The sequence below is a fragment of the Lactococcus fujiensis JCM 16395 genome (assembly GCF_002441655.1).
Taxonomy (GTDB): Bacteria; Bacillota; Bacilli; order Lactobacillales; family Streptococcaceae; genus Lactococcus; species Lactococcus fujiensis.
The window spans coordinates 173,015-288,357 of record NZ_JXJU01000001.1 but is presented as its reverse complement, the minus strand read 5'-3'; the positions used below and the strand labels follow the sequence as shown (position 1 = coordinate 288,357).

Sequence of the window (115,343 nt, the reverse complement as noted above, 5' to 3'; positions counted from 1 at the left end):
ACAATATCTCAAACGTGAAGCACGTCCGCTACAAAAGTAATTTTTATAGTTTTCATGATTGTCGTAATGATGTTTGTGTCCGCAATCCGCGCAGAAAGTCATCCCTGAAAACAGTCCGATGCGCTTATTGTGCGTTTGTCTGGTTCGGCGCGAATTTCGCATTTTCTGAACCAAATCGAACGTTTCTTTATCAATAATCGCTTCATGATGTCCCGGAAAAATTTTCCACTTTTCGCGAGGATTCGGTAGACATTTTTTCGACTTATAGGATTTTTTATAAGTCTTAAAATTGACCACGTATCCAAGATAGGCCTGATTTTTAAGAATAGAGCCTATCACATCAAAACTCCAACGGTACGGTAGTTTTCCTACTTTTGCACTATGTTCGCCAATCGCTTCCTTGTGGCGCGCTGGAATCAAAATTTTATCTCGTTCCAGCCCGCCCGCAATCATTGAGAGACTTTTGCCTTCAATACATTCATGAAAGATTCTTTGGACGATTTTCGCTGCTTCCTCGTCCACCAGCCAGATTTTCGTTTGTCTGTAATTCTCACCTTTCAGATAACCATAAGGTAAAGTACCACTAATCGGCTCCCCAGCATTTCCTTTCGCATGTTTCACCGCTTTGATTTTCTTGCTCGTGTCTCTGGCATACCATTCGTTAAACAAGTTGCGAAAAGGTGCCAAGCTATTATCCTCTTCTTGCAAAGAATCGACATTATCGTTAATCGCGACGAACCGTACATTCTTCTCTGGAAAAACCACCTCGGTAAAAGCACCCACTTTCAAGTAATCGCGTCCAAAACGGCTCAAATCTTTCACAATAAAATGTTTGACTCGGCCCGCTTCTACTAATTGGATCGCCGCTTGAAAAGCTGGTCGATTAAAGGTCGTCCCACTTATTCCGTCATCCGAAAAAAACACGCAATTTCTGAGACCTTCACTTTTCGCGAAATTTTCAAGCAACAACCTTTGGTTCAAGATTGAATCCGAATCACCCGTTTTCCTGCCGTCATCTTTCGAAAGACGCGCATAAAGTACGGTAATATCACGCATTCCTTCATTCATTTCGGTGTATTCAATTGTCAATGATCTAGTCATATCTGTCTCCTTCGGTAAAAAGAGGTGTATTACTACACCCCCATTTTACCTCTGTTTCGCGAAAAAGTGTAGTCATAAAAGACTATAAATCAGGCTTTCGTGCGTTTTTCATTAAATGTCGAATCACTTTGAGTAGCGCGGCTTTGTTTTCCTTGGTTGGCGTGAAATTCGAGCTGATAATGTATGTCGTATCACCAATCTTGATTTTTCGCGAATTATCCTTTTTAACGACTTTTTCATCGTTTTTTTGAAGGTTATTTTTCTCTGTCATTATCTTCGACTCCTTTTATTTCAAACTTTTCATCGCTCGGCACCGGATAGCCGAATTTCGCGAAACTGATATCTGAATCTATTTCGTTGCCCCAAACATCCCAACCGGGCGTTGGTCGGCGTGCAAATAGCTCCAATTTCTTGTTTTTCACACCTGACTCAATCTGTTCTTCATTTAAGTTCAACTTCCCCGAAACCCGCTCTATAATCGCATAGAGTTCCTCTGGCTTGTGCGAATGATCTTGAACTGGCCAAAATTGCCAAGTCGGCTGCGATTTGAAACCGACCGGCGCTTTGCCCTTCGTCGCAAAAATCACTTGTTCGGTCGCATTTCTCAGATAGACGCCTAGCTGAATGCGAGGTTTGCACCATGTCAAAATTGAGCGATAGGTAAATCCCCAATCTTCCAAAATCTCCTTCACATAAGGAATTGTTGCATTGGTAACCCAGAGCCAGAGGTGAGCGTTATCCTCAGTAATAGCTTGTATCGCTTCGCCCATTTTCCTAATCTCGTCCAGATTCATCAGGTCATAATGTTTTGCGGCGCCATGTGCGCCTTTTTGTTGGATGTCCCATGGTGGGTCTGCCAAAACAACCGAGTATTTTTTCTTAGTTTTATTGTTTTCTTGTTTCATAGTTTCCTCCATTTTTTCAGTTAAATTCGCGAAGAATCTCCTCTATTCCCAGTCATGATAAAGTTCCAATAAGCCTGTTTATCTTCCTCTATAAAATCCACTAATTCGTGAAAATTCTGCTCAAACGCCAGCCGCTGGACACTGTTCACGTCCAGCATGTTAATTTCGCCGCTTTCGCGAATTGCCATGATTTGCTCAAAAATTGTGTCTGTCATAAATCTCCTTTTACTTTAATTTTTTCGCGATTTCACGAACCACATTGACCGTCACACCATTTCCCGCCTGTTTGTAGAGCTGTTGATCCGAACAAACTTTTTGCGCCCGATCAAACGCCCATTCAGGCATACTTTGGAGTCGCCAACATTCGCGAGGGGTCAGTTTTCGGATTCGCCAATCATCCAGCACCGCATCCGGCGAAGTTGTAATTGTACCGCTATACCCCTTTCTAACGGAACCGCGCGCGTTGGATTGTAAACTAATATTGTCGCCGTTTTGTGCCGTCAGAAAGGGCTTGTTTCGGCTGTTATTTCGGATGGCGATCATCTGTGGCTCATGGGCAAAACTCGCGAGCAGGGTCGGCGATAGGCCGTTTTCGCGAACTATTTTACGCCGCTGCGGCAGCTTGCCTGTCTTGTGAGGTAAAATCGCGATTCGGTTATTTTTCCAAACCAGTTTTTCGCAACGTTTTTCCGAGAGGAAATATTTTTCTTCTGCTTTCTCCTCTAAGATGTCCAACAAGATAGACTCGTTCTCGGTTTTGCGGCACGCCGAAATCTTTGCTGTTAAGTACTTGCCATTCGACATCATACCCCAGTCCATCAAGGGTGGAGAGGATAACTCTAAAAGTCTGCCCCCCCCTGAGATAAAAGCCCTTTGACGTTTTCAAGCAACAAAAGCCGTGGTTGGATTTGTTTAATCGCGCGGGCAATTTCGAAGAATAGCGTGCTGCGAGTTTTATCCAAAAAGCCTCGTCTTTTGCCTGCAATACTGAAACTTTGACAGGGGAAGCAGGCGCAGATGAGGTCGCATTTCCCGCGAAACTCACGCCATTCTTCATCGCTAACATTTCTGATGTCATGGTATTCTTTTTCTCCTTCCGTGTTAGAAATCGCTTTGTAGCTGGCTCTCGCGAATTTGTCGTTGTCGCAAAAGCCGATCATTCGTGTCCTTCAGATTCAAGTGCTAGGCGAAATCCACCAACGCCTGAAAACAAATCTAAAAATATCATCTAATTCCTTTCGTTTTAACTGACTCGTTAAAGATTTTCATTATTCCTTAAATGCTAACTACCAAACCAAATCTTTCCAGTTTCAAGCTGTTCTCCTTGATGAGCATTTTCAATTAAATGAGTGATTGCCCAATAATCATCCAAGCCTTCGTATGAGACACCTTCCCCAAAAATCTGTCTATTTTTAGGTGGCTCAACACTTTCAATCAAAGCCTCCCCACCCAATTCCCGCCACCAATCTGGGCGACAGACTTCTCGGTCTTCAACAGGGCCAATAGACCCCAAACGACTTTCCCCATAGCCATTTTCGGCATAAAGTGTCTTATAGTGTTTTGCCTCATCATTAAAAGCTGCCACTAGTCGCTCCCACAAAATATCCGCGATTTCTTGATGTTGACTTTTATCCATTGCTTTCCTCTCCACTTTCTGTGCCGATAATTAGTGGCACTAAATCATTTTCAATCACTACCTGAAACAAGATACTCGCCTCAGGCATCTTCTCCCGCAACAGATTCAGGATTTGCGCACAACGTTTCTCATCTGGTACCAACCACACAATATAAGGTGTTATCCCACTCCGCTTTTCTTCAATGCCGGTATTAAAATAACTGACATAGATTTGACACTTCGCGAGAATCCGCCTCGGGCTCTCAGTTCCTCGGTCTATTTCCAAAAAATAACTTTCCTCAAAACCGCCATTCATTAGCCAAGCGTAAAGGTCAGGTTTCAAAATGGAGAATTCTCCAGCATTTCTGAAATCTCGCCAACACTTTGGTTCAAAATCAATGGTTAGTTGAGAAATTTTGCCTCCGATTACTAACTCACGTAATTTTGTGGCAATTTCTGAAATGCCTAATTGGTGTTCCAGAAACAATGGTTTGCCTTCTGTTCTATGTTTACGACTTGGCGGCAACCCTGTGTGTTTTAATCTTAAAATTTTGTAGCCAGCTTCTGTCAAGCGCCAGACACTTGGGGCGCTGCCACCATACGTTTCTTTGACATAACCGCCAATCCTACGTGGCAATTTGCCAATCATACCTGCTAATTCTAGTTTTTTGGTCATTCTATTTGTGGCACGTTTGGCTGCTAATTCTGTTTGATAGCCGTTGAAAAATTGTCGTCTGATCATGTCCGTTGTTAGAAATTTTGCTTCGTTCAGTAGTTTCAACATCTTTAATTCACGTTCTGTTAATCCCTGAAAAATATCATGGGCTTGTTTTTTCGAAATGTATTTTGACATACGATTCCTTTCTTGATTATAATTTTTTAAGGCGCGCTCTCTTATTGTTTTCAGATTGAAAACAATAGAGTCTTGTCCGAATTATCATTATTTTTCGCGCTATTTCGCAAAATATTGCTATTCCTTCCTCAGCACGAAACGACGTGCGACAGGACAGGCTTTTCAGATAGAAAAGTTATGATTTTGGTCAAACTGTTTAGCCAGCTCACCCTGGTTTCTCTCTTTCATAGTTAGGTTTTCTAGTCAGTTTGGAACTTGAAAACTCTTCTATTTCTTGGTTGAGGTCATTCATCCGAGTTTCAATCTCATTTCGATCGCCACCATAATGCTTAGCTGATTGGGCAAATATTTCCAAAGGATCTCTCAGACTTTTCCCTGGTGGAAATGCTTGTCCTGAAATAAAATCGGTGCTGCCTTGGTCGGCCTCTAATTTGGTGTAGATTTGATACTGTGGTAGTTTCATGAAGTCTGTCTCGCTCAAACTGTCCGATAGCATAGCGAACTCTCGCGCATCATATTTCGTCAGATTGAAAACAATTTTTGAGCGAGCATTTATCATAATCGTCTCTTTCAAATCTCTCGGCAACTGACCGAGATTTTGATGTGCGAAACAAAACCCTAGACCAAGACTTCTTGACATCGCAAGCATTTCCGAAACATCTGCCGCAGATTTTTTGAGGTAATTCTGGAACTCATCAATATATAGCACCACTGGATTTCGAGCATTTTCAGGCAGACTCGCCCTTTTCAACGTAAAATCCCAGAGGAGACCAATCACCAAACTTGCCACGAATTCGCTGATATCTTTGCCCACTAAACCTGAATTGAGCGGAACAAGTAGAATTTTATTTTTAGTGAAAACCTCACGTAAATCAAATTTCGGTCTGACTTGACCAAGAATCCCTATCAAGCTCTGCCTGACTTGGATTGGCTCCAAACGATTTAGAAGTGGCGCGACTTGCATACGTTTTTCACTTTCAGACAGTTTGTCAAAATCTTGCCAAAAACGTTTAAGGTAAGGATCTTTTAAAGCCGATGTCACTTTCTTTCTGAACTGCGCATTTGAAAACAACAGGGGTAATTCAAGCAGGGTTGCTTGTCCATGGATGGCTAAGGTCAAAATGCCACCTGTTAACATTTTTTCGCCATAGATGCCCATATCCGGAATCAAAGATTTGAGACTGGTCATCACCGTTTCCGCGAGGAGCTCAGGTCTTGTCTCATCAGCGTAGGCAAATGGATTTAAACCGACTGGATTCGGACAGGTTGGATCAAGCACCACCACATCATTTATCCGATTTGCAGGTATTTTTTCGCACAAACTTTGTACCAGCGAATACTTTGGATCAATCACAATCGCACCTCTGCCTTCGCGAATATCAGACAGGATCAGATTCTCAAGCACCACAGATTTTCCTGAACCCGTCGGACCAATCACGTGCAAATGTTTCAAGGCTTGTTGGCTTGGCAGATTGAGCAATTTCTTGTCTTCTGGATTTTGATTGAGGCTTTCGCCAAAAGTTCGCGAATTTTTTGAAACATAATCTTTACTTGGCAATAACAGTTTCGGATGAATATCACGTACACCTCTGAAATTAGCCTCGCCTGTTGGTAAAAGAAAGAGATTACTTAGCTCAGAGATTGATAGACGATTTGTAAATCGCAGAGGAATTTTAGCGCTGTTCAAGAGGTCACTTCGACAGTCTCGCTGTTTTAAATGCACGCCTGCCGTCTCAGTCAACCTCAAACTAGCATACAAACTTCTGAGCATATTTTGAGCATGGCTTTTATTTTGACTTGAGGCACCAAGGCGAAGCAAAACATTCATCGACGCAGTGCTTACTTTTTCAGACATGGCTGAAGTTTCAGATTTACTGGCTTCAGGGATGCCTGAAAGAACCTGCCAAAAACTAGGATTAGGTTTTTGAAAATGAGCTGGCGCTAGACTGCCCGTGAAAGCACGACCGATCATGAGCTGAAAGACAAGCGACTCATCTTTACCAGCACCCGCAAGCGCAGCTAGTGTTGAACGCGTTAGCAGTTCGCTTTCATCAATTTTGAAAGACATTGTAGACTGGGAGAAAGCTAACTCTCTCGCGAAGTCAACTGCTGGTCTCTTATCATCTTCTGCTTTCAGGGGCTTGCCTAATTCGACAGCGCCTTGAATGTTTAAAAGAGATTTCAAGCGTACCAGTTCATCACGTTCGCCGCCAAGATAAAAATGAATTTTATTTTCCTGACCCCTGATCTCCCAAATCAAAGGGTTTCGATGTGGAAAGGTTGCGAGGCTTTTCGCGAAATTTTCAACAGAATTATATTCAATCGGCCGCGGCCAATAGACTTCTCTGAAAATCAGGTCTTGATATTTTCGACTCATGTTCTCACCACCAATCCTTCTTGGATTTGCGATAAGCACGCACTAACAAGATGGCGCTTATAATACCGCCGATGACGATGAGCTCTGGCAAGAGACAATTGAACATAGCCAATGCGACACGCAGTAGCGCCAACGTAAAGACGAGTTGGATGGCACTCGTAAGATATTTTTTCATTGCGCAACCCACTTTCCATTTCACAATATTTGTTGCGATTCCTATGCTCTATACCTAGCACTTGACTCCTTTCGTTTGGCTAATCATGCTTGCAGTTAAACACGATCATTTGACGGTTTCAAGAGCGTTAACAGATATAAGGCTTTACGATGAGACAATAAAGCTATCAGTTGTCAAGATAAGAGAGATTGATTTTTTGTACTGACTTTGGGGGTGTTGTAAATTTTATTGGCATAAGTGTAATGCCCGTAGCCAACTCTCTTAAAGTCAGCTATTACTCTATTAATTTCTTCATTTTTAGCAATTTCCAACATCTGATATTTTGTCTCGTAATACTTACGATCTATCTCAGCTTGTGCATGTAATTCACAAATCATTTGTTTTTCCTTGATATTCTTGGGTTTGTTTTTAGGGACAATTTCCAAGTCAAAACATACATAAATCGCAATTTCAATGCTAAGTACAACAAATAATACTTCCATTATTGAACTCCTTTTGTGCGTTTGCAGTATTCTTGCCAAATAGCTTCTACCATCATTTTGTGATGTGCTTCTGCAGCATTTTGTTCGATTTCAAATTTGGTTAACATTTCGCGGGCAAGTTGTTCTTGAGCTTCAATTACCAAATTATCGTCCACGTTTACCTGAATATTAACGTCACAACTCGAGGATAGGCTTACTAAATAAATGGCGATGCCTACCAAAATGATAAAGAAAAGAAATCCCAGCATTTTTTGCACCTCCCTAAAAATTGTATATATCGTTTGCTGCACCGCTAACAAATGCCTGAAGTAAATGCTGAACATATGGCGAAGCATCGGGATAGATCTGTGAAATCGTGAGTGCAGTATTAGCTAGATTTGATGTTTCCATCATGGCAGTTTGCGTAAGACGAGCTTTGCCCTGAACTTTCATTTGGCCGACAAAAGTTTTTGCTATGGCGAGTTGCGCGTCACGATTTGCTTGACGTCTTATACCATAACTAAGGTTTTTGTTGCTGAAGTTAGCAGGTGTAATGATTTCACCATTAATAGATTTTAAATCGTTCATTTTATTCTCCTTAAATTGTTGATTGTCTTTTTGATCCCATTTACTCTTGAAATTTGGCGAGGAAAAGAAAATCTCTCGCTCTTGTTGTTGTTTCGACCAGTCTTTTGCATTTTGATGCACCTCTGCTGGTGTAAATGGAAAGGCTGATTTACGCCAATGAAATGTTTTTTTCTCATACAGTTTCTCCTTATAGTTTGTTAAAAAATACCAACAAATTTTCTTTACACCTTCATTTTGATGTTTCTCATTTGAGAAATACACTCTAAATTTGAGAATTTTTTGAGAAAAATAAAAACGTCATTACTTACCGTAATGACGCGATTTTCCTACACCATTCAAAAATAAACTTTACCTTCATCCCTTAATTTAATCCATTCGGATAAAAATTCGTGGTCTTCGACAAGGATTTTATTAAAATTCTCAATAGCAAATTCCTGGAGAACTAATGGATGTTCAAAGTCAAGCATCTCTTTGTAAAACCAATCAATAAGAGCACCTATCATAACATCATCCATTGCATACTCTATGGCGGTTGCGATGACTTTTTTATCCATGCCATACATAAACCACAATCTCAGTACAATTTGAATCACATCGAGGTTAAGCTCAGTTTCAGCATTTACGATTTCGAGGAGGTTATGAATTGAAATATACAAAGCATTCTCCAAAATTTTCGTAGGTGTAATTTCTTTTGACTGTTTCATAATACAGCCTTTCTTGCGCCATAGATTTTGCTTGCGTTTCCACAAGCAAGCGGCTTGTGGAAGTATGTCGCATATTAGCAAGATCTACCGCCATTATATAATCACATATCACTAAAAAAGTCAATAGCAATTCTCTCTTACGTTTGATACAATTAAAGTAATAACAGAGGTGCTAAAGATGAATAATGATTGGAATTTTAAGAGTTTTGTCGACATTTTAATAGCGTCAAGAAAAACTATTCGAGACAATGTGTCACGTTCTCGCCCTAAGATCGCGGAAAGACTATTTTATTTGATTCTACCTAGCTCAGTTTGTGGAAACGATGAAAAAGCAGCTCAAAAATATGTGGCAGCAGGAGAAAAACCTCCACTTGAAATTACCGATGACCATTCCGCAGAGGCTAGAAGTATTTACGGTCTATCAGATGATGAGATAACTGAGCAATATATTACATCTAATGAATTTGATGAAATTTTCGATTTTTTCATTCCAGAAATATATGCCTACCTCATACATAAATGTATTACAGTTCTTGAAGATTACAACCCCGAAGATTTAAACTCTAATTTAACCAAACTTGTAAGAGAATCCGAAACAAATCCCAACAATAAGCTTTTCCTATTTCATTGTCTAATAGATGTTCTAGCTTTTAGAATTAACAAAGGTTCCCGAGGAATAAGTGACGATTTCTTGCGAGAAAACAGGATAATCGAAGAAAGAAAAGCATTGGGAATTCCCGAAAAAATTAACGGGCAGCGGTCAACATCAGATGAACTCCTGAAAAGCAAAAATACAAACATTGAATTTCTTACAAAAAATCCTCGCCTCATTGTTGAGCAATATAAACAAAGAAGCCTAGACGAATGGGATACATTGCAACAAGAATTAGCAGATGGTAATGGTAAGGTGTTTATACAAGGTCTATCTGGTATTGGCAAGAGCGAGTTTGCGAAAGAGTTTTGGAATAAGGCAAAAGAAAGTGGAGAGTTTAAGTATTTTGCTTGGATTGATTTTGAAAATGACTTAGAATCTTCTTTATTTCGTCAATTCTATCCTGCTATGAATGAAGATGGGACGCCTAAAATCACCCAGAGCATTCTATTAAAAAGGGTTCAGGATATGGGAACTCAATTACTACTTATAATCGATAATTTCAGCTCTAAAGAAGGGTTTGAAAAAGATAGCTTATTATCTGATTTACTTGCATTCAACTGCACTGTATTGATTACTACTACCGAGTTCTTGGATTATACTGGATTAAAGAGACACAAACTCGAATCATTGTCTTTAGATAATTGTATTTCTCTATTTAAAGATTATTACTCCGCAGAATATGATGACGAAAAAATATCTACAATCATTCAATTATTGGGGTTTCATACTATATCCATTGAGCTTGTTTCTAAAAGCTGTAACGAGGAAAGGGTCTTACTAAATAATATCATAAGCTTCCTTTCGGAAAATAATCTCGCATATAGCGATGTCGAAATTTCAACAAACCACCCGAGATTAACTACAAATGAAACTGTCAAAGATCAATTAGTTAAATTGTTTTCAATTATGCAAAAATATCTTCACAAAGAGGAGATTTCTATATTAATAGGTTTTTCAATTTTTAAAAAGGCTAGTTTCACGCGAGAGCAGGCAATGGACTGGTTTGATTTAAAATCAATGAAATACTTAGAAAAAATGGTTAAGCTAGGGTGGTTAAAATCTGAAAAATTCCCAGAACGTGATCAAAATATTTATTCAATACATGACGCTTGCGCTCTTTTAGTCCTAAATCAGTTTGATATCACAGTCTATTACCAACACTTCTCACATATTGTAGAAAGCGACATATACTGGAAAGAAATACGAAGTACGAGTGTTATCAATGAGGATTTCGTATTAAGAATAACTTCGTTTATCGAAAGTTTCTTATATATTGAAAAGTCTTTTAACTTTATTTTCTTGATAAATGATTATGCTTACAAGCTATATTATATGACCTCAAAGCATTACAATTTCTACAAGGAAAGATGCAAAGTCTACATTCAGCAAGCAAAAAGTATCCTAAAACAAATGAATGCAGGTGATTTTGAAAAATGCAAGGATTCATCATATCTAATAAATGACGAGCCAGACACATTTGATAGCTTAAACTACCAGATCGAGATAAGTTTAGATATTATAATGATATTTTTGTTATCTACAGAAAAATCGAAAAACTCATTCATGAAACAAGAATCATTGTATCAAGAGCTTCTTACCAAGCATCCTCTGATAAATAAAGAAAAACTAGTATATCAATTTGATTATATTAATATCAGTCAAGAGCTTCTGTGGCTTTATTGTGATTATGAACAGAAAGAAAAAATCTTACCCTGTATCCAGAAATTAACGGAACTACAAGAAAATTTTTCTTATTCTCACATTCAAAACGATATTGTTTATAAAAATTATGCGGAACTAGACCTTTTATGTTTTACAAACATCGCTCGAGGATATATTATTATTAAAAATTATACTTCTGCTGAAGAATATCTTGAAAAATCAAGAAAAATGCTCAATTTCCTTAAAAAACTTAAGACTGATGATACACGTTATGTTTCGATAGAAAACTACAAATATTTAAAACATATGTTATTGGTTTGCAAAAACAGAGGGGTTGATGCATACAAACAATCCCTTTGTGATAAATACCACTTCATAAAGAAATCAACTATGGATGAATTCGCAAAAAAACGAATATTGGAAGGAATTTTATTTGCATATAATCCTTTTTATTTGGATAAGGAACAAGACAAAAAAGTTCCATAATTTGTTTTTAGTGCATTGTTTATAAGAAACTCCACAAGCCTTCACTACTATCTTACGGTTTTTCTTATAAGTTAATTGTATGAGTTCGAATTATTTTGCATCACATCGCGAAGAACTTTTTGAACATATCAAAGATATTCAAAAACCGAGTCATGTTTTCAATGTGTTAGAATTTATGTTGATTGAATTAGGACTTCATGAAGAGGTTGCGATTTATTCAAAGTATTTGGATATAAAATATACACGCGATTATCAAAAAGAATTGGAAAAACTTCTAAAAAATTGATCTAAAAATAAGACATCCGGAATATCAAATTCTTGATGTCTTTTTACATATTTTGTGCAGCCAAACTAACTTATTGCTTAACTTTTCCAACACAAAACCGTTCACTTTGACCAAAATTTTCCTTCAAAAATTTGGTGGTATGAAAATAAACTTGATGCTACTTTACAGATTGTACCTGATATAAAAAATCTACTTTACGTTTCCTCAGACGGATTTGTGAGTCATAAATTCACAAATTTGTTCGGTGGGTTGGACGCTGGAATCGCGTGGGTCTGGTAAACTTTCCTTTCTCTAATTATTTTTATTTTTTCCACTAAAGATATGCCTATAAATTTGAGAGAACAACCAGCCTATAAATACTCCTACAAGGCCGATAACCGTAGTTTCTGTCTTAGGGTGATCCCTCCAAAAATCTTTCCATGAATTAGTAATATTATTTTCTTTTACTATTACTTCAAAAGTTATATAGCCATCGAACTTAGAACTACCATCAGAGCCCCGTCCACTTTTGAGTTCCCCATTCATATAATCTGTTCCGATAAGAGCGCCACTTTTAGAAAATATTTCATTATCTATTTTGGAAAAAGTATTATTACTGAGACCACGCCTGCTGTTATAGTATTTCGCAGAGTTTGGGACGAACTCAACGCGATAGCTTGTATTGCCAAAAATATATGCTTCAGACCAGAATTTTCCAATACTTCCATCATTAGGTGATGCGGTTATATCTCCTATATTGCTTGCACTCAGAGTTCCAACAATAGAAATATTGTTAGTATTATTATTCTCAATTTTCGCGAAAGCTCTAACATTTTTAGCTACAAGATCTAAATCCGATACAGAAGTATTGAAATGACAAGTTATATTAAATGTGTAGTCATATACTAAAGATAAGTCCATCAACATTAAAAAATTATAAGTTCAAAAAGCAGAGATTAGCGAATAATTTATCCGGTCCACTATTCAATCATTTTGCAATTAATATTCTATATTCTGATCTTTGTGATTATTTTCTTCACATCTTCCAAATAGTCATCCGTCACCTCTGGTATCAGTTGACTCCCCTCAATCGCATTCATCATCACAGCCTCTTTCTCTTTCAACCGATTATAAACTAGTCGATCGATAAAGCCGTTGTGCGCCTTGTTTCCCTCTGTCATCAAATAATAATAGCGTGTGTATTGATCATCAGCTAGTCCTAAACGATGGATACGATCACGCGATTGCAGCATAAAAGTCAAATTAAAGTTGTATTCAAAGTAGACCGCATCATGAACTGTTTGGTGCAATGAGATGGATTCTCCTAAGGTTGCCGGATTTGAAATCAGCACTTGAACGGGACCACTACGAAATTGATTGATCAACTCAACACGGTCCTCTTTAAGGGTTTGGCCGTAAATCAAATGCGATAATATTCCTTTTTCTTTTAACGCATTGTCGATTTTGTGCATGGTGCCAACAAACATCCCCCAGACAATAACCTTCTTGCCTTCAGCAACAAGTTGCTCAATGAGCTGCATTCCAGCAAGAAACTTGGGTGTCACCATCGAGTCTACTCCTGCATCAAGATACATACGTTGTTTTGCTTTGCTTTGTTCGGCCGAATCCAGCGCAGAACCCAACGTATAATCCATCTCATCAAATAAGAAACCTAAATCTTGTAAATTGATTTTTTCAGTTAAAAGAGCGGGATTGGTTGAAGCTTGTAGCAATCGAATATATCGCCCTAAAACATTGGTCTCAACTTCGTGAATCGTTTTGGACAAATCTGCTTGTCTGCTACTTGGTTGGACAATGACTAGCTGGTCTGGTTCTGCTTCAGGAACGTTTAAATCTTTTTTTGTCGTGCGCCAGAAAAAAGGTTGCATCTTCTCATTAATCTCATTCGCATTTGACACCTCCAACTCATGAATATTCCAACCAAAGAATGACTCGTATTCATTGTCATAGAGCAAGTGTAGAAAATTATAAATATCCTTATAAGAATTCGGGATAGGTGTTCCCGTAAGTACGTAATGATAACGGGCTTGCTTACCTAGCTCTAAAGCGTTTCGCGCACGTTTTCCTACCGGATTTTTAATGCGATGCACCTCATCGAACACTATCATTGCCTTTTCATCAATTAAGGCATTCAAAACCGACAGTTTCCATCCAAAGAGCGATTCATAATTAATTACAATCACATTGGCTATTCCCCAATTCGTTCGGATGTCAGCTGGATTATCAAAGTCTTTCAAGTTCATGAAGGAAAGTTGGCGCTTATCACCAAATACTTCGATGAATTCTGTGCGCCAAGCTTCAAAGGCATTCAGTGGTGCAATGACTAATAGTTTATTCACTTCATCCAGTGCTGAAGAAGAAAGGTAAGCAAATGCGCCATAGGTCATGGCTGTTTTTCCTGCACCAGGCACACTAAAATTCGTAGCCCGTCTCATAGTTGCCAGATAAAAACTTGCTTGGACTTGTTGGGATTTTAATGGGCGACTGATTTCTTGATCAATGACTTCTTTAAACTTCTGTAATTCATCGTCCCATCGGCCATCGTACTCTTTAATGGTCATCCCAGCAACTCGCTGTTCGTTAATGGCATAGTGATTTTGTTCAATGAAAGCACGTATTTCTTGATCTACCTCAAGACTGCCGTTGAGTCTGTCGTTAAGCTTTTCAATCAAGTCAGTGAGCTGAACATAATTCAACTCACTGGAAAGTACTAATTGGTCAATATCTTGAAAGAACGATTGGTAACGTTCTAGCAATCGGTTAATTTTACGTGTTTTTAGAATCCCCTCATCATTATCGACGAACTTAAATAATCCATCTAAACTTACCAACCGAACGTTAGAACTCATCTTCGTATACCTCTATTAGGTCACCACTTAAAAGATTGATTTTAACTAGCATCTCCCGAATTTCGGCCACTTGATCTTTAGAAAAATTTGAGAACTGTAGATTACCCGTTAGACCATCTCCGCGTTTCATATCATTTAAGGTATTCAGTGTCTCCCTTACATCCGCGATAAAACTATCGACATTCTTGCCACGATTTTGACGATTAACGGTCTTATTATACACTTCACTGATTTGGCGTAATTCTGGCGTGGCTTCTTCCAATCGTTTGCGGTAATCTGCAGCCGATTGGATAGGTTGACTTTCTAGCTTGTCCCGAAAATCTTCAACAAAGTCTTCGATAGCATCATTGTAATCATCGTTATCAACAGAACTGACAATGTTCTTTAAATAATCACGAACTTCCCTAACGGTATCGCCACCAGTGTGGACCATTTTCCCTAATAATGCAAAAGCCGTTTCTTTTGTTTGTTCGTATTTTGGTCCCTGATTGGGAAAAGTTTTTGCAAATTTCTTTGCAAGCTCAAATAATGGATTATAAAGTTTAGCATCTTTGATAATATAATAAGCCTCGGTCGAAGCATTAATAAACTCAAGAAAATCATGGGTTAACTCAATGGTTGCTATTCGATTTTCTATTTCTTTGAGAGTCATATTAGCTTCATTCGCATAATCTTTTTTCGTCATTAAGCTATCGCTGATGATTGTTTGATAAATATCTACCGCTAAATCCACAGGGTCATATTGAAGTTTCTCTTCGGTTCCCATCTGTATGGCTAATTCAAGTCGCTTAATCTGAGCGCGGTCTGCTTTGGCATCATAAGTAAACGGCAAAATAACTGCTTCAAAGTATTGACTCGTCCCAGCTTCAGTTTGCAACTGTCTTAAGGCCGTAAAACGGCGGTTCCCGTCAATAATACGACCATCTTGCAACACATACCCATAGACTTGTTGACCTTTTTCTTTGATTGATTTTTTAGTTTTCTTTAAGGCAGAGGCGTTATCTTCCTCAATAAAGGCTGCGATTTTATCGTTATAGTCCGAATCTAATTCATCCGCATGAGGAGATAGCGTTCCAAATTCTCTACGAATCTGCGTAGCAATTCGACCGTTCTCATCATTATAGTATAAGTATTTCAACGGGATACGATACACATCAAGCATCGTATCTGTTAATTTGGGGATGGTCGTCGGTAATTTAGGTTTGGCACCCGTTTTTGCAATATCACCAGATTCTACTAAATTCATCAAATTAGTTATCATGTAATTTCGCCACCTTTCTTAGTTTCGCATAGACCTCTTCAGCCGTTGTTGCTTCTTGATACTCAATCCCATGTTCTTTTAATGTGCCAAAGAATTGCTCCTGAATCGCCACAATTTGTTCATCGCTGAGTCGTTTTCCGGAACCTTCCGCTTTCGTCTCCACTAATAAGTAGACATGAGATTGATCTTCACGTTCTACCACATAAACAAAGTCGGGTGTCGTGGTTCCGCCCATATATTTGGGAACTTGAATGGCTTTCTTGGGCAATTTACCAAAAGAAAGAATCGTGGAGTCATAACCCCGTTTTAAAAGTTCTCGTTCAGGATTCACTGAATCATAACGAAGCGGTGGGATTTCATAGAGTTGTCGACCATCATCTCGTACATCATTGTCTTCATTAACACCAATAACCGTCGCCAGAATATCCTCTTTAAAGTCATTCGTTGCCACATCAAACACAGAGGTACTAGCTTGGAAATCTAAAGCCTGATAGCGAAAACTCTGGGCATAACGCTTTTCGAAACGCTCTTTGAAGTCACGCACTAGATTAGCCAAAGTGAGTTCATTTAAATAGTTTGTATTTCCATGATAGGTTTCTTTTAAGGCACTCAGTAAACTCTTATGCAATTGCGCTGGTTTCAATTTGGTGCGTTGTGTCAGTTTAAGCAAGAATTCACCATATTTCATACCAGTCATTGGTTTACGGCTGTCATAATTGGCTGTTTGTTCACGTATCCGCATTTCACCATTTTCATCATGATAATACAGTTCGTTGCGCGTGAATTCTGGATACTGGAGTGTAAAGTTATCCTTATTGTGTATCATTTCATCGATGAGCAGTTGTAAGGCCTCATCATTCACGCGGTCAAATTCTAACATATAGCGATTAGAAAATTGCTCCCACAAATGGCGCATTTTTTGCCAATTCTCTTTATTCAGTTTAATCCGCTGTTTATCCTTGAGGCCGCCAGTGGTAATTTTGCCTTTTTTCACTTGTGTCGTTTCCGTTAGAATCGGATACAAGTCCATCAATTTTTCAAAACCATTCTCTTTAAAGTCATTATTACGTTTAATAATACCTTCAGTATCGAGTTGTTCTAATAGAGTTTCTTCATCTAAGTTGTCTGTCTTTTCAATAATTAATTGAATCATCTCTGACGTCAATTTTGTCTCATCTAATTTAACGATCGCATCGGCATTAACTTCCGCCACTAATTTATTGGCAAACTCTTTTTCATCATAACCAATCAAGAATCGTAATTTACTTGAGAGTTCATCCTGCAAAAGTCGGTGCCCATTCTCATCCACAGGTAAGCGCAGGCCACGGCCAACTTCTTGAATTTTGGAATTTTCACTCCCTGATGTTCGTAATTTAGCGATAACGAAAACATTGGGGTTATCCCAGCCTTCGCGGAGCGTCCACTTAGAGAATAAGAAACGGCGCGTCTGCCAGTTTCCTTTCTCGTCCTTGAATGACAATAGCTTTTCTTTGTTCTTCAAAATATCATCCACTTCAGCTTGAATCGCTTCATCTCCGGAACCACGGTCTTCGCCAAAGTAGCCCGCATGGACATTTTTCGTTAAATCAGCTAGAGTCGCTTGTAGAAACGATAAATATTCTTGCTCCCGAGGCAATTTCTTCAAGCGAAACTCACGTATCAGCGCTTCTACTTTGCGACGCAGGTGTTTCTCGAATAATTCTTTCAGCCAACCTTTTTCATCTCGATACGATTTAATAGAATCGATAAAAAAGAGGGACAAGGTTTTGACTTTCGGTTGATAGTCGTTTTCCCGCATGAAATTTGGTATTTCTGCCTCAAAGTGCTTTTCAATGGCATCCCGAATAATGAGTTCTTGGTAGGAGCTTGTCATAGTAGCAGGCAAAAAGGCCATACCTTTTTCCAGTTCTAAGCCATTTGAGAGCATCTTAGCTCCTTCATAATAAATATCCCCATCAAACCCAATGTCCTCACCGACACTGTAAGTATAGGTGGTTGATCCATTTTTTAAAACCAATTGCTTGCTGGTTACCGAGTCCACCACATACCTGTCCTTAGCGTCCGTCTCAGTCACATTGGGATAATAAACATCAATGCCTTTAACTAAACCGTTGTTGAAAGAAGAGACCGCATTGAGGTTAAATTGAGGTTGTTTGCGGTAATAGTCTTTCACGAGAGTTGCTTGACGACCTCTGCCAACCTTAACATCAGGAAAGGTTGCGCCAAAGCGAATAATCATTTGCGGTTCGACTGCCGTAATTGATTTATAGTTTGCTTTATCTCTTGGAAAGCGGTGGGGCTCATCAATCATCACAATGGGACGAGTGGCTTTCAGTCCTTCTAAGGGGGATGTCCAACCAGACAAAAGCGTTTGAGCGTAATCTTTTTTCATAGAAGATGAATTAAGCATTCCCGCATTAATCAATAAGACATGAATGGTCGATGAATTCAAGCGGTCACCTTCAATAAACTCTACCAAGTGAGCGGGCAGTAAGCCTTTTTTACTATTAAAATCGCCGGCATTGATGACATTAAGGTTGACTTGAGTATTTTCATAGTACTGAGAGAAATGTTGTTTGGCATAATCCGCCGTGATAAAGTTTTTCCAGCCTTCTTTAATGGCTGGGCTTGGTACCACCACGATAAACTTAAATAAGCCATATTTTTGATGCAAGTCATACATGGCGCGCACACCAACATAGGTTTTACCTGTTCCTGTCTCCATCTTGATATCAATGTTTGTATTCTCATTGCCTCGCCCGTTAATAATCGGGTTGGCGTAGACATAGTCTTTATCTGGATCAGTCGTGCGTTCATCTAATCCATAAAAAGCTTCATCCAATGCTTGAAGGGCTTCAAGCTGATGGGGTAATTCTTCTAATAGAATCTTCATGCTTTTAGCCTCCTAATATCTCACTTGTAGATTGACTTTATTTTCAAGTTGATTCAATGCAATCTCTAATTCTCGTAAGCTTTCCATTTCCAGGGTATAGCCATAGACAACAATGGTTTGAACCACTAATTCATTTTTACCTATCGCATTGACCAAAGCTCTCGTATTCTCTGCTCGCCAATTGTTCGCAATTAAGTAAATACGTTGATTGTTCACATAAGGTAACTGAATTCCAGCAAAGTCTTTCATCTGTAATGGTACATCAAACTTGTAGTTATCTTTCGCAAGGTAAGTGTGTAAAATGGTATCAAACCCATCTGCATTCCCTGCGACACCTAATTTTTCACTTGAGAATGCGTCAATCATATCATCAAATAAGTCGAGTTGTAATTGGTCATCATAATCAATTTTCTCAAGGGTTTCTTGGGTAGGAGCCACCACACGGTAATGTTTAAAGCCAAAATCAAAATTCTTACTTAAGTTCTTAAATTTATTATTAATAATAATACTCGCGTTAAAAATTCTTTGTTTTGTTAACTCATCAATAAAATGAGGTCTCTTATGTGAATCAAGAAAGTTAATCTGAGCTTTTATATCTTTTTTACTACTTGAATTTGCCGCATTTAGTCGCTCATCTAAGTTCTCCGGCAACTGTACTAAGATAAATTGATTATTTGAACTATTTTCTGCATTATCGTTCAATACCGCGGAGGCGGTTGTTCCTGAGCCGGCAAAAAAGTCCATGACAATTCCATTTTTCACACCAGACCACTTGATCAATTGTTTTATCAATCTAATGGGCTTTTTACCATTTTTAAATTCAACTCCATCCTCTTTTGATACGTTACCCATATCTCGCCAAAATTCTTTCCAATAATCTCCACGTATAACCGACCTGCCATAAACTGTATTAAAACTGTCTGTTTTATTATAATTTTCCGACAAAGCAGCATATTGTACAACTATCCCATTTTTAATTCCTAGATTATAGGGTGCTTGGCGTTTAACCGACTTATAAACCTTCCATTCGCCTTGAACTAGGTCTCTAATAATCGCATCAGGAATATTGGGTATTTCAGTGCGCTCCCTAGTAATCTTTTCCAAGTTATCTAGAACAAACTTTTTTGCTGCGTCAGATTTATCAAATATATCCGCAAAAGATTTTAAAGAAATTTTTTTTGAAGTCCCCCCAGTTATTGTAGAATAATCTAAAAGAATTGAATCATTCTGATTAATAATTTCAATGAGCGGTTTCACCTTAGAGTCATCATCTAGGAAAAGAGAGTAATGCGTATCAAAGCCTTCAACAAAATCATAAAGAGGCTGTCTTTTCACAGAATCAAAATTATAATTTCGTTTAGTATATATTAGTACAAACTCTCCATTTTTAGCTATTGCGCCATCTTTTGCTGCGTTCAACTTCATACCACCAGTGTTTGACATTTCCACCATTAACTGATCGATAAAGCTTGCTTCCCCAAACACCTCATCCATCAACAACTTCAAATTTGCCTGTTCATTGTCATCAATGGACACAAAGATTACACCGGTGTCTTTCAGCACTTTTTTAGCCAAATATAGTCTAGGATACATAAAGGTTAGCCAAGCACTGTGCGTGGCTTTACCTTGAATCGATTTCAAGCGTTTCAATTCATCGTCATTTATAGCAAACATGTCTTTAAGTTGATCATCGGAATACTCAAAGTTATCTGGGTAGACAAAACCATCTGAACCGGTATTGTAGGGCGGATCAATATAGATAAAATCCACACTGTTGGCATAGTTTTGTTGCAGGTGGCGTAAGACCTCTAAATTGTCCCCGGTAAAGAATAAATTTTTGCTATTTTTGTTTTCTTCTTTTTGGTTATGGTCGTTATCTGGCACGATAACGGTGGTTGGTCGTTCACCCGCTTGCTTCTTGGCATAATTCTTACCAATGAAATCTAAGCGGTAGCCACTAGATAGCTCATCAATGTTATGTTCTTTTAAGGCTTGTTGAAATTTTTCATTGTCAAAGGTTGATGATTCAGCCAAATTGCCTTGTTCATCATATTTGGTAGCGGTAAAAAATTCTGGCATTTTTTGACGTAGTTCGTCTAAAAAAGCAGAATTTGGTTTGATTGATTCATTGAATTGTTGATTATCTCGTAACATCTTGACACTTCCTCTTGATAAATTATTTTGTCTTTTACTTTAAATTACAGAATGCTATTAAATAGTAAAATGACTATTGGTGCCATTATACCATAAAACCGCCACTATCAAAGGTTTTACAGATAGATCATACTCAGGTATTCTTGACGTTAAGTCAATTTATTAGAGTCAAAAACTTATAATTTTAATGTATTTATTTTAAGCGATTTCTTTTTCAAATTGATTAGGCGTAAGATACCCTAAACTTTGATGGATTACTATACAGACTACCAATTCTGGTAATTTCACTATCTGCTAAAACTTTATTTTTTAGCTTGTTATAATGTTTAACTGCAGTTTTTTGTTCCTCTTCCGTCTTTCCCTTTGTTGCTATGGAAACATCAGACTTTACGTTATTTCTTACAGTATGTTCGCGAACTACAATACTCTTATTTCCAAATTCTAACATTTGTCGTATCTCTTCAGGGCTAGCATTTGGATTTAATTTCCCTTGAAGTTCTTCTTTTTCTTCCTCTGTCCCGTGCTCCATCACGCACTCTTGTAAATGTCCTTCTCTTTTATGTGGCGTAAAAAATTTCCTTTTCGCATTTTCATCCCCATATTTTGTCAAAGTAAGTTGTATTCCACAATGATCTGTATCCAAACACATAAACATGCTGGCTCCTGTAAAATCATCCGTTTTACAAAACCGCTCCCAAGCGACTTTAGCATTTAGGATTCCTCCCGTATCAGCACTTCTGGCAAGTTATGTCATACCTACTATCTCACTAATATTTAATATAATTTCACACTGAAAATTCAAGCTAATTACCCAATTCTGGACTGGCTTTTTACTTTATTATTACGAATCCTAGCCTGATTTATAAAATAAGTATCTCCCATATTTTTTAATATTACTACATCCCTTTTACAACATCAATTGGAACATCTATCCTCCCTCTTGCCACGACCACATCATCAACAACAGCATAACACTCAACATAATGATTTCCATTAAAAGAAGTCGGCTCTTCATGCGTTTTGTCTCCCCGCTTAATTTGACCCCGCTCACAATTTCGCCTTTTTGCCTCCGCACCAACGTTTCGGACTTTCCAGTAATATTCCACATTCAATCCTAAATCATAGAATTGTCGAGCATTAGCTACGTAGAAACGAAGTCTTCTTCCACCAAGGATTTTCCAATGAGATGATAAAAAATCGGATAATTTTCGTGTAAGCATACCTGGTTGAGAAACGTCACAATCCAGTTTTAAGTTATAACGAATATCGACCTTATATCCTAAATCTTCAATAAATTGCTCACTCGCAGCTTTCGTTTCTTTTTTCTTATACCCGAATAATTCATGAAGAACTTTTTCCTCATCTTCATCATCGAATTTTTTCAGAGCCTTTTTAGCTTTAGTTATAAATTTTCCGCCATCATCGTTTGTGATTTTCTGGTTGCTTCCGAGCGCTAACCAGCACACTCTTTCTTTATCTTGTTTTGTTAAAAACTCAAATAAATCTTTCAATAAATCAAATTCACTTTTATCGCGAAAATCATCGTTTTCATCAAGATAATCACAAACCATCGTATCAATCAAAAGTCCTTTAAAAGAAAAACCTATATGATTTTTCCATTGTCTCATCAGATAACAGAGATAATTAAAAATCCCATTGGTCTGATTTTTCATCTCGCGCGATTTCTCAATCTCGGGAATTGGTTTTGTGGTTTTCCAACTTCCATCACCATGGCTATCTGGAAACTTAAAGCTTCCATCCGTCTGCTCAAATCCTGGGACAAGCTCAATCCGACCATCAGTAAAAGAGATGACAACAACTTGACCATCCCCCTTAATATTGGTGCTTGAATAAAGCTTTCGGATTTCTTCTTTTACCTCTTGAAGCAGTTTCGATTGTCCATTGTTTTCGTGACTATCAAAGCGACTATAAACTTCTCTTGGCAACTTAAAAATCACATCGTAATCACTCGTTTTTGTGATAGCCGTTCCGCGACCGATTGAACCGACTTGAAGCATCTGATTATCTCGCAAATCATAATACTTATCACAAAGCTTATTGTTTATTTTGTCGATTCTATCTTGCCATTTTTCTACCTCGTCCTCATCACGAACCAAAGTTTTTGCGAAATCAATTATCATTACTTACCTCATCATCTTCCAATAAATTTTTAGGGATAAAAAATTTGTAGTCCTCGCTATAATCATTATCGCGATTTTCCTTGATTCTTTTTTCCGCTATTTTACGAGCTCTGTTTGACGGATTAAGAAGCTCCGAGCTATATTCCAATCGTAGTTCTTTCATTTTCATAAATTCTTCCGAAAGATTACCCAATTCTTCATTGTATTTTGCCTGATATAACAACTCAGTTGCTTTTTCGCGAAGTTCGAGAAATTTGTTCGCTGAAATTCGAAAAAAATCCGACAATTTTTCAAAATCTTCTTCCTTACTTAACAAACTGATAAAAGTCGTGGCGAGCGACAAAACAAACGTGATAATCAGCGCAATCTCATGAAAACCTGATGAGAGTTTTAAGAGAAAACTTCCAAGTCCAGCGGAAGTGAGCGCGGCGAAAGTTATTTTCGCATATTTCGCAATCTTGGAATCCCGCGTATAAAAATACGATTGTGTAATTTGGATTTTGTGTGTCCAGCCGACATTTACGATGAAATTTTTCAGTTCTTCTTGTAAGCGAACTCTTTCTTTAATTTCTATCATTATTCAAATTCCACCGTTTCTTCCGCCGTTTGATAAACATCAATCCGTTGCTCAACATTGAGTCGATTTACAAGCCATCCGCGCAAGCTGCACTGCTGAATAAAGTCTTCAATACGATTAACACCATTCATTTCGCGAAGTGTAACCACTACGCCGAAACGAATCCCTTCACCGTCACGAGGCTGCAAACGTTCTTTCGTTTTGATGCTCATTCCCCAAAGTTTATTCTCATACACTTTTTTTGCTCGAGCTTTCGGTCTAATAACTTCCCCTATATGCTTGACATTGTCCCATTTTCTAAAAAGTTTACGAGCTTCTTCTTCGTTCATCGGATGATCTTCGCTTTCCATGCTCTGCTGGTTATCATTGATAGTGATAATATCTCCCTTATCATTTTTCACGCGTCCAAAATATAGATCCAACTCTGTATTTGTATAGTCTACACCCTGATTTCGCGAAGTTTTTGGAAAATAACACATGGTTGCCTTTGCGATATAGGGATATTTATCATCAGAAATTGGCACTGGAAAATTGTAGTTATATGAATTGTATTGCTCAGAAACTCCCGAAATGACAAACTTAATTTCATCATTTTTAGACTTAAGAATATCATCTATTTTTTGTGGAACAACTCCGTAGCCTTTCAGCTTAATCGATTCCCAGTCTGTTTTATTTTCCCAACCAACCGCAGAGTCAATCAACATCGCTTTTGCGACTTCGCGTGGTAGATCCATCACATCAATTAGATACGACAATTTTCGCGAAATCCAAGGTGCTGCGTAGGACGTTCCCGAAACATTCGCTTCACCAAGCGGTTCGCAAACTTTCATCCATTTCTCCGGGGTCCCGCCATAATAACTCACATCAGGTTTCGCGAAAAATTCAAGCACAATTCCCTCACGGGTATAAAGCGCCGGTTGATTATCAATCCCCACAGAGTTGACGACAACTGAATTTAGCGAATCTGCTGGTGCTCCAATTTTTTTCGCAGGTTCAGTGCTTGCTTTATTTGTTCCAGCTATAACAAAAATCACGTCATTCTCAAATTGAATTTGATCAAGTATAGCTCCCTCTGCAGATATGAAATTTTGATTCACTTCATCATTTGACCCCAACGACAAATTCCAAACATGAATATCACGATTTTGCGAAATAATTTCACGAATCATTTTAATAATTGAAAATGAGCTAAACGCTTTTGCAGTTGCGACTCCAAAATGTCGCACCTTGAAATTTCCGCATCCGTCATCCAAGTCAGGATTTAACCGTGGTCCATCAACGATAATGGATGAAACCGCCGTTCCGTGAAACATATCATCTGGTGTTTTCTCGATATTTTCATCAAGCATATCGTGATACTCTACCCAATTATCAAAATAAACACGCTCATCAAACAATGTATCTATTACACCGATTGTCGGTTCATTGGTTGGATCTGAAATGCCAAATGAACTTTCTCGAAATTTTTCGTGAAAATCGGTTGGAGAGAATTGTGCAAAATCTTCCACTGCCATCGCAACCAAATATGGTGCTTCTCGAAGCAAGATTTTCAAATAATCTTCATCTAACAAAACAGTATGCTCATCTAAAATACGGTCCGCAGAAACACGTATTCCAAGCTTTCTAAGAAGTTCTTTAACATCAGTATTTGTATCATATAATGTCACAATCGCTTCTTTTTCAGTGTTAAATTTTCCTTCGCCTAAATCAAATTTTTCCACATAAGAAGCATCAACAATGATTTGCTGAAACAACGTTTTATTAATGCCATAAAAATCAAAATCAATTTTCGCGATATTTTCCTTATTATTAAAGGTTTCAGTATCCACTTGTCCGTCAAATTCATCATTGAGAATCTGAATTGTTCTAGTGATGGACTGAATTGAATGCTCAACAGATTGTAGAGTTACAAAATGAGTGATGACATGCTTATGTTTTTCGCTGTTTTCGCGAAATTTCGCACCAACAATTGTATCATTGGCTTTCTTTACCTTTGATAAGAATCCACTAATTCTATTGCTTTTTGCTGCAACTTTATTATAATACACGCTGATTAATGCCCCACTTAACAACACTTGATTTTCCCAAAAGCGTTCCATTTCTAATAAATCCTTTTTGAGACTTTCAAGGTGTAAAACGCCTACTCTTTGATTGGCAGCAAGAGTTGGAGCGCCTGGCCGATTAGCGTTAGCCTTTTGCTCAAATCTTCCTTTCAACTGTAAAACATCATTCATTTATTTACTCTCCTTTGAGTTCTCGCGCAACTTGACTTTTGGAAATTCCTGTTAATATTTCAATTTCGCGAAGTGTGAAACCCTCTTTTTGTAATTCTTTCAGGTCAGTTGGATTTTTCAATACATTTCTAAGTAGACGTTTCATGTAATCAAACTTATTATTCGGATTACTGAACGCAAGCGATGTTCGTATTAAATTATTCAATTCCCCTGGATATGGAATCGGGTCTAATTTAGCGATAATTTTCTTAAACAGTTTCATATCTCGTCCAGTATTTTGGAATTTTTTCATCATTGATTCCAACATGATTCCTGCGATTTCTATCAAATCATCATCTGTATACCGATCAAAATTAATGATGGCATCAAACCTTCGATTCAGTGCCTTGTCAAACTTCTCGAACAAATTCGTTGTCGCAATAAACACCACTTCTGGACTTAATTTATCCAATTCTTTCAGAATCGTAGATGTCACACGTCCCATTTCACGAAGATCATTCGAGTTTATACGATCGAGCGCAATTGCATCAATTTCGTCAAACAAAATCATTGTTCGCGAAGGGTAAGCCATCGTATTAATTTCGCGAAAAATTTCCACGATATTTTTCGCAGTCTGGCCCATTTTACTATCGATCAATTCACTAAACTCAACAATATACAGTTGGCGATTCAGTAAGCGTGCGATTTGCTTGGCAGTTTCTGTTTTCCCTGTTCCTGGCGCACCTTCAAACAAGAATTTATTAATCCCAAGCCCGTGATTGATTGCGTTGATTACTCCTTTGACATCTTCACTGATTGCTGTCGGTAAAGGCAAAGGATCATTGTCAAGTTCTACACGCTTAAAAAATTCACTCTCTAATATATTTCCTTGTGGAACAAATGTGCTTGCACTTGAAAGCAAGCTCATCACATATTCCGCCAATTGATGATCTCCGGACTGATCGAAGGCACGAGCGATATCAACAGCCTCATTTCTAAACTGAAAATCATCACTCTCTACGTGATATTTTATCAGGTTGATAATATTTTTTTTCTTAATCATTTTCAATACCTTCCTTCTATAATTCATTATACAACTCTTTGGGACAAAAATCAACACATTGGTACGCACATATATCAAATAACGTTTTTGAAACGAAAATAGAACTATCGTGTCTGAAAGTTCTACTTCGTGGCTATACACCTCTAAAACCTTTGTTTATGTTATTTTAGCCACTTTCAATAAAATCGATACCAAAAAACTAATCCGGAATCATCTTGATTATCCAAATTAGTTTTACGGAAACATCCTTCATTCTTTATTAAATTTATTATTGTTTCTTTAGTGATTTTATAACGGTGGTAGAACTGCATTTCCCCTTGTTATTTTGCAGGGGGTATTTTTTATATCAAAAATAAGTATTCTTTACACAAAAATTAAATAACTAATTATATATCTAGTGTTTGATTATTTAAAAAGGACTCTACTTTAAAGAAGAGCCTTTTATTCTAGCAATACACCCCTGTTAATTTATTGATTTATTCGTTATTTCAGTAGTTGAGTTATCGGGGCTGGTATTTATATCAAAAAAGCGAACTTTCGTCCGTTTTTTCTCAACATTTGCTTACTTATTCGTTAAATCCAAATTAAATTTTTTTTCTACAAAATGACCTGCAAGAATAATTGAAAAGAGAATTCCTAACATTCCCAGTAACATACTGGCTACATCGGCCATCAGTAACTTGGAATTAATAATTTGTGCCAGCGAGTAATCGAGACGGACGAACCATAAGACAAGCCCCACCGATGAACCCAACACACCAAAGAATAGCGTATTAATTGCTGTTCCTAAAATTTGCTGCGTTATCATTGTCCGCTGTGCTTGAAACTGATTCAAAGTCATGGCTTCATCCTGTTCAATCACTTCAAATAAATTGGCAACGATGGCCATCGCAGCTTCAGCAACAGCACCTAGCATCGAAATCGCCATCATCGAAATCGCGACATTCGAAAAATTGAGCCCCACCGCAAGCGAAAGATTTTCTAGTTCATCCGCATTTTCAGCAGAAAATCCTTGAAATTGTCCAATATACTGAACAAAAATAGTAAAAATTCCCAAAACAAAGACAACAATGAGGCTTGTTTTAAAAGCAATATTCGTTGTGTCACCATCATCCGATGACATGTAAATAGACAAAGCAAGGATAATAAAAGTAAAAATGGGCAGCAAAATAAGTAACGGAATTCCCCAAGCCATCATTGTAATGAGCATAAAAATGGCAATAAAATTAAAGCCAAGACCTAAGAGGTTCCGGATGCCATCTTTTTTAGCAACGAGCAACATGAGAACAATCAAAATAAGAAGTAAAATTAATAATGCGTTCATAAATGCTCCTTTCTTGTCTCACTTATCAAACCATAACTCGCGACAAAAGAAGTGATTGGTACAGCAAGAACAATCCCGATCGCTGAGATAATCGTTTGAAGAAGCCCCAAATTCAGGCCCACAGTTGCAATATAAGACCACGTGTTGCCATTTCGCAAAAGTAAGAGGGTCATCGGAAAAGCTTCTGCCATAAATATCATAAACAAAACATTTGTCAAAGTTCCAATTATTTCTTGACCGATAGAAATTCCAGATTTAACATAATTTGAAAAGCCAAAATTGATCTGATTTATTTTATTTTGCCTGGCCAGGCCAAAAAGTCCCGCAACAATATCACCAGTCCCATCCATTATTGCCCCTAGGACTGAAATCATCGTTCCTACAAAGAAAAACTGTGATGGATTTTGGGTTACATACTCTAAATATTCAAAGTGAACCCCAGAATTTTCTGTCGCTCGAAGGACAAGGAGTGTTAAAAGAAATGTAATGGCCGTCGTCAGAATAGTCGTGATAAAAGTGTAAAACATTTGTCGATTCCAACCAATCACAAAAGTCAATGATGAAAAAGCGAATAAAATAGCCAAAGCTCCGAACAGGATAAGTACAGGCGGACTGAATTGAACATTAAATAAGATCGCAATGACAAAATAAATAAGGTTCAAAAGCAGTGAAGCCAACAGGAAAAGGGAAGATTTTAAACGCGTCAAAAAAATTAAAGCTCCAACAAAGAGGGTTAATAATCCGGCGATAAGTGCATCACGTTTTAAAGACAAAATTTGCCACTGCTGATTGACTTTTTGTAAAATTACTTTTTGACCTCTGCGGTAAATTTGACCTGTCGCTTGTGATTGATTTACAATATTGTTTACTGTGAGTTCATTTTTACCTTGATTAAGGAGTTTCAAATTAATTTTCTGAGTTACTTCTTCATCTGTATTTTTATAGGTATCTTCAACTGATTCCCGTTGGAGTGTTTTAATGGACACGATTTTAGCAACTGGTTCTCGATAGATGAATGCATCATTATCAACTACAAAATAAACTAAAAATGCCGATAAAATCAAAAGAAAAGTTTTGATAATAATTATTTTATTTTTCATATTCTAATGTCATTGTAACTTTAAAATAAAGATTTTTCAACTCAAAAAAACATAAAAGGCGACCAATTGTCGCCTTTATTCTATGAATGAAGAGCATTCTTTTGATCCTGTTTCATAATAGATTCAAAAGCTATTTTTGATTTTCCTAATGTTAAAAAGTAATATCTTTTTCCAGCATAACTGAATGAACAGCCCACGCGATTAGAGCGAACGGCGTCAATATGACGGAGATCAAATTCATTCATTCTTAATTTAGGAAAAGATGGGAAATATAGTTTTCCTTCACTAATCATGAATCGATGTGGCCAAACGAGAACTAAAAATGCAGCAACCGATGCCCACATAATGAGGGTAAGGTACCAATAATTTGGTTTATTAAGTTCATAGTAAATTACTTTCTCTATAGATAGAATTATGATTCCCCAAAGCCAAGCCAATCGATAGTTGCTTGATAGCGGAAGAAAAAATCCTGTTTTCATTTTTCATCACCTCAATTTGTTTCATTTCAAAATTATTTCTTTACAGTTGGGTAATCGCTAATGCTTGAATTACCTTTATTCTGAGAGAGCAAAGATGTAGAACGTGCAGCCAGTTCTTCATTTTCTTTAGCCAAACGTTTCTTCGTTGATTTTACTGAATAATCATATTCTTTTGCATTGACTGGCGTGAATCCTTCTGGTGTGTAGAATCGAAGTAAATTTTGATTATTAAGTTTATCGGACATAGAGAATAAGGTCGAAACTTTTGCTTTTATTTCTTTGACATACGTTTCTTGAGCGGCTGATAATTTCTCAATTTCAAGACCAGTCTGAGTGTCATAATAACTGTGACTATTTAAACTTGGAAGTGTTATTGTGGGAGTAACAAAGCCACCATTTCTAAGTGCCACAAAATCTTGACGTCCAGTCGCAAACATATCTTGTCCAAATTGAACATAAGGTTTCGTATTGATTCCAAGGAGATGTTCTAGAGTTGGCATGACGTCAATTTCACCAGTATAGGTTGAAATTATCCGTCCGTCGGTACGGCCTGGAATATGAACCATGAACGGTGTTCTTTGTAACATCGTATTGTCAAAGGCATTAAATGACTCCGCATCACGTCCTATGTATTGAGCAAATGCTTTATTAGAAGAACCTGAGATACCGTAGTGATCCCCATACAAGACGATAATTGATTTGTCATAAAGCCCTGATTTCTTTAGATATGTAAAGAATTCTTCAATCGACTGATCTAAATAGTGAGCCGTTTCAAAATAACCATTTACGGTTTTGTCACCTGAATCAACTGTTGCAAAATTGGGGTCCTTATCAGAAGCAGCCAGTTCATATGTTAAATGGTTCGTAACCGTTAAATATTTAACATAGAAAGGTTGTTGCATTTGTTCAAGCAATGGAATCGAGTCTTTAAAGAGGACTTTATCTTTAATTCCCCATGGACTCATATTCTCGGAAGAATTATCAAAGAAACTTTGATCAAAGAAATTGTCGAATCCCATCTGCTTATATGTGTTTATTCGATTGTAAAAAGCACCTGCATTACCATGAAAAACGGCTGAACTATAACCTTCCGTTTGATTCAAAATTGCTGGCATTGCTTGAAAAGTTTGTGTTGACCCATATTTGGCGAATAAGGAACCCGCGGGTAAACCAAAGGTTGAAGTTTCCAACATGGTTTCAGCATCAGAAGTTTTCCCTTGACCTACTTGGTTAAAGAAATTACTAAATGAGTAGGTTGCGTTGGAGTGGTAGATGGAATTTAAGAAAGGCGTCACAACGTGTTCTTTTCCATCTGTTCCTTTAATTTTCAGGTCAATCAAGTCTTGTTGAAAAGATTCCAAATGAATTTCGATTACATTACGGTTCTTTGCAATACCATACATTTTCATATTAGGCGCAAGATACCGATCTGAAGCAATATATTTTTGAATCTCTTCTAATGTTCCTTTGCTAGCATCTTTCCTTTGAGTGTTTGCTAAATGAGTGTAATAGCCGTCCGTTAACATCCAAGGGCCTAAGCCTAAGTAACGTACAACATAAGTTTTGTCTGATTGAGCACGGCGTAAAATTAATTGAGGCTTCAAAAGATCTCCCGCCCAAAAATTGACACTAAAGATTGCAAGTCCAAAGGAAAAGGCAGTAAATGCACGTTTTACCCCCAAAGGTCGTGGGTCCAATTTTATTTTTTTGGCAATCATTAAAACGATAATGATAACCAGATCAATCCAATATATCCAGTCCATGATGTGAACAGGTACCGAACCAAAGTCAAACCCATGTTGGAACATCCCTGCCCCACCAGTCATTGTGTCAATCGTAATAAAATCAGTAAATTCACGATAATACAATACATTGAGGTAAAGTAAAACATTTGCAATCACTGTCAGGACAGACGTTGCAATATAAAACAATGGTGTTCTTCTTATAAATAATAATAATGCAAAACAAGTAAATGTAAATCCAATTGGATTTACAATCATCATTGCATATTCCGCGATTCCAACGGCGCGTAGATTAAAGACACCAAAATATGCGATCATCGATTTAGCCCAGACGAAAAAGACGATAAAGCTGATCAATCCCAGTCTTGTGTTAAATGCTGAAAGTAATTTTTTCAATTGTAAAACCTCTAAACTATTTGTTCAATTTACTCAACAATAAATGAATTTTAAACTATTCAATTAATTAATTATGATTTAATCACTATTAATATATAATTTAATACTTCGATTTAATATTTATGATAAAATGTAATATTTTAACTTAATTTTACCATAAATACATTAAATCTGTCTTAAAAACAAAAGACACGCTATAAGAGTGTCTTTTTCAGAAGAATGATTAACAGTAAATCTAACAAAGCAAAGACCATAATAAGACCAAAGGGGTACTTATTTTGTAAATCGTTTTGAGAAAACTGGAACCCTAAAGATAATTTCTGATCCCCTTGACTAATTTTATTCGGATAGTCGAGGACTTCTGTGTCTGTCATTGCTGATATCGTAATTTTATCAGCCGTAGGATTTTTGATTAGAATCCGATAATTCCCTTTCATGAAGTGATGCTTGATTTGAGTTTCCATCTGTAAGGCAGGAACGTTTTGAGAATAAACCTTTTTCCAAGTTTCCTTTTCTTGCCTTTCGATAATCAATTGGAAAGGATCTGAAGATTGAGATTGCAAGACAAACTCATCTGCATTATTAGCTAAATGAACTTTTTGAATTAACTGTTCATGGGCTGCCAAGTTAAATTTCGCACTCCCGGGTGTGTAATTATCGAGCGGTTGAAATTGTGAATTTACAACAATCATTTGCTCAGTTTGCAATCTCATCACTGTCGACATTAACCCAATGGACAAAAGAGACAAAGCAATTAAACCATACCAAATATTTTTCTTATTTTTGAATTTCTGCTTCACAAGATGTGGTGTTTGCTCAAAGAAGTTTTTGAATGATAAAGAACCTGCAACCATGATTAAGCCAATGGTCATGTATTGATATCGAGGCTTAACCTCCCATAAGAAAGTATGAAAAAGTGAAACACCTATAATAATCAAAATTGAAAAGCCAAAGAGGGATGCTGAAATCTCTCTTCTTTTCTTGATCTCTAAAACAATAGCTAGAAGGAACAGGCCCATTAAAGCTTTAGCATAAGTCTCAAAGAAAATATTAATGGCGCCAATATTTTCGACTAGAAAACTAGGTGCATGTGACCAATGATACATTTGTGAGAAGAGTTGGTAATCTGTTCCCGTTGCAAAGGTTCCACATGACCATAAACTAGCAAATTTAACTGTATAAAGGACGGGGATTTTCCATGGCGCTTTCACCAAATCAGTGAGCCGGCTCTTTATTCCTGAAAGATCTGCTTCTTTTGCTGTCGCATATCCGGGGTGTAGCAAGGTATAATTTCGATCAGTTGCCGTCCACTCCCCCATGCTCTCAAAATTGAGTGACTCGTAGAACCAATTCACCGTTGGGAAAACTTTGGGATCATTCAAATCATAGTTCATGGCTGATGCTAAACCACGAGAAACTCCCATCGCCAATACAATTCCAATTAAACATGCCAAAAACATTTTCAAGAAGGATTTCCAAATTTCATCATACTTTTCTTGATTAAAATAAGCGACTAAACTAAAAATCAGCAAGGCAACGACAACAACAATCACATTTGGTCTAGCCAAGTAAGCAAGTAAGAATATTATAGTTAAACCGATAAACCGCTTCATCGGAAAACGTTTATCCTTGAGGGTAAGATTTAATACGATCGCAAAAAGCGAAAGCATTAAAATGGCAATTCCATCTGTATAACCAATCCGCAGAATGAAATCATAATTCATTGGGATGAGTAGCATGACAATAGACAAGAATGCCCCTAAATAGGCCTTCTTATGCCAAATAAGTCCAACCAACACGGCCCATATGCTTGTATTAATCAAGATTGTAAACGCATAGAAAACGACATAATAGGAGACATTCAAGAAGGATGATAATTTGATAAATAAAAATTGAAGCCCCATGAAAGGCAAAAGGTTAGGATAATATTGCACCCACGGATCCCATACGTCAATCCCTTTCGAGAGTCGCAATGCTTGATTTAAGGTATGCCACGGATCGCCAAAAATTTGAATTTGCGCTTGACTAACCGATATCACTTGAAATCCAACAAAAACTATAAATGCAGAGGCAATAATAATTTTTAATGTCTTTTCCGATAATTTTTTTAGTTTATTGAACAATTTACGCAGTAAAACAAATAGTAATATAGCTAAAAGGACTACAGACAAAGGCTCAACAAATCCGACGTCTGTGTAAGGCTCAAAAATCATCATTAAGAAAGCAAAGGAAAAAAGTACTAATAAGACACGATACAATGTTTTATTCAGAAATCGCATTTTCTTCTCCTTCTACGAGGGACTGTCCTTTACGTTTTTTTCGCTGATTAAAATCAAGTAAGCCTTGTAATGCAAGCGTGATAATAACTGGCGCAAAATTATAAAGGTAGCGAGAATTTGCCTCCCAGATGAGTAAGAAGCCTGTTAAACCAACAATTGAAAGGGCAAGAATGAACCAAAACGTTTTCCATTTTTTAAATATTGAAAGATAAATTTCGTACCAGAGGAAGAAAACAATGAAAATCCAGTACATCAATTGAGCAGCAGTCAAAAGAATATATCCTGTCGGATTACCCGGATGTTGAGGGCCAACCCAATCAAAATAGTGGTCTAAAATGGGATTTGAATGTCTAAATGTATAGAAGAAATCACGTAAATCACCATTGAACCAAGTATATGAGATTTTTCTACCCAATTGTAATAAAATGCCTGGAATGCCTTGCTTCTTCACGTTTTCCTCAAAGAGTTTAATATCTGCTTCTTGTTTAGCTGCTTTGGAAGTAAATTGTTCAGAATAGTCAAGAACATTGGGGTCGAATCCACCTGAGTAATTATCTGGTGCAAAGGACATCGTGATCCAGTGGACTAAAGGCAAATTGTAGCGGTCGTTCATTTTTTGTGAAAAAGTTGGGTCAGAAGAAACAATTTTATCAACTGTAATGTGTGCCGTCATGAATGATAAGGCTGCAATTGGAATAACAAGCAACACCGTTTTCCATTTTCGATTGAGCAGCATAAAACACAATGCAGCAATCAGAGGAAAAGTTACGGTTGGCTTGATGTAATAACCAGCAAAAATAATAAGGCAAGCAATTATCCAATAGATTACTTGCTGCTTTATTTTATCAGCTTTCATTGCATAAATGATAAAGAGAAGCCCCAACATAACAAATGGAATTGATGCTGTATCTGTATAAAATTGTGCCCCATAGACATAAAATGGCAAGAAACCTGCCGCCGCTAAATTATAGAATATAGCCATTCTTTCTGAGACTAATTTCCGAACTGACATAGATCCAGCAACAAGGGCTATACTCGTTAGGGTAGATGAAAGTCCCGTCATCCAAATAATTTTAGATAAATTAGATGTTGTCCCTTCAAAAAGCGTATTCTCAATAATACCAAAAAGCTGATTATTTGGATAACGGAGGAAATAAAGGAGCTGATTTTCAGTCATTGGCAAATGGTCGAAGGTTCGACCATGCAGAAAACTCGTATTTCGGAAAATAACAAAGAAATCCCAATCATGCGCCGAAAATGGCACTCGAACAATGAAGAAAAAAGGTACAATCAACATGGCAAGGCCAAGTAAAATTGTTGTTTTGCGGAAAGTTGAATGGATTTTTGCTTCATCCCAACCACTAATCCTTTGGCTAGTCCGATAGAGAAAGGCCAAATAAATAAAGGCCGTTAGCATACATAGATTCCCTAAAACGAGGGCAATAAAATTATCAATCCCCCATTCTCTGGTTTGCCAGATTGCTAGACCATTCCCAATTAACAATGCTCCCCCGGCCAAATAAAGCCACTTTTTAGCTATGTGTAACCCCACTAAGAAGGATTTTATTTTCCTCAAAATGATACCTCTTCCAAAATAATTTCTTAATATTCCTAATTTATTATCTAATAAGAACGAAAGCTAGTAAAATCAAACTGACTTGCTAGCTTTTTTCTTTCTTATTATTTTTTATTTTCCAAAAGTAATCTAATCAACTCATTCGAACGTCCAAACATGAAAAAGCGATATTCTTTACCAACATACACAAATGAAACAGTAAAGGGCGTCACCTTAATCGAATTGATATACTCAATATTGATTATCGTTGTGGTCAGACGAAAATCCTGTGTAAAATGAATTTCATTCCCTACAATGAAAAAGCGACGCTGACGAACCAAAAAGTAAAAACAAACAATGATTACTACAATCAGAGATGTCGTTAACCAGTTCAGTGTTAAATTATTCTCTAAAAACAGCACCTGTTGGAAAGAGACTAAAATGACCCACCACATCCAAGCGATGCGATATGGTGCTGTTATAGGTTGAAAATATCCAGCTTTCATTTTACTTCTCCTTTATTTTTGTCGATTCCTTTGTTGTCTGGTCACTGCCAAATGTCGTTGCTTTATTAAGCATGGCCTGAATCTCAGTTTCCAAATTCTTATCATTAGTTTTAAAGAGTCCTAAAGTAGTCTGGCCACCATGTTGCGACAACAGGGAAGTTGAACGAGCATTCAAACTATCCTGTTCATCTGCCAACCGTTTTTTAGTTTCACTAACCGTGTATGAATATTTGTTAGATTGGACAGGCGTGAAGCCCGCTGGTGTGTAAAAACGAAGTAAGTCCTCTGTGTTTAACGTATCTGACATATCCAACATGGTATCAACTTTTTCTTGAATACTATTAACTTGCAATTGCTGCTGAGCATTCAATACAATTGGATTCCCAGTGTTCGTATCATAGTATACTTTTGACGTTCCACTTGGCTTAATAATTGTCGGCGTAACAAAGCCACGGTTTCGCAAGGCAACAAAGTTTTGCCGATTTTTACTAAACAGATCCTGACCGAATTGAATATAATTACTCGTCGAGACACCAAGTAAATGCTCGAGCGTTGGCATGACATCAATTTCACCAGCATATTCATTAATTATGCGTCCGTCCGTGCGACCTGGGATGTCAATCATAAATGGAACACGTTGCATCATTGTATTTTGATAGTCAGTCCAATTTTGTGCATCATATCCCAATGCGGTTGCAAATGCTTGAGTATCACTTCCAGAAATTCCATAATGGTCGCCATAAAGTACAATGACTGATTTTTGATAAAGTCCCGATGCTTTCAAATAATTGAAAAATTCTTCTACCGATTGATCAAGATAATGTGCGGTCACAAAATATTGATCGACTACTGCATCGCCCGTATCTGTCGTTTTAAAATTAGGATCTTCCTCTTCTTTAGTCAAGCCCGTATAAGGAATATGGTTCGTAACGGTCAAATATTTTGTGTAGAACGGTTCCTGTAGTTGCTCTAAATATGGAATTGAATCGGCAAAAAGGTACTTATCTTTGATTCCCCAAGCGGTGGCGTTCTGGCTGTTTTCAGACCAGAAAGATTGCGAGAAGAAATTTTGATAACCCATGTTTCGATATACGTTGGTTCGATTGTAAAATGATCCAACATTTCCATGAAATACGGCTGAAGAATAACCTTTTTCTTCATTCAAAATAGCAGGCATTGCTTGGAAAGTTTGTGTTGAACCAAGCTGAGTAAAGAGGGAACCCGTTGGCAAACCAAATGTTGATGTTTCCAGCATCGTTTCAGCATCAGAAGTTTTTCCCTGCCCTACCTGGTTAAAGAAATTACTAAATGAATATACAGATTTACTATTATAAAGCGAATTCAAAAACGGCGTCACTTCTTGCCCATTAATTTTTAGATTAATTAAATCTTGTTGGAATGATTCGAGGTGAATCTCAATCACATTGCGGTTTTGTGCTATGCCAAACATCTTGACATCTGGGGCGAGGTAACGATCCTGTTTAATGTAATTTTGAACTTTGGTAAAATCTGATTTTGATGCTAAAGCTCGCGTTTGATTAGCGACGTGGGTATACCAACCATTCGTAGCCAACCAAGGTCCAAGTCCTAAATAACGAACGACATATGTGTCATCATATTGTGCCTGACGAGAAACCAAACGATGTTCTGTCGCATCAGCAGCCCAAAAATTCAAGCCAAAAATCATTACTGCTAATGAAAAATATTTAAAGGCAACTGGTCGGCCAAGATAACGGTCGTCCAATTTGATTTTTTTGAACGCGAAGAGAAGGCAAATTACAATAATATCTATCCAATAAATCAAATCCATTGGATGGACAGGGATTGAGGCATAGTCAAAACCATGTCCCATCATACCAGCTCCACCTGAAATGGTATTGATTGATAAAAAGTCTTGAAATTCTCGGAAATAAAGGACATTCCCATAAACTAAGAGCGAACCAATTAAATCAAGAATGAGAATTGTCAGGTAGAACAATTGCTTTCTTTTTATAAAGAGTGTTAAACTCAAAAATATTGCGGTAAATCCAATGGGATTGATAATCATCAAAATATAATCCGCAACATTGGCTGAATGGAGTTGTTGAAACTCAGTAAAATAGGCTAATATGGTTTTTGCCCAGATGAAAATGATAGACAATAGAATTATTCCGAGTCTCGTATTTATGGACTGAACTAATTTTTTCAATTCAATAGCCTTTCTAATTTTTTATACGACAATGATCTTCCTACAATGAGAATAAATCACTTTCTTAGTATATTAAATATTCTTAATTTAATCTTAATTTTCAAGACGAACTGAAATCATTTTAGAGACACCCGCATCAGCCATCGTAACACCATACATGGCACCTGCTGCAGCCATTGTGCCACGACGGTGTGTCACGACGATAAACTGGTTGCTCTTATCAAAATGATTCATATAATCACCAAATCTTTTAACATTCGTTTCATCCAGTGCTGCTTCGACTTCGTCTAAAACAACAAATGGGACGGTACGAACGCGCAAAATTGCGAAAATTAAGGCCAGTGCTGTTAATGCTTTCTCACCACCACTCATTAAATTGAGTGAAGAAAGTTTTTTACCCGGTGGCTGAACATTAATCTCAACTCCTGCTTCAAGCAAATTATCAGAAGTTAATTCGAGATCTGCATGACCACCAACAAACATTTGTGAAAAAGTCGTTTTAAATGATTCACGGATTGCATCAAATGTCGATTTAAAGCGCACTTTAACTTCATCATTCATGTCATCAATCGTAGATAATAAAAGTGTCTTAGCCTCTTGCAAATCGTTCTTTTGGTCGTTAAGGAAAGTAAAACGTTCATTGACTTCTTCAAATTGGGCGATGGCATCCAAATTAACTGGCCCGAGTGCTCTAATTTGGCGTTCTAATTGTTTGAGAGCCAATTCAGAGCTGACTAAATCTTCAAGAGGACTGGCTTTTAGGCTAGCTTCGTCATAAGACATTTCATAATCTGAGACCAGTTGATTCTGCTTTTCATAAAGCAATTGTTCACTTTGTTCCAATTGTAATTCGGAACGAGTCTTTTGCATGTTAAGTTGATGGATTTGCTCAATAAAATCATGATTATGCTGTTCCAACTCTTCCATTTGTGCAATCAAATCATCTCGTTCAAATTTCAAGCTGACCATTTTTATATTTAAGGCCTGCAACTTTTGAGTTACTTCTGCCAACTGTGTTGCATATTGATCACGTTTGACATCATCAAAATCAACTGCTGGGGCTAATAATTGAACCAAGCGCTCCTTTTCATTCAGCAAATTTTCAAGCTCTGCCGTCAAGCGTTTTTCTTCCGTCTGTCCGAAACGTATTTCACTTGATATTTCAGAGAATTTTACCTGTAACTCATTCAATTGATTCTGTAATTCTGCTTTGTGCTCATTTTGAGCCTTCGAACTCGATTTGACCACGTCCAATTGGCTTTCAATCTCAGTCTTACGTGTGTTTAAGGTTGCTAATTTTTCACTTAAGGATACATTTGAGCTCTGCAAATGATTCAATTGGTCTTGTGTCTTGGACGATTCTGTCAGTGCTGACAAAGCTGATAAGTCTGATTTACTTTCTTTAAGCTGTTCAATTTTCAAAATCAATGACTTCTCGTCAAATCGTTTGTCCTCACCTTGCTCGCGTAGTTCAGCAATTTGGCGAGTTAATTCAGCCTTTTCGGTCTGAATTTTTTGAACCTCTTTTTCTGAAATTTTTAGTTCAGATTCAGCTTTTTTAATCACCTGTTGCAAATTTTCGATTTCGGCTTGCGTAAACGTTGTAGAATTTCGTTTTCCAGCTCCTCCCGAATAAGATCCGCCAGGATTAATCTGTGTCCCATCAAGTGTAACAATTCGGACAGAATAATTCAAATTTCTTGCAATTTGTGTTGCATTTTCAGCATTGTCTACAATGACGGTTGAGCCTAAAAGGCTTGACATGGCCTTTTGCAATCGTTGGTCATAAGATACTAAATTGATGGCTGTGTCAATAAAACCTGTCATTGACGAAATACGATGATATGCTGCAAAATCACGTCCTTTTATCGTTGTCAGTGGAAGAAAAGTAGCACGTCCTAAACGACGTTCACGCAAGAAAGCAATTGCACGTTTTGCTGCATTTTCATCTTCGGTTACGATATTTTGACTACCACCACCTAAAGCAATATCAATTGCCGTCGTGTATTTTGTGTCAAAGGTCAATAAATCCGCAACAACACCAATAATTCCCCCCAATTGATTCTGGTTTTGCATGACTCCACGAACACCTTGAAATAGATTTGAATGGCTTTCTCGAATGTTTTCTAAACTTGCCAATCGTGCTTTTTCTTTATTCAAGAGGTCCATTTGGTCATACATCCTATTTTGAGCCAAACGTTCTTGCTCAGCAAACTCCTTCTCTTTCAACGCCTGTTGGTTAAATGAGGACACGAGTTGTTCTAATTCAGACTTGATTTTTTCGTAGTCATTCTTCACCTGATTCAATTCCGCGGAGATTCGGCTTAATTTTTGAGCATTTTCTTTGGTGGATTCATCTCGCTCAGCCATTTTTTCAAGCAAATTATCAATTTCGGCTTGATTTTTGGTACGATCATTTGAGTAGCGAGCCTCTTGACTAACCAATTGAACAAATTCTTCACGCAAGCGCTCCATGACGACCTCAGGTGATTCTGAAAGTGCAGAGAATTCTGTCTTAAGTTTTGTCAACGCCGTTTCAATTTGCTCTTTATTTGTATTAAGCAACTCATTTTTTTCTTGAGCATCAATTTGTTGTTGCGTCAGTGCTGACAATTTTTCATTGAGTTCAAACAATCGATCTTCGCGTTCTTTTGCTGACTGTTCAGATGAATTTTTCTGTATGTCATACAGCTCAATTTTGCGTGTCAAATCTGATTTTAGTTCTGTCAATGTCAGAGACTCTGAACGGCTATTTTCTAGCGCCTCTTCCGTTTCTTGCTTTCGATGACGGAGATTAGCCAATTCAGCATCATATGCTTTCTGTTGACTAGATAATTCCTCAAGCGCTTCAACACTTGTCATCAATGATGCTTTTGTCGATTCAAATTTTTCTTTTTCAGCATTTAACTGAGCCACTAGGACAGCAAGTGCCAGATCATAACGTTCACCATCAAGCGCTTTAAAGCGCAAGGCAACATCTTTTTGAGCTTGCAAGGGAATTAATTGTCCATTAAGCTCGTAAATTATATCTTCCAACCGATCCATGTTATCTTGTGTAGATTTCAGTTTTGATTCCGTTTCATTTCGACGGCTTTTGTACTTCAAAACTCCTGCAGCCTCTTCAAAAATGGCACGGCGTTCTTCTGGTTTTGAATTAAAGACGGACTCAATACGCCCTTGTGAAATAATAGAAAGCGAATCACGACCTAAACCTGTATCCAAGAATAATTCATGGAGATCTCGCAAGCGACATTTTTTGCCATTTAGCATAAATTCAGAATCACCGTTACGATATAATCGTCGACTAATGATCACTTCATCTTCGTCATCGTGACCAGCTAAATAATGGTCTGAGTTGTCAAAATATGCTGTCACTTCCGCAAAGTTCATCGCACGCCGTTTTTCGGTACCAGAAAAAATAACATCTGGCATTTTCCCGCCACGTAAGGCCTTGGCAGATTGTTCACCAAGAACCCAGCGAAGCGATTCAACAATATTTGATTTACCAGAGCCATTTGGACCGACTACAGCTGTCACACCTTGGTCAAATTCAATTTTTGTGCGGTCAGCAAATGATTTGAAACCGACAATTTCCATTTTCTTAAGATACATGAATCTGACCTTTAATCGCGTTTTCTGCTGCTTTTTGTTCAGCAAATTTCTTCGATTTTCCTTCTCCTGTACCTAATTGGACCCCATTATTGAGTACTGCAGCGACAAATTTACGTGCATGAGCTGGCCCTGATTCTTCCAGAATTTTATAGGTAATAGTCGTTTCGCCACCTACTTGTAAAATTTCTTGCAACTCTGTTTTGTAATCAATGACCTTAACATAATCGTCTGCTTTAACGTGCGGAATAACCACGCGATAAATAAATTTACGGACTTCCTCCATCCCTTGATCGAGGAATAAAGCGCCCAGAAATGCTTCAAATAAATTCTCTAAAGTCGTTTCACGATTTCGCCCACCAGTTTTCTCTTCACCGTGACCTAATTTCAAAAAGGCACCAAAACCACAGCGACGCGAAAAATTTGCTAAAGATTCCGTTCGAACAATGCTCGAACGCATTTTTGAAAGCTCACCTTCAAGAGCATCAGGATAGGTGCGGTATAAATAATCAGAAACAACGAGCGATAAAGCCACGTCTCCCAAAAATTCCAAACGTTCATTGTTTGCAACCTTTGGGAGCCGTTCTTCATTTGTGTAAGAAGAATGTGTAAATGCGACTTCAAGTACTTTGTCATCATTAAACGTGATTCCAAACTCTGATTTTAACTTTTCTTGAAGTTTATTCATAGTTTACCTCCAAATAATAAAATTCCCTTTTATTATATCAAAATTTGCCTTAAAAATCTGTAAACGGTTTGTAAATCTAAGTCCTTCATATCCCTTGAAGGAAAAAGGGACGAATAAAAAAAACAGCATTCGCTGTTTATTTTGTTAAATCAATTCTTTTTCCTAGTTGATCAATAAGTAAAGCTCCAACAATTAAGACGACAAATTCCCCCGCTGCTACTGTGCCCCACATCATCAAAAATGGAGACTTATAAACAAGCATTAATTCGGCAGCGATTGCAGCCATTCCTACAATAGAGTCAAATAAAGCGAAATAGACAAATGCTTTATTAAACGGACCAAAATAAGTTTTTTTGAAACGGTCAAATAACCAAACCCCAATAAGTAAACAAATTAAGGTTTGTGCAGTACCAACGATCATGTCCACAATGGCGACATTTGAGCTAAACAAATTTGAAATAAAACAGCCTAGTGTAACTCCCCAAATATACCTTTTATGATAAAAAGGTAAGAAATTCAAGATTTCGGAAAGTCGAAATTGAATGGGTCCATAGGATAAATTATTTAATGGAGGTAGTACTGTCAAAACGACATAAATAGCGGCTACAAGGCCAATTTTTGCAAGATCAGTTACAGAAAAATGTCCTGCTGAACGAGTTGAATTCATCAATGCTCCTTTATCGCCTGTCAGCGACTGTAGTATGCTCAGGCAAAGGTAAAAAGTCCTGAGGGTCATCAAGTTCAATTTTCTTAACGACGAAATCTATTTTACCAAAAAAAAGAAAAAAGAAAAAGCCTGAACGCATTTCAAACTCTTTCCTATAATTATCTAAACATTAGCCAATGATTGAACCATTCGGTACTGACGAATCGACGGTGAGTACTGTTAATTTTCCATCAAATTCTGCTGACAAAATCATTCCTTCTGAAACATATTTTTTCATCATTTTGCGTGGTTTTAAATTGGCAACAATTTGCAACTTTTTGCCTACTAATTCTTGCTCGTTGGGGTAGAATTTCGCAATTCCTGAAAGAATCGTTCGCGTCCCCTTATCACCAGCCTCTAGTTCAAATTTTAAAAGTTTATCAGATCCTTCAACTCGTTCAACTGCGACAACTTCAGCCACACGAATTTCAATTTTGTCAAAATCATCAAATTCGATTTGTTTTTTGTTCAGAACGAGTTCTTTTTCTTCTTTTTCTGCTCCTTTTTCCGAACCGCCGAGCATTTCATCATTTATGACAGCAATTTCAAATTCTCGATCCAGACGAGGGAAAATAGGGTCACCTTTTGCCACTACATTATTTTTGAACTCATAACCAGAAGTCAAAGTTTCAAGATCAAATTTGGTTTCGGTCAAACCGAGTTGAGCAAAGATTTTTTCAGAGGTCGCGTGCATATAAGGTTGTAACAGGCTTGATACAATACGGAGATTTTCAGCCAAATGATATAAAACATTGTTCAGTTTAGCTTGATCAGCATCAGATTTAGCTAAAATCCAAGGCGCAGTTTCATCAATATATTTATTCGTCCTAGAAATAATTGTCCAAACTTCAGACAGGGCTACTGAAAATTCGAACTTATCCATCGCCCTGTGGTAATTGCTTATCGATTCAACAAGCACATCCGAAAGTTCAGCATCAAATTCCGTCGGCACACCTGTATTCTCAATTTTTCCATTATTATATTTGTTAATCATTGCAACCGTACGGTTCAAAAGATTACCAAGGTCGTTAGCCAAGTCAAAATTTATACGGTCTATATAACTTTCCGCAGTGAAATTTCCATCATTTCCAAAAGGCATCGCGCGTAAAATGTAATAGCGATAAGGATCTAGACCATAACGTTCCACCAAAGGCTCAGCATAAATAACATTATGGAACGATTTAGACATCTTACGTCCATTGACTTGATACCAGCCATGTCCAAAGACTTGTTTTGGAGGTTCCATGCCAAGTGCATGAAGGAAAATTGGCCAGTAAATCGTATGGAATCGCAAAATATCTTTCCCAACCATATTTACACCAGGCCAGAATTTCTTATACATTGAGTCATCATCTGAACCATAACCAAGTGCTGTCACATAGTTGAACAGTGCATCGAGCCAAACATAAATCACATGTTTTGGATTTGATGGAATTGGGATTCCCCAAGTAAATGTTGTCCGTGAAACGGCCAAATCTTCCAGACCCGGCTTAATGAAAGTATTAATCATCTCATTTTTACGAATTTCAGGTTGAATAAAGTCGGGGTGTTCCTCGTAATAATTCAACAGCCAATCGGCGTATTTGCCCATGCGGAAAAAGTATGATTCTTCTTCAACCTTTTCAACTTCGTGTCCAGAAGGCGCCATCCCCCCAATTACATTTCCGTCACTATCACGATAAACTTCAGCAAGTTGACTTTCCGTAAAGAATTCCTCATCAGAAACCGAATACCAGCCCGAATATTTCCCTAAATAAATATCATCCTGAGCCAAAAGTTTTTCAAATATTTTCTGAACAGCTTCTTCATGATAAGAATCTGTGGTTCTGATAAATTTATCATAAGAAATATCTAATGTTTTCCAGAGTTTTTTTACATCTTCCGCCATTGGATCAAGATAAGCCTTAGGTTCCATACCAGCTGCTTCTGCACGTTGTTGAATCTTTTGACCATGTTCATCAAGTCCTGTCAAATAATAGGTATCAAAGCCCATCAATCGCTTGTAACGAGCTAAGACGTCACAGGCAATCGTTGTGTATGTGGAACCTAGATGTAATTTTCCTGAGGGATAATAGATGGGTGTCGTGATATAAAATGTTTTGTTTTCAGCCAATTTCTAACCTCCTTGGTCGAGCAAATGAAACTCGCCAGAATATTCTATTTTAATTATAGCAGAAATGAGCTGTAAACGTGGTTCTCAATTCATATTATTTTTTCACAAAACTTCTTTCACGCTGACATTGCCGCATCCCGATTCGCCTCGGAGAATCGCTTGATTGCTCGCATTTCCGCGACGACTACCAGTCTTGCGTTTTTCTTTTTTGACTTCATAGGAAACCCCGTCCAAAGCAATTTCTGAGCTACCAGAACCTGATTTCAAATCAAAATCAAATACCATATCACGAGGGACACTGATTCTCACGTTTCCTGAATCAGATTTCGCTTTCAATGCTTTAAATCCAACGACTTCAGCGACAACATTTCCGCTATTGGTGGTTAAATTTGCCTCAATCGAAAAACTGTTCAGCAACTTGATATTACCACTATTCAATTTCAAATCAAGCCCAATGAAATGCACATTTTCAAAAACGCAATTGCCACTGTCAGCAATAATTTGAACGTTTTCGGCAATCATTTTATCACCTTTCAAATTGCCACTTTTGGCGTTAATATAAAGCTTTTCAGTTGTTAAATTTTCAAATTTGCCGTTACCACTTGACAAATCAAGAGAAAAGTCCTGAACTTCAACATCTGCCAGTTTGAAATTACCAGAACGAACGTTCATCATGAGCGAACTTAGCGAAATTTCCTGAACATTCATATTTCCAGAGCGATTGTCAACATCTAGGTCGCCGGTAAAATTCACTGGAAGCGCCAAAATAATCTTCGTACGAAAAGGAACAAAAACCCCGAACAAACGTGGGCGCACGCCTGCTTGAATGCTCAAATGCCCGCCTGTTTTTTGAATCTGCGCAAAGAAATCAGGATTTTCCGAATTCATGTATTCATACAAATGGATTTTTCCGTCAGACGATGCGAGAATTTCGACGTTGTCGGAGCTATAGCTTAGCTTGATTGACTCGATTTCTGTGGGATTAAAAGTCTGATCATTGGCGAGTTTCAGCTGGTTTTCGTTGTAGATTGAAATGTTATTTTTGCTGTAAACAAGCGTCTTGTTCGTGATTTCGTTGAGCACCTCGGTCAAGTCGCCAATTTCTGAAAATGCTTGAATAGCGGCATCGACGTCTGATTTCCCATCGGCTTTCAAATCTTTCGCAGCGGCTCTAAGATTTGAGAGCACTTCGTCGTACAAATCCTTTGTTTCCGTAGTTAGTTGATAGTCGCTGAAAACGGAATTCAGTTTATTTTTCAGTAAATCTTCCATGAATCGTCTCCTTTATTTTCGATGGTGCCCATGATTAATTTCGTGATGATTTTCTGAGCGAATTGCCAGGAATCACGTGCGTTTGCTAGTTTCTCCAAACCAGTAGCAGTGATTTTGTAATATTTTCTGCGCCCACCTTGACTTTCGTCGCCCCAGTAAGACTCAATATGCCCAGATTTTTCCAACCGACGAAAAACGGTGTAAAGCGTTGCTTCATTGATTTCGTATTGATTTTCACTGAGCTTTTTGACGGTTTTGGACACCTCATAGCCGTAGCTGTCGGCTTGTGACAAGATGTTGAGAATAACCGCATCCATGTGTCCACGAATCATATCTTTTGATATTTCCTCTGCCAATTTTGACCTTCTTTCTATTTGAGTATATTATAATCTAAATTACTATGCTTGTCAAGGTAATGTGTTAAATATATTTGTTTTTGAAATTTGACGAACTCAAGCTTAATTTTCTTGTGTTATAATGTAATTATCACGGAAATAAAGCAAAGGAAATTTTAATGAAATACAAATTTATCTCATGGAATATTGATTCACTCAATGCGGCACTGACTGGGACGAGTGAACGTGCGACGTTATCGATGGCTGTATTCGACAAAATTGCTTCTGAAGCCCCTGATGTATTGGCAATTCAAGAAACAAAATTATCTGAAGATGCAAAAAAAATTGCCAAATTATTTGATATTATTGCAACAAAATTCCCCGAATATGCCATTATTCATCGCAATAGTGTTGCTCCTGCTCGTAAAGGTTACGCTGGTACCATGGTTATTTACAAACGGAGTCTTGGTGATCCCATCGTGACCTTCCCCGAAATTAACGCACCAGAACCGATGGATTCTGAAGGACGAATGATTACGCTAGAATTTCCCAACTTTTTCGTAACGACTGTTTATACACCAAATGCTCAAGAAGGGTTGACACGACTTGATTTACGTGGAAATTGGGATGATCAATATCGAACCTATTTACGAAGCCTCGACGCTCAAAAACCTGTTTTTGCCTGTGGTGACTTCAATGCTGCCTACACCGAGATTGATTTGGCAAATCCAAAAGGAAATCGCCAATCTGCAGGATTTACCGACCAAGAACGTGCTAAATTCGGTGAATTACTGGCTGCTGGATTTACTGATAGTTTCCGCAAATTACATGGAAACATCGAAAAAGTCTTTCCATCAGGTCAATCAATATACACCTGGTTCGCTCAACGGGCTAAGACATCGAAGATAAATAATTCGGGCTGGAGAATTGATTATTGGCTCGTTTCAAATCGCGTCGCTGATCAAGTATTAATATCAGAGCCAATGGATTCTGGTGAACGTTTGGACCATGTCCCCATTTTATTAGAATTTGAATTATAAAAAAATGAGCAAAGGCTCATTTTTTATTTTTTCGCTAACTCATTCCGATAAAACTCTTCATCGAAACCAACTGCCACAATTTGATTATCTTTAATAATCAGTGGCCTTTTAATCAACATTCCATCTGATGACAATAATGCGGCACGTTCCGAACTAGACAAATTATCAAATTTGTCTTTCAAATTCAATGCGCGATAAACGAGACCACTTGTATTAAAAAACTTCTTCTCAGGGAAAGTCCCCTGCTTAAACCACTGCTCGAATTGTTTTGCTTGAGGCGGTTCAGTTTTAATGTCGATAGCCTCATAAGCAATTTTTCTCTGGTCTAAAATTGCTTTTGCTTTTTTACAAGTTGAACATTTAGGATACCAATAAAACGTATACATGTTTGCTCCTCATCATTTAGTTATATATCTATTAAGGATTTCTTATATTATAACATATGAGAACAAATATCCGACTTCATCACTGACAATTTTTATTGGATTCCCGACACCAAAGTCCAATTAATTTGTGCAGTATAAGTCCCTGGAGAGACTCTTGAACTGTTGCTTTGAATCAATAAGCCTGAATTATTAGCAAAAGTTAAAGCGAAATTTCCTGCACCATCAGAACTGACACCACTTGAGTTTGAGTTGAAAATGGTTGATGCGCTCGTTCCCAAAGTTAAATTTGTTGTTGGTGTGCTGACACTCCCCCAAACAAAACTCATCGTGCTTGGTAAAGTCGAATTAGTGACTGTTGCTTGGACACTAAAACTTGGACTCCCATATGTATCTGTGATTCCGAATGACATATTTGAGGCCGTTCCCGCAACCCGTGGAATAATACCATTGGCTAGCGAGCCTTGGATAACTGAATTAAAAATCATAGAACTATCAGTCGGAATTTGATTAAATGCCAATTCAGCATTCATTTTCACAAATTCTAACTGTGCTGCGGATTGGTAAGTTGTTATTTCCGTACTTGTAGGTACCTTATTTCCTGTTAATTTAGACAAATCAGATAAACTTGAATGGAAAGTTCCTAATACATTATAAGCCCCTGTGGTTGTGGTAGCACTTAAAACTGACGTACCTGATGAATTATATCCATTGATACTAAACCCCGTACCAAAAACATCACTCGGATCTAACTGCAAGTTAATTGGCATAATCGTTGAATCTGTTCCAAAGATTGAGGTAGAAGTTGAGAGCGTAGTATTAAAACGAACATTATTTGCCGAATTGATTGTGAATTTATCAGATGAACCAAGCGTACCTGTAAATATTGTACTGGCACCTGCATTGTAGGTAAAGTTTGCATCCGATCCGACGGACGTTGTAAAAGAACCCGAAGTGGCGCTCATGTTGAATAAGCCTGATGCTGTAATCATCGTGTTTGAATTTGGACCAAAGGCATATGTGATGGGTCCTGAAATGGTGTTCGCTCCAAATATGGACGTCGTATTACTCGTTGCACCAGAAAGTGTCATGTTAAGCGTGCCATTGTTGCGGATATGAAAGTCCGTCACAGCTGTCGTGCCAGGCTTTCCATTTGAGATATAAAAGTAGCCCTTCTGATTCGTGGACGACCAGTTAATATCTAGCTCGGCGCCGACCGCAACGTCAATTCCGCCGGTAGCATTGGTGGAGCCACTTTGAGTCGCATTGACCAGACTGGAGTTAAAGCTCTTGTCACCACCTAAAATCTGCGTTTTGCCATCTAAGACAATAAAACCATTGCCTTGCATAAAGTCAAGGTAATAGGCCGAATCATAGTTGTAATAGAGAAGATTTTGCCCAGAAAATTGAACCTGCATACCCATTGTCGAAAATGCCATTCCTGCATTTGCCCAACTCGTAATCGTTCTTAAATCCTGCACCACATTTTTATAGGTCAAGCTAGCACCAGTCGGAGTACTTCCGGATGTTCCAAAAATCCCAGCACTCGCGTAGTAAATTGTACTTTGTGCTGTCCCTGCTGCATTTGTTCCCGTAAAGCTATTCGTCGTCCCCGTGGCGACTTGATTTTCATTTTGAAGGGTAACATGATCTCCGTTGCTCAATGTATAGTAGGTCTTCAAGCCATTGTCAAAGTAAAGGGCATTACCTCCCAAATCAAACGTCAGGGTCAAATTGGTAGGAAGCGAGCATCCGTTAGTGGCGGTAATGTTATTCGCAGCGAGGATATTTAACGTCGAGCCTGATGTGGCACTGCTGATAACACTATTAAGATCATTCCCATTTTGCACCACTTGCCAGGACACGCCGTTAATGACCTGTGTCGTCACCGCTGCATAAACATTCTGATGTATAAATATTAGAAAACCAAATAGTATGGCGAAAATAGAGAAGAATTTTTTCATTTTTTCTTCCTCCTTGGATGGCTCTCGTGATCTGCCCGCACGGTACCATCTTCATCTTCATCTTCATCTTCATCTTCTTTTTTACGTCTTTTCCAGAGTAAGAACCAGAGCAAAAAGAGGATAATGAGGAGAAATAAAAGGATTAAGCTGATGATTAACCAGAGCATCGAATTAATCATCGAAACACCAGCCACCGCTGCATCCGTCGCATTGACCATAAACGGCTGCTTACTCTCTGTCGTTGTGCCATGTGCAACAACTTTCATCACATAGTAATACTTGCCTGGAGCCAGCAAATGGTCTAGTGTCAAACTGGTATCAGTCTCACTCTTTGGTGCAAAAGCGCGCAGTGTCTCGGTCATAGATTTGATGACCTTACCTTCGCTGTCCAAGATCCGATGTGTCACTTTAGCCTCATTGGCATAGGCCTGAATCTCATTTTTCACATGCCCTATCACGTAGGGAAGAGTGTCTTTCACAGCATAACTAGCCGATGAAAGTTTAGGGGCAGCCACCAGTTTTTGATTACCCTGACGGAGAATGACTGAATTCACATAACTAAAAGTGTTTTTAATACCCGAACTATTTTGTTGAGCAGTAGTCTCATGCTTTTTCAGATAAATTCCTCCAACAATCTGGCCGTCAAATTTGACAGGAGGCATTGTGACCACCACTTGCACTGTCGTTTGTGAATGTGCTGCAAGCGTAATTGTAGGATGAACGACTTTTGCCAGATCAGCAAAGTGAATACCGGTCAGTTTTTGCTCTGCCACCAGAGTACCTGAGTAATCAATAATCAAATTACTATTTGTCGCAGCATTATTGGCTGAAACGTCAAATGTGATGCTGTCAGAGCCAAGATTTCCGACGATCAGCTCTAATGTTGTTGACTGGCCTGGTGCAAGGCCTGATAAGTCAAAATAGCCGAGTTTGCCTATCTGATGTGGATTTTTGACAATACTTACAGAAAAATTAGGCTGATTGTCTGATGCCGTGTCTGCCATGACCGAAGCCACAGGAATCAGCGATGTCAAAATGAGCATCATTATTAAGAAGGTTTTATATAATTTTTTGAACATCGTTTTTTTCCTTTCATATGTCACATTTGATAAATTCGTTCATTGTTTGATAAAAAACCAGCTAGTGGCAAAGCTGTCGAACTAGCTGGAATGGATTAGATTCCTACGCCAAGCGTATAATCAATCGTTGCCGAATAGTTGCCTTGTGTGTACATCGTACCCGAGGCATTTGTAATAGTAAGTTGAGCATCCCCTCCGATTGTTGCTTCTTGCCCAGCAGATGTATTTGCAGCTCCTGAGGCGATTTTAGTTGAAGTCGTTGCGATGTTTCCCGAAATGCCTGTCAATGCTCCGTCTTCACTATTCCCTAAGGAAACTGTAAAGTTTGGCGTAACTAATGTTGAAGTGCCATTAGTAAATCCCTGTGTCATTTGAGCGGTCACGTTATAACCTGTTATACCACCACTGTAATCTCCGACCGTGAGTGCACCTGTTGCAAGAGCTGTCGATGTGACACTTGTGACACCGACAGCCTGGCTTCCGAAAGTGAAGTCAGGAACTGAAATAAATTGCAAAGTTCCTGGCGTCAATGTGATTGTTGCTGTTCCTGATCCTGTTGTTCCCGATACCGTATCTGCGTTCGCGACGATGGGGATAAGCCCAAATAATAAAGCTAATGAAGTGATTAGTAGAGATGTTTTTTTCATGTTGTATTCCTTTTTTCTAATGTGATTAAAGTTTTTGACGTCAACTTTTAAATTGTTCTGACCAATTATTCGACCAGATGATACTGTGTTACTTATACATTTTACCGCCTCCTTTCCTTATACTTAGCCCATCACGGGGATAAATTTTGAGACCATCTCGGCAGACTTTGCTATGCAATTATTTTTCGGAATCTTTCGTGATAAGCGTATAGTACTGAAAAAGCATATTTCTTAAACAAGTACTTTCTAAATCAGTCAAAATTCTTATGATCCTTTTCATGATTTGAATCCCTTTTAATTGATCTTCGAAAGCGTATATCCAATATCCTTCAGCAAATTTGAAGAAAAGTTGATTGGCAATATCAAGTTCTGACGATAAGCGATCTGAAATATCTTTCGCTTTTTCATAAAAAGCATAAGCGACATCTTTTTTCCCCAGTTTACAAAATCGGAATATTGACATCACAACAATGCGCATGAATAAGATTCTAAAATCAGGGATTATCCGCAGGTAATCATAGGCTTTTTCATCGCTTAGAAACCAGAAGACTGTTTTTGTAACTTGAAAGATATTGATTTGATCAAGGGTGTTTAAAAGTAAATATAGCTCATAGCGTCCCCATATTTCTATGGAACCGAACAGGCGTTCGAGATAATGTTTTTCTTTGGCTGATAAGACCGCATACCTTGCTTTTGCTGCCAGTGCAATTCCGTACATACTGCTATCTTCAGAATCAATTAGTTCATTATGAATTTCATGCAATTCTTCTATATTGTTACTGTAATACGATAAATCAATTTTTCGAAATTTGACTAGAAAGTAGTCGGATTCTTTGTTATTCAAAAGCAGATTATAGAATTGTAAAGAAACATGCATCTCTTGTAAGGCGAAGTTCAACTTATCAAAGGCGAGCATTGTTTTCCCTGTTTCAAACATTGAAAGGGCTGATTTCGAAATCCCTACTTTTTCGAAATATATAAGTGATAAACCTCTTTGTTTCCTTAAAGCCCTAAAAACTTGTCCGTATTTGCTATAAACCATATCTACTCCCTCCAATTCTTAGCTATTTTGAGTCAACCTATTTCGTATATAATTTTAACATGGTTTCTATAAATTACAGCCCATTTGTTTGTCAATATATTACAAGCAATTATTGATATTTCAGCGATAATAATCCCCTAAAAAGCTGAACTTATCACATCTATTTGCTGAATTAGGACAAGTTTATACGAATTTTTTTAGTCAATTTGTTTAAAATATTGAATCGTATTCTTTTTACTACTCTCTCTTATTTTTATTATAATCTAAAATATCAAGAAATCAAAATGAAACAAATATCCCTAATGATTGTCTGATAATTGTATGATTTTTGAAAATTCAAGACTATTTGCTATTATATATTTAAATCCTATGTTAAAATTATATTAGAATAGTAAGAAACTATTTCATAAAATTCACATAAAGGAGGAATTTATTATGATTTGGTCACTAATCGTCGGTGCTATTATTGGTGCTATTGCAGGTGCAATTATGGGGCGTGGAGCTGCAATGGGCTGGATTGCTAACATAGTTGCCGGTCTTGTTGGCGCATGGGTTGGTCAAGCCCTCTTTGGTCATTGGGGTCCTTCGCTCGCAGGAATGGCCTTGATTCCATCCATTATTGGCGCTGTCATTGTCGTATTTGTTGTCTCACTTGTCTTAGGAAAGACGAACAAATAACTTATTAATATATAAAAAAATGAGCAAATGCTCATTTTTTTTCATTTATCTTTTAAGTCATGGAGGAAGAGTCCAGAGAGTAATTTTGGTTCGAACCAAGTTGATTTTGGTGGCATAATTTTCCCTGCATCAGCAACTGCTAATAATTCTGTTATGCTTGGGGGGAAGAGTGCAAATGCAATGGATGCGCCCTCTTCTACACCTTTTTCAAGTTCTTCTAGTCCCCTAATTCCTCCAACAAATTTGATGTGGGGGCTAGTTTTTGGATTATCAATCCCCAACAAGGGGGCCAAAATTTCATTTTGTAAAATCGAAACATCTAACGCTTGAACGAGATCGGTAGGAATAATATTGGCTTTAGGAATAAGCCTTACCCAGCCTGATTTAGTAAAGGCATGAATGTGATGAACTTGTGTTGGTTTATTTAGTTCAATTTTTTGAATATCAAATTTTTGTGCAACATTTTTCCAGAATTCTGAACCTAATGGACGATAAACGAGACGATTATAATCTAAAATTTGTAGTTCAGTATCTGGGAAAATAACAGACAAAAAATATTTCGATTCATTTGTTTGCAATATCTGACCAACATTTGCCGCCGATGCCGATCGGTGATGACCATCAGCAATATATAAACTTGGAACCGTCTGGAATAAAAATTGCAATTCATTTATCGTTTGCTTATCATTTATGGCAAAAACTCGATGACGAACATAGTAAAAGCTGACGAAATCATAAATCGGGGCATGGTCATTTTTCCAGCTCCCCATTATATTTTGAATGTCATCTTTTGCTCGGTAGGTCAAGAAAATAGGGCTTGTATTGGCCATGGTCGTTTTAAAATGATTTATCCGATCCTGTTCTTTTTCTGGCAATGTAAACTCATGTTTCTTGATGTCACCGTTGTTATATTCAGCAACGGCTGTTGTTGCTACAAGACCTGTTTGAGTGCGACCATCCATTGTTAATTCATAGAGATAAAGCTCATTCTTATCCTCTTTTTTCAACCAACCTTTATTGATAAAGTCCGCCAAATTTGTCGCTGCTTGATCATAGACGATTTGTGAATGACTATCGGTGTTTGCTGGCAAATCAATCTCACTTTTGTCAATATGCAAGAATGAAAAAGCATTTCCTTGAGCCAAATCGCGTGCCTCATCAGAGTCTAGTACGTCATAGGGAAGCGTCGCCACTTGTGATACCTTTTTCTCGTCAGGGCGGATTGCCTTAAATGCTCTAACAGTTACCATTTATATCTCCTTTTTGATGAGTCTAACCCGAATGATATTATCTGAAGCCTTGAAATTCGACATTAACTCTTGAATTTTCGTCTCATTCGTTTCATCAAGATCGAGCAAAGTATAGGCATAGTCTCCTTGACCTCGATTGACAATATTGGCAATATTAATTCCTTCTTCAGATACCCGTGAGGCAATGTGAGCAACTACATTCGGCACATTTTTATTGATTAAGGTAATCCTGTAAGGAGAATTCAATTCTTGAACCACACGTGGAAAATTCACTGAATTAATAATTTCACCCGTTGTTAAATAGCGTTGAATCGAATTGGCTGCCATCTTTGTACAGTTCAAACTTGCTTCCGCCGTTGAACCACCCAAATGTGGACTAACAAAAATGGCATCATTATGATAAAAAAGTTCTGAACCAAAGTCAGTCGCAAAATATTTTATGGTCCCATTTTCAATATATTCTAGCAAATCGGCTTTATTCGTTATTTCATCACGCGCAAAATTTAGCAAAACGGTACCTTTTTTCATTTTCTCAAAGTTTTCTGCAGAATAAATATGGTGAGTTTCATCGGTCAAAGGGGTATGTATAGTGATATAGTCTGATTGTTCAAAGATTTCACTCAAATGAGTTACCCGATGAACATGGGAAGATATTTCCCACGCCCGTTCGACTGCAATATATGGGTCATAACCGATGACTTTCATTCCTAATTTTTCAGCATCATTAGCCACTCGTGAACCGATATTTCCAAGCCCAATAATACCGACTGTTTTTCCTGAAATTTCTTTCCCAGAGAATGCTTTTTTGCCTTTTTCAACGGCTAAATCAATTGACTGATCTGTCCCAACTTGATCTGAGAGCCATTTATTTGCTGGTTTCAAATTACGAGAACCAAATATCATCATAGCCAAAACAAGTTCTTTAACCGCATTGGCATTGCCTCCGGGCGCATTAAAAACGACAATCCCTTGCTCTGAGCATTGCTTAACAGGGATATTATTAAAGCCTGCACCAGCGCGACCAATGGTTAATAAATGGTCACTAAACTTGTAATCATGAAAATTTTGAGCACGACAAATAAAGGCTTGGGCCTCATTTTCAGGGACCCGGTCTACGACAAAATTCTTGCCTAATTCTTCCAAACCTTCTTCATCAATGTTATTTCCGATTGTTTTAATATTATAAATCATTTTCTTCCTCAAATTTCTTCATAAAATCTACCAATGCCTCAACACCTTCAAAAGGAAAGGCATTATAAAGACTTGCTCTCATCCCTCCCACTGAACGATGACCTTTAATATTTTTGAACCCTGCTCGATCAGCTTGTTCGATAAATTTATCATCTTTGACTTTATCGCCACATGAAAATGGAATATTGCAGAGTGAACGCTCATTTTTATTTATCACAGGACTCTTATAAAACTCAGTAGAATCAATATATTCATATAGTAAAGCTGATTTTTTAAGATTTTTTTCTGCCATTGCTTTAACTCCACCTTGTGCTTTTACCCACTCGAAAACGAGGTCAGACATATAAATTCCAAAGGTTGGGGGCGTGTTATAAAGCGAATGATTTTTTGCTAAAATCCGATAATCCATCATTGATGACAAAATCTCTTTGTCAGTCAATAAATCGTTTCGAACAATGACAACGGTCATTCCAGCAGGGCCGATATTTTTTTGAGCCCCTGCATAAATCAAGGCAAATTTTTCGACTTCATAATCAAATGCTAGAATATCTGAGCTCATGTCACCAACAAGTGGCACACCATTCGTATCGGGCAATTCATAAATCGTTGTTCCTTCAATTGTATTGTTTAATGTAACATGAACATAAGCCGCGTCGCTGTCAATTTCAGATGCATCAAATTGGACCAAATGATTATAGTTTTGACTTTCAGTTGAACCTAGACTAATCGGTTCAAAAGGAATAAAATGAGATAGCTTGACTGCTTCTGTGAACGCTTTTTTTCCAAAACTTCCAGACTCAACATAGTATGCTTTTTTACCCACAGCCAAATTAAGAGGGACCATTGTGAACTGTGTCGATGCTCCACCTTGCAAAAATAAAACCTGATAATTGTCAGGGATGTGCATGAGCTCACGTAAAGTTTCTTCTGCGTGTTCGATAATTGCTGTGAATTCTTTCCCTCGGTGTGTCAATTCCATTACTGACATTCCGCTCCCTGCATAATCCAATAGCTCCGCTTGTGCCTTTAACAAGGCCTCCTGTGGCAATACCGATGGACCTGCTGCAAAATTATAAACCATTTCAATGCTCCTATCTCATGGTAGTATTTTTTGTATTATATCACAATTTTCTGACATTAGCGACTATATTAAAAACAATGTGAATTGACAAAAACTCAAAATAAAAAAGCACTATCTCCTAGTACTTTCTAAATCTTTGATAACGTTGCTCAACAAGTTCATCTACTGTCATTTCTGATAATTCTGTTAATGCTTGCTCGAGACTAGCCGACAGATTTTCAAAAAGAGTCTCTTCTTTAATGACAGCATCGACAACTTCCATCTCCAACAAATGATCGGCGGTGATTTTCATCAATTCTGCTGCTTCATCACGCCGTTTTCCATCTTTCCAAAGAATGGTTGCAAAACCTTCCGGTGACAAAACAGAGTAAACGGCATTTTCAAGCATGATGACCTTATTGGCTACCGCTAGTGCTAATGCTCCTCCAGAACCGCCTTCTCCAGTAATGACCGCTATAATCGGAACTTTTAAATCTGACATTTCAAATAAATTACGGGCAATTGCTTCCCCTTGTCCACGTTCCTCAGCTTCAATGCCAGGATAAGCACCGGCAGTATTGATAAATGTAATAAGTGGACGACCAAATTTTTCTGCTTGTTTCATAAGGCGTAAAGCTTTGCGATAGCCATTTGGACTCGGTTGACCAAAATTAGTAGCTAAATTTTCTGCTAAATTATGCCCTTTTTGAATTCCAATGACCGAGACAGCCTGCCCTTTAAAGCGAGCAATACCTCCTACAATAGCTTCATCGTCAGTAAATTGACGGTCGCCATGCAACTCGAAAAAGTCACTGAAACAATGGTCAATGATATCACGAACTGAAACACGGTCAGCCGCACGCGCTTTATTTATAATTTCAGCAATTTCTGTCATTATCTTCCCCTCAATATTTATTAAAGTGAGCTGGATATTCGCCATCAAATGAAGCACTGTAATCATGGTTCATTTGATCCGACTAGCTCATCATCAAGATAAGTTTCTACGTCGAAACAACGAATAGCATAGCTTTTTTGGACACTTTTATAAATTAAATTTATCCTTAACGAAAGAGGACAACTTCATCTATAAAATCAATTACAAATCCGTAATCTTTTTCAAAGAAGTTCCCATCAATCGTTCGGTCCACGTACAGAAAATGTTACTTTTCATTGGATTGTGCCAATTTCTGTATGTTTTTTTTAAGATTTAGTGTCGTGCAAATCAAGCAAGAGCGCCAGTTTTTCTTTTAGGTCACCTCGTTTGACAATGGCATCAATAAACCCATGTTCTAAAAGAAATTCAGCTTTTTGAAAGCCTTCAGGTAAGGTTTGGCGAACCGTTTGCTCAATCACACGCCGACCTGCAAAACCGATCAGTGCTTGTGGCTCAGCCAAGATGATATCGCCTAACATCGCAAAAGAAGCCGTAACGCCTCCAGTAGTTGGATCGGTCAATACTGTGATATAAAGTAAGCCGGCATTTGAATGGCGCTTAACAGCAGCTGAAGTTTTCGCCATTTGCATCAAGGACATAATCCCCTCTTGCATTCTGGCACCACCTGATGCCGTAAAAATGATTACAGGGAGTTTTTCATCTAAGGCCCGCTCAAACAGTCTGGTTAACTTTTCACCTACAACTGTTCCCATTGAAGCCATAATGAAATGAGAGTCCATGATTCCTAATGCAACTTCTTTCCCATTTATTCGGGCTTTACCTGTTAAAACAGCCTCGTCAAGTCCAGTATGAGCCTTTACTTTTTCCAATTTTTCTAAATAACCAGGAAAATCAAGCGGATTCTTGGTTTTAATTCCTGTGAACCATTCTTCAAATGTTGATGGATCAGTAATTAAAGCCAAACGTTCATTTGCGGAAATTCGGAAATTGTAATCACAATGGGGACAAATTTTCGCTTCACCCAAGTCTTCTACATAAATACTGTGTTTACATTTAGGGCATTTCGCGAATAATTGATCTGGAACTTCAGGCTCAACTTGTTTCTCTGAAATTAAAGAGCGGTTGGGTGTTATTTTAATATACTTTTTTTTCTGAAATAAAGGCATTCTATCCTCGATTTTCTTTATTAATATTATTCATCATTATTTTTGAGATATTCTGGTAAAAAGACATTTCCCAAAAAGCCTGTGTCGTAATCTCCTGCGATAACATAAGGGTCAGAGATTAAATCCAATTGGAAGTCAATATTTGTAGTTACTCCTTCAATATCAAATTCCATTAAAGCGCGTTGCATCTTCATCAAAGCGTCAAAACGTGTTTCTCCATAGACAATAACTTTTGCAATCATTGAATCATAATATGGTGGAATTGTGTAACCAGCATACATGGCAGAATCAACACGTAATCCCACACCTCCAGAAGGTAAAAAGAGATTCGTGATTTTTCCTGGGCTTGGTGCAAAATTGAATTTAGGATTTTCAGCGTTAATTCGACATTCTATGGCGTGCCCTTTAAAATGAATATCTTCCTGTTTGAACGATAATGCTTCGCCAGAGGCAATACGAATTTGTTCCTTAACAATATCGACACCTGATACGAATTCAGTCACTGGATGTTCAACCTGAACACGAGTATTCATTTCCATAAAGTAGAAATTGCCCGCTTGTTCGTCGAGCAAGAATTCAATTGTCCCTGCATTTTCATATTTTACAGCTTCTGCCGCTTTAACAGCAGCTTGTGTAATTTTATCTCGCAAAGTTTGGCCAATACCAACAGAAGGGCTTTCTTCAAGTACTTTCTGATTGTTACGTTGCAAAGAACAATCCCGTTCCCCTAAATGAATCACGTGTCCATATTGGTCACCCAAAATTTGTACTTCGATGTGTCGCGCTGGATAAATCATGCGTTCAATAAACATAGCTCCGTTACCAAAAGCGGCTTTGGCCTCGGCGGTTGCTGCATTAAAGGCAGGAACTAATTCTTCACTTGATGAAACCTTGCGAATACCTTTTCCTCCACCGCCTGCTGACGCTTTTAACATGACAGGATAACCAATTCGGTCCGCAATTTCTAAAGCTTCTTCAGCAGTGAAAACTTCTCCATCGGAACCTGGAGTGACAGGCACTTTCGCTGTTCTCATTCGATTTCTGGCATTAATCTTATCACCCATTGCATCCATGACTTCAGCCGAAGGACCTATGAATTTAATTTTCATTTCTTCACATAGCCGTGCAAATTTTGAGTTTTCACTCAAAAAACCAAATCCTGGATGGATCGCTTGTGCATGCGTTGCTACGGCAGCTTCTAAGATATTATTCATGTTCAAGTAAGAGTCTGCAGCTTTACTTGGACCAATACAAATTGCTTCGTCAGCCAATGCAACGTGCAGAGCGTCTCTATCAGCTTCTGAATAAACAGCAACTGTCGCAATTCCTAATTCTCTTGCCGCACGAATAATACGGACAGCAATTTCGCCACGGTTTGCAATTAATATTTTATTAAACATGTTTAACTCCTTATTTGGAGAATGAAAGTTCATCTCCTCCTTGTTATTTCCAATCTTTTATTATTCAAAATATTTTATAATTCAAATCAAAATAAGTCCAAAAGGGAGCCACGGCAAAGCCATGGCAAGAATATTTCAAAGTAAGATATTGGATTTAACCTATTAATGAATGTATTTGTCTACGATTTAAGCTTGCAAGGCGAACGTCAATGTTCCTTTTGCTGCTACTTTACCATCGACAGTAGCTTCAGCTTCGACAACAGCAATATTTCCACGCCGTTTGATAAATTTAGCATGAAGCACAAGTTGATCCCCCGGAACGACTTGTTTCTTGTATTTTACATTATCCATGCCAGCGTAGAAAACTAATTTCCCTTTGTTTTCAGGTTTTGATAATTCAAGAACACCTGCGGCTTGGGCCAAGGCCTCCATGATTAACACGCCTGGCATTACAGGGTATTGTGGAAAATGACCTTGGAAAAACTCCTCGTTGATGGTCACATTTTTGATGGCGGTGATTTCGTCTTCATTCATTTCTAGTACGCGATCAACCAAAAGCATCGGGTAACGATGAGGCAAGGCCTCCATAATTTTCGTAACATCAATATTTACTTGGCTCATTTAATCCGTACCAATCCTTGTCCATATTCGACAACCTCTTCAGGAGAAACCATGATGTCAGTAATGACACCATCTTTAGGTGCTGGAATTTCATTCATCACTTTCATGGCTTCAATGATCAAAAGGGTTTGACCTTTTTTAACCGTATCTCCAACTTGAACGAATTCAGGTTTATCAGGGCCTGCCTTTAGATAGACAACTCCGACCAAAGGACTTTCAACCGCATCGCCTTCAACTGCTGTTTGAGGAGCAGACTCTGCTCCTTTTGTTGTTTCAGTAGATGTTTGGGTTGTTGCTGCTACTGCCGGCGCTGTTTGAACAGTCTGAACAAATGCTGGTTCTGGTGCAAGACCAGTGTGACCATCATTTTTTGACAAAGCCAATTCTCCCTCGGCATTTTTCCATGAAAACTCACGCATTGTTGAGCCATCAAATTTATCCATTAATTCTTTTACTTCTGAAATATTCATTTTTATTAAGCCTCCTTAAAAGCACATTATCAAATGGCTTATTTCCCTGTCCATTTTTTGAAGGCGAGGACAGCATTATGACCGCCGAAGCCAAAATCTTGAGATAGTGCAACGTTGATATCTGCTGCTTTCCCTTCACCAAGAACAACGTTGATGGTCATATCGTCATCAAGTTCTTTTGTACCTGCGTTGACAGGAGCATATTGTTTCAAGAGTGATACAACGGTTGCAACAGCTTCGATTCCGCCTGTTCCGCCTAGCGCATGCCCATGTAAAGCTTTTGTTGATGAAACGAGCGCCTTGTCACCAATGACATTGTGAATGGCTTTAGCTTCAGTTTCTTCATTTGCATGTGTTGAAGTTCCATGCGCATTGATGTAATCCACTTCACTTGGATCAATTTGTCCTTCTTCAAGTGCCATCTTAATTGCATTTTCAGCACCAATACCAGAAGGTGTGGTCATATGGAAAGCATCATTTGTACAGCCATATCCAACGATTTCGGCTAAGATATTGGCTCCTCGTGCTTGGGCGTGCTCAAGGCTCTCTAAAATCAAGACCCCAGCGCCTTCACCCATGACAAAACCAGAACGGTCTTTGTCAAAAGGACGACAAGCGATTGTAGGATCTGTTTCTTTTGTTAAGGCAGTCAAATTTGCGAAACCAGCAATGCCCAATTCACAAATTGCGGCTTCTGTACCACCAGCAATCATGGCATCAGCGTAACCATGCTTGATTTCACGGAAAGCAGAGCCAATTGCATTGGCACCCGCGGCACAGGCAGTTACTTCGGCACGTGATGTTCCACGAGCACCAGTTCGCATGGCTACATTTCCAGCACCCATATTTGCTATTGCCAATGGCACATATAATGGGGCTACTTTCTTTGGCCCTTTCAACAATGCTTGTGAATTCTTTTGTGATTGTCCCAAGCCACCAATACCTGAAGCCATGATACAACCCAAACGGTCATAATTTGTATTTTCTTCAGTAATACCTGACATTTCCATGGCATCAAGCGACGCATAAACTGCATATTGACTAAAGAGATCCATACGTCGTGCGTCTTTTTTTTCAAAATATTTGTCAAATGGGAAATTCTTAACTTCCGCAGCAACGGAAATCCCAGTTTCTGTTGCATCAAATCGTGTAAGAGGTCCAATCCCCGTTTTTCCACTTTTTAGGCTTTCCCAAAACTCATCAGGAGTGTTCCCAATTGCACTGACAACGCCATATCCCGTAATAACTACTCGACTCATTTTTTCTCCTTTATTAAGACATGACCATGCCGCCATCAATAGTAATGACCTGGCCTGTTATATATTCTTGTTCAGCTAAAAAGCGGACTGTACTTGCAATTTCAGAAGGCAATCCAAATCGTTTCATCGGAATTTGACCGAGCATGACATCTTTTACTTTGTCTGACAAAACTGCAGTCATATCAGATTCAATAAAACCTGGAGCAACGGCATTCACACGGATATTACGTCCTGCAACTTCACGTGCTATTGATTTAGTTAAACCAATCAATCCTGCTTTGGCTGCCGCATAATTTGCTTGTCCGGCATTTCCAATTAATCCCACAACGGAAGAAATATTGATGATTGCTCCCGCTCTTGAACGAGTCATAGGCTTAAGAACCGCTTGAGTCATATTAAAAGCACCCGTTAAATTAATTTTGAGGACAGCCTCAAAATCTTCTTCTTTCATTTTTAATGAAAGGCCATCGCGCGTGATTCCAGCGTTATTGACTAAGATGTCAACCGACCCCAATTGTTCTGTTGCCTCTGCAACCATTCTTTTAGCATCATCAGAGCTTGAAATATCTCCTGACACACCGATAGCTTTGACTCCCAAATTAGAAAACTCAGCAAGCATTTCGTCAGAAATAGCAGAACGACCGTTGATAACAACGTTAGCTCCATTTCGTGCAAATTCAATGGCAATGGCATGGCCAATCCCACGCGTTGAGCCAGTAATAAATACATTTTTATTTTTGATATCCATTATTTTTTCTCTCTATATTTGAAAAAAAGACCCGTCCCATAAATCACCAAAATAATGGAATAGATAAAGGAACTCGGAATTTTCCGGCCAATGATTAAGACGAGGATGCCTAATACAATCATAAAGATGCCGATCGCCGCCAAATTAATTTTCATTTATTAGTGACTTTCTTATTTATTTTCCAAAAGTGTTTTCAATGACGGTAGGTCTTCAACATTAGTAAACTTCGCTGCCTTATCTATTCGTTTTATGAAACCAGAAAGTACTTTACCAGGACCTACCTCAATGAAGCGATCAACTCCTAGGTTTTTCATCGTTTCAATCGATTCATAAAAACGAACAGGCTCCATCACTTGACGTGTCAACAGCGAACGAATTTCATCTTCATGCATCACTTGCGCTGTCGTATTAGAAATCAAGGGAAGATCAAACGTTGAAAATTCAACATTTTCCAATTCAACTTTAAGCCTGTCACTTGCAGGTTTAAGAATAGCTGTATGGAATGGACCAGAGACTTTCAACTCAATCATCTTTTTGACGCCTTCAGCCTTGAGAATTTCAACCGCAGTGTCCACAGCTTTTACTTCACCACCAATAACAATTTGCCCTGGCGTATTATAATTAGCTGGACTGACAATTCCAAATTCGCTTGCTTTTTGACAAGCCGATTCAATGCGACCGGCATCTGTATTCATGATGGCAACCATCTTCCCAGAGCCAGTTGGTGCTGCTTCACTCATGTATTGTCCGCGTTTCGCAACCAACTGAATAGCATCATCAAAAGTTAGAGCACCAGAGATTACTAACGCACTGTACTCACCTAAGCTTAATCCTGCAACAACATCAGGGTGGATATTATTTTCCTCAAGTAAACGTGAAATAGCGACTGACGTAGTCAAAATTGCAGGCTGTGTATACTTCGTTTCATTGAGCTTTTCTTCATCATGGTCAATCAAGAATCGTAAATCATCCCCCAACAAGACGCTCGCACGATCAAAAGTTTCTTTTACCACATCGAATTGCTCGTATAAATCATAAGCCATACCCAATTTTTGAGCACCTTGTCCAGAAAATAGAAATGCTGTTTTAGTCATGTTTCCCACCAATTTTATTTGTAATATCTAACTATATTTTTTGAAATGATAAGGGGTCGAGCCAACAAATTACAATGCATTCGTCGGTCCATCCCCTCTTCATTATTTTTTAAGCTCTTCGACGTAATTTACAAGTTCTGAAACTGTCTTGAGGTCTTGGTCAGTATCAACTTCAACGTCAAATTCGTCTTCGATGTCGTTAATGATTTGGAAAAGATCAAGTGAATCAGCATCAAGTGCTTCAAATGTTGTTTCGAGTGTGATTTCTTCTTTGTCTTTACCAAGTTCGTCAGCGATAATATCTTGTACTTTATTAAATACAGTCATGAGTTTTTCTCCTTATTAGTGAAAATATATTATTCCCTCAATGGGGTTATAACCTTTATTAGTACGTTCAACAAGAAGTTCTTGCCGAACATTTTCTTTCGATTAGAGCTGGATAATCATCGTTCCCCAGGTCAATCCTCCGCCAAATCCAGTCAAAACAAGTTTCTGATTTGTTTCTAAGGATAGCTTACCATTTTCAAGCGATTCTGACAAGAGCAAAGGAATACTTGCTGCACTTGTATTACCATATTCTGCCATATTTTGTAAGAATTTATCTCGATTAGCACCCAATTTCTTGGCCATTTTATCAAGAATTCTCGAATTTGCTTGATGTAAAATGAAATAATCAATGTCGTCTGATGTTAATTCAGCTTTTTCAATGGTTTGTGCAATATTTTTAGGAACATCACGAACAGCAAAATCAAAGATTGCACGACCATCCATAGTCAAAGCCATTTCTTCTGAGCGTCCTTCAACAAAGGGCGATTTTAATTTGGTCAGTCCTGACCGCAATTTATCTCCCCTCAACCCATCAGTTCTTAAAGTTTCTGCCAAAACCAATGGCTTTCGACCTGTGTTTTCTAACAAAACACCACCGGCGCCATCTCCAAATAAAACAGCAGTCGATCGATCTGACCAATCTAAAATTTTTGAAAAAACTTCAGCACCAATGACAAGTCCCTTTTTTTGACCCGCCTGAATCAGCTTTTCAGCTGTCGACAAAGCAAAAACAAAACCAGAGCATGCGGCGACTAAATCATAAGCAAATGCGTTAGTTGCACCAATAGCACCTTGAACCCGCGCTGCCGTTGAAGGCATCATTGAATCTGGTGTAATCGTTGCGACAATGATAAAGTCTAGCTCACTTGCATCCAAATTCTTCTGGTCAAGAATTTTCCTAGCCACTTCAATTGCCAAATCAGAAGTATTCTCTCCTGTAGAAATATGGCGATTTTTAATGCCTGTCCGTGAATAAATCCATTCATCAGAAGTATCCATTATCGTTGAAAGTTTGTCATTGCTGACAACATTTTGAGGTGCGGCATGAGCTGCTGCTGTGATTTTTGCAAACATCTTATTTCATGTTCTCCAATGAATCGTGCAAGTTGCCTAATTCACCTTCCAGTTTATTTTCGGTCGTGCCGTAAATGCTATCGAAAAGACTGTCAGTTATATCACTAAAAAATTCCCGGTGCTGATCACAGAGTTCATTTCCTTTATCTTCAAGCCCCACAAAAATGACACGGCGGTCTACCTTGGAAGGGGTCCGACGAATGTACCCTTTCTTTTCCAGTCGATTAAGTGTAATAGTTATGGTTGAAAGGGCTAGCTTTTGGTCCTTTGCAATATCTGTCGCACGACAGCTGCCTAATGCGTGAATCAACGTCAAAATTTGTAATTCTTTGACGGTCACATCTGGTGTCTCTCGATCTTTTAAGAATTGTTCTTCTAAGATCATGAAATCATGGAAAAGTTGAATCAGCCATTCATTGACTTTATCAAAATCTGTTTTCATTTTATCTCCGATTTGTTCAAGTAATATTTTACACTGCAAATCATTTCATGTATCAAATTATATCACAAAATTATTAATTTGCAAGAATTAAATATGACAACAAAAAATCTTGTCTTACTGACCACTCCATAGGCCTTCACAGACAAGAAGAAAATGCAGTAAAGTAGCACACATTGCCACTAGACAAGAATTTTTCTCACGTTATTTATTCAGGGTTACTGGCAATAAGTTCAAGTTGACCAGAAATTGTCCACTTATCAATTGTGCTTGGCAAAATAAAGTGATTTCCCTTATCAATGGGAAAGTCTATCCCATCAATCGTCAGAGTCCCTTCTCCTTCGAGTACAGAGACTAAAGTATATAAACCAGTCTTTGTAAACTCATGACGATCAGTGATTACCCATTTGTATACGTCGAAGAATTCTGATTTGACCAAAGTCGTAATTTCAGCACCATTAAATTTTTCGCTCAGAGTTTTGTTGTCTGGTAACTTATCCCCCGGAATGGTAAGGACGTCAATCGATTGTTGAATGTGAAGTTCACGAAGATTCCCCTCACTATCGCGACGGTCAAAATCATAAACACGATAAGTCGTATCAGAGGATTGTTGTGTTTCCAAAATTACAATTCCAGCACCAATGGCATGCATTGTTCCTGAAGGAACATGATAAAATTCTCCAGCCTTAACGGGTACTTTTGTGAGCAAGTCATCCCATTTTCCCTCGTGAATCATTTCAGCTAATTCTTCACGAGATTTGGCCGTATGACCGTAGATAATTTCAGCACCTGGTTCTGCTGAGATAATATACCAACATTCCGTTTTCCCAAGTTCACCCTCATGCTTTTTACCGTACTCATTATCAGGATGTACTTGTACAGATAGCCAATCATTGGCGTCTAAAATCTTAGTCAATAATGGGAAAACTTCTTCTTTACTGTCTCCAAAAAGTTCACGATGATCCGCATACAACTGATCAAGCGTTTGACCTGCAAATTCTCCGTTTGCAATTTTTGAACGACCGTGTGGATGAGCAGAAATAGCCCAATATTCGCCCACTTTATCACTTGGTAAATCATACCCGTAGGCTTTTAAATGGTCGCCGCCCCAAATCTTTTCTTGTAATACAGATTCTAAAAACAATGGTTCCTTCATTTTGGACCTCTTCATATAAATTGATAATTTAATTATACCATTAAAATAACTTTCATTCCATTGATGAAAGGACAAATCAAACCTAATAAAAAAGCCTTATTCATTTGAATAAGACCCTTTCATTATTAATTTGATTGATTCAATCCTCGTAATAATTCATCAATTTTTGAACCATATTCAACCGATTGATCTTTCTCAAAGGTCAATTCAGGAATACGGAAAATCGACATCCGTTTTGCGAGTTCACTCTTAAAGAGTCCTGTCGCTTTTTTCAAAGCTGCACTCGCCTTCTCATTGTCCGATGCAAGTTCCGACAAAAGACTATAATAGACAGTTGCTTGACTCAAATCACCTGTCACTTTAACGTCAGTAATATTGACGTCTTGAACACGAGGATCACGAACTTTGTTACGTAAAATATCATTGATTTCACGTTGGATTTCAACAGCTACACGGTCACTTCTAAATGAATTTCCCATAATTTTTTCCTTTCTCAAAGTTTTCATTTTTACAAATCGTCACTTGTCCCTGGGCATATTAAGAGCACACTAACATAATTACTAAAATAGAGAAATTAATTTCTTCTATAATAAGTAGAGTGCATTCTTGACCCGATAAATAATTAATAATATTATCTTAGACGATTGCTTCAATTATTTACGTTCAATTTCAACCATTTTGTAAACTTCAATGGTATCATCAATGGCAATATCATTGTAACCTTCTGCCATCAAACCACCTTCTTGTGCATTACCGACTTCTTTAACATCATCTTTGTAATGTTTAAGACTCGCAATTGATCCGTCAAACAAAACAACCCCTTCACGGATCACACGAATACTTGCATCACGCATAACCTTACCACGAGTAACAAGGAAACCAGCGATTGTTCCAACTTTAGAAACTGTGAATACCTCACGAACAATTGCTTCACCAATAACTTCTTCTTTGAATTCTGGATCAAGCATACCGCGCATTGCAGTTTCAACTTCTTCAATAACTTTATAGATAATGCTGTGGAGACGAATATCAACATCGGCGCGTTCAGCTTGTTCACGTGCAATTCCTGTTGGACGAACATTGAAACCAACAATGATCGCATTTGAAGCTTCAGCTAAAGCGACATCAGATTCAGAAATCGCACCAGCTGCCGCGTGAACAATATCAACTTTAACACCTTCAACATCAATTTTTTGGAGCGATGCTGCAAGTGCTTCAGCAGAACCTTGGACATCAGCTTTGATAATAATATTGACAGTCTTAACTTGTCCTTCTTTAAGCGTATCAAAGAGGTTATCAAGACTCACACGACGAGTTGATTTACGTTTTTCAAGTTGTGCACGTTTAGCACGTTCTTCACCTGCTGCACGGGCCGCTTTTTCATCTTCAAAGACAGCGAAATGATCACCTGCTTGAGGCATTTCATTCAAACCAGTCAATTCAACTGGCGTTGAAGGTAGTGCTTCTTTCATACGACGACCACGTTCATTAACCATTGTACGAACACGTCCATAGGTATTACCAACAACGATTGGATCTTGAACGTGTAAAGTTCCTTGTTGAACCAAGAGTGTTGCGATAGCCCCTTTACCTTGGTCAAGTCGGGCTTCAATAACAGTACCAATTGCGCGAACCGTAGGATCGGCTTTAAGCTCTTGAACTTCTGCAACCAAAAGCACAGTTTCCAAAAGTTCATCAAGGTTCTTGTCAAATTTAGCCGAAATTTCAACAAATTCAGACTCGCCACCCCAAGCAGTTGAGATAACACCGTGTTCAGCCAATTCTTGCATGACACGTGCTGGGTTAGCACCTGGTTTATCAATCTTATTTACTGCAACGATAATAGGGACATTAGCTGCTTTGGAATGATCAATTGCCTCGATTGTTTGTGGCATTACACCGTCATCAGCTGCAACAACAAGAATTGTAATGTCCGTTACAGATGCACCACGTGCACGCATACTTGTGAAAGCTTCATGCCCTGGCGTATCAAGGAAAGTAATCTTCTTGCCTTTAGCCATAATTTGATAAGCACCAATGGCCTGAGTGATTCCGCCTGCTTCACCTTCTGTGACATGAGAATTACGTAAGTGGTCAAGCAATGTTGTCTTACCATGGTCAACGTGACCCATGATTGTAACAACTGGTGGACGCTCAACCATATTTTCTTCATTAAGATAACCCTCTTCAACGAATAAACGTTCGATATCAGTTTTATCTTCTTCGACTTTTTTAACTGCTTCAATACCGTAATCCATCAAAATCAATTCAATTGTTTCTTCATCGAGGGATTGGTTTTGATTGACCATTGTACCCATCATAAAGAGTTTTTTGATAATTTCTGCTGGTTCGCGTTTTATTGCTTTAGCAATGTCTTGAACATTCATGCCAACCTGATATTCAAGACTTTCTGGTAATTCATGGAATTTACGTTGAGTTTGTGGTAATACTTGTTGGTTGTGGTTATTGTTATTGCGACGTCCACCATGTCTGTTTCCATTATTCCAGTTTGAATTACGTGCATTCCGGACTTGGTTCCGGTTATCATTAACGTGGAGTGGTCCGCCTTGGCGACGGCCGTCACTTATCTTATCGTGTTCACCACGTTTTTTATCACGGTCACGACGATTTGTTTTACCATTAGCAGGAACTGTAAATACTTCTGAACTTGTTACTGGTTTATCAAATTTATTATGTCCTTGATTATTGCCTTGGTTATTATTCCCTTGACCTTGAGGACGTTTCTTATCAAAATGATTTTGACCATCTTTATTTTGCGGACGACGACGATCTTGGTTCGCTCCACCATTACGACGATCTTGGTTACGATTTCGGTCGAATGGTTTATGTTCAGCACGACGTTTATCCGCTGCTGCTTCGGCCTCTTTTTTGATATCTTCTGCACGTTTAACGACTTTAATTTGGATTCTTGGTTTTTTTCCAAATTTTGGTTTGTCGTTTTTCGCAGGATCCGTTTTTGCTACGATGTTTGATTCACTCTTTTCATTTTTTTCTTCAGCAACAGCTTTTTTCACTGGCTCATGATGAACAGGTTTTGCTGGAGTTGATTGATGTTGTTCATTTTGTACAGGTTTTGCTTGCTCAACAACTTTTTTGGGAGCAGGTGTAACTTGTACTTTCTCAACATTTTCAGCTTTCGCTGCTTTTGCAACTTTCGCGGCTTTATCAGCCTCTTCTTTGGCTTTTATACGTGCTAAAATTGCTGGGTCTTCTACAATAGCCTTACCGCCGAAAGTACGCGCAGGTGCTGGGCTTTCTTTTTTCACTTTTTTCTTAGGGGCCGGAGTTTGAGTTGGGGCTTGAGTCGTTTCGACACCGCCAGCTTTCACTTTCGCAATAATTTTCTTTGCGTCATCATCAGACACTGAGCTTGAATGAGACTTCACATCCAATCCAAGTCCTTGTGCTGCGTTCACAAGGTCTAAATTTGACATTCCTGTTTCTTTAGCAATTTGATTAATACGTTTTTTATCAGACAATTTTGTCCTCCTTTGTTCATATCATTCAGTCATGAGGCTCTCCATTTTCTTTGCAAATCCATCGTCAGCAATAGCAATCACTTTACGTTGTTGCCCAATTGCTTGCGATAGTTCGTTTTCTGAGAAGATTAAGCAAATGTTAACCTCATAAAAACTTGATTTATCAGTCATTTTTTTCATCAAATTTGAAGAGGCATCATTTGCCAAAATGACCAATTTAGCTTGACCATTTTGAATGGCTTTCGTAACTAAGTCTTCACCAGTAATAGTTTTCTTAGCCCGTTTCGCAAGTCCCATCAAATTAAATAATTGTTGTTTTTTATCCATGTGTTTTAGTCATAATCAGGTAATACCTCTGCCGAATAAGTGGTTTGTGAAAGTTCACGACGTGCAACTTGGTGCGCCACATATTCAATCAGCTCATCATAAAAGGAATCACTAATTTTAGTTTGAAAGGCACGATCAAAGACACGTTTCTTTTTAGCTAATTCTGCCTCAGAATTCAACAAAGCGAGATAAGCGCCTCGCCCGTGTGCTTTTCCAACAGGATCAATCGAAATCTCACCTTCTTTGGTATATGCAATTCTTAAGAGGTCGCGTTTTGGAAATTGGTCTCCGGAGACCACTGACTTTCGCATCGGAATTTTTTTCTGTTTCATCTAAAATCCTCACATTTTTGGCACTTCTTAGACGATTTAGCTGCCAAAATCATGGTCAGTCTTCACTATCCACAGCGACAACATCATCCGTTTCAACTTGTTCTTCAACAACTTCATCTGAAACTTCTGTCGTTTCAATGGCTTCAGCTACTGTTTCTTCGTCATCAGTGATAAATTCATAATCATCAAGGTTAAATTCATCTGCTGACTTGATGTCGATTTTACTGTTCGTTACATGAGCCGCAAGTCGAACATTTTGACCACGTTTACCAATGGCAAGTGAAAGTTGGTCTTTGGCAACAACAGCAAGTGCAGCACCATCAGCCGTAATTAAAACTTGTTCAATTTTAGCTGGTTTTAAAGCATTCGCAATCAATGTGGCTTTATCAGAAGAATATTCAATGATGTCCATTTTTTCGCCAGCAAGCTCACGGATGATGCCTTGAATACGGGCACCTTTACTCCCAACCATTGTTCCAATTGCATCGACGTTGTCATCGTGTGATTGAACAATCACTTTGGCACGATCACCTGCATCGCGCGCAATAGATTTGATTTCAACAGTTCCATCAAATACTTCAGGAATTTCTTTTTCAAACATGCGTTTCAACATATTTGGAACCGTACGTGAAATGAAAACACGGGTCCCTTTTGGTGTCAAAATGACATCAGTAACGTAAACTTTCACACGGTCACCAACGTGATAACGTTCTTGAGCGATTTGATCTTTCTTCGTCAATAAGGCATCGACACGACCAAGATTAACATAAACCGCACGATTATCAATCTTTTCAACGGTCCCTTGAATGATCTCATCTTTGTAACGAGAATATTCATTGTAAATAATAGTCCGTTCTTCTTCACGCATTTTTTGCATGATGACTTGCTTTGCTGCACCAGCGGCTGTACGAGCAAAATCTTTAGGTTTTTCTTCAAACATGATTTTGTCGCCAATTTCATAGTGAGGATTAAGTTCCAAGGCATCATCAAGTGAAATTTCTAAACGACTATCAAAAACTTCATCAACAACTTCACGTGTTGAATATACGTTGAAGTTTCCTTTTTTTTCATCGAAAATAACTTTTACATTTTGTGCTTGACCGTATTGGCGTTTGTAAGCAGCTGTGATCGCTTGCTCAATTGCATCAATCACAATTTCAGGCTTAATCCTTTTTTCTTCTTCCAACATTGCAAAGGCGTTCAGCATTTCTTTGCTCATTTTATATCTCTCTTTCTTCTTAGAAAATTAATTTTTATTTACATTTATCTCAATTTTTGATGACAACAGCCAAATTTAGAATTTAACTAAAGTTTGAGCTTTTGAAATCAACTCTAATGGAATTTCAATTGTCTTGTGGCGTGTCTTATCCAAGACGTCTAAAGTCAATTTCTTCCCATCAAATGCAATTAAATCACCTGTATATTCTTTCTCACCATTAACTTTTTGATAAAGTTTAACAAGAACAAATTCTCCAATTGCTTCTTCAAAATGTGCTGCTTTTTTCAGCGGACGTTCAGCTCCAGGGCTTGATACTTCAAGCATGTAGCCTTCTTTAGGAAACGGATCTGGTTGCATCGTATCAAGTAGAGGCGATATAACCTCACTTAATTCTCCAGTTTCATCAATCGTGATGCCTCCTGGCTTATCAACTAAAATACGTAGAACCATGTCACCACCAAATTTTTCCCATTCAACCGCATGTAAGACAAAAGGTTCAGGTAAATGTGGTAGAACGAAATTTTCAACGACTTCTGTAATATCTGACATATCTTTCTCCTTTCCAAAGCACAGAGAAGGAGCGTCCTCTCAGACGCTCCTTTCTACTAATTATTTAAAACTATTATACCACAAGTTCAATTTTTGTCAAGTCATAATCCTTATCACGGCGAGATATTTTCTCACTCGCCCCTTCTATTCCAGTCTCCCAAATGTGGGGCCAAATAAAACAATGCTATTAATGCCAATTGACAGAAGGTAAATGTTAAGAAAAAGCCCATGTTACTTGCACTTATCGAATGAATAATCAACATTAGCGTTTCCCAAGGATGAAAAACTAAGTCCCACGAATTCAAACGTAATGCTTCAGAACGTCCAACAAAAATACCAATCGAACTCAAAAAAGAAATAACAAAAAGCAAAACTGCTTTTAAATAATTGTTTTTTACAAAATGATGCAAAATCAATTGAATGGACCAGGCACCTAAGATGACACCGAAAATGATTCCAAAAATCAAAACATTAAAGTCAAGAATCGTTCGTAAATTAGAAAAGGATTTAAGTTTTGACAGGTCAAACCAATCTGCAAAATGCTTTGCGTCAGTCAAAACATAAAAAGTATTTGGATAAAAAATCAGCCAAAAAAAGCCAGCAATCCCTTGAATCAACCGCCGACCTGAATTTATTGCTAAATATGAAAAATCATAAGCAATGAGGGCCAAAAATACGTTCCAAGCCATACTCATCGAAATATTAATAGAAATATGAAGGGTAATTTTACCATAGTTAAGTACAGATAAAAACATACAAAAAAGGCAAAATATTAGGAAAAAAATCTGTAAAGTCCAAAATTTTCTTGTATTCAACATGGACAAATTATAACACATTTAAAAGCGAGCGATTAAAAAAAGAAGTCGACTGACTTCTTTTTTACTTCGGCAATAAAGCCACATATTCCTCAAGTGATAAATGATGAGCCATCATATACTTCGCATTTTCAACACCAACATATCGATAGTGCCAATCTTCATAATCTACTCCTGTAGAAGCCGACATTCCTTTTTGAAAATGTAAGACAAAGCCATAATTAGGAGCGATTGCCATTATTTTGGCAACGACTTCTGGATTAGAATCGTTCAAACTGTCTATGGTACTCATGTCTATCGCTAAGCCTGTGTTATGCTCTGACATGCCTGGTGGCATCGAATAGGTATTCACATTCAAAACAGCCTGAGCTTCTGAAATAGCTTTACCAGTCCGATTGACCGTCCCTTGTCCCGCCATTTCTTGAGCCACATAATTATTGTAGAGTTGTTTCTGATATGTCACAGAGCGATAACCCGAGATCAAGTGTTCAGCAGGGTCAATCTTCTGAGCCGCTTCTAAAAAGGCAGCAACATCAGACGCAATCTTGCTATTCACTTCTTTTCCCCCGACCAGCGTTAATGGAGGATTCAATTCTGCTCGTTTGTTCCATTTATTAACAAGAATTAAATTCCAGTCCGATTGATGAGCATCGGGCAAATTGCTTGCTTCTACCGATCGATTCGTTGAGCTGGAAGAAATCGATTCTTTTTTTTGGTGAGTTGACTTTTTGGTAGATAAGGCAGTATCATTTAAACTTTCCTTGGTTGCTTTCTCGAGTTGGCGACGATTATTATTCACCCCTAAGAAAATGACAAGCACCAATAAAACAAACAGGACGGCTATGATGAAATAACTTTTCTTATTTTTTCTCATTAGATCCTTATTTTTTCAGTTTTAGTAATCTTATTATAGCACAAACTCATTTTATCTAAAACATGAATAAATTATTGGTCCTAAAGTTTATCAATCGTCTTCGAAGAAAAAAACACATCATCGACATAAAAAAGTTTGCTGCCCTTAAAGAATTTTTAAGTCTCTTTGTTTTACTCCTCCTTGTTTTAGGAGCTGCTGTTTTTTCCGTATATCGGACGGTGGATTCAACTTTTTCGAATTCATACATGAATGTCCCTCAAACGACCAGCGTTGATTTTAAAAAATCTGAGCCTTTCACTACATTGCTCATCGAAACTGGAACCAATAATCCAAAAAACGTTTGTTATGCTGCTGTTCTAGCATCTACCAATGCGACAACAAAACAAACCACATTTATGAATTTTCCTGTCTTTGCACTAATACCCAATCAAAAAACCATCACTGGAGTATACAATACGAATAGAAATGATGGCATTCTTCAAATGGTCAAAGAATTACTCAACGTATCCGTTAATAAAGTTGTCCAAGTTGATGTGAATAAGATAGGCTGGACTGGCCTTCTATAATTGGTCACTGTTTTTAAAACGTCTGGGTTATTAATTCGATAAATAGTGATATTATTTGTCGATAAATTAGTAAATTTATCTAACTTTTCTGTTGAAGGAACGTTGACCCACTCCGGTAAACCGCATCATCGACTAGCGACATCCTTCCTGTAGCTGCTTCTTCACCTTTTTGTTCGACGTACTCGTTTGAAGCTGATGTTTTTGTAGGTTGATCAGAACTGTTTGTCGTTGTATTATTATCGGCAGGAATAAACCCCGCAAGGCCGCCTACAATGGCAATAAAATCAAGATGGACACCATAATGTCCCACATATTTGTTTTCTTCTTCCTTCTACATTGCAAATTAACTTCCAAGTATTCGTTTAGTCACGACCAAATAGATCTCTCGTGTAAACTTTGTTTTTAACATCTTCTAGTTCTGCGGCATAGCGATTTGAAACAATCACATCAGAAAGTGATTTGAATTCATCTATATTATGTACAACACGAGAATTGTAAAAACATGCTTTATTGAGCGTTGGCTCATAAACAACTACTTCAATCCCCTTACCTTTGATCCGTTTCATTATGCCTTGAATGGAACTTGATCTAAAGTTATCAGAATTCGACTTCATCGTCAAGCGATAAATCCCCACAACTTTGGGTTGACGTTTGATAATCATATCCGCAATGTGATCTTTGCGGGTCCGATTAGATGCAACAATTGCTTCGATCAAGTTTTCAGGAACTTGATCATAATTAGCCAAAAGTTGTTTTGTGTCTTTTGGCAAACAATAGCCCCCATAACCAAATGAAGGATTATTATAATGAGTCCCGATACGTGGATCTAGGCCAACCCCGTCAATGATTTGCTTTGTATTTAAACCACGAATTTCGGCATAGGTATCCAGCTCATTAAAATAAGCCACACGTAAAGCCAAATAAGTGTTTGAAAAAAGCTTAATGGCTTCGGCCTCAGTGTGATTTGTGAAAAGGACAGGCACATCTGTTTTGATTGCGCCCTCCAACAAGAGATTCGCAAATTGTGTTGCGCTTTCGGATTGCTCCCCAACGACAATCCGAGAAGGATAAAGGTTATCATACAATGCCCTTCCCTCACGCAAAAACTCAGGAGAAAAGATAATGTTCTCGACATTATCTTTGGCACGCATTTTTTCCACAAAGCCGACCGGAATAGTTGATTTGATGACAATCATTGCCTCCGGGCAATAGGTCAATACTTCTTCAATTACCGCCTCAACTGAATCGGTATTAAATTAATTTTTAACATCATCATAATTTGTTGGAGTTGCTACCACCACAAAGTCAGCTCCAGTTAGTGCTTGTGACGTATTCGTCGTCGCAAGTAAATTCAATTCTTTACTCGCTAAAAAAGATTCAATCTCCTTATCAACAATGGGCGACTGCTTCGAATTAATCAAAGCCACCTTCTCTGGAATAATATCCAAAGCAACGACTTCATGATGTTGTGCCAAAAGCACTGAAATAGACAAGCCGACATAACCTGTCCCAACGACTGCGATTTTCATTTTTTCACTCTGACAAATTTACTTTAACTTAGCAATGCTGCTAAAGCAATTTAGTAATATTGTATTTTTTTGATTACTAAATTATATCAAAAATGTGAATGAAAGTTAAGTGATCAGACAGTTTTATTCTTATTTATTTGCTTTTTTTGTAAAATTTCATTTATTAATTGTTTAATGGCAGGATTCTGCTTTCACTCTCCAAACTCAGCTTTCAAAATGTGGGTTACATCATCCAGTGTGACGTTCTGTGTTGAAAGCGTTCTATTTTATTGGCTAGTGTTCGCAAAAATTTTGAAAATTTGACAAGTTGATAAGATTGATTCGAATTCATCCATTTACTGCCACTTTCGAAAACAGCTGATAACTCTCTCAATTGCACAGCTAGCACTATTGCATTAGCTCTGACAAAGGCCGGGTTTTTCGAAATCAAGTCAAGGCTTTCTTCTAATTTATCGATATTCCTTATAAAGTCGCGTTGACTTTCCCTCGTTTTCTTTACGATTCGAAATTCTTTGACAAATTGACTTTGGATATTGGGAATGAGCAAACGCAACTCGTCATTCGTCATTTTAGACACCTTTTGATTCTTTTTTTGGTGCCATAAATTGAAAGCCATCTCCCAAAGTTGTGTTTTCAAGAGGATGTTAAGTGCCACATAAATGAAGCCCCCAACCAAAATCTGTAGCATAAGCTGCAAGGTCGTCATCTTGAATGTTTGATTCATCCAAAAAACCACGATGAACATGATTAGACCCGAAAGGAAGTATTTCCAGATTCCCGAAGTCAGCGTGAATAATGGAAATTCTTTTCTTATCTCCCAGTATTGATACGCAACAACAGTGATTTCAGCGATTACAGTTGAAATTGTCGCACCATAGACACCCAATGCTGGAATGAGAACAAAATTAAGGACGATACTTACAATTGCTCCCATTCCCACAGAGAGTGTGTAAACTTTCATTCTATTAAGTGGTAAAAGGTACATTGTCCCTAAAACGCTACTCCACGAAATAAAAATGATAACTGGTGCTTCAATGAGCATAATATATCCAACCATCGAAAATGAATTCCCAAAAAAGAAGGAAGCAAATTTTAAACTTATTCCTAGAATTCCAAAAAAAAGCGCAAATGAAAGACCTGAAGCGATATTAAAGGCCTTAATAATTGAAGTTTCCACAGCTGACTGATTGCCTTGTGAATGCATGCTTGCTACTCGGGGAAGCATGACCGTACCGATACTACCAACTAAGGAAAGACACATCTTAATCATTTGATCTGACTGACTAAAAAAACCAGCATGGATAACTGAATCAAACAAACCAATCATCGTTCTATTTGCGACAGAGTATATCGAGCTAGCAATAGTTGGTAAGAACAGCCAGATTGTATAATATAAATGATGCTTTAAATTCAATTTTTTAAAGTTAGGAAGATAAACTTCCGACTTCAATAGGGCCAGAGAGAAAGGCTGCTTAACAGGCTTCCGATTCCAGCAATTGCAATATATCTGATCAAATCATTTTGATCTCGAACAAAGATAAAAATAGCGATAACCGTTAAAATTTTAAATATTAGATTTCGGGTTACTGTAATCTTAAACTTTTCCATCCCCATGAAATACCAAGAAATATCGAAAAGATTTGCGAGGATGATAAGACTTTGCCATAAATAATAGGCCTGATAACGTTGAGTCATCGAAATAAATATTAAAAAGACGATGTACGTAATTCCAGCTATCATCCAGCTCAGGAAGTTTATTCCCCAGAATATTTCACTTCGCTTTTTCTTATCATTTTGATAATATGCAATTTCCCGATTTCCATAAGTAAAGGTTCCAAGAATTGAAAATAATGAAAAATAAAATACAACAGAGTTGGTAAATGCATTTATGCCCACCCCACTCGCACCCAGAACTCTTGAGAGGTAAGGTGCAGTAATCAAGGGCAGCAAAATTAACAAAATCTGATAAGAGCTATTTAAGAGGTAATTTTTAAAGAGTCTCACAATTAATCCTTTCTTTACACCTTAATTTTCACCAATATTCCCCAATGTTATACTATTGCCTTATATTCCTAACTTATTTGAGATGCATTTTAGCCAAAAGATTGGAAACAAGCCACCTAAAAAATTTAATCGCCCCCATCTCCCTTTGTCTCAGTGGCAACTCATAAAAGTTTATCTTATTTGTCGAAATCCATGTATCTAACAATGGCTCTGCTAAATAACCTAATACACGTTGGTCTTCAACACCATTTTTTATTATGTTAGTGTGGTACTCTAATAAAGGTTCAGCTTCCTCAAGAATCCCAAATACAAAATCACAATAGTCAAAAAAAAGTTCCTTTTTCATAACAAACATATTTCTAGGATGCAACTCAGAGCTTGACATTACTTCATCATATCCCTCCAAATAGCGCGGGGATTTTGTCTTGATTATTTCTCTAATCAATTTAATCGGTTCTCTCCCCAACCCGTCTGCCTGTGCGTCAGCGATATTTTTTGAAATGAATGTTTTTTCAGAAACAATTACTTGATGCTTTGAAAGGATTGTAATCGCCTCATTTCTTTTCAATAAATGATGTTTGACTCTAAAAAATCGACGATAATGACAAAGTCCATAAATCTCTAAATCTTTATTTTTCCAAATCCAATAGGTAGCTGTTAGCTCCGAATAATATTTATTCTTGGCACTAATGTTATCACCAATATCATCACGATAATCATTTGTACCAATTACTCTATCAATATGATTTCCAACAATCAGTCGACGGTAAAATTTATCTTTTGAAAATTCAATCAAAGGGAATTTATCAAACCCTACAACAAAAATCTTTGATCTTATCTTTTTTGTATCCATTCGAACACTCTCTTCCATTGAGATTCATATTCTCTCATTAAGTGGTAACTAAAATTTTATGTCTCTACTTCACCACTATGTGTGCTGGATTCCCTACTGCAACGCTTTTTGGTGGGATATTCTTTGTAACCACAGAATTAGCACCAATAATACTTGATTCTCCTATAGTAACATTTGGTAAAACAACGGCATTATTTCCAATCCACACATTATCTTCAATATGAACCTCCCCTTTAGAACATAATTTTCTCAGCGAAGGAGCAACTTGAAAATCTTGTTCCGTTCCACTTCCATGACTATTATCAGTAATAAGGATATTTCGACCTAATAAAACATTATTCCCGATTGTTATTCGATTGATTGCTGTAATATAAAGATCAGAGTTTATTCTGACATTATCTCCAATAAGAATTTCGGGTGTATATTTTTGACTAGCGTAGGTATCCCAAGCACCAATTGTACTCCGGGCACCACAAAGAAAATTATTTCCAACGCTAATATATTGACCACCAATCAAGGCAATATCGGTGGCGATATCGAAATTGTCACCTGTACGCCCAAATCTTTTTTTAATTCTATTTTTTTTTATCTTAGTTATGACATTAAATATTTTTTTCACTTTGATTTTTCCATTTTAACGGTGAAGGAATTCTGCTTTTATCTCTTGCAAAATTTCATTAAACTGATTCTTATTGTCAAAGAATGCTGGATTAATATTATTTTTAAAATCTGTTTCTTCAGAAACAGAAATTGCTGAGTAAATTGTACCCGAGAGATTTTCGATTGTCACATAATCCAACGAAATAATATGATTACTAAATTCCCGCATGTCCTTGTCTACAAATTGATTTGTAATGGTAATAAGGTTAGCAGCAGCCATTTCAAGAGGAGGATAACTTGGATGAGGTGAACACATAAGTGAAATTCCTACTGAACTTTCTTTTAATAAGTTGGCATAGTCAGCCAGTGGCATCTTCCCTTTTGTCTCTAGTAGGGAACCGTCATATAAGCGAACCTTCTTTTTTAATGAACTTCCAATTGAAATGAATTGCCACTCCTTAGCTAGATCCCTATGCTCTTTTTGAAAGTGGTTGATTGCTTCAATTATTAACGGAAAACAATTTCTTGAAAAATTAGGACGACCGTAAAATAGAATTTGTTTCTTCTTTTTCACATGTTTATCCTGATTGAGCGCTTGAGCAATTTCTGGTGTAAGTCGAGGAAAAAAGACTGATTCATGATAAAAATGATAGCCAAGTCGATGTAAGTAATGTGCTAATTCAGATGAATTAATAATTGCAAAAGTATTTGGTGTATGATAAGTGGACTCGCAGAGCAAGTAATTATCTGACCAAGCCGAGAAACTAGGTTCAAAATCTTGTATCAGATAGATTATTTTATTTTCTACACCAAAGACTTCCTTTTGATAATTCAAGACATCAGCAACACAATAATGTGTACTCCAGTAGGTCGTCATAAAAATATCTTCTGCTTTGACATCAATTTTCCTTTGCTCGCCATTTTTCCATGCAAGTGATGTTAATAATCGATGAGCGGGATGTTCATTTTCTAGCTCGTCAACTTCCCAGCCTGCATACTGGTCAATCGTTTCTTGAGTCAATGGAGCCTGAATGATAATTCTCGCATCTCCATTTAATTCATTAACAACCTGATCAAAGAGATCTAATGCCGTTTTAATACCACCATACATCTGATTTTTATTGATGTTATTGATGAGTAAATTTATTCTTATTTTATGTGAACTGTCTGAAGATTTATAAAAATTTATTTTTTTAAGAGCATCAAATTTTTGAGGATCATAAAGATAAATATTTTTCTTTATCCGGTGTTCAATCCGATGACCTAAATGCAATGGAATCTTTTTCAATATTTTGCCTTCAACAAATGCTTTCATTTTGTTTAATTTTCATCAATAATTCCTTATATACTTGTGAACTTTTCAATTCAAATCTTATTTTTTTCAAAACTATTTTTCTGCTGTTGCTTTTGTAAATCATTTTACTCGATGCACTTTCTTTGTGGTATATTTCCAGTTCATCCACGTACATTTGATTTATATTTAAACTCTGACAAATAGCGGCCAAGCAGTCTTCTTCCATATATAAAAAAGTTTCTGGATAAAACCCTTTGATTTTTTCCAAATATTGTTTTGTAAAAAATAAGGCCGCTCCGTGTAACATCTCTTCTTCAAGATTTAAAATATGCGACTTCTGAATAACAATGTCTGGCTTTTCCCTTTTTCGATTTAGGAATTTAAAGGTTAGTGAATTCCCGAAAAAAAAGATAAATAAATAATACTTTAGATGGTGGATTATCATGTTATTGACGTCTGCCATTGATAAAATTGCTCTTTTAATGGGATTCTGATTATAACCATCAGCTGATAAAATCTTCGTTCCAATCACACCACAGTTCTTTTCTAGAGAAAGGTTGTCGAGTTTTTCAAGATAATTCTTCTGGTTGATTATTGTATCACCGTTAATGACTAAGACATCAAAAATCCCTTTTTTCATGAGGTATTCTATTCCGATATTGTTTCCTCTAGCAAAGCCGACGTTCTCATTCGTTTTCAATACGATGATATTATTTGCAATAAGAAATTCATTTGTAAGTCTTTTAAAGGACTCATTGGGTGAACAATTATCTACTATAACAATCTCAAATTTTTTATATGTCTGCTGTAGGATTGATTTCACACAATCAATGGTGTCTTGGTAGACCATATAATTTAAGATAACAATTCCAATCTTTTTCAAGTCATCACTCAATCTAAAAATTTGTCAGGTACTCTAATCCAAGATTCCTCTTCAATTAGAGCGTGGCTTTGTATTCGATGAACATACCAATGTTCTGGCGCTACAACGATTTTATTTGAACTGTTCCCTAAATATTGAACCCACCATGAAAAGGTGGAGTTCGAAATAATAAAGTGTTTACAGGAACTCATCAAAGTTACTTTTTCAACAACCGAGTTGTCCGATTGCTCAATAAAATAAATTTCATTATCCCTCAGAGTATGCTGAGCAAACGTGGAGGCATAGTCTAAATCATCTGAAAAAAAGAAAAATACAGGGTGTTCAATTTTTTCTTTTATCATTTTTATTCCCTCGGCAAAGTAACGATCCCCACACTCGAAAAACGAATCTTTATAATCTTTTGATAAAAAATCGCCTCTCCGAATCGTCACGCAAACACTTTCGGTATTTAATATTGTTTGATAAAATGAAATGTTATTATCTCTAATGCATAACGGGTTCACAAAATCTTCATTCAACCAAACATTGTAGTTTGTAAAATAGGATGCATTGCCAAAATGACTGTCAAGATAAATGGTCTCTTTTTTTGTCGGGAATATCTTCGTACCTGTCGTTTTTGGAAAAATATTGAGGCCATTTTTGGACAAATATTCTGCATATCTTTTCCATGTTGTCGGAAGTTCATTGAATGACAGATTATCATATTTTCCATATATTATTTCAATAATACATCGATGAAAAAAATATAAAATTTGTTGTTTTATGTCCAAACCTTTTGGTGGGAAAAATCTTTTTTTTATTCGTTCTACTTTTGAATATGAAGAATTGTGAATTTTTGTATATCGTGTATTGAATTTTTCTAATTGATCAACCCAACCATCAAAGGGTGCATCTGGATGCTTTTCTACATCAAAAAAGTCAAGAAAAAGTTCTCCTTTAACCTCCTCTTGTAAAATTCTAGCAAAACAATATCGATACATTTGATTGCCTAAACGTCCAACCACACGGACGATTATTTTTTTAGTCATTTTTTCCGATTCTTCTATGGTGTAACTTCTTAAAAATCATCTCATTTATTTTATTTGGAGCAATCCCAATCAAGAATTCAAAGATAATGAGTTCAGGGTCTTCTTTAATAATCTCAATCATATTTATGCCCCCCTTAAGAGATCGCTTGTTCATGAAATTCATTCTGTTTACTATCTGAAATTGATAATCTTTGATTGTTGCTATCTGCGCTTTTGTAAAATGATAATTAATCAACAATCCATCACATTTCTGTACTTCTTTTGCTAGTCTGTTTTTGATATAATCTTTCTTTGAAGTAATTCCGTCAAAAATGTTCGCGCCAATTTGATTTCCCTTGTGTATCCTATAACGAACCAAAGGGAGAGCAACATAAGCAATTCTTCCTTTGGAGGACGCATAAAATGCCAACCACTGATCGTGAACGTTAAAACCGTCAAAAAAAGGTAGCGCTTCACATGCAATTTTACTTTTCACAAGTATTGTGCATCCTGTCACTGAACTACGAGATAATAAATACTTAAAACAGTCATCTCCAAAAATCGGAACAGCCCTCTTTTTTATCTTTCTAAAACTTGAAAAGATAAGCTTGTTATCGGAATTAATCACCGATAGGTCACTATAGCAGAGGACTGCCTTTTGGATTTCAATCGTCTTTACTAAATGTTCAATTTTATCAATTTCCCAAATATCATCTTGATCACAAAAGGCCAGATAATCTGCGTTTGATTGTTGGGTTAACTTTTCAAATGTTTTATTAGATCCTTCATTAACTTCGTTCTTGTCAAATTCAAAATGAAACTTTCTTATGAATTTATTTAGCATATCTAAAATATGAGAACTAATTTCAGGACTCGCAGAATCATCACAAACAAAGAGTTCAATATTTTTGTAAGTTTGGTTATTGATACTTTTCAACAATTCTATTAAATAGCGATCATTTGGTCTGTAAGTTGCTAATAGAATTCCAACTTTTTTCAATTTATTCTCTCTCTATAGCTTGAATGGCTAAGTCACGGTTATCTTTAAATTGATTAGAGTAAATCTCATATTTCCCTAAGGAATAATCATTGGAATAGACCAAGTTGATTTTTGATGCGATCTCTTCAGCAGTGATCTCCTCAAGAATGAGATTTTTGTCAATATTTAGGTTGGGCAACTCTCCTCGATTTGAACTTATCACTATTGCACGTTCACGGTAAGCTTCGATAATGACCCGTCCAAAGGGTTCTTTGAATATTGAGGGCATAACGATGACGTCAACTTCTGACATTAGCTTGTATACTTCGTCAAGTGCTACTTTTCCTGTAAATAGGATTAAATCAGTTTGATGTTTTGAACGGATACCTTCGATATCTTCACCAACGATATAAACCTTTTCAATAATCTCTGGACATAGTGAGATAGAATCTATAAATTCATAAATTCCTTTATGTCTTGCTAATGTTCCAAAAAAGCCAATTTTTAATTTCCTACCTCTTGGTTTCTCTTCTTTCTTGGCAAGTGCTGGGGCATTGACCACATTAAATATGGGATTTACTTCCGCATTAGGGAAAAAGCCTGCATTTTGATAATCTTCTCCAAGAAATACGGAAACAGGACTAATTTCTTTAATTAATTTTGATCGCTTTCGATTTATCCTAGCAAAAATAAAATTGAAGTATTTATTCCAAGTTGGATTCATGACCTGATTATCATGTAGAATTTGAATCACTCGATAGTTTTTAGCTAGCTCATAAATTGCAGTTCCAAATCCCATGCAGATACTATGCATAATAATCAAATCCGGTTCTATTTCATGGATCATTTTTTCAATATCGTGCAATGGCTGATGGGAATAGATTTCATAAATTTTTTTGATTAGTTTTTGAAGTGGCGTATGAATTTTTTTATCTCCTGACCAGTAAATTGATTTTACTGGTAATCTGATTATCTTTACGCCATTGATTATTTCATTTGTTACATTTTGAGCTTTTTCTTTTGTTGTAATTACTGTGACATCATAACCAAGTTGCTGGAGAACTTCCCCCCTATCTTTTGTAGTTAATTCACTGCCGCCTAGTACAGTGGGATAATAAAAAGAGCTAATTAATACTATCTTTTTCATTTCATTTATTATTGTCCATTCTGAGTGCGATGTTTGTCTTGATTATTGAAACATATTTTTCCATTATCAAATCTTCGATGTCATTTTTATTTTGCAGACGGTATATTTCTTCACTTCCATATAAATTTGCTCCCTGAGTTGCAGGGCCTTGTTTTCTTCGTTTAAAGTATTCCTCACGGCTCCTCGTAAAGTAGTGCGCAATATACATTTGGTCAAAACAAGCCACTCGCTTCAAAAAAGGAAGCTTGTTTTCAACTTTAGCTGTATTCACACTCCGTTGCTTATTGAAATAGACTGCATTATGCGGGCTAGGGATGTATGCGACCTTGCGAGGGTTACTTATTGTTTTGACATGTCGATTACGAGGTTCATCTAATTTGGCATGGTGCGTAAAACGTTCAATAATTAAGCCTTCCGTTTTTTTAGTCTGCCCACTGTCGCCATAAAGCAACCAGTTTAGTTCAACCCCAGGGTATGATTCATAATTTTTCAAAATTTCGCTAATTTTGAGTCCATTTTTTGGTACGATAAATTCATCTGTATCAATGATCGCAAGCCAGTAGGTCTCATCTTGAGCTTTTTTAATTGCATCATTGCACATGTAGGTCTGACTTTGTTTTTTGGGATAATAAATATATTCAGCAATTCCTGCTTCAATGTAGGGTCTCAAGACATCTTTCAATCGATCTGTTGAATCATTATCATAAATATAAAATTTATCAACTCCCACTAATAGGTGATATTCTAACCATTCTGGAAGATACTCAGCTTCATTTTTTATCATTAAAGCGGCTGATAAATAATTTTTGAAATCACTGGGGGTTTTCTTTGCTAAGTTTTTAGAGTTTATCCAACGATGAAGGTCAAAAAAAATAATTTTTTTAACACTTGCTTTGACTTTTTGTAACATTTATTTAACTCCGATTTACTTACGAATATTCAATAGCGTTGAAGTGTAGGGATAATAAGCAGCACTATCTGGAATATTGGTATTTGCTTTTAAAGTAACATTAATAAAGACAATACATAAGGTAAAAATCAAGATTATTTTCCAGACATTACGGCTTGATCGATCAGAGATAATACGTATGGGCGCTAAATAGCCAATGATATTAAACCACGAGAAAAAATAGGCTAATCGAACCATTACTTGTCCGGCTGTCCCTCCAATAAATAGAAATAGAAAGTCAATCATGGCAGTCATAAATAAAAAGATAAGTACTTTATTATTCTCTATCTTATGCCACATAAGAATAAAAGGGACAATGAAGATTAAACGGTATAAGTTTGTGATACTAATTCCACCCAAAGTATTACCTGACTGATTCATTGTGTAGACTGTATATTTGTCTGCTATAAGATTATTATTTATCAAAAATTCAATAATCATTGGGGAAAATACCGTAATCATAACGAATAAAAATAAAAAAATGATTATTAACTTGGTTTTTAAATGGTGAGGCTCCTTTTGCAACCACACGACAATGAACAACACAACAAATCCCAAAATTGCCGTCGCATGAAATGTAACTGAGAGTATTAATAGCATGAGGCATAGCTTTTTTTTACCTTTTAAATATAATGAGATAGCGAAAAAAACTAGAGTGCAAGCAAATCCTTGTCTGAGGAGGTTGAACGTTAACTCATAAAATAACATTAAATATGTAAATAATGAAAGCGTGACATTACTATATTTTCTGAAGTTAACCAATGCAATATAAGTAATCCCGTAAGTTAATAATCCAAAAATAAAAAGAAAAACATTCATATTCGACGTGATTCTTGAAATTAAGTAATTCAGTGTCAAATATCCAAACTCTGTAGAGGGTTCTAATGTAAAAAGTTGGCTAATATTCAAGGATGAATAGGCTTCTGTAAATACTTTAATACCATAAACAGACAAATCACCTCCAATATTTAAGTCCCTTATCCCTGCTAGAATTGACATTGAAAGCACAGCAGCCGAGGCAAAAAAAAGGTAAACAAATTTATTCTTTAGCCGATAATATTTTTCTGACAGTGCTGAAAAAAATAAAGCAAATGCAAAACAAATAATATAAGGGAACATCCCCACTCCTCTTGACAGTCAATTTATTACACTTTAATAAAACCATCGGTAATCTTTTCCATAATATTTTCTAATTGAATTTGATATCTCTCATCAGAAAAATTATCTATAAATATATCTGAAATTTCCTCATGAAGTCGGAACCACTCTTCTTTATTGATTGTAGAAATTCGATCGGCTAAAAGGTTCATATCTTGCTCCGTTTCAACCTCAAATAAATGAATTAAAGAATCTTGTCGACTAAGAAATATGGCACCTGTGTCATAAATTCCACAATTGATAAATGGAAGACCAATCTGAAAATAGTCAATAGATTTCATCGTTAGTCCGATTCCAAGGTTTTCTCGGTAAATATTTAAGCCGTATTGACATTTTTGAAGAATCTGTTTTTTCTTCTCGAAATCAAATAGTTTTCCGTAATTGACGTAAGCAATGTTGGCTTCTTGAAGTTGCCTCATCAAAACATCTGTATTCTCGCCATCACCAATAATATGGAGCAAGACTGGTTTGAGCTGGTTTATCTTTTCAAGCAGGAGACATAGTTTATTCATGTCAATGTGATGATTAATTGAACCTAAATAAGCAAAATTTATCAGGTTTTCATTCCATTCAAATTGATAGTGTTCTTTAATCATCGGTTTGTTTAAATATAAAACGGCGTTTTGATTTTCTAAAAGATGAGCTTTAAGAATATTTTGATAATACTTACACTCCAAAAGTACAAAGTCTGCACTACCCAGGTAATTGTTACGCAATTTTTTCCATTGGTCCGCCAAAATTGAATGAGATAACCTTGGCATTTGTTCAGGGTACAAGTCAAAAATGTCAAAGATAAGCTGTACATTTTTATCCTTTATTTTATAAGCTGCTAAACTTTTGACCAATGTATTTGGGGGAATGATGGCATAAATAAGGTTTGGCTTCTCTTCATTAATCATTTTTAATACTTGGTGTGTAAATGATAGATAAGAAAAAATACGTTTTACAGAAATGTTTTTGTTGTAGCTAGGGACATGGATTAATTTCAAATTCTTATTCATATATGACTTTCGTGATTTTGAAAAGTGATCAAAGTCTGAAAATATTAGTGAAACATCGTATCCATTTTTAGTTAGATTTTCTTCAACAAATTTCAAGCGTAAGTCATAATAGCCATCGTAGTGGATTAAAAACGCCTTCTTATCTTTCGTCATCAAAAAGCGTCCTTTCCCTGAATAATCTGAAAAATCGTTTCACCAATAAGCTTCAAGTCAAAGCTGGTGCTAAGTTTTTGGATGTAAAAGAGTTCGAGGTCGGCACGTTCTGGAAAAAGGACTTTACTTCTGCCATGGGTCGTCCAATAGCCGGTTATTCCTGGCTTACACATTAAAAGATATGGCAACCGGTTGCCATATTCGACATCTTCAAACAACAAAATGGGTCTTGGACCAACAAGGCTCATTTCTCCGTGGAGGACATTGATGAATTGTGGTAATTCGTCAATGGAATAATGTCGAATAAAACCACCAATTTTAGTGAGCCTTGGATCGTGTTCTAATTTATTCCCATTTTCATGATAAACTTTTCCAATATCAAGATGCTTATCAAAATAGTGCTCTGCACCATTGATCATCGTTCTAAATTTCCATATGTAAAAAATATGCCCTTCATTTCCATACCGTTTTTGACGATAGAGCATGGGTCCGTCATCTTTTCCTTTATCCAAATGGTAGGGGATAAAAAGAAGTAAAAAGGCGATGCAAAACAACATGAGACCAAACGTTCCTCCAATGAGGTCAATGCTCCGTTTTACGAGCCGTTCTGATTTAGAAAAAGCTTTGAAGGGGACAAGATTCTTTGATTTTAAAATGCTTAAATATTGTTCCTCTGTTTGCATGTCACTATCCTCCCCTTCTATTCTTTTTTAAAATATTCCTAAAAACTTTTTTATTTTAAGCGAACTTGCTGGCTGTGGATAAATCATCTTGTCAGCAATGACAGCTTCTGCATTATCCTCATAATAAATTGCCAATTCTGTATCGAATTCATCTCTGATTTGCTCAAATGCTTCTTTCATCTTGAACGCCCGAGACGTAACGTTGTGTGCATCAGAGGCAATAAAATGTGTCAAATTATGCTCAATAAGCTGAAAAGAAAATTTTTGTATTTTCTTGCCAAAATGACCTGTAATTGAAGAAGCTGTAATTTGACTAAGCACCCCTTGCTCGATATATTCATAAAGTAAATTCGGCTGTTCAATAATTCCTGTATTTCGTTCTGGGTGAACTAATACCGGCTGTAGCCCTTCCAGCTTCATTTCATAAAACATTTCCTTCGCATATCTTGGCGCATGATCACTTGGAAATTCAACGAGCATATAATGGGAATTGTCTGTCGAAGTCACCAATTTATCTGCAACATAATCCTTAAGCAGATCACCATAAATTCTTACCTCTTGACCAGGCAAAATCTCAATTGGTAAATGATTTTCATTTACGATTTTGCGGACTTCTTTGACTTTTTCCAATATTAATGGCCGTTCATTATTATACTCTGGGTTATGGTGTGGCGAAACGGCAATCGTAGTTATCCCCTCTGTGACAGCTGATTTCAGCATGACCAACGTATCTTCCGGACTTTTTGCCCCGTCATCAATCCCTGGTAAGAGGTGACAATGAATATCAATCAAGGTTTCACTCCTTTTTTAATCGCAAATGAATTTAATTTATCGACATGGTACTTATTCTGCACCGTAATAGTAATAATAACTCGTATCAGTCGTTTCTATTCCATGGATGACAACACCCAAGATGTTGGCATTAATCTGTTCAAGCAACTTTTTTGCTTTAATTAAGTTATCTTTTCGAGTTTGGTAAGCACGTGCAACTAGTACAACACCACCAACCAATCGACTGATAATTTGTGCATCTGTCACGGCATTCAAAGGAGGGGTATCAAACAAAATGACTTCATATTCTTGACTCATTTCTGTAATAAATTTTTTCATTCCTGCTGAACTCAATAATTCAGCAGGGTTTGGTGGAATTGGTCCGGAGGAGATGACCGTTAAATCTTTACAAAAATCTGTTTTCTGAAAGGCTTCATTTGCCTTGATTTGATGTGTTAAGACATTAGTTAGTCCAATCCGATTGTTGATTTTGAAGGTGGTATGAACCGACGGTTTACGTAAATCAGCATCGACCAGTAAGACTTTTTTTCCTTGTTGAGCAAAAGTAATGGCAAGATTGGCGATGGTCGTTGACTTACCTACACCTGCTTCAGAGGAAGTTACTAAAAAACTGGTCAAATTTTGGTCTGACAATTTAAAGTCAAGTGTCGTCCGAATGGTTCGATATTGCTCTGAAATCGGCGATTTTGGATTGAGATTTGTAATCAGTGAGCGACTATTATCAATTTTTTCATGACGTTTAAACATATTTAATTCCTCCTCTCATTATTATTAAGTAAATTTGTCTGTGCAGTCGTGAGCTCTTTTTCTTTTACATTAAGCGGTTCAACAACTTTATTATTAAAATCACTCTCGCTGGCAAATGGTGTCGCTCCCAACACAGAAAGTCCCATAGCCTCAACATCTCCTTCTGAATTGACTTTATTATCCAGCGCATCAATCAAGAATGCCAGAGCAATACCGATAAGCAAGCCCACGAGAACCGAAATGATCATATACAAAGTCGGACGAGGACTAACAGGTATCATATCAACTTTCGCCTCTGCCAGAATACTCACATTTGTGATGTTTAGAAGTTTCGCAGCATCATTGCTAAAAACCCGAGCCGTTTCATCTGCAATTTTTTGTGCCGTGTAAGGATTTGAATATTTTACACTTACTGTAATAACCTGGGAATTGGTTTGATTTGTAGCCGTCACATTACTCTGAAAAGTATCACTTGTAAGACCCAAATTTGTCTCGACTTGATCTAGGATAACGGGACTGACAATGACTTGGTTTATTGTATTCGTCATCTGTATGTTGCCAGAGACTTGACCTGCATATTCTGCAGAGGAATCTGATTGTGACAACTTGGCAACCAACTGTGTCGTAGCGGTATAAGAAGGGGTGGCGATAAAAAATGTGTATACTCCACCAAAGATTGTGACGACCAAAGTACTAATAATGATGAGGGCAACTCGTTTTCTTAGTAATTGAAGGATAGCGGCTATATTGATTGATTCTTCACTTTTCTCTTGCATTGTTCTAACTTTCTTAAGTTCAAATCGACCACAATTTTATTATGTATTTTATATAATACGTGGTAACTATAATCTAGCTTACTCTTTTTTAATTCTTAAGTCAAGATATATTAGTAAATGGAACGAATTATTTCCCCTGAGTACTTCTGAGACTTAACTTTCTTTCTTTTTTCTTTTAAAACTTGCCCACAGACAATAAAAAAAGCTGTCGAAGGACAGCATAGTAATTAAATTATGTATGAAAAAAACCGAGCGAACTCGATTTTATTTTCTTTTTCTTGCAATCAAATGAATCGGTGTTCCTTCAAAAACGAAAGCTTTTCGAATTTGATTTTCAAGGAAACGCATGTATGAAAAGTGCATAAGTTCCTCTTCATTTACAAAGATAACAAATGTTGGTGGCTTTGTAGCTACTTGCGTTGCATAGAAAATCTTAAGCCGTTTCCCTTTATCCGTTGGTGTTGGATTGATTGCTACAGCATCCATAATGACATCATTCAAAATTGAACTTGTAATACGTAAGTTTTGGCTCGCTGAAATTTCTTTAATTTTATCAGGTATTTGACTTAGGCGTTGTCCCGTTTTGGCAGAGACATAAACAATTGGTGCATAGTCCAAGTATTTAAACTGCCAACGAATATCCTCTTCAAAGTTTTTCATGGTCTTATCATCTTTGATCAGCGTATCCCATTTATTAACAACAATCAAGATTCCTTTTCCGGCTTCGTGAGCGAATCCTGCAATCCGTTTGTCGTATTCACGAATGCCTTCTTCGGCATTGATGACCATCAAGACAACATCTGAGCGGTCAATGGCACGCATGGCACGCATCACTGAATACTTTTCTGTATTTTCGTAGATTTTACCAGATTTACGCATCCCTGCCGTGTCAATCATGACATATTCTTGACCTTCTGGATCAGTAAAATGGGTATCAATCGCATCACGCGTTGTTCCAGCAATTGGACTTGCGATTACTCGATCTTCACCTAAAATGGCATTGATTAAGCTTGATTTACCAACATTAGGGCGTCCAATCAAGCTAAACTTAATGACATCTGGGTTTTCTTCTTCAATGTCTTGAGGCAAGTTTTGGATAATCGCATCCAAGACATCTCCTGTTCCCAACCCATGAACGGCGGACACGGGATATGGATCCCCAAGACCTAAACTATAAAAATCAAAGATTTCCATGCGACGTTCTGGATTATCGACTTTATTAACGACCAAAATGATTGGTTTTGTTGTCCGATATAGAATTTGAGCAACTGCTTCATCAGCATCCGTAATTCCTGTTTCACCGTCAACGACAGCCACGATAACATCGGCCTCATTCATCGCGATTTCGGCCTGGGCTCGAATTTCGGTCATAAAAGGTTCATCTGAAAGTTCGATCCCACCTGTATCAATCAGGCTGAATTTGCGATTGAGCCACTCCCCCGTTGCATAAATTCGGTCACGAGTCACTCCAGGAATGTCTTCAACGATTGAAATACGTTCTCCCGCAATTCTGTTAAATATTGTTGATTTTCCGACGTTAGGACGTCCGACGATGGCGACTGTTGGTAAAGCCATATTTACCTCCTTGTTTGGATCTTAACTTAAAATTCTTCTCATTTATTAACAATGTAAACGCTACTTATTTATTATTCATCTTTGTTATCAGCGAAATTATTTTTGATGATTCAAAAAATATGTACCCTCCATTATAGCATTTTATCCCTTTATTTCCCAGTTGTATTTTTAAAATCATTCAAAATCGCTTTGAAATTAATAAAAATGATAAAACGAATTTACCATTTTTACTGATTTATTCACAATTAAACAATATTAATATCATGGAGTTGCGTGAAAAAAGGAGCCTGTGCTAAGCTGATTTTGATTCCTCTGCATAGGTCAGGTGTTACTTCAAGCGTTTCAAAATGATTGCTTGAAAAGTCGATTCCTTTCAAATTTGTTTCCCAAAAATTAGCTTGATTGAGTTCATTGTCCTCGAATTGTACCTGTTTGAATAGGCATGAAATCCAATTACTTTCTTCTATTATATTATGGTTAAAACCAACAGACTTCAATGTTGAGCTGGAAAAATTGACATAATTCATCAAATTTTCCTGAAAAAGTAAATCTTGAAAAAAAGCATTTGTAAAATCTGTTCCTATTAATTTACAGGAATTAAATTGGCAACGATAAAAACCACAATGTGTGAAATCCATATTGGAAAAGTCACACTTATCAAAAATACAATCTGAAAACTCGGTTATTTTTCCATTTTCTTGAAAAAATTCTACCTTTGTAAAAGTGCACCCATTAAAAAGAGTTGACTTTTGAGTCTCAAATTGAGCTTCTGAAAAAGCAACTTGATAAATTTCGCCATCTTCTAAGTCATCTTTTTGTAATGCTTGAAAATCTAAAGGAAGTTTGGGTTTAATTATTTTCATTTGGGCTTGTCTCATTTCAATTGCAAACGGTGGTTATTTTAATCATGACGACGATTTACGCCTTCAAGACGAATTTCACGTGAGAGGAATTTCACACGTTCCATTACCCGTTTGGCTGGCCAAATTTCTTCTACTTTTTTCGTTTCAGCAAGGTGTTTTTCCAACTCATCCATCGTCAAATTGGAGGTGAAGAAAGTTGGATCACTGTTTTGCATTCGGTGTTGTAAGATGACTTGCAATATTGAATCACGTAACCAGCTATTGTTCAACTCAGCTCCGATGTCATCAATGATGAGTACATCTGCTTTCTTAATTTCATTAACCCACATTTTGGCATTGTCAAAATCTAAACCAGAAACGAAAGTCGGGTAATGGATCATGGTCGTTGAAATTTCGTGTCGTGCCAATTCATTTGCCATTGCAGCCATCATATATGATTTTCCTACACCGAAATCACCATAAATATAAAGTCCTTTTTCAGTCTTTGGTGATTTGATGAAAGCATTGATCGCTTCGATTAATTGATATTGACTTTCATTGTTAATTTGCACATCATCGGGATTGTATAAATCAACTTGTTTGAGTGACTTGGGCAAACCGATGATTTGCACACGTTTAAGGAGACTTAATTCAGCTTGTTGCTTAGCCAATTCTTCTGTCGTTTGATAAGAGACATCGGCGTAGCCTTGATTCATTACAAGCGTTGGCTCATAGCTGGTATTTTCAGGTTGTGCCAGATATTTTTCTTTTGCTTTGACAAATTCATAGAATTTTGAATAAGAACGTTGAATTTCATCATTGTTCATTTTATTTTGAGCGATAAAATGTTGGACATCTTGATTTTTGAGTGTCTCTTCGACGAGTCTCTCAAAATGACTTCTGTCAGACATTCGACGATTAAGAATTTCCCCTACGGATTCCATTTTCGTTCTCCTTTCTCATTCTTTTCTGTAATTCAGCAAACTTTGCTTGTTTCTCTGTTGAGGTCTGTTCAACATAATTTGCATTTGACCATGCCGGACTTTTTTTAACTAATTTGGACTTTTGGGCAAACTTTTCTTGATTTTCTTTTTTACGTTTTTCACGATTGGTAAACCAAGTCACTGCTGCCTCTGCTGTGAAAATTGAATTCTGTAAACATTCGTTGGCTAATTGATGCACAAAAGTAGGATTCAAAACTGAGTTTTTTCGTTGAACGAGTACATAATGCAACAGGATATTTTGAACTTCATCTGGTATGCCTTGAACCGACAAGTCATTGATAATACGAAACTCAGCTGCTGACGTAGTTCCACCTGTATTTTTACGCAATTGTTGAATAAAGACAACAGGACCATCTTGATTTTGTCCCGACGACAAATGATTTTTGGCAGAACGAATGAGGTCTTGCCATGGCTTGTCAAAACTACTCAAAACCGGCGCTTTTTGTGTCTGGCTGACCAACCGATTTCTCAACTGGCTTATATTGATTGTCCCATCTGAATTTTTACTTTTATTGGCCAGATTGAATAATTCAAACCAATTTTTATCAAACTTCTCTGACATTTGGTAAAGCGCCAACTTATCCTGATTTTCGTTTGAGAAGGTCAAATTTTGGTCTGTCATCGCCAGTTCAAAAGCCCCCATATTGAACTCGTTCTCAGTCGTTTTTTCTTGTTTTATTGAAAGATTTTCTGCATCAAGATGATAAATTTCATAAAATTTCTTTGAAATCTTTTGCCCTTTAGGTTGTTCATCTGATTCTAATAGCTTTTCTATATAGGACGGATTAACTTTTGACAATAAAAGTTGTTTTAAAAAGTCATCTTGAACAAAGTCTTCACGATTTTTAGGACTGTGAAGCTCAAATGTGTAAGAAGGGTGGTTATCATAAACATCAATCAAACGGAGGGCACTTAATTGATCAAGGGCTTCCTCCAAGTGATTGGGACCGAAATTAAGATATTCCAAGAAAAATGTGATTTTACCACTTTTACTGGTCCGCATTAATTGATAGAGTGCAAAAGCATCACGTCCAATAAGCGGAAGATAAAGTAGAGTAAAAGTTTCAGCATCAAAACTTGTTTTGTCACTATTTACAACACTAAACGTATCTCCTGCGAGCATTTTTCTCCTTCCTCAATTTCAATCAAGCTTTAAATAAAAGCATTATTATTTATTTGTAATATTTTTCAAGAGTTCTTCGAGTTCACTCACATCTTTAAATGAACGATAGACACTTGCAAAACGAATGTATGTGATGTCATCTACTTCGGCGAGTTGTTCCATCACAAATTGCCCAATTTTTTCAGTGGGGATTTCATTTGTATCCAAGTGGCGAATTTTTTGCTCGACATTTGACACAATGGATTCAATTTTTTCACTCGAAACTGGGCGCTTGTAGGCTGAACGAACGAGACCATTAATAATTTTATCACGGTCAAAAGGTTCACGTTTGTCATCCTTTTTGATGACTAAGAGTGGCATTTCTTCAATGCGTTCAAATGTGGTAAAACGAAAGCCACACTGTTCGCAGACCCTGCGGCGACGAATGGCGTCTTCTGCTTGTCTTGAATCAACTACACGAGACTCTTCAGATTGACATTTTGGACATTTCATAAGCATCCCCCGTTCATAATTTTAATTAGTTTGTGACAAATTGCGCTTCAAGGCGGTAAATGACTTGACCTTTTTCTGAGAATTTTTTCTCGTATTCAGTCATGACGTTTTGAGCAGCAAATTCTTCATCCGCGTGTAAATCAAGCCAGACTTGCTTCAATTTCATCCCATAATTTGTAATTGAAACCAATGAATATTCAAATAACCCACGGTTGTCGGTTTTAAAATGGAGCTCACCATTTGGCTTTAAAATTTTTTCATAAGTTTCTAAAAATGATTTATAAGTCAGGCGGCGTTTTTCATGCCGTGTTTTAGGCCAAGGATCCGAAAAGTTCAAATAAACTTGGTCTACTTCACCATCTTCGAAATATTCGCTCAAAGCTGAACCATTGACTAAAATCATTTGGACATTAGGTAAATCGGCTTCAATTGCAAGATCGAGTGCGTATGACAAAACTGAAAGTTGCAAATCAATCGCAATATAATTGATTTCTGGATTTTTAGCCGCCATTCCAACAATGAAAGCTCCTTTACCACAGCCCACCTCGATATGAATCGGATGATTATTTCCGAAGCGTTCTGACCAACGTCCTTTATATTCGGCTGGATTTTCTACTACAATATGCGTGTTTGCTTGAAGGTACTCAGGGGCACCTTTACGATATTTGACGCGCATTAATTCTCCTTTTAAAACTGAAAAATGAGAAGGTCTCCCTTCTCTCTAAATAATATCTTAAAATAATTGGCAAAAGTTCCTTAGGCCTTGTATTTCTTCGTTGACTTGTTTCATCTTACCTTTTGCAAGATAATCTGAAATTTGTCTCAGATAAGAAAGCTTTCCATACCATGCCACTTTATCCATCACGTTTTGACGAGGTTGATAACCCGAATAGGTCAGCCAGCGACTCCAATCAACTGGACGAATATAGTGCGATAGGATGTAAGCCATATCCACCATCGGATCGCTTAGAAAAACAGTATCCCAATCTACCAAATAAATCCGCTCTGTTTCATCATCTACCAGCCAGTTATTGTGGTTGACATCACCGTGAACAACGGTTGTGTCTTCTTCGGTAAGTTCAGGCACACAGTTTCTCATTTGATTAACGATACCACTTAAATAGGTATTGCTCTGGATGGTTAGTGATGAACCATAAATATTTTCTAGAATGTTACCGGGTTGAACGGAAGATGAACCCAATTTTTTATATGATTCTACAAGTTTTTTACTTTTGTGTAGATGAGATAAAATTTGATTGATTTGTGTATCACTCATTTCATCTGGAGTAAGAGTATGACCGTTAATCCAAGGTTGTGCTGAAAGCATATCCCCTTGAGCAGTTCGTTTTGTCCACAAGACACGAGGTGTAATACCCTCTAAATAAATACTGGTCAGCATCGGATTTGCATTTTTCTTAATAAAGACACGTGCTTCATCGTTATGTGCAGTAAACGCATTGCCAGAGCCACCTTTGACCGGAATCATATCTAAATCCCAATTAGCCATCATAGATCTCTTTCTCCTTTCTAAAAATTTCACGAGTGATTAGTTATTCATTAGAAATGAATTAAAATAGTTGAAGTTAAAATATCTGCATATTGATATGATTCTGTTGTTTTAGGACCACGTGCTGGAATATTTTCAATGACAAAGTGTGTTGCATAGGCTTCAATCAAATTGACTTTATGACGATTTTCACGTTTACGACCAAATTGTGATGTTATTTCGATTGTTTCCCCGAGGTGTGATTTCACTTGATTTCTGATGTCAACAATTTTTCCAACTTCTTGATTTTGATTATCCATGTTTCCTCCGATGATTTGCTTCACTATCCTAACGTGCTTGATGATTAAAATTAAGCAAAAGTGAACAAAATGTCCTATTAGACAATTAAACCTATTATAACACGAAAAGGCACTAAAAATCTAGTATGGTTCACCATATCTGACATCAATATTATCAAAACTAGAATATTCTTTAATAAATGCGAGTTTTACGGTACCACGACTTCCTGAACGGTTCTTTTCGATAATGACTTCGACAGAGTTATCTGCTAATTCTTCGCCTTCTTCATCACCTTCTCGTTCGTAATAATCATCCCGGTAAAGAAAGGCAACGATGTCGGCATCTTGTTCAATGGAACCAGATTCGCGAATATCCGAGAGAACCGGACGCTTGTCCTGTCTCTGCTCAACCCCACGTGAAAGTTGACTCAAAGCTATGACTGGAACATGAAGTTCTTTAGCTAGAATTTTCAATTGACGCGAAATCTCAGAGACTTCTTGTTGGCGATTTTCTCGCCCAGTCCCTGATATCAATTGAAGATAGTCAATCAAAACGAGGCCTAAATTGCCAGTTTCTTGAGCTAATTTACGCGCACGTGCGCGAATCTCTGAAATTTTTATCCCCGGTGTATCATCAATGTAAATCTCCGATTTGGATAGCGCCCCTGTTGCAATGAACAAAGCATTCCATTCGTCATCTGTCAATTGACCTGTCCGGATGTGCTGAGAGTCAATTCGTCCTTCTTTGGCAATCATCCGATTGACTAAACTTTCGGCTCCCATTTCAAGTGAGAAAATGGCGACTGCTTTGTCTTGCTTCGTTCCAACATTTTGTGCGATATTCAGAGCAAATGCTGTTTTACCTACAGCAGGTCGGGCAGCAATAATGATTAATTCTTCATCATGAAGTCCAGTCGTCATCCGATCCAATTCGATGTAGCCTGTTGCTAATCCAGTGACTGTATTTTTCTCTTGAGCGTGCTTCTCAATATCATCAAGTGAAATGTTAATGACATCCGAAATTTTACGAAAGCCTGTTGTGTTTCGTCCTTGCTGGACATCAATTAAACTTTTTTCAGCCTCGGCCAACACCTCGTCTGCTGGTGAATCTTGACGATAGGCCTTTTCAACAGAGGATGTTAACTTAGTGATCAGTTGACGGAGTAAGGACTTTTCAGCAACAATTTTGGCATAATAAACCGCATTTGCCGCGGTAGGTGTGCTATTAGCCAGTTCGGCGATATAGCCAATTCCACCAATATTCGCAAGGTCTCCTTGACTTTCAAGGGTAGCTCGAACCGTCAGGACATCTATTGCCTCGCGCAAATCAAATAATTTTTCCATTGCACGAAAAATAATCTGATGTGAAGTTTTATAAAAGTCTTTTGCAGTAATAAATTCTTTGACTTCAACAAGGCGATCAGCATCTAAGAAAATAGCACCAATGACGGCTTGCTCTGCCGCTAGATCCTGCGGCGGGGCTTTTATCAGATCAATTTCGGGCATCTTATTTCTCGCCAATTCTTACTTTGATGGTTGCTGTTACATCACGGTGAAGTTTAATGGGAACGTCTTTTGTTCCGAGTGCTTGGAGTTTATTGTTCAATTGAATTTTACGTTTATCAATTTCGACATTGTATTGTAATTTTAATGCTTTCGCAATGTCTGCTTTGTCTACAGCACCGAATGTGTGGCCAGTCTGACCAACTTTCATTCCAATCTCAACGATAACATTATCTTTTTCCAACTCTGCCTTTAAAGTTTTTGCTTGTGCTAATTGTTCAGCTTCTTCTTTGGCTTTGGCTTTGGCTTGACCTGCTACTTGAGAAATTGTTGCATTTGTTGCTTCTTTTGCGAGATTTTTCTTAAAAAGGAAATTTTGGGCATAGCCTGAAGGAACTTCCTTAATTTGTCCTTTTTTCCCTTGCCCTTTTACATCTTGTAAAAATACGACTTTCATTTGATTTCCTCCATTTTTTTGCTTTGGTAATTTTATTTATGCTTTATGTTCAATCTCTAATCGTTCTTCTAGTACTCGAATCAAATCGGTGCGAACTTCTTCCATAGATTTTTCATAAATTTGTGTGGCCGCGTTGTTAAAATGTCCGCCACCCCCCATTTGTTCCATTAATGTTTGGACATTAAAGCCATTTCGAGATCGTGCAGAGACTGATATAAAGCCATTGGTATGTGTTGTAATCGCAAATGAGGCCGTTACCCCTGCCATATCTAGCATGGTATCTGCCGCTTTTGCAGTCGTGATATTGTCATATTTTTGACCTTCAATCCCCATTCCAAGGACAATTCCTGGGAAAATGACTTTAGAATTGATCACAATTTCATTTACCGTTTTATATTTCTCAAAATCTGTTGCCATAATGACTTTTATTAAATCATTATCTGCGCCACGCGAGCGGAGATAGGCGGCAGCTTCGAATGTTCTGGCGGTTGTTGCTTTAGTAAAGTTTTTCGTATCCATTTCGATACCAGCGAGGGCAATTGACGCTTCAATCGACGACATCCGTCGATTATTATTGCCATGAAATTGTAAAATTTCGACCGTTAACTCTGAAGCTGAACTTGCGCTTGATTCAATATAGGATAACAAGGCTTGTTCTGGGAAGTCGTCATCACGTCGGTGATGATCAATGACAACTAGTTTTTCAAATAAATTGTAAAAATCAAAATCTAATGTCTGACTTGGTTTAGAGTGGTCTACCATAATCAATAATGAATTTGGCTTTTTCAATCGAGCGGCCGTTTCAACTTTTACGATGTGTGTAAAGCCATCAGCTGAATCATTCATTTTTTCGATGGCTCTTTGTACGTCAGGCAAGAGTTGATTCTCGTCATAAACGACAAAGGCTTCTTTACCTGACATATTGGCAAAAGCTTTCATAGCAATTGCGGCTCCGAGGGCATCCATATCTGTGAATCGGTGTCCAACAATGAACACATCTTCTGACTCTGTGATAATTGTCTGTAAAGCAGTTGAAATTGCTCTTGCCCGAGTTCTACTTTTTTGAGTTCGGCTTTCTGAATTCCCACCAAAGTAAATCGGTCTTGCTTGTGTTGAATTTTCACGGAGGACAACTTGGTCGCCTCCTCGAACTTGTGCGAGTTCGAGATTATTCATTGCTACTTTCCCGATGTTTGGAAAATCTTCCCACCCATAAGCAACCCCAATGGATAGGGTCAAGGGGATTTCATTTTCAGCTGAGGATGTTCTAAAGTCTTTCAGAACGGTAAATTTATCTTTGATCATGCCATCAAGCACACGGTAGTCGCAAAAAAAGAAATAACGACTTGAACTGATGCGTCGTAAGTAAAAGGCATATTTATCTGAGAATTCTTCCAAAAAGCTAGCAATAAAACTATTGATGACTGTTCGTCCGGAGTCAGAAATTAGATCCGTGGCGTCGTCATAATTATCGACTGAAATAGCACCAATGACGGCACGGCTGTCATTAAAATCTGAGCGAAAAGCGACTTCTTTTGTTGCATCAATCAAATAGATGAGATGCTTTTCTTCATCAACATTGACCACATATTTTTGGTTTCCGATGGTAACATACTGGTCTTCTTTTTTCTTTTGAAGGATAAGGTCAATGTCATCCTTATTGATGACTTTGTCAAGTCCTTTATAAATCATGTCAATAAAGGGGTTAAACCACTCTGGTTCTCTTGTCTCTTCATTGAATCTAATGACCCCAATTGGCATATTATCTAGTGTCGCATTGAGTGAATTTTCAGCCTCATCGTTAATTTTGCTAATAAAATCATGTCGTCTTAACTGATAATTTTTGACTTGTGAGAGCAAAATAAAGGTGATGAGAAGATTCAATAAAAAGAGGTAACCAATAGCGACATAACGTGAACTTGAAAAAATGACGAAAAGACTCTCAAATACTTGAACAAATATCATGATGAATACAATTGTCATTGGTGTAAATCGTTTTACAAAATTCATACGAAACTCCTATATCTCATCTATTTTACCACAGCTGATGATAAACTAAAAGCGTAAATCAGCATTTTATCTCAAAAAAGCAATCATTTTTAGAGTTAATTCAAAAGATTCTTCCGATTCCATTATCATCCGAATTACATTGTTTTGAGTTGCACTATCATTTCTGTCAGAGATGACATCCGTTGGTCTGCGCGTTCCTGATTCATGTCAAAACGTTCATCAGAAATGGCCCAAACTGTTGCTCCCGCATCTTTACCTGAAGCAATCCCATTCTGCGAGTCTTCAATTACTAATGCGTCCGAAGGAGCGATTCCAAGTTGTTGAATTGCAGCTTGATAAATGGCTGGATGAGGTTTTGACTGAGCGAAATCATTCCCAGACAAGAGAATTTCAAAATAGGCTCTCAAATGGTGTGTATCAATACAAGTGTTAATATCATCCATGCTAGAACTTGAAGCCAAGGCAATCCTATAATTTTCTTTTTTTAAATAGTCCAAAGTTCCTTTAACATCTGAAAAAAGTAAATCCGCATAGGGTAAGGGAATACTGTCTTTATACGCTCTGTATGCTTTTCCTAATTCTTTTGCCTTAGATTCGGTATAATTGTCGCCCAGGATCATTGGCCACAAATCTTTGAGGTTCCCGCCAATGAAATCACGATTTTTCATGTGTTCAATTGAAATGTGGTGAGATTCAAAAAATTCATTGCGACGGTTTAAATAATAGGATTCTGTGTCCACAAGAACACCATCCATGTCAAAAATGACTGCTTTAAAATGTTTCATATGAACATTATACCAAATTTTCATGGCTCTCAATCAATTCAAATGGTCTCCTATTTGTTGTAAACTATCTGAAAATTAGATATAATAATGACATCTCATAGACAAATTAGTCGCGTAAACAAAGGAAGTTCGTATGAAAGTTGTAAAATTTGGAGGTTCTTCATTGGCCTCAGCCGAGCAAATTCAAAAGGTCTTTGACATTATCAAAAATGATTCTGAACGACGAATTGTCGTTGTCTCAGCACCGGGTAAACGAATGAAAGATGATGTGAAGGTCACAGATGCGCTCATTGCATATTATCAGGCATATAAACACCAGGAGGACTTAAGTGTCCACCAAGAATGGATTATTGAACGTTATCGCATAATTTGTACAGAATTAAATTTAGATGATTCTGTCATCACTGACATTCAAAAGAATATCTTGTCACTCGCTTTATTGCCTGTTGAAAATCGTTTTACCTATGATACTTTTCTTGCTGCAGGGGAAAATAATAATGCTAAATTAATTGCAGAATATTTTAAAGTCAAAGGGCTGAATAGTCGATATGTTCATCCTCAGGATGCCGGAATTATTGTCACCAGTGACCCTTCAAATGCGCAACTCTTGAAAACTTCCTATAAGAAGATTAAATATTTGACCGAGTTAGATGAGATTCTGATCGTTCCCGGCTTTTTTGGTGTGACGGAACAAGGCAATGTCTGTACTTTTTCGCGTGGAGGATCCGATATTACAGGGTCAATTTTAGCTGCAGGCATAAAGGCAGACGTCTATGAAAATTTCACAGATGTTGATGGTATCTTTGCTGCTCATCCCGGAATTATTCGAAATCCACACGCCATTGTTGAGTTAACCTATCGTGAAATGAGAGAATTAGCCTATTCTGGTTTTTCTGTCTTGCATGATGAAGCGCTTGTTCCTGCATATCGTGCACATGTCCCCTTGATTATCAAAAACACAAACAATCCCGATTATCCTGGAACCCGTATCGTTACCAAACGTTCAACTAAAGGGGCTCCAGTCGTTGGTATTGCTTCAAGTTCTGGCTTTTCTTCAATTTATATTAATAAATACCTAATGAATAGAGAAGTTGGTTTTGGTCGTCGCGTCCTTTCTGCATTGGAAAATTTGGGCATTCGATTTGAACATATGCCCACTGGGATTGATGATATGTCTGTCATCGTGCGTTCAAAATATATGAATAAACAACAGGAGAAAGCCTTGATAGACAATTTGACTGAGTCGCTTCATCCTGACGAATTATATGTTGAACACGACTTTTCCATTATCATGCTTGTAGGCGAAGATATGAAAGAGCATGCCGGTGTTGCCGCTCGAGCATCACGCGCCTTAGCCGTGCATGGAATTTCAATTGCCATGATTTCTCAAGGTGCAAGTGAAGTTTCACTGATGTTTATCGTTAAAGAAAAAGATGAAAAAGAAGCTCTACGTGCGATTTACGATGAATTTTTCTTTGAAATCTAATTTTTAAATCTAATAAAATAAAAAAAATCCTGGTGTGGATTTTTTTATTTTACACGAGCCCCTTTAGTATCGACTTTTAATTCTAATATTTCACCCTGATGTGTGTTGGAAAAGTCTTTCAAATCAGCTTTAAATTCAGCCAGGTGTTCTTTTGGAAGCCATGTCATAATCGTAGAGCCGGCACCAGAAAGATAAGTTGCATAGGCTTGATGTTGATGTGCAATTGCCCGAATTTTCGCTAACTCTGGAATCAAAGTTGAACGATACCCTTCATGAAAAAGATCTGATTCCATCATTTTACCAGCTGGTATTAATTTTCTTTGTGTTAATGCAGCGACTAATACATTAGCCTTTGATGATGCCATGACAGCCTTTTGTCGTGCAAATGAAGCGGGAAGGACATTTCTTGCTGCCTTTGTTGATAGCGAATAATTGGGGACAAAAGCAATCATCGAACAAGTCGGGACTGGCAAGGAAAGGAATGTCAGATTTTCTTCATTTAGACGAGATAAATCGGCATCATAGGAAGCAACTTGAAGCCCCCCAAGTAGAGTTGGGACAACATTATCTGGATGTCCTTCGATTTGGCAAGCCCATTCTAATTGCTCGAGAATACTCATGCCTCGATTTCCTATAACCTCAGCAATTTTTATTCCAGCTACTATTGCTGACGATGATGAGCCAAGACCGTGCTCAAGTGGGATTTCACTTCTCATTTTCAGGTGATGTGGAGGCAAAGTAGGTTCAATTTTTAAGGCGGTTTGAATGATCAAATTATTTTTATCTATCGGGATCTGAGGACCAAAGTCATGTTCGATAATCCAAGCATCAGAAGGTTCTACTATTTCGACCGTTAGATAGAGTTTTAGAGCCATTCCGAGTGAGTCAAAGCCACAACCTAAATTGGCCGTGCTTGCTGGAACTTTAATTATTTTTGTCATAAATTTCCTCAATAATTTTTTCAAGTTCATTTTTTTCAACGCATTTGGTTTGAGTAACTTTTTCTTTTTCTAAATCCATCAGTGCTTGAGGTTGTCCCTTCTTGTCAAGCTTCTTCCCAATGGCCTTTTCAACCGTGTCAGCAAATTTGTAAGGGGAAGCCGTTGCCAAAATAACATTATAATTTGTAGGTTTGAGTTTTTGGCTGGCTGCATAAGCCACTGCTGTATGGGGATCAATGATATAATGGCTCTCATTACTTACCGCTTTTATAGTTGCTTGTGTCTCTTGATCATCAACCTTTTCTGTCCAAAAGGTTTTTTTCAATTCTTCGTATACAGCTTTTGGCAAATGATATTTCCCTGAATTTGCTAATTCTGCTTGAGTTTCCTCTGATAATTTGGCTCCCCCTAAATGATAAATCAAACGTTCAAAATTTGATGAAACCAAAATATCCATAGAGGGACTATTGGTCACATAAAAATCACGATTACAATCATAAGTCCCTGTTGACAAAACATCATAAAGAACAGAATTTTTATTCGTGGCACAAATGAGATGGGCAATAGGGAGACCCATTCTTTTTGCGTAATAGCCGGCAAGAATATTTCCAAAATTCCCAGTAGGTACAGTAAAGTCAACCCATTCACCTGATTTGATTTCACCACCTGTAACTAATTGACTGTATGCCCAAAAATAATAGACAATCTGAGGAAGGAGTCGTCCGAGATTTATAGAATTAGCCGATGAAAAAAAAGATGAGGCCTCAAATTTTTTTTCAAATTCTTGGTCTTGAAAAATTAATTTAACGGCTTTTTGTGCGTCATCAAAATTTCCTTTGACTGCCACAGCATGAACATTTTTTGCTGTCTGTGTCGTCATTTGAAGCCGTTGCATTTGACTAATTCCTTCGTCGGGATAGAAAACAATGACTTCAGTTTGTGGAACATTTGAAAATCCGCTCATCGCTGCAGATCCTGTATCTCCAGATGTCGCAGTCAAAACTACCGCTTTTCTATTTTCACCAATTTTATGAAGCGATGTGGTTAACAAGTGCGGTAAAAGCTGTAAGGCTACATCTTTAAAAGCCGCCGACTTGCCATTAAATAATTCTAAGAAGGCAAATTTATTGGGAAATGTCTTTAACCTAACTGGCATGGCGTCTGCATAAGCATTTTTCACAGAAATTTTTAAATTATCAAATTCTGGTAAAAATTGCGACAAGATTAAGACGGCCAAATCCTCATAGTCCAATCCCAAAAACTCATCAAGGCTGACCCTGGGAAATTCTAAGGGGACATAAAGCCCACCTTCTGGCGCTAATCCCATCGTAATTGCTTCTGCAGCTGATGCTTTAATTTTTTCATTTCTCGTTGATGTAAATTTCATTTTTACCTCATTTTTTTCAGTTAAATTAAGTGATGACGCTCAAAATACAATCCACTGAAAGGACATCATCAAGGTTTAAGATTTTTCTAATTGCGCGATCCAATTTTTCACGTGCTATCTCATGAATGATAAAAACGATACTGGCACACTCGTCTTTTGCTACTTGAGTAACAGATTCGATCGAAATATCATTTTTTCCAAAAAGACTTGTGATATGGCCTAATGTTCCAGGGCGGTTTTGTCCGGTCAAGCGTACATAATAGGCATTTTCCCCCTCGCCACTAAAAATTAATTGACTTTGGGATAATTTATTGACATAAGTGTCAAAAGCTGCATTTTTATCAATTGCATTTGCTATTTCGATAATATCGCCAGCAGCAGCGCTAGCAGTGGGAAGACCTCCTGCCCCCCGACCATAAAATAACAAATCTCCAACCGCATTTCCTCTAATAAGCAAGGCATTAAATTCATTGGAGACAGCCGCTAACATATGATCTTTGGGAACAAGCATTGGTTGAACAGAGGCCTGTAAACTTCCCTCCATCTTTTTTCCTCGAACTAATAATTTTATTTTATATCCTAAGTCTCCAGCTTGTTTAATGTCGACAGATTTGAGTTGAGAAATCCCGCTGGTTGGAATGGTTTCAACAGGAACGATTTCATCAAAAGCTAATGCCAATAAGATTGATAATTTATTAGCTGAATCGATTCCTTCAACATCCGCCCTTGGATCAGCCTCAGCAAATCCTTTTTCTTGAGCCAATTTCAGTGCAGTCTCGTACGATTTTCCAGATTCAATCATCTGTGTCAAAATATAATTCGTAGTTCCATTGACAATTCCCAAAACTTCTTCAATCTCATTTGAGTTCAACGGTGCTTGAAGGGCATCTAAAACTGGAATTCCTCCAGCTACAGATGCCTCAAATCGAAGCATGACTTGATTCTCTGCCGACATTTGAATCAAATCAGCATAATGAGCTGCCACTGCTGCTTTGTTTGCCGTTACCACATGTTTTTTTGCCTTTAGGGCTTGAAGCATATATGTTGATGCGGGTTCGATTCCTCCCATGAGTTCAACAATGATTTCAAGCTCGGGGTTATCCAACATGTTTTGAAAATTAGTGGTTAATAGTCGCTTGGGTACTGGATAGTTTTTTTCCATCGATCGAACAAATACTTGTGCAACTTCAATTATAACACCCGTTTTTTGCGCAATTTTATCCGCATTCATTTGCAAAATTTCATAAGTGGCGCTTCCCACTGTACCGCAACCCAACAATCCAATCTTAATTTTTTTCATGTTCATATTTTACCACAATTTTTCCGAACTATACATAATATTCTGTAAATATTATTAACAATGTAAAATCAGCAGTGATTTTCCCTTCTCTCCCCCTTTGATTTTTCTCAATTCGGATTCTTTGTCCCGATATCTTACTACAAACTGATTCTATTACTTAGCCAGAACCTTGTCACCTAAAAAATTAAAGATCTGAACTCCTTCTATCGTTTCGCAAGACTGTTTTCATTTTTTTGCATTGAATTAATGCCTGACCAAATTTGAAAAAGGCACGTGTAAATTCGTCTGTCGGTTACAAAAAGACCTAGGTTTATTCAATACAATGCAAGTTAAAGACTTTGTTCTGACAATACGAATTCGGTACTCTCGATTCGCAACAAAAAAACAATATTATTAAATAAATCAATTCAAAAAATAAATCAATACAAAGCGATTTGACATAGTGGCAAATGAACTGTGAGACGTGTAATAGAAGATGAAAAGTTCAAATGAGGGCCAAACAGTAACTCCAAAAAGAACATCAGCCACTTTGGTTAGATCATTAAATATGAGTACGCAAAAGCAGCCTTATTAGCTGGAGCTAAAAGACCTAAGGTGTCACGTTCAATTGATTCCTGATACACTTTTTGTAAAGTGACAACATCGTCATTATCATAGGCTTTATCTACTTGAATAAATATTTCTGAAAAATAATCTTCTTCTCCATTATCAAGTCAATAGGTATATTCAAAAAGAGGATGTGCATCATCTTCAGCGCATTTTCTACATTGGAAAAGTCCAGCATCACTTTTCCTAACTCACATTTTTTCGAGGCTGTAAGGTGGAAGATGAATGATTTTAAAATTCTCAAGTTCAAACGCTCTTTTTTGGAATTTAATACTTCTTTTTATGCAACCATTCATCAATTCCTTGTGGCATAAATTACTCGTTGTAGATGTTAATTAATCTTTTTAAATTTCTTAAAGGTTCAATCGTATCAAAACCATTAGCAATCGAATATTTCAAAATTCGTTGCATCGTGGTTGTGTTTAGTCCATTTCCATTGTTACTAATCGCAAAATTTCTTGCCTCCATTACAATATCTTCTACTTCAGAATCAATTTCATCTTCTTCTTCTTTTTCGAGATAATCACAATAAATAATGATTGCAGAATAATTTTTCATTTTGTGCTCCTTCGTAAAAATTGTAATCATACATTAAAATAACTCGTCGTATTCTATTGATTATTTTACAACATTTAGAGAAAAATTTCTACTATAAAAAGGCTTTCATTTTGTTTTTTTACATCTTTAATATTTCAAAAAAATAAAAACATGATTGTTCTCATGTTTTTATTTTTATTTATTTACTTTACGTTGAGCCACTCGGATTTGTCGGTCGAGTTCTTTTCTAATTTTTTTCTCTGGAGCAAAGTTTTCTTCCCAATCTGCCGGCTTTAAAACTTTATGTGTTTCAGGGTCAAAATGAGGGTGACCATCAGGGAATATTTTGGACATGTTGGCTTCGTGAACCACATTGAATATTTCATAAGGATCAACCCCTGCCAATACAAGACTACCATAGGTCAAATAAAGTAGATCAATCATGGCATCGGTCTCTGCAGTTAAGACGTCTTCAACTGGCTTATTTTTTGCCTTAATTTTGTTTACGGCTTTATCAATATCATGGTGCATTTGTTCGACTTGAGCTTCAAATTTATCGTTGTCCCCATTGGCTGATGCATAAAGAAATTCAACGAGTTCTTCGGTCTTAAAACCAGCACGGAAACTGGCCTCCATTGGTGGGAAAGCTCGGGGTATTTGCTGGGTTTGACCGTCCATTGATTTGTGGAAGGCCTTGACTTTATTAAAATTATCATCTTTAGACAAAAATTCTTTGCCATTTTCAAATTCAATAATGCCATAATAATCCAGCGCTTTAGCAATCCCATCGGAATTATTGTTATCTGTCACATGGTCGGCGATTGCTTTGACATTTTGTTGGGCATTTCCCATGGCAACACCAGTTCCAGCACCTTTTAACATTTCCATGTCGTTTTCAGAGTCACCAAAACATATGACCTGAGACAAATCAAAATCATAAACCTGGCCTAATTTTTGAATACCAGCTAATTTTCCCACTCCGCGTGGAATCAAGTCAACAGAATATGGATTGGAGCGTGTCACTTGTAATTCAGGAAATACTTTCTCCAGTTCAGCTGTGTCAGAGCGAGGCGCAATCATCATGATCTGGTAGACTGGCTCTTTGAGAATTTCAGTAAAATTCGCTTGCGGAAAAACGCGACGGAAAACGTGTTTCATACTCGTTTTCGCTACATCTGAAGCGCCTTTAGGGAGTATTTTTGCCAAAATCCCTGCTGTTCTTGTCTCCCCAAATTTGAGCAAGCCTGACCCATTGACACCTTGCGATGTACCAATCGAAATATCTCTGTGATGTTCAAGTGAAAAAGTAACAATCTTCCGCAATGTCATTTCGTCAATTGGATTTTCAAAAATTACTTCTTTGGGCGTGAAAATGTATTGGCCATTATATGTAACAGCAAAATCTATTTTGAGATCCTCCAAAAAAGGGTAGACAAAAGCGGGTCCACGACCAGTAGCAATCCCTACAAAAATCCCTTTTCTTTTGAGTTCTTCAATCGCTTTTTTAGTTGATCCTGCTACACCTCGCGTTGAGGTAAATAATGTGCCGTCTAAATCAAAAAATACTGCTTTTGTTTTCATAACTTTTCTTTTCTAAGAATATCCTAAGTTTCTATCTAAATTATACCCTAAACCGTGTCTGATTTCATGATGTGTTTGCTATTTCTGAAAAAAAATTTGATATAATAAGAAATAGTGCGATTAATTTTACATCTCAATTAAAAATTACAAAAAATGAGGAAGATATGAAAAAAATATTAGTTTTACATACTGGTGGAACAATTTCAATGGCTGAAGATGAAAATGGTCATGTCACACCAAATGAACAAAATCCTTTAAATGCGTTAATTTTGCCTTCAAATCGAGTAGAAATTATTTCTGAAGACATTTTTAATTTACCAAGTCCGCACATTACTTTAGAGCACATGCTCGTTCTGAAAAACCGTATTACAGCTGCTTTTGCATCAGATTTCGATGGCGTTGTCATTACTCACGGAACGGACACTTTAGAGGAAACAGCCTTTTTCTTAGATTCTACGATTCAACGTGGAAAGCCAATCGTCATCACTGGTGCCATGCGCTCAAGCAATGAATTAGGCACTGACGGAATTTATAATTTACGGACCGCGATTCGCGTCGCTGCGGACAATGATTCTCATCATCGTGGTGTTCTCGTTGTCATGAATGATGAAATTCATTCGGCTCGTTTCGTGACCAAGACCCATACGACAAATCTTTCTACTTTCCAAACTCCAACACATGGTCCCCTTGGTTTATTAACTAAAAATAAAATCTTCTATTTCCATCGAGATTCAGAAAATCAGCATATGGATATTCAATCTGTTTCTGGAAATGTTCCAATTGTCAAATGTTATGCCGGAATGAACGGTGAGATCTTTGATTTGCTTGATACAAAAAAACTGGATGGACTTGTTCTCGAAGCGCTTGGGGCAGGTAATATGCCACCCGCTGCGGCTCATTCGGTTGAAAAAATATTGGCTGAAAAGATCCCAGTTGTCCTTGTTTCTCGTTGCTTCAACGGTATCGCTGAACCTGTTTATGATTATGAGGGGGGCGGATCTCAATTACATTCTGCGGGGGTCATGTTCGCACCAGAAGTAAATTCTCAAAAGGCAAGAATTAAAATGATTATTGGTTTAAATGCTAAAGTTGAGAATCTCGTTGAATTTATGGAGAATTAAAAAAACTGTCAGTACTGACAGTTTTTTTTATTGATTTAAATTGGCCTGCAATTCTTCCCAGATTTGTTCATTTTCTTCTAATGAAAATGAATTCGCACCTGATGCCAATAAATGCCCCCCACCGTCATGTCTTTTAGCAATTTCATTTATTGGGTGCGTTTTGGAACGCATTCGAACTCGATAATGACCGTCGATTTGTTCAACAAAAATTGCCCACGATTCCACTGTCCGAATACTTCCTGGCACGCCAACAATTTTTGATGTTTCTGCATCAGTTATTTCAAAGCGTTTCAAAAGTGCTTGTGTGAGCACAATTCGTGCTGCGCCGTTCTCTGAAACTTCTAGATTTTCATAAATATAGCCTTGTAAACGAGCAATTTTCATATCAAAAGATGTCATCTCGCGTCCCAATGCTGAACGGTCAAAATCAAATTCGGCTAATTTTGAAGCAAGATATAATGTTTTTGGTGACGTAGCAGGGTATAAAAAGCGTCCTGTATCTCCAACGATTCCCCCATAGAGTAAGCGTGCTGCTTCGGCATTCATATCCAAACCATTTTCAAAGGCAAAATCGGAAACAATTTCAGATGCCGATGAACGATAGTCTTCCACTAACTGAATGTCCCCATAAGCATCATCATTTGGATGGTGGTCGATTTTTATAAGGAGGTCGGCCGTCTGCCATCGATCGTCATCAATTCGTGGGCGGTTTGCTGTATCACAAACAATGGACAAATATTTTTCATTTTCAGGCAACTCAATATGATCCATCAATGCTAAAAACTCTAAAGTTGGCTCGTCATACCCCACAGCATATATCTTTTTTTCAGGAAATGTAGCACGTAAAACAGCTCTCAAGCCGCACTGTGAACCAATCGCATCGGGATCTGGATTTTTATGACGATGAATTAATATCGTGTCATAAGCTTTAATTTTTTCTAAAATTTCGTTCATATTATTCACTTTCATTTTTGGTTCTATTATACCATAGTCATAGTTTGATCAACTTAACTGTACATTAACTGAGATTTTTCCGATAATCGAATTGACGTGATAAATCTCGCAGTCAATCATTGCACCCAAACGACTTTCAGAAATAATTTTGGGATAAATTTCAAGCACATTGTCTATCTGTGCTGTATTAAAATAATGTGCGGTCATCGAATCAATGATGATATTTCTTCGGCGTCTTTTTTCCATCACGCGCCGAGCAATCAAATTCACCATTTCTGAATAGACGCCATTGGAAACTTTACCAACAGGGTCAATCATGAAAGGTTCCACGGTGATTTCAAAGGCAGAGCCTTTTTCAATCAAATGATCCGAAATATCATCGCTGAACGTTTGCAAAATCTGACTTTCTTCTTGCGATTTTTGTAAACTTTGCAAGAGGTCAGTTTTTGAAATAATCCCTGCATATGTATGATCAGAATTTACCACAGGCATCATATCGTAGCCTTCATAAATCATTTTTTGACTGACCGAAGCAACGGTCATCTCCAAAGTGGCAACACTTGGAAATGTCATGACATGACCAATTGGGGTGTCATTGGCAACATGATTGACATCACGCATGGCAATCACACCAACGACCACGCGATAACGGTTAAGCACAGCAAAACGACTTGAATTGGTCTTTTTAATTAAATCAAGAAAATCTTTAACCGTATTTTCTTCTGTAAGCGTCGCACGATTTTGATGGTAAACATCGGCAACCGTTAAAATGTCCTTTTTAATCAATTCATTTGAAAGCGCATGACTAATTCGGCTTGCAACC

106 protein-coding genes, 2 pseudogenes and 1 riboswitch (2 of these 109 running past the window's edge) are annotated in these 115,343 nt (G+C 37.4%); of the genes and pseudogenes, 7 read left to right on the top strand and 101 right to left on the bottom strand.

Annotated features, from left to right (window positions below):
* From RT41_RS01335 to RT41_RS01280, 12 genes and pseudogenes are all read right to left on the bottom strand, one after another.
* Nucleotides 1-1,101, bottom strand: partial view of a recombinase family protein gene (locus RT41_RS01335; protein WP_096816939.1) — the 5' portion only. 537 nt of this gene lie to the left of the window's left edge; 1,101 of the gene's 1,638 nt are visible here — the first part of the coding sequence; it begins with the start codon at nt 1,099-1,101; its stop codon lies beyond the left edge, outside the window.
* An 82-nt stretch (nt 1,102-1,183) separates the two neighbouring features.
* Complete coding sequence (locus RT41_RS01330; RefSeq protein WP_021721908.1) at nt 1,184-1,372, bottom strand: hypothetical protein; 189 nt, start codon at nt 1,370-1,372, stop codon at nt 1,184-1,186.
* The gene (locus tag RT41_RS01325; protein WP_219524929.1) at nt 1,356-2,006 is read right to left on the bottom strand and encodes an MT-A70 family methyltransferase; all 651 of its coding nucleotides are present in this window, start codon (nt 2,004-2,006) and stop codon (nt 1,356-1,358) included. The genes RT41_RS01330 and RT41_RS01325 overlap by 17 nt, the downstream gene beginning before the upstream one ends.
* A 20-nt stretch (nt 2,007-2,026) precedes the next feature.
* Entirely contained in the window at nt 2,027-2,221 is a 195-nt protein-coding gene (locus RT41_RS01320; RefSeq protein ID WP_054638926.1) for a DUF5049 domain-containing protein, read from the bottom strand.
* Between the two features lie 10 nt (nt 2,222-2,231).
* Nucleotides 2,232-3,234, bottom strand: a pseudogene (locus tag RT41_RS10770) (DNA cytosine methyltransferase).
* Nucleotides 3,235-3,288: 54 nt separating this feature from the next.
* A complete protein-coding gene (locus RT41_RS01310) occupies nt 3,289-3,642 on the bottom strand; it encodes a hypothetical protein (protein WP_096816937.1) in 354 nt (117 codons plus the stop codon).
* The gene (locus RT41_RS01305) at nt 3,635-4,474 is read right to left on the bottom strand and encodes a replication-relaxation family protein (protein WP_054638928.1); all 840 of its coding nucleotides are present in this window, start codon (nt 4,472-4,474) and stop codon (nt 3,635-3,637) included. Before RT41_RS01305 ends, RT41_RS01310 begins: the two co-directional genes overlap by 8 nt.
* 205 nt (nt 4,475-4,679) lie before the next feature.
* The gene (locus RT41_RS01300; protein ID WP_096816936.1) at nt 4,680-6,851 is read right to left on the bottom strand and encodes a type IV secretory system conjugative DNA transfer family protein; all 2,172 of its coding nucleotides are present in this window, start codon (nt 6,849-6,851) and stop codon (nt 4,680-4,682) included.
* Nucleotides 6,852-7,199: 348 nt separating this feature from the next.
* Nucleotides 7,200-7,508, bottom strand: a complete 309-nt coding sequence (locus RT41_RS01295; RefSeq protein ID WP_096816935.1) for a hypothetical protein — start codon at nt 7,506-7,508, stop codon at nt 7,200-7,202.
* A complete protein-coding gene (locus tag RT41_RS01290) occupies nt 7,508-7,756 on the bottom strand; it encodes a hypothetical protein (RefSeq protein ID WP_096816934.1) in 249 nt (82 codons plus the stop codon). The genes RT41_RS01295 and RT41_RS01290 overlap by 1 nt, the downstream gene beginning before the upstream one ends.
* Nucleotides 7,757-7,769: 13 nt before the next feature.
* Entirely contained in the window at nt 7,770-8,336 is a 567-nt protein-coding gene (locus tag RT41_RS01285) for a hypothetical protein (RefSeq protein WP_096816933.1), read from the bottom strand.
* A gap of 74 nt (nt 8,337-8,410) precedes the next feature.
* Nucleotides 8,411-8,779, bottom strand: coding sequence for a hypothetical protein (locus RT41_RS01280; protein ID WP_143467336.1), 369 nt, complete (start codon nt 8,777-8,779; stop codon nt 8,411-8,413).
* A 178-nt stretch (nt 8,780-8,957) separates the two neighbouring features.
* Here RT41_RS01280 and RT41_RS01275 point away from each other — a divergent pair, with 178 nt between their 5' ends.
* Both RT41_RS01275 and RT41_RS01270 read left to right on the top strand, forming a co-directional pair.
* Nucleotides 8,958-11,582: an NB-ARC domain-containing protein gene (locus tag RT41_RS01275; protein WP_096816932.1), complete on the top strand. Its 2,625-nt coding sequence runs from the start codon at nt 8,958-8,960 to the stop codon at nt 11,580-11,582.
* Between the two features lie 79 nt (nt 11,583-11,661).
* Nucleotides 11,662-11,868, top strand: a complete 207-nt coding sequence (locus RT41_RS01270; protein ID WP_054638941.1) for a hypothetical protein — start codon at nt 11,662-11,664, stop codon at nt 11,866-11,868.
* Between the two features lie 291 nt (nt 11,869-12,159).
* Here RT41_RS01270 and RT41_RS01265 read toward each other — a convergent pair whose 3' ends face one another.
* From RT41_RS01265 to RT41_RS01150, 24 genes are all read right to left on the bottom strand, one after another.
* Nucleotides 12,160-12,774, bottom strand: a complete 615-nt coding sequence (locus RT41_RS01265; protein ID WP_096816931.1) for a hypothetical protein — start codon at nt 12,772-12,774, stop codon at nt 12,160-12,162.
* An 80-nt stretch (nt 12,775-12,854) separates the two neighbouring features.
* Nucleotides 12,855-14,717: a DEAD/DEAH box helicase gene (locus RT41_RS01260; RefSeq protein WP_096816930.1), complete on the bottom strand. Its 1,863-nt coding sequence runs from the start codon at nt 14,715-14,717 to the stop codon at nt 12,855-12,857.
* Complete coding sequence (locus RT41_RS01255) at nt 14,707-15,963, bottom strand: ParB N-terminal domain-containing protein (protein WP_245811555.1); 1,257 nt, start codon at nt 15,961-15,963, stop codon at nt 14,707-14,709. Before RT41_RS01255 ends, RT41_RS01260 begins: the two co-directional genes overlap by 11 nt.
* A gap of 4 nt (nt 15,964-15,967) precedes the next feature.
* Nucleotides 15,968-18,871 carry a type III restriction-modification system endonuclease gene (locus RT41_RS01250; protein WP_096816928.1) on the bottom strand — a complete coding sequence of 968 codons (2,904 nt, stop codon included), beginning with the start codon at nt 18,869-18,871 and terminating at the stop codon, nt 15,968-15,970.
* A gap of 12 nt (nt 18,872-18,883) precedes the next feature.
* On the bottom strand, nt 18,884-21,025 hold the full coding sequence (locus RT41_RS01245) for a site-specific DNA-methyltransferase (RefSeq protein WP_096816927.1): 2,142 nt from the start codon (nt 21,023-21,025) through the stop codon (nt 18,884-18,886).
* A gap of 223 nt (nt 21,026-21,248) precedes the next feature.
* Complete coding sequence (locus tag RT41_RS01240; protein WP_096816926.1) at nt 21,249-21,680, bottom strand: hypothetical protein; 432 nt, start codon at nt 21,678-21,680, stop codon at nt 21,249-21,251.
* Between the two features lie 241 nt (nt 21,681-21,921).
* On the bottom strand, nt 21,922-23,166 hold the full coding sequence (locus tag RT41_RS01235) for a nucleotide-binding domain-containing protein (protein ID WP_096816925.1): 1,245 nt from the start codon (nt 23,164-23,166) through the stop codon (nt 21,922-21,924).
* Complete coding sequence (locus RT41_RS01230) at nt 23,156-23,743, bottom strand: SLATT domain-containing protein (RefSeq protein ID WP_096816924.1); 588 nt, start codon at nt 23,741-23,743, stop codon at nt 23,156-23,158. Before RT41_RS01230 ends, RT41_RS01235 begins: the two co-directional genes overlap by 11 nt.
* Complete coding sequence (locus tag RT41_RS01225; RefSeq protein WP_096816923.1) at nt 23,743-25,977, bottom strand: S8 family peptidase; 2,235 nt, start codon at nt 25,975-25,977, stop codon at nt 23,743-23,745. The genes RT41_RS01230 and RT41_RS01225 overlap by 1 nt, the downstream gene beginning before the upstream one ends.
* Before the next feature lie 4 nt (nt 25,978-25,981).
* On the bottom strand, nt 25,982-27,016 hold the full coding sequence (locus RT41_RS01220) for an ATP-binding protein (RefSeq protein ID WP_096817020.1): 1,035 nt from the start codon (nt 27,014-27,016) through the stop codon (nt 25,982-25,984).
* 565 nt (nt 27,017-27,581) lie between these two features.
* On the bottom strand, nt 27,582-28,343 hold the full coding sequence (locus RT41_RS01215; RefSeq protein WP_096816922.1) for a YibE/F family protein: 762 nt from the start codon (nt 28,341-28,343) through the stop codon (nt 27,582-27,584).
* Nucleotides 28,340-29,443 carry a YibE/F family protein gene (locus RT41_RS01210; RefSeq protein ID WP_054638946.1) on the bottom strand — a complete coding sequence of 368 codons (1,104 nt, stop codon included), beginning with the start codon at nt 29,441-29,443 and terminating at the stop codon, nt 28,340-28,342. The genes RT41_RS01215 and RT41_RS01210 overlap by 4 nt, the downstream gene beginning before the upstream one ends.
* 80 nt (nt 29,444-29,523) lie before the next feature.
* Nucleotides 29,524-29,922: an EbsA family protein gene (locus RT41_RS01205; RefSeq protein WP_096816921.1), complete on the bottom strand. Its 399-nt coding sequence runs from the start codon at nt 29,920-29,922 to the stop codon at nt 29,524-29,526.
* 32 nt (nt 29,923-29,954) lie between these two features.
* The gene (locus RT41_RS01200) at nt 29,955-31,982 is read right to left on the bottom strand and encodes an LTA synthase family protein (protein ID WP_306305554.1); all 2,028 of its coding nucleotides are present in this window, start codon (nt 31,980-31,982) and stop codon (nt 29,955-29,957) included.
* A gap of 272 nt (nt 31,983-32,254) precedes the next feature.
* Nucleotides 32,255-34,339, bottom strand: a complete 2,085-nt coding sequence (locus RT41_RS01195; RefSeq protein ID WP_096816920.1) for a hypothetical protein — start codon at nt 34,337-34,339, stop codon at nt 32,255-32,257.
* Nucleotides 34,323-35,915, bottom strand: coding sequence for a glycosyltransferase family 39 protein (locus RT41_RS01190; protein WP_245811553.1), 1,593 nt, complete (start codon nt 35,913-35,915; stop codon nt 34,323-34,325). The genes RT41_RS01195 and RT41_RS01190 overlap by 17 nt, the downstream gene beginning before the upstream one ends.
* Nucleotides 35,916-36,019: 104 nt before the next feature.
* A complete protein-coding gene (locus tag RT41_RS01185; protein WP_096816919.1) occupies nt 36,020-36,400 on the bottom strand; it encodes an EbsA family protein in 381 nt (126 codons plus the stop codon).
* A gap of 1 nt (nt 36,401) precedes the next feature.
* Complete coding sequence (locus tag RT41_RS01180; RefSeq protein WP_425435541.1) at nt 36,402-38,594, bottom strand: LTA synthase family protein; 2,193 nt, start codon at nt 38,592-38,594, stop codon at nt 36,402-36,404.
* A gap of 87 nt (nt 38,595-38,681) precedes the next feature.
* Nucleotides 38,682-42,200 carry a chromosome segregation protein SMC gene (gene smc, locus RT41_RS01175; RefSeq protein ID WP_096816918.1) on the bottom strand — a complete coding sequence of 1,173 codons (3,519 nt, stop codon included), beginning with the start codon at nt 42,198-42,200 and terminating at the stop codon, nt 38,682-38,684.
* Nucleotides 42,190-42,885, bottom strand: a complete 696-nt coding sequence (gene rnc / locus RT41_RS01170; RefSeq protein WP_096816917.1) for a ribonuclease III — start codon at nt 42,883-42,885, stop codon at nt 42,190-42,192. Before rnc ends, smc begins: the two co-directional genes overlap by 11 nt.
* Before the next feature lie 136 nt (nt 42,886-43,021).
* Entirely contained in the window at nt 43,022-43,552 is a 531-nt protein-coding gene (locus RT41_RS01165; protein WP_054638953.1) for a QueT transporter family protein, read from the bottom strand.
* Nucleotides 43,550-43,661: riboswitch (PreQ1 riboswitch) on the bottom strand. It overlaps the preceding gene by 3 nt.
* Before the next feature lie 60 nt (nt 43,662-43,721).
* Nucleotides 43,722-45,704 (bottom strand): methionine--tRNA ligase, encoded by a 1,983-nt coding sequence (metG, locus tag RT41_RS01160; RefSeq protein WP_096816916.1) that lies wholly within the window; start codon nt 45,702-45,704, stop codon nt 43,722-43,724.
* Nucleotides 45,705-45,806: 102 nt separating this feature from the next.
* Complete coding sequence (locus RT41_RS01155) at nt 45,807-46,976, bottom strand: DUF4097 family beta strand repeat-containing protein (protein ID WP_096816915.1); 1,170 nt, start codon at nt 46,974-46,976, stop codon at nt 45,807-45,809.
* Nucleotides 46,961-47,308 (bottom strand): PadR family transcriptional regulator, encoded by a 348-nt coding sequence (locus tag RT41_RS01150; protein ID WP_054639080.1) that lies wholly within the window; start codon nt 47,306-47,308, stop codon nt 46,961-46,963. The genes RT41_RS01155 and RT41_RS01150 overlap by 16 nt, the downstream gene beginning before the upstream one ends.
* A gap of 182 nt (nt 47,309-47,490) precedes the next feature.
* On the opposite strand from RT41_RS01150, the gene RT41_RS01145 reads away from it, so the two are divergent.
* On the top strand, nt 47,491-48,351 hold the full coding sequence (locus RT41_RS01145; protein WP_054638955.1) for an exodeoxyribonuclease III: 861 nt from the start codon (nt 47,491-47,493) through the stop codon (nt 48,349-48,351).
* 23 nt (nt 48,352-48,374) lie between these two features.
* Here the strand turns inward: RT41_RS01145 and RT41_RS01140 are convergent, their stop codons facing one another.
* The 5 genes from RT41_RS01140 to RT41_RS01120 all read right to left on the bottom strand — a co-directional run bounded on the left by RT41_RS01140 (nt 48,375) and on the right by RT41_RS01120 (nt 53,466).
* On the bottom strand, nt 48,375-48,737 hold the full coding sequence (locus RT41_RS01140; protein ID WP_096816914.1) for an arsenate reductase family protein: 363 nt from the start codon (nt 48,735-48,737) through the stop codon (nt 48,375-48,377).
* A gap of 92 nt (nt 48,738-48,829) precedes the next feature.
* On the bottom strand, nt 48,830-50,698 hold the full coding sequence (locus tag RT41_RS01135) for a hypothetical protein (RefSeq protein ID WP_096816913.1): 1,869 nt from the start codon (nt 50,696-50,698) through the stop codon (nt 48,830-48,832).
* Nucleotides 50,695-51,777: a DUF916 domain-containing protein gene (locus RT41_RS01130; RefSeq protein ID WP_096816912.1), complete on the bottom strand. Its 1,083-nt coding sequence runs from the start codon at nt 51,775-51,777 to the stop codon at nt 50,695-50,697. The genes RT41_RS01135 and RT41_RS01130 overlap by 4 nt, the downstream gene beginning before the upstream one ends.
* 95 nt (nt 51,778-51,872) lie before the next feature.
* Complete coding sequence (locus RT41_RS10600) at nt 51,873-52,424, bottom strand: hypothetical protein (protein ID WP_054638961.1); 552 nt, start codon at nt 52,422-52,424, stop codon at nt 51,873-51,875.
* Between the two features lie 178 nt (nt 52,425-52,602).
* Nucleotides 52,603-53,466, bottom strand: coding sequence for an Rgg/GadR/MutR family transcriptional regulator (locus RT41_RS01120; RefSeq protein WP_096816911.1), 864 nt, complete (start codon nt 53,464-53,466; stop codon nt 52,603-52,605).
* 435 nt (nt 53,467-53,901) lie between these two features.
* On the opposite strand from RT41_RS01120, the gene RT41_RS01115 reads away from it, so the two are divergent.
* The gene (locus RT41_RS01115; RefSeq protein ID WP_054638963.1) at nt 53,902-54,144 is read left to right on the top strand and encodes a GlsB/YeaQ/YmgE family stress response membrane protein; all 243 of its coding nucleotides are present in this window, start codon (nt 53,902-53,904) and stop codon (nt 54,142-54,144) included.
* 41 nt (nt 54,145-54,185) lie between these two features.
* On the opposite strand, the gene RT41_RS01110 is transcribed toward RT41_RS01115, so the two are convergent.
* The 23 genes from RT41_RS01110 to RT41_RS01000 form a co-directional block, all read right to left on the bottom strand.
* The gene (locus tag RT41_RS01110; protein ID WP_096816910.1) at nt 54,186-55,394 is read right to left on the bottom strand and encodes a DUF1015 domain-containing protein; all 1,209 of its coding nucleotides are present in this window, start codon (nt 55,392-55,394) and stop codon (nt 54,186-54,188) included.
* Nucleotides 55,395-56,585: a 3-phosphoglycerate dehydrogenase family protein gene (locus RT41_RS01105; protein WP_096816909.1), complete on the bottom strand. Its 1,191-nt coding sequence runs from the start codon at nt 56,583-56,585 to the stop codon at nt 55,395-55,397.
* Nucleotides 56,575-57,666 carry a 3-phosphoserine/phosphohydroxythreonine transaminase gene (gene serC / locus RT41_RS01100; protein WP_096816908.1) on the bottom strand — a complete coding sequence of 364 codons (1,092 nt, stop codon included), beginning with the start codon at nt 57,664-57,666 and terminating at the stop codon, nt 56,575-56,577. The genes RT41_RS01105 and serC overlap by 11 nt, the downstream gene beginning before the upstream one ends.
* 118 nt (nt 57,667-57,784) lie before the next feature.
* Nucleotides 57,785-58,540, bottom strand: a complete 756-nt coding sequence (locus RT41_RS01095) for an acetyl-CoA carboxylase carboxyl transferase subunit alpha (protein WP_180752663.1) — start codon at nt 58,538-58,540, stop codon at nt 57,785-57,787.
* A 305-nt stretch (nt 58,541-58,845) separates the two neighbouring features.
* Nucleotides 58,846-59,706, bottom strand: a complete 861-nt coding sequence (accD, locus tag RT41_RS01090; RefSeq protein WP_096816907.1) for an acetyl-CoA carboxylase, carboxyltransferase subunit beta — start codon at nt 59,704-59,706, stop codon at nt 58,846-58,848.
* Between the two features lie 26 nt (nt 59,707-59,732).
* On the bottom strand, nt 59,733-61,106 hold the full coding sequence (accC, locus tag RT41_RS01085) for an acetyl-CoA carboxylase biotin carboxylase subunit (RefSeq protein WP_054638964.1): 1,374 nt from the start codon (nt 61,104-61,106) through the stop codon (nt 59,733-59,735).
* A gap of 186 nt (nt 61,107-61,292) precedes the next feature.
* A complete protein-coding gene (gene fabZ, locus RT41_RS01080) occupies nt 61,293-61,727 on the bottom strand; it encodes a 3-hydroxyacyl-ACP dehydratase FabZ (protein ID WP_054638965.1) in 435 nt (144 codons plus the stop codon).
* The gene (gene accB, locus RT41_RS01075; RefSeq protein ID WP_054638966.1) at nt 61,724-62,197 is read right to left on the bottom strand and encodes an acetyl-CoA carboxylase biotin carboxyl carrier protein; all 474 of its coding nucleotides are present in this window, start codon (nt 62,195-62,197) and stop codon (nt 61,724-61,726) included. Before accB ends, fabZ begins: the two co-directional genes overlap by 4 nt.
* A gap of 38 nt (nt 62,198-62,235) precedes the next feature.
* Entirely contained in the window at nt 62,236-63,456 is a 1,221-nt protein-coding gene (gene fabF, locus RT41_RS01070) for a beta-ketoacyl-ACP synthase II (RefSeq protein WP_054638967.1), read from the bottom strand.
* Nucleotides 63,457-63,469: 13 nt separating this feature from the next.
* On the bottom strand, nt 63,470-64,204 hold the full coding sequence (fabG, locus tag RT41_RS01065; RefSeq protein ID WP_054639081.1) for a 3-oxoacyl-[acyl-carrier-protein] reductase: 735 nt from the start codon (nt 64,202-64,204) through the stop codon (nt 63,470-63,472).
* A gap of 170 nt (nt 64,205-64,374) precedes the next feature.
* Nucleotides 64,375-65,298 (bottom strand): ACP S-malonyltransferase, encoded by a 924-nt coding sequence (gene fabD / locus RT41_RS01060; protein ID WP_054638968.1) that lies wholly within the window; start codon nt 65,296-65,298, stop codon nt 64,375-64,377.
* A gap of 102 nt (nt 65,299-65,400) precedes the next feature.
* Nucleotides 65,401-65,625 carry an acyl carrier protein gene (locus tag RT41_RS01055; protein ID WP_096816906.1) on the bottom strand — a complete coding sequence of 75 codons (225 nt, stop codon included), beginning with the start codon at nt 65,623-65,625 and terminating at the stop codon, nt 65,401-65,403.
* Nucleotides 65,626-65,727: 102 nt separating this feature from the next.
* A complete protein-coding gene (locus RT41_RS01050) occupies nt 65,728-66,699 on the bottom strand; it encodes a beta-ketoacyl-ACP synthase III (protein ID WP_096816905.1) in 972 nt (323 codons plus the stop codon).
* 1 nt (nt 66,700) lies between these two features.
* Complete coding sequence (locus RT41_RS01045) at nt 66,701-67,141, bottom strand: MarR family winged helix-turn-helix transcriptional regulator (protein WP_096816904.1); 441 nt, start codon at nt 67,139-67,141, stop codon at nt 66,701-66,703.
* A 205-nt stretch (nt 67,142-67,346) separates the two neighbouring features.
* Nucleotides 67,347-68,294 (bottom strand): mannose-6-phosphate isomerase, class I, encoded by a 948-nt coding sequence (gene manA, locus RT41_RS01040; protein ID WP_054638970.1) that lies wholly within the window; start codon nt 68,292-68,294, stop codon nt 67,347-67,349.
* Nucleotides 68,295-68,419: 125 nt separating this feature from the next.
* Nucleotides 68,420-68,773, bottom strand: a complete 354-nt coding sequence (gene rbfA, locus RT41_RS01035; RefSeq protein WP_054638971.1) for a 30S ribosome-binding factor RbfA — start codon at nt 68,771-68,773, stop codon at nt 68,420-68,422.
* A gap of 174 nt (nt 68,774-68,947) precedes the next feature.
* Nucleotides 68,948-71,794 carry a translation initiation factor IF-2 gene (infB, locus tag RT41_RS01030; protein WP_096816903.1) on the bottom strand — a complete coding sequence of 949 codons (2,847 nt, stop codon included), beginning with the start codon at nt 71,792-71,794 and terminating at the stop codon, nt 68,948-68,950.
* Nucleotides 71,795-71,815: 21 nt separating this feature from the next.
* On the bottom strand, nt 71,816-72,121 hold the full coding sequence (locus tag RT41_RS01025; protein ID WP_096816902.1) for a YlxQ-related RNA-binding protein: 306 nt from the start codon (nt 72,119-72,121) through the stop codon (nt 71,816-71,818).
* Between the two features lie 5 nt (nt 72,122-72,126).
* Complete coding sequence (rnpM, locus tag RT41_RS01020; protein ID WP_054638973.1) at nt 72,127-72,453, bottom strand: RNase P modulator RnpM; 327 nt, start codon at nt 72,451-72,453, stop codon at nt 72,127-72,129.
* A gap of 55 nt (nt 72,454-72,508) precedes the next feature.
* Nucleotides 72,509-73,672 (bottom strand): transcription termination factor NusA, encoded by a 1,164-nt coding sequence (nusA, locus tag RT41_RS01015; RefSeq protein WP_096816901.1) that lies wholly within the window; start codon nt 73,670-73,672, stop codon nt 72,509-72,511.
* 75 nt (nt 73,673-73,747) lie between these two features.
* Nucleotides 73,748-74,221, bottom strand: coding sequence for a ribosome maturation factor RimP (rimP, locus tag RT41_RS01010; RefSeq protein ID WP_096816900.1), 474 nt, complete (start codon nt 74,219-74,221; stop codon nt 73,748-73,750).
* Nucleotides 74,222-74,352: 131 nt separating this feature from the next.
* A complete protein-coding gene (locus RT41_RS01005) occupies nt 74,353-74,910 on the bottom strand; it encodes a DUF1361 domain-containing protein (RefSeq protein WP_180752662.1) in 558 nt (185 codons plus the stop codon).
* Nucleotides 74,911-75,100: 190 nt separating this feature from the next.
* Complete coding sequence (locus tag RT41_RS01000) at nt 75,101-75,910, bottom strand: M15 family metallopeptidase (RefSeq protein ID WP_096816898.1); 810 nt, start codon at nt 75,908-75,910, stop codon at nt 75,101-75,103.
* A gap of 62 nt (nt 75,911-75,972) precedes the next feature.
* Here RT41_RS01000 and RT41_RS10315 point away from each other — a divergent pair, with 62 nt between their 5' ends.
* The gene (locus tag RT41_RS10315; protein ID WP_143467334.1) at nt 75,973-76,476 is read left to right on the top strand and encodes a hypothetical protein; all 504 of its coding nucleotides are present in this window, start codon (nt 75,973-75,975) and stop codon (nt 76,474-76,476) included.
* A 79-nt stretch (nt 76,477-76,555) separates the two neighbouring features.
* Here RT41_RS10315 and RT41_RS10595 read toward each other — a convergent pair whose 3' ends face one another.
* The 30 genes and pseudogenes from RT41_RS10595 to RT41_RS00855 form a co-directional block, all read right to left on the bottom strand.
* Nucleotides 76,556-76,786, bottom strand: a complete 231-nt coding sequence (locus tag RT41_RS10595; RefSeq protein WP_054638977.1) for a hypothetical protein — start codon at nt 76,784-76,786, stop codon at nt 76,556-76,558.
* A 52-nt stretch (nt 76,787-76,838) separates the two neighbouring features.
* Nucleotides 76,839-78,005, bottom strand: a pseudogene (locus tag RT41_RS00990) (nucleotide sugar dehydrogenase).
* A 223-nt stretch (nt 78,006-78,228) separates the two neighbouring features.
* Complete coding sequence (locus tag RT41_RS10590; RefSeq protein WP_245811551.1) at nt 78,229-79,332, bottom strand: lipid II flippase MurJ; 1,104 nt, start codon at nt 79,330-79,332, stop codon at nt 78,229-78,231.
* A gap of 119 nt (nt 79,333-79,451) precedes the next feature.
* On the bottom strand, nt 79,452-80,009 hold the full coding sequence (locus RT41_RS10585; protein WP_245811550.1) for an oligosaccharide flippase family protein: 558 nt from the start codon (nt 80,007-80,009) through the stop codon (nt 79,452-79,454).
* 73 nt (nt 80,010-80,082) lie between these two features.
* On the bottom strand, nt 80,083-80,862 hold the full coding sequence (locus RT41_RS00980) for a DUF4422 domain-containing protein (RefSeq protein ID WP_180752661.1): 780 nt from the start codon (nt 80,860-80,862) through the stop codon (nt 80,083-80,085).
* Between the two features lie 64 nt (nt 80,863-80,926).
* On the bottom strand, nt 80,927-81,481 hold the full coding sequence (locus RT41_RS00975; protein WP_245811549.1) for an acyltransferase: 555 nt from the start codon (nt 81,479-81,481) through the stop codon (nt 80,927-80,929).
* Nucleotides 81,482-81,496: 15 nt separating this feature from the next.
* Complete coding sequence (locus RT41_RS00970; protein ID WP_054638981.1) at nt 81,497-82,777, bottom strand: rhamnosyltransferase WsaF family glycosyltransferase; 1,281 nt, start codon at nt 82,775-82,777, stop codon at nt 81,497-81,499.
* The gene (locus tag RT41_RS00965) at nt 82,761-83,639 is read right to left on the bottom strand and encodes a glycosyltransferase (RefSeq protein ID WP_143467333.1); all 879 of its coding nucleotides are present in this window, start codon (nt 83,637-83,639) and stop codon (nt 82,761-82,763) included. The genes RT41_RS00970 and RT41_RS00965 overlap by 17 nt, the downstream gene beginning before the upstream one ends.
* Before the next feature lie 8 nt (nt 83,640-83,647).
* On the bottom strand, nt 83,648-84,667 hold the full coding sequence (locus tag RT41_RS00960) for an alpha-1,2-fucosyltransferase (protein WP_096816894.1): 1,020 nt from the start codon (nt 84,665-84,667) through the stop codon (nt 83,648-83,650).
* Nucleotides 84,660-85,646, bottom strand: a complete 987-nt coding sequence (locus RT41_RS00955) for a glycosyltransferase (RefSeq protein ID WP_096816893.1) — start codon at nt 85,644-85,646, stop codon at nt 84,660-84,662. The genes RT41_RS00960 and RT41_RS00955 overlap by 8 nt, the downstream gene beginning before the upstream one ends.
* A 1-nt stretch (nt 85,647) precedes the next feature.
* Nucleotides 85,648-86,772, bottom strand: coding sequence for a glycosyltransferase (locus RT41_RS00950; RefSeq protein ID WP_096816892.1), 1,125 nt, complete (start codon nt 86,770-86,772; stop codon nt 85,648-85,650).
* Nucleotide 86,773: 1 nt separating this feature from the next.
* A complete protein-coding gene (locus tag RT41_RS00945; protein ID WP_096816891.1) occupies nt 86,774-87,682 on the bottom strand; it encodes a glycosyltransferase family 92 protein in 909 nt (302 codons plus the stop codon).
* A gap of 15 nt (nt 87,683-87,697) precedes the next feature.
* Nucleotides 87,698-88,840 (bottom strand): EpsG family protein, encoded by a 1,143-nt coding sequence (locus tag RT41_RS00940; protein WP_096816890.1) that lies wholly within the window; start codon nt 88,838-88,840, stop codon nt 87,698-87,700.
* 26 nt (nt 88,841-88,866) lie between these two features.
* Nucleotides 88,867-90,033, bottom strand: coding sequence for a glycosyltransferase family protein (locus RT41_RS00935; protein ID WP_054638993.1), 1,167 nt, complete (start codon nt 90,031-90,033; stop codon nt 88,867-88,869).
* Nucleotides 90,033-90,716, bottom strand: a complete 684-nt coding sequence (locus tag RT41_RS00930; protein WP_096816889.1) for a sugar transferase — start codon at nt 90,714-90,716, stop codon at nt 90,033-90,035. The genes RT41_RS00935 and RT41_RS00930 overlap by 1 nt, the downstream gene beginning before the upstream one ends.
* A 27-nt stretch (nt 90,717-90,743) precedes the next feature.
* Entirely contained in the window at nt 90,744-91,508 is a 765-nt protein-coding gene (locus tag RT41_RS00925) for a tyrosine-protein phosphatase (protein ID WP_096816888.1), read from the bottom strand.
* Between the two features lie 51 nt (nt 91,509-91,559).
* Nucleotides 91,560-92,255 (bottom strand): CpsD/CapB family tyrosine-protein kinase, encoded by a 696-nt coding sequence (locus tag RT41_RS00920; protein ID WP_096816887.1) that lies wholly within the window; start codon nt 92,253-92,255, stop codon nt 91,560-91,562.
* A gap of 2 nt (nt 92,256-92,257) precedes the next feature.
* Complete coding sequence (locus tag RT41_RS00915) at nt 92,258-93,031, bottom strand: Wzz/FepE/Etk N-terminal domain-containing protein (RefSeq protein WP_096816886.1); 774 nt, start codon at nt 93,029-93,031, stop codon at nt 92,258-92,260.
* A gap of 264 nt (nt 93,032-93,295) precedes the next feature.
* The gene (der, locus tag RT41_RS00910) at nt 93,296-94,606 is read right to left on the bottom strand and encodes a ribosome biogenesis GTPase Der (protein ID WP_054638996.1); all 1,311 of its coding nucleotides are present in this window, start codon (nt 94,604-94,606) and stop codon (nt 93,296-93,298) included.
* Between the two features lie 245 nt (nt 94,607-94,851).
* Nucleotides 94,852-95,469: a pentapeptide repeat-containing protein gene (locus RT41_RS00905; protein ID WP_096816885.1), complete on the bottom strand. Its 618-nt coding sequence runs from the start codon at nt 95,467-95,469 to the stop codon at nt 94,852-94,854.
* A 38-nt stretch (nt 95,470-95,507) separates the two neighbouring features.
* Nucleotides 95,508-96,392: a primosomal protein DnaI gene (gene dnaI / locus RT41_RS00900; protein WP_096816884.1), complete on the bottom strand. Its 885-nt coding sequence runs from the start codon at nt 96,390-96,392 to the stop codon at nt 95,508-95,510.
* The gene (locus tag RT41_RS00895; RefSeq protein ID WP_096816883.1) at nt 96,367-97,575 is read right to left on the bottom strand and encodes a DnaD domain protein; all 1,209 of its coding nucleotides are present in this window, start codon (nt 97,573-97,575) and stop codon (nt 96,367-96,369) included. The genes dnaI and RT41_RS00895 overlap by 26 nt, the downstream gene beginning before the upstream one ends.
* Before the next feature lie 45 nt (nt 97,576-97,620).
* The gene (gene nrdR / locus RT41_RS00890; protein ID WP_054639000.1) at nt 97,621-98,067 is read right to left on the bottom strand and encodes a transcriptional regulator NrdR; all 447 of its coding nucleotides are present in this window, start codon (nt 98,065-98,067) and stop codon (nt 97,621-97,623) included.
* 25 nt (nt 98,068-98,092) lie between these two features.
* Nucleotides 98,093-98,743, bottom strand: coding sequence for a tRNA (guanosine(46)-N7)-methyltransferase TrmB (gene trmB / locus RT41_RS00885; RefSeq protein WP_096816882.1), 651 nt, complete (start codon nt 98,741-98,743; stop codon nt 98,093-98,095).
* A gap of 57 nt (nt 98,744-98,800) precedes the next feature.
* Nucleotides 98,801-99,574 carry a phosphotransferase gene (locus RT41_RS00880; protein WP_180752667.1) on the bottom strand — a complete coding sequence of 258 codons (774 nt, stop codon included), beginning with the start codon at nt 99,572-99,574 and terminating at the stop codon, nt 98,801-98,803.
* Nucleotides 99,575-99,624: 50 nt separating this feature from the next.
* On the bottom strand, nt 99,625-99,873 hold the full coding sequence (locus tag RT41_RS00875) for a Veg family protein (RefSeq protein WP_054639001.1): 249 nt from the start codon (nt 99,871-99,873) through the stop codon (nt 99,625-99,627).
* Between the two features lie 120 nt (nt 99,874-99,993).
* Nucleotides 99,994-101,358, bottom strand: coding sequence for a replicative DNA helicase (dnaB, locus tag RT41_RS00870; RefSeq protein WP_096816880.1), 1,365 nt, complete (start codon nt 101,356-101,358; stop codon nt 99,994-99,996).
* 1 nt (nt 101,359) lies between these two features.
* The gene (gene rplI, locus RT41_RS00865) at nt 101,360-101,812 is read right to left on the bottom strand and encodes a 50S ribosomal protein L9 (protein WP_054639002.1); all 453 of its coding nucleotides are present in this window, start codon (nt 101,810-101,812) and stop codon (nt 101,360-101,362) included.
* Nucleotides 101,813-101,848: 36 nt separating this feature from the next.
* Nucleotides 101,849-103,822: a DHH family phosphoesterase gene (locus tag RT41_RS00860; RefSeq protein ID WP_096816879.1), complete on the bottom strand. Its 1,974-nt coding sequence runs from the start codon at nt 103,820-103,822 to the stop codon at nt 101,849-101,851.
* 134 nt (nt 103,823-103,956) lie between these two features.
* Nucleotides 103,957-104,607 carry an HAD family hydrolase gene (locus tag RT41_RS00855; protein WP_054639082.1) on the bottom strand — a complete coding sequence of 217 codons (651 nt, stop codon included), beginning with the start codon at nt 104,605-104,607 and terminating at the stop codon, nt 103,957-103,959.
* Between the two features lie 133 nt (nt 104,608-104,740).
* Here RT41_RS00855 and RT41_RS00850 point away from each other — a divergent pair, with 133 nt between their 5' ends.
* Complete coding sequence (locus RT41_RS00850) at nt 104,741-106,093, top strand: aspartate kinase (RefSeq protein ID WP_096816878.1); 1,353 nt, start codon at nt 104,741-104,743, stop codon at nt 106,091-106,093.
* A gap of 44 nt (nt 106,094-106,137) precedes the next feature.
* Here RT41_RS00850 and thrB read toward each other — a convergent pair whose 3' ends face one another.
* The 5 genes from thrB to RT41_RS00825 form a co-directional block, all read right to left on the bottom strand.
* On the bottom strand, nt 106,138-107,034 hold the full coding sequence (thrB, locus tag RT41_RS00845) for a homoserine kinase (protein ID WP_096816877.1): 897 nt from the start codon (nt 107,032-107,034) through the stop codon (nt 106,138-106,140).
* Nucleotides 107,018-108,421 carry a threonine synthase gene (thrC, locus tag RT41_RS00840; RefSeq protein WP_096816876.1) on the bottom strand — a complete coding sequence of 468 codons (1,404 nt, stop codon included), beginning with the start codon at nt 108,419-108,421 and terminating at the stop codon, nt 107,018-107,020. Before thrC ends, thrB begins: the two co-directional genes overlap by 17 nt.
* A 25-nt stretch (nt 108,422-108,446) precedes the next feature.
* Nucleotides 108,447-109,721, bottom strand: coding sequence for a homoserine dehydrogenase (locus tag RT41_RS00835; RefSeq protein WP_096817016.1), 1,275 nt, complete (start codon nt 109,719-109,721; stop codon nt 108,447-108,449).
* 921 nt (nt 109,722-110,642) lie between these two features.
* Nucleotides 110,643-110,885 (bottom strand): hypothetical protein, encoded by a 243-nt coding sequence (locus RT41_RS00830; protein WP_054639007.1) that lies wholly within the window; start codon nt 110,883-110,885, stop codon nt 110,643-110,645.
* Between the two features lie 174 nt (nt 110,886-111,059).
* Nucleotides 111,060-112,445, bottom strand: a complete 1,386-nt coding sequence (locus tag RT41_RS00825; RefSeq protein WP_096816875.1) for a Cof-type HAD-IIB family hydrolase — start codon at nt 112,443-112,445, stop codon at nt 111,060-111,062.
* Nucleotides 112,446-112,609: 164 nt separating this feature from the next.
* Here RT41_RS00825 and RT41_RS00820 point away from each other — a divergent pair, with 164 nt between their 5' ends.
* Entirely contained in the window at nt 112,610-113,566 is a 957-nt protein-coding gene (locus tag RT41_RS00820; RefSeq protein ID WP_096816874.1) for an asparaginase, read from the top strand.
* 27 nt (nt 113,567-113,593) lie between these two features.
* Here the strand turns inward: RT41_RS00820 and RT41_RS00815 are convergent, their stop codons facing one another.
* Together RT41_RS00815 and RT41_RS00810 are read right to left on the bottom strand one after the other, a co-directional pair.
* The gene (locus RT41_RS00815) at nt 113,594-114,520 is read right to left on the bottom strand and encodes a DHH family phosphoesterase (RefSeq protein ID WP_096816873.1); all 927 of its coding nucleotides are present in this window, start codon (nt 114,518-114,520) and stop codon (nt 113,594-113,596) included.
* 48 nt (nt 114,521-114,568) lie between these two features.
* Nucleotides 114,569-115,343 carry the 3' portion of a DRTGG domain-containing protein gene (locus tag RT41_RS00810; protein WP_096816872.1) on the bottom strand. It continues 506 nt past the right edge of the window, so 775 of the gene's 1,281 nt are visible here — the last part of the coding sequence; its start codon lies off the right edge, out of view; the stop codon is at nt 114,569-114,571.

What these genes read in the sequence shown, in the direction of transcription:
- RT41_RS01330 (WP_021721908.1), bottom strand. Translation starts at nt 1,372, where the DNA reads ATGACAGAGAAAAATAACCTTCAAAAAAACGATGAAAAAGTCGTTAAA.
- RT41_RS01325 (WP_219524929.1), bottom strand. Translation starts at nt 2,006, where the DNA reads ATGAAACAAGAAAACAATAAAACTAAGAAAAAATACTCGGTTGTTTTG.
- RT41_RS01320 (WP_054638926.1), bottom strand. Translation starts at nt 2,221, where the DNA reads ATGACAGACACAATTTTTGAGCAAATCATGGCAATTCGCGAAAGCGGC.
- RT41_RS01310 (WP_096816937.1), bottom strand. Translation starts at nt 3,642, where the DNA reads ATGGATAAAAGTCAACATCAAGAAATCGCGGATATTTTGTGGGAGCGA.
- RT41_RS01305 (WP_054638928.1), bottom strand. Translation starts at nt 4,474, where the DNA reads ATGTCAAAATACATTTCGAAAAAACAAGCCCATGATATTTTTCAGGGA.
- RT41_RS01300 (WP_096816936.1), bottom strand. Translation starts at nt 6,851, where the DNA reads ATGAGTCGAAAATATCAAGACCTGATTTTCAGAGAAGTCTATTGGCCG.
- RT41_RS01295 (WP_096816935.1), bottom strand. Translation starts at nt 7,508, where the DNA reads ATGGAAGTATTATTTGTTGTACTTAGCATTGAAATTGCGATTTATGTA.
- RT41_RS01290 (WP_096816934.1), bottom strand. Translation starts at nt 7,756, where the DNA reads ATGCTGGGATTTCTTTTCTTTATCATTTTGGTAGGCATCGCCATTTAT.
- RT41_RS01280 (WP_143467336.1), bottom strand. Translation starts at nt 8,779, where the DNA reads ATGAAACAGTCAAAAGAAATTACACCTACGAAAATTTTGGAGAATGCT.
- RT41_RS01275 (WP_096816932.1), top strand. Translation starts at nt 8,958, where the DNA reads ATGAATAATGATTGGAATTTTAAGAGTTTTGTCGACATTTTAATAGCG.
- RT41_RS01270 (WP_054638941.1), top strand. Translation starts at nt 11,662, where the DNA reads ATGAGTTCGAATTATTTTGCATCACATCGCGAAGAACTTTTTGAACAT.
- RT41_RS01265 (WP_096816931.1), bottom strand. Translation starts at nt 12,774, where the DNA reads ATGTTGATGGACTTATCTTTAGTATATGACTACACATTTAATATAACT.
- RT41_RS01260 (WP_096816930.1), bottom strand. Translation starts at nt 14,717, where the DNA reads ATGAGTTCTAACGTTCGGTTGGTAAGTTTAGATGGATTATTTAAGTTC.
- RT41_RS01255 (WP_245811555.1), bottom strand. Translation starts at nt 15,963, where the DNA reads ATGAATTTAGTAGAATCTGGTGATATTGCAAAAACGGGTGCCAAACCT.
- RT41_RS01250 (WP_096816928.1), bottom strand. Translation starts at nt 18,871, where the DNA reads ATGAAGATTCTATTAGAAGAATTACCCCATCAGCTTGAAGCCCTTCAA.
- RT41_RS01245 (WP_096816927.1), bottom strand. Translation starts at nt 21,025, where the DNA reads ATGTTACGAGATAATCAACAATTCAATGAATCAATCAAACCAAATTCT.
- RT41_RS01240 (WP_096816926.1), bottom strand. Translation starts at nt 21,680, where the DNA reads ATGTTTATGTGTTTGGATACAGATCATTGTGGAATACAACTTACTTTG.
- RT41_RS01235 (WP_096816925.1), bottom strand. Translation starts at nt 23,166, where the DNA reads ATGATAATTGATTTCGCAAAAACTTTGGTTCGTGATGAGGACGAGGTA.
- RT41_RS01230 (WP_096816924.1), bottom strand. Translation starts at nt 23,743, where the DNA reads ATGATAGAAATTAAAGAAAGAGTTCGCTTACAAGAAGAACTGAAAAAT.
- RT41_RS01225 (WP_096816923.1), bottom strand. Translation starts at nt 25,977, where the DNA reads ATGAATGATGTTTTACAGTTGAAAGGAAGATTTGAGCAAAAGGCTAAC.
- RT41_RS01215 (WP_096816922.1), bottom strand. Translation starts at nt 28,343, where the DNA reads ATGAACGCATTATTAATTTTACTTCTTATTTTGATTGTTCTCATGTTG.
- RT41_RS01210 (WP_054638946.1), bottom strand. Translation starts at nt 29,443, where the DNA reads ATGAAAAATAAAATAATTATTATCAAAACTTTTCTTTTGATTTTATCG.
- RT41_RS01205 (WP_096816921.1), bottom strand. Translation starts at nt 29,922, where the DNA reads ATGAAAACAGGATTTTTTCTTCCGCTATCAAGCAACTATCGATTGGCT.
- RT41_RS01200 (WP_306305554.1), bottom strand. Translation starts at nt 31,982, where the DNA reads ATGATCGCATATTTTGGTGTCTTTAATCTACGCGCCGTTGGAATCGCG.
- RT41_RS01195 (WP_096816920.1), bottom strand. Translation starts at nt 34,339, where the DNA reads ATGCGATTTCTGAATAAAACATTGTATCGTGTCTTATTAGTACTTTTT.
- RT41_RS01185 (WP_096816919.1), bottom strand. Translation starts at nt 36,400, where the DNA reads ATGAAAGCTGGATATTTTCAACCTATAACAGCACCATATCGCATCGCT.
- smc (WP_096816918.1), bottom strand. Translation starts at nt 42,200, where the DNA reads ATGTATCTTAAGAAAATGGAAATTGTCGGTTTCAAATCATTTGCTGAC.
- rnc (WP_096816917.1), bottom strand. Translation starts at nt 42,885, where the DNA reads ATGAATAAACTTCAAGAAAAGTTAAAATCAGAGTTTGGAATCACGTTT.
- RT41_RS01165 (WP_054638953.1), bottom strand. Translation starts at nt 43,552, where the DNA reads ATGAATTCAACTCGTTCAGCAGGACATTTTTCTGTAACTGATCTTGCA.
- RT41_RS01155 (WP_096816915.1), bottom strand. Translation starts at nt 46,976, where the DNA reads ATGGAAGATTTACTGAAAAATAAACTGAATTCCGTTTTCAGCGACTAT.
- RT41_RS01150 (WP_054639080.1), bottom strand. Translation starts at nt 47,308, where the DNA reads ATGATTCGTGGACACATGGATGCGGTTATTCTCAACATCTTGTCACAA.
- RT41_RS01145 (WP_054638955.1), top strand. Translation starts at nt 47,491, where the DNA reads ATGAAATACAAATTTATCTCATGGAATATTGATTCACTCAATGCGGCA.
- RT41_RS01140 (WP_096816914.1), bottom strand. Translation starts at nt 48,737, where the DNA reads ATGTATACGTTTTATTGGTATCCTAAATGTTCAACTTGTAAAAAAGCA.
- RT41_RS01135 (WP_096816913.1), bottom strand. Translation starts at nt 50,698, where the DNA reads ATGAAAAAATTCTTCTCTATTTTCGCCATACTATTTGGTTTTCTAATA.
- RT41_RS01130 (WP_096816912.1), bottom strand. Translation starts at nt 51,777, where the DNA reads ATGTTCAAAAAATTATATAAAACCTTCTTAATAATGATGCTCATTTTG.
- RT41_RS10600 (WP_054638961.1), bottom strand. Translation starts at nt 52,424, where the DNA reads ATGAAAAAAACATCTCTACTAATCACTTCATTAGCTTTATTATTTGGG.
- RT41_RS01120 (WP_096816911.1), bottom strand. Translation starts at nt 53,466, where the DNA reads ATGGTTTATAGCAAATACGGACAAGTTTTTAGGGCTTTAAGGAAACAA.
- RT41_RS01115 (WP_054638963.1), top strand. Translation starts at nt 53,902, where the DNA reads ATGATTTGGTCACTAATCGTCGGTGCTATTATTGGTGCTATTGCAGGT.
- RT41_RS01110 (WP_096816910.1), bottom strand. Translation starts at nt 55,394, where the DNA reads ATGGTAACTGTTAGAGCATTTAAGGCAATCCGCCCTGACGAGAAAAAG.
- RT41_RS01105 (WP_096816909.1), bottom strand. Translation starts at nt 56,585, where the DNA reads ATGATTTATAATATTAAAACAATCGGAAATAACATTGATGAAGAAGGT.
- serC (WP_096816908.1), bottom strand. Translation starts at nt 57,666, where the DNA reads ATGGTTTATAATTTTGCAGCAGGTCCATCGGTATTGCCACAGGAGGCC.
- RT41_RS01095 (WP_180752663.1), bottom strand. Translation starts at nt 58,540, where the DNA reads ATGACAGAAATTGCTGAAATTATAAATAAAGCGCGTGCGGCTGACCGT.
- accD (WP_096816907.1), bottom strand. Translation starts at nt 59,706, where the DNA reads ATGCCTTTATTTCAGAAAAAAAAGTATATTAAAATAACACCCAACCGC.
- accC (WP_054638964.1), bottom strand. Translation starts at nt 61,106, where the DNA reads ATGTTTAATAAAATATTAATTGCAAACCGTGGCGAAATTGCTGTCCGT.
- fabZ (WP_054638965.1), bottom strand. Translation starts at nt 61,727, where the DNA reads ATGAGCCAAGTAAATATTGATGTTACGAAAATTATGGAGGCCTTGCCT.
- accB (WP_054638966.1), bottom strand. Translation starts at nt 62,197, where the DNA reads ATGAATATTTCAGAAGTAAAAGAATTAATGGATAAATTTGATGGCTCA.
- fabF (WP_054638967.1), bottom strand. Translation starts at nt 63,456, where the DNA reads ATGAGTCGAGTAGTTATTACGGGATATGGCGTTGTCAGTGCAATTGGG.
- fabG (WP_054639081.1), bottom strand. Translation starts at nt 64,204, where the DNA reads ATGGATATCAAAAATAAAAATGTATTTATTACTGGCTCAACGCGTGGG.
- fabD (WP_054638968.1), bottom strand. Translation starts at nt 65,298, where the DNA reads ATGACTAAAACAGCATTTCTATTTTCTGGACAAGGTGCTCAAAAATTG.
- RT41_RS01055 (WP_096816906.1), bottom strand. Translation starts at nt 65,625, where the DNA reads ATGACTGTATTTAATAAAGTACAAGATATTATCGCTGACGAACTTGGT.
- RT41_RS01050 (WP_096816905.1), bottom strand. Translation starts at nt 66,699, where the DNA reads ATGTTTGCAAAAATCACAGCAGCAGCTCATGCCGCACCTCAAAATGTT.
- RT41_RS01045 (WP_096816904.1), bottom strand. Translation starts at nt 67,141, where the DNA reads ATGAAAACAGATTTTGATAAAGTCAATGAATGGCTGATTCAACTTTTC.
- manA (WP_054638970.1), bottom strand. Translation starts at nt 68,294, where the DNA reads ATGAAGGAACCATTGTTTTTAGAATCTGTATTACAAGAAAAGATTTGG.
- rbfA (WP_054638971.1), bottom strand. Translation starts at nt 68,773, where the DNA reads ATGGGAAATTCATTTAGAAGTGACCGTGTAGCTGTTGAAATCCAACGT.
- RT41_RS01025 (WP_096816902.1), bottom strand. Translation starts at nt 72,121, where the DNA reads ATGGATAAAAAACAACAATTATTTAATTTGATGGGACTTGCGAAACGG.
- rnpM (WP_054638973.1), bottom strand. Translation starts at nt 72,453, where the DNA reads ATGAAACAGAAAAAAATTCCGATGCGAAAGTCAGTGGTCTCCGGAGAC.
- nusA (WP_096816901.1), bottom strand. Translation starts at nt 73,672, where the DNA reads ATGAGCAAAGAAATGCTGAACGCCTTTGCAATGTTGGAAGAAGAAAAA.
- rimP (WP_096816900.1), bottom strand. Translation starts at nt 74,221, where the DNA reads ATGTCAGATATTACAGAAGTCGTTGAAAATTTCGTTCTACCACATTTA.
- RT41_RS01005 (WP_180752662.1), bottom strand. Translation starts at nt 74,910, where the DNA reads ATGGCTTGGAACGTATTTTTGGCCCTCATTGCTTATGATTTTTCATAT.
- RT41_RS01000 (WP_096816898.1), bottom strand. Translation starts at nt 75,910, where the DNA reads ATGAGAAAAAATAAGAAAAGTTATTTCATCATAGCCGTCCTGTTTGTT.
- RT41_RS10315 (WP_143467334.1), top strand. Translation starts at nt 75,973, where the DNA reads ATGAATAAATTATTGGTCCTAAAGTTTATCAATCGTCTTCGAAGAAAA.
- RT41_RS10590 (WP_245811551.1), bottom strand. Translation starts at nt 79,332, where the DNA reads ATGATTGGTTTGTTTGATTCAGTTATCCATGCTGGTTTTTTTAGTCAG.
- RT41_RS00980 (WP_180752661.1), bottom strand. Translation starts at nt 80,862, where the DNA reads ATGGATACAAAAAAGATAAGATCAAAGATTTTTGTTGTAGGGTTTGAT.
- RT41_RS00970 (WP_054638981.1), bottom strand. Translation starts at nt 82,777, where the DNA reads ATGAAAGCATTTGTTGAAGGCAAAATATTGAAAAAGATTCCATTGCAT.
- RT41_RS00960 (WP_096816894.1), bottom strand. Translation starts at nt 84,667, where the DNA reads ATGACTAAAAAAATAATCGTCCGTGTGGTTGGACGTTTAGGCAATCAA.
- RT41_RS00950 (WP_096816892.1), bottom strand. Translation starts at nt 86,772, where the DNA reads ATGAAAAAGATAGTATTAATTAGCTCTTTTTATTATCCCACTGTACTA.
- RT41_RS00945 (WP_096816891.1), bottom strand. Translation starts at nt 87,682, where the DNA reads ATGTTACAAAAAGTCAAAGCAAGTGTTAAAAAAATTATTTTTTTTGAC.
- RT41_RS00940 (WP_096816890.1), bottom strand. Translation starts at nt 88,840, where the DNA reads ATGTTCCCTTATATTATTTGTTTTGCATTTGCTTTATTTTTTTCAGCA.
- RT41_RS00935 (WP_054638993.1), bottom strand. Translation starts at nt 90,033, where the DNA reads ATGACGAAAGATAAGAAGGCGTTTTTAATCCACTACGATGGCTATTAT.
- RT41_RS00930 (WP_096816889.1), bottom strand. Translation starts at nt 90,716, where the DNA reads ATGCAAACAGAGGAACAATATTTAAGCATTTTAAAATCAAAGAATCTT.
- RT41_RS00920 (WP_096816887.1), bottom strand. Translation starts at nt 92,255, where the DNA reads ATGTTTAAACGTCATGAAAAAATTGATAATAGTCGCTCACTGATTACA.
- RT41_RS00915 (WP_096816886.1), bottom strand. Translation starts at nt 93,031, where the DNA reads ATGCAAGAGAAAAGTGAAGAATCAATCAATATAGCCGCTATCCTTCAA.
- der (WP_054638996.1), bottom strand. Translation starts at nt 94,606, where the DNA reads ATGGCTTTACCAACAGTCGCCATCGTCGGACGTCCTAACGTCGGAAAA.
- RT41_RS00905 (WP_096816885.1), bottom strand. Translation starts at nt 95,469, where the DNA reads ATGAAAATAATTAAACCCAAACTTCCTTTAGATTTTCAAGCATTACAA.
- dnaI (WP_096816884.1), bottom strand. Translation starts at nt 96,392, where the DNA reads ATGGAATCCGTAGGGGAAATTCTTAATCGTCGAATGTCTGACAGAAGT.
- RT41_RS00895 (WP_096816883.1), bottom strand. Translation starts at nt 97,575, where the DNA reads ATGCTCGCAGGAGATACGTTTAGTGTTGTAAATAGTGACAAAACAAGT.
- nrdR (WP_054639000.1), bottom strand. Translation starts at nt 98,067, where the DNA reads ATGAAATGTCCAAAATGTCAATCTGAAGAGTCTCGTGTAGTTGATTCA.
- trmB (WP_096816882.1), bottom strand. Translation starts at nt 98,743, where the DNA reads ATGCGCGTCAAATATCGTAAAGGTGCCCCTGAGTACCTTCAAGCAAAC.
- RT41_RS00880 (WP_180752667.1), bottom strand. Translation starts at nt 99,574, where the DNA reads ATGGCTAATTGGGATTTAGATATGATTCCGGTCAAAGGTGGCTCTGGC.
- RT41_RS00875 (WP_054639001.1), bottom strand. Translation starts at nt 99,873, where the DNA reads ATGGATAATCAAAATCAAGAAGTTGGAAAAATTGTTGACATCAGAAAT.
- dnaB (WP_096816880.1), bottom strand. Translation starts at nt 101,358, where the DNA reads ATGCCCGAAATTGATCTGATAAAAGCCCCGCCGCAGGATCTAGCGGCA.
- rplI (WP_054639002.1), bottom strand. Translation starts at nt 101,812, where the DNA reads ATGAAAGTCGTATTTTTACAAGATGTAAAAGGGCAAGGGAAAAAAGGA.
- RT41_RS00860 (WP_096816879.1), bottom strand. Translation starts at nt 103,822, where the DNA reads ATGAATTTTGTAAAACGATTTACACCAATGACAATTGTATTCATCATG.
- RT41_RS00855 (WP_054639082.1), bottom strand. Translation starts at nt 104,607, where the DNA reads ATGAAACATTTTAAAGCAGTCATTTTTGACATGGATGGTGTTCTTGTG.
- RT41_RS00850 (WP_096816878.1), top strand. Translation starts at nt 104,741, where the DNA reads ATGAAAGTTGTAAAATTTGGAGGTTCTTCATTGGCCTCAGCCGAGCAA.
- thrB (WP_096816877.1), bottom strand. Translation starts at nt 107,034, where the DNA reads ATGACAAAAATAATTAAAGTTCCAGCAAGCACGGCCAATTTAGGTTGT.
- thrC (WP_096816876.1), bottom strand. Translation starts at nt 108,421, where the DNA reads ATGAAATTTACATCAACGAGAAATGAAAAAATTAAAGCATCAGCTGCA.
- RT41_RS00835 (WP_096817016.1), bottom strand. Translation starts at nt 109,721, where the DNA reads ATGAAAAAAATTAAGATTGGATTGTTGGGTTGCGGTACAGTGGGAAGC.
- RT41_RS00830 (WP_054639007.1), bottom strand. Translation starts at nt 110,885, where the DNA reads ATGAAAAATTATTCTGCAATCATTATTTATTGTGATTATCTCGAAAAA.
- RT41_RS00825 (WP_096816875.1), bottom strand. Translation starts at nt 112,445, where the DNA reads ATGAAAACAAAAGCAGTATTTTTTGATTTAGACGGCACATTATTTACC.
- RT41_RS00820 (WP_096816874.1), top strand. Translation starts at nt 112,610, where the DNA reads ATGAAAAAAATATTAGTTTTACATACTGGTGGAACAATTTCAATGGCT.
- RT41_RS00815 (WP_096816873.1), bottom strand. Translation starts at nt 114,520, where the DNA reads ATGAACGAAATTTTAGAAAAAATTAAAGCTTATGACACGATATTAATT.